Origin of the sequence: Pseudoalteromonas sp. A22 (assembly GCF_018141345.1) — a bacterium.
Lineage (GTDB): Bacteria > Pseudomonadota > Gammaproteobacteria > Enterobacterales > Alteromonadaceae > Pseudoalteromonas > Pseudoalteromonas maricaloris.
This window is the reverse complement of the sequence record NZ_CP047237.1, coordinates 828,700-944,042: the sequence shown is the minus strand read 5'-3', so window position 1 is coordinate 944,042 and position 115,343 is coordinate 828,700. Positions and strand designations below refer to the sequence as shown.

The following is a 115,343-nucleotide window of genomic DNA, read 5'->3' as shown; positions in this document are numbered from 1 at the left end:
GTAGATATGGTGCTTTACCCATTGAGTGCGTTCAGAGCGATGAACAAAGCGGCGGAGCTGGTGTATCAGTCTATTTTAGAAAATGGAGACCAGAAAGCGGTACTCGATACCATGCAAACCCGTATGGATCTGTATGATTACCTTGGCTATCACGATTATGAGCAAAAGCTTGATGCATTATTCGCCGAAGGTAAAAATAAGTAAAAAATTAAAGCTGTTCAGGGTTGCTCAGCAGCACAAAATATTAATACCCAGCAGGTAAAAAATTCAGGAGATAATAATATGGCTAAAGTACTAAGTGGCGCGGGCCTTCGTGGTCAAGTAGCAGGAAAAACAGCACTATCAACGGTAGGTAAGTCGGGCTCAGGTTTGACTTATCGTGGTTACGATGTAAAGGAACTAGCTGAAAGTTGTCAGTTTGAAGAGGTTGCTCACCTTATCCTTAAAGGTAACTTACCAAATCAAGCTGAACTGGACGCTTATAAAAGCGAGCTAAAAGCAATGCGCGGTTTGCCGCAGGCGTTAAAAGAAGTATTAGAACGTATTCCTGCTGATGCACACCCAATGGACGTATTACGCACGGGTTGTTCAATGCTTGGCAATCTTGAAGGTGAAGCAAGCTTTGATGAGCAAGGTAAAGTAACCGATCGCATGCTAGCAAGTTTCCCAAGCATTATTTGTTACTGGTATCGCTTTAGCCATGATGGCGTTCGTATCGATGTGGAGACGGATGACGACTCAATCGGTGCACATTTCTTACACTTATTGCACGGCGAAAAACCAAGTGAGCTACATGAGCGTGTGATGCATGTATCACTTATCCTTTATGCAGAGCATGAGTTTAACGCGTCGACCTTTACAGCCCGTGTTTGTGCCTCAACGCTTTCTGATATGCACTCTTGTATTACTGGTGCGATTGGTTCTCTACGTGGCCCACTTCACGGTGGCGCAAACGAAGCGGCAATGGAAATGATTGAGCGCTTTGAATCTGCGGATCACGCAGAGCAAGAAATGATGGGTATGCTTGAGCGTAAAGAGAAGATCATGGGCTTTGGTCACGCTATCTATTCAGAATGTGACCCTCGTAACGAAATCATAAAACGTTGGTCTGAGAAGCTAGCAGCAGATGTGGGTGATACAGTACTTTACCCTGTATCTGTACGCTGTGAAGAAGTCATGTGGCGCGAGAAAAAACTATTCTGTAATGCCGATTTCTTCCATGCATCAGCTTATAACTTCATGAAGATCCCGACTAAATTGTTCACACCAATCTTTGTTATGTCACGCTTAACAGGTTGGGCTGCACACGTTATGGAGCAGCGCGCAGATAACCGTATCATTCGTCCATCGGCGGAATACACCGGCGAGGAGCTACGTCCAGTTCCTACCATTTCTGAGCGTTAATCGAACACTGTTCGAATCTATTCTGGCGGTCGCCATGGCCGCCTGTTCTCCGTCACTGATTGTTGGAAGTTGCTATGAATACTCAATTCCGTAAACGTTTACCTGATTCTGAGCTTTGCTATTACGATACAAAAGAAGCGGTAGAAGCCATCAAACCAGGTAGCTACGAGACTTTACCTTATACCTCACGCGTCCTTGCTGAAAACTTAGTACGCCGCGCTGAGCCTGAAAAACTCAATGATTATCTTGAACAAATTATCGAGCGTCGTCGCGATTTGGACTTTCCGTGGTTTCCTGCTCGTGTGGTTTGCCATGATATTTTGGGTCAAACTGCACTAGTCGACCTTGCGGGTTTGCGTGATGCTATCGCTGAAAAAGGCGGCGATCCGGCTAAAGTCAACCCAGTCGTACCGACTCAACTGATTGTGGATCACAGCTTGGCTGTAGAGCATGCCGGTTATGAAGAAGATGCATTTGAGAAAAACCGCGCGATTGAAGACCGTCGAAATGACGACCGTTTTCACTTTATCAACTGGACCAAAACGGCATTTAAAAACGTTGATGTGATCCCGCCAGGCAACGGTATTTTGCACCAAATCAACTTAGAAAAAATGTCGCCAGTTATTCAAGCGCGCGACGGTGTTGCCTTCCCTGATACGCTTGTTGGCACCGACAGCCACACGCCACACGTTGATGCACTTGGTGTTATTGCCGTTGGTGTGGGTGGCCTTGAAGCAGAAAGCGTGATGCTTGGCCGTGCTTCCTACATGCGATTGCCGGATATTGTTGGGGTTGAAATCATTGGCAAGCGCCAACCGGGGATCACCGCAACAGATATCGTACTGGCGATCACTGAGTTTTTGCGTAAAGAGCGCGTCGTTTCTAGCTACTTAGAGTTCTTTGGTGAAGGTACGCAAGACCTTAATTTAGGTGACCGTGCGACAATTTCAAACATGACACCAGAGTATGGCGCAACCGCAGCCATGTTCTACATCGATGAGCAAACCATTGATTATTTGAAGCTCACAGGCCGTGATGACGAGCAAATCAAGTTGGTGGAAAAATACGCTAAGCTAACAGGGCTTTGGGCTGATTCCCTAGAAAACGTGCAGTACGAGCGTGTACTTAAGTTCGATTTGTCAACGGTGACGCGTAATATTGCAGGTCCTTCAAATCCGCATCGCCGCGTTGCAACTAACGACCTTGCTAATCAAGGTATTGTTAAAGAGATTGAAGCGCCAAAAGATGGCTTGATGCCAGATGGCGCGGTGATCATCGCTGCTATCACCAGCTGTACTAATACCAGTAACCCACGTAACGTAGTTGCCGCAGGCTTGCTGGCACGTAATGCCAATAAATTAGGCCTTGCTCGTAAACCTTGGGTGAAAACGTCTTTTGCACCGGGGTCAAAAGCGGTACGTTCTTATATGGAAGAGGCAAAGCTCCTACCTGAGCTTGAGCAGCTCGGTTTTGGTGTTGTTGCCTTTGCTTGTACGACTTGTAATGGCATGAGTGGCGCACTTGATCCGAAAATTCAACAAGAAGTGATTGACCGCGATTTATATTCAACGGCAGTGTTATCGGGTAACCGTAACTTTGACGGTCGAATTCACCCTTACGCGAAACAAGCCTTCTTAGCTTCACCACCGTTGGTTGTGGCTTATGCAATTGCAGGCACCGTGCGCTTTGATATTGAAAATGGTGTCTTAGGTCGCGATCAAGAAGGCAATCCGGTCACGCTTAAAGATATCTGGCCAAGCGATGAAGAAATCGATGCGGTGATCAAAGAAAGTGTTAAACCAGAGCAATTCCGCGCCGTTTATGAGCCAATGTTTGACCTCACTGTAGACTATGGTGAAGACAACGACCCTCTTTATCAGTGGCGTCCAATGAGTACCTATATTCGTCGCCCTCCTTATTGGGAAGGGGCACTCGCGAGCGAGCGTACCATGAAAGGCATGCGTCCATTAGCGATTTTAGGCGACAACATCACGACTGACCATTTATCGCCATCGAATGCGATTTTAGCAAGCAGTGCGGCGGGTGAATATCTGGCCAAAATGGGCTTACCAGAGGAAGATTTTAACTCATACGCGACACACCGAGGTGATCACTTAACGGCGCAGCGTGCGACATTCGCCAACCCCAAACTGTTAAACGAAATGGTGGTAGAAAACGGTGAAGTAGTACAAGGGTCACTGGCGCGTGTTGAGCCCGAGGGCAAAGTCACCAGAATGTGGGAAGCCATCGAAACCTACATGGAGCGTAAACAGCCGCTGATCATCGTTGCTGGCGCAGATTACGGCCAAGGTTCGTCTCGTGACTGGGCTGCAAAAGGTGTGCGTTTAGCTGGAGTTGAAGTTATCGCAGCGGAAGGCTTTGAGCGTATTCACCGTACTAACTTAATCGGTATGGGTGTACTACCGCTTGAGTTTAAAGCGGGCACGACCCGTAAAACGCTTGAACTTGACGGTACAGAAACCTATGACGTTGAGGGTGAACCAGCACCAGGTGCTACATTAACTCTCGTGATTAACCGTCAAAGTGGTGAGCGTGTAGAGGTGCCTGTGACTTGTCGATTAGATACCTTTGAAGAAGTGTCTATTTACTCTGCAGGTGGCGTGTTACAACGCTTTGCTCAAGACTTCCTCGAAGCGGAAGGCGTATAACCATGAGTCAATTTAAGCCGCAAATTAAAATTCCCGCCACTTATATGCGTGGCGGCACCTCTAAAGGGGTGTTCTTTAATTTAACAGATTTACCCGAGTACGCGCAGCAACCGGGTGAAGCGCGAGATAACTTGCTGCTACGTGTGATTGGCAGCCCAGATCCCTATGGTAAACATACCGATGGCATGGGCGGTGCGACTTCCAGTACCAGCAAAACCGTGATTTTAAGTAAAAGCGACAAAGCCGACCATGACGTGAATTATCTTTTTGGTCAGGTCGCTATCGACAAGCCATTTATTGATTGGAGCGGAAACTGTGGCAATTTAACGGCTGCAGTAGGTGCATTTGCGATTAGTAATGGCTTAGTCGACGCGGATAAAGTGCCAGAGAACGGCGTCGCCGTCGTTAAAATCTGGCAGGCGAATATTAGCAAAACCATAGTGGCGCATGTTCCAATCAGCAATGGGGAAGTGCAAGAGACGGGCGACTTTGAACTGGATGGCGTAACTTTCCCAGCAGCAGAAGTGGTGGTTGAGTTTATGGATCCAAGCGACCCAGATGTTGATATGTTTCCGTCGGGCAATCTCGTCGATACGTTAACTGTGCCTGATGAAGGCACCTTTGAAGTGACCATGATAAGTGCCGGGATCCCAACGCTTTTCTTCCGTGCTTCCGATTTAGGTTATGAAGGTACAGAGTTACAAGAAGCGATTAATGGAGACTCAGCTGCACTAGAGCGATTTGAAAAGATCCGTGCTTATGGCGCAGTTAAAATGGGTTTAATAGGTCATATTGACGAAGCGAAAGTTCGCCAACATACCCCCAAAATTGCCTTTGTTGCACCTTCTAAATCTTATGCTGCGTCGAGCGGTAAAGCGGTGGAAGCCAATACCATCGACTTAAACGTTCGCGCCTTATCTATGGGTAAGTTGCACCATGCGATGATGGGCACAGCCGCTGTGGCGATAGCAACCGCGGTGGCAATTCCTGGCACCTTAGTTAACGAAGCCGCTGGTGGTGGCGATCTTAACTCCGTGACCTTTGGACATCCGTCAGGCACCTTAAAGGTTGGCGCGGAAGCACTACAAGAGTCTGGTCGCTGGCAAGCTAAAAAAGCCGTCATGAGCCGCAGTGCCCGCGTGCTAATGGAAGGCCGAGTTCGCGTCCCAGAGGCGTAGCTCCATACTAAACTAAAGGCTCTGTTCCCAAGAGCCTTATTTTCAAGATAAGAAAACTCCCGAGTTGTTGCTTGGTCGTGAAGGTGTGCCTGCCATTCGGCTTCTTCTTTGATTTCCACCATGCAGACTTGTAATTCATAAGGACGATATGATGTTTGAAGCTTTACTTTCTGTGGCAATCACAACCGCGGTATTACTTGGCTCACCCGGTCCTGCGCCACTTGCACTGGCTGCGACGGGGGCGAGTCAAGGTGTTAAAAAAGGTTTCCCGTTCTTAGCTGGTATTTTGGCAGGATTGCTTGTTGCGGTGATCTTTGCAGCCACAGGGGTTGCAGGGTTACTGGTTAGCCATCCCCAAGTGACGCTCGTGCTCAAATGGCTTGCAGCCGCCTACTTAATTTATGTTGCCTACAAAATTGCAGCAAACAACGCGGCGCTTGGTAGTGCAGGTGCGCAGCTACCGAGCTTTAAAGATGGGTTTATTCTTAACCTCCTCAACCCCAAAGCTTACGCGGCTTGTATCGCTATTTTTGCGACGGCTTCGGTGCCGGCAAGCTCAAACCTAGTTGCTACGGTACTTGCCGCTAGCGTGTGCTACGTGGTGGCGATAGTGATCGACACAATGTGGCTGGTATTAGGTGGTGTGATTTTTAAAACACTGAATGATGAGACCGTACTTAAACAGATCCGAATTGGTTTTGCGTTGACTTTGGTTGTGCTCGTTCTTTACGGGCTATTTGTCGTTTGAGGTTGATGGGAAGTCACAGGCATAGCTTTTAGACTTGAATAGATGTAATAATCTGAGTTATGCAACCGTCACTCAGAAAAGCCAATGATCGCCCCACCAGATGAAAACAACGTCCCCATAAGTGATATCCGTGTTGAATTTTCGGACTCGGCATTTGCTTTGAGAACGTTAAGAGCGGGTGAATATCAACGGTTGGAGCGTCTGTTTTCGTTTAGATATGGTGCAGAGTACGATGCCGAAGAGTTATTAAAGTTACGACAACAAAAAGTGCTAGTACCTTTTTTACAAGCAGCTGAAGATAAGTCAAAGCACTGTATTTGTGTGCGGCAAACTCAAACGCGCGAAATGCTTGGCATGATCTTAATTACAGTCGATGACTCAGCGGCCAAAAAAGTATTGGTAGAAGAGAGTTGGTTTATTCACGATACTCTGTTCGACAAGGTGTTTTGTTTATTCGTGACAGAGTATTTGAATACTCTAGGCTTCGCTTTGGTTGAATTTAGAGTCGACGAGCGTAATGATTTAGTACGCCGGTTGGTTGAGCAACTTGGTGCGCACTTTGACGGCATATTACGTCGTGAAGGTGTTTATCGGAACGAGTGCTTCAACCTTGCTGTGTACTCTATATCTCAGGAAGAGTGGCAGTGCGTTGTTCCTCTGTATTCTATTTACAAAGCATTGCCACAATAATAGGGAAGCTTAAAGTGTGCATTTATGGAAAGTAAACCAAAGTATCGGCTGGGTCCGTTAGCGCGACTAGCTCGGTAACTTGATAATGATGCATGTTCCGGAATTAGATTCTGTTTCACACTCAATTACGCCATTAAAATACTGAGTGACAATTGCGAGTGCAACACTTAGCCCTAAACCCAAGCCTTTTTGGGTGCGATTACCGACAACAAATGGATCAAATACTTTATCTTTGATTTCATGTGGAATACCGCTGCCGTTGTCCGTGACTTTAATCGTATATCCAAGTTTTGAGGCTTGAGCTGATATAATCACACATGGGCTTTGCATTGAGTTATCAGCAAAGGCGTGGTAAAACGCATTTTCTATTACAGGTTGGAAAACCTGCTGTAACAACCTTTCAGGCGCGGTGATAGCAAGTGCTTCGGGAATATCTAAGGTAATATCAATATGTGGGTGTTGATTGGCAAGCTCACTCACACATCGTGTGATAAGTGGCTGTAAGTAAACAGGCTTTACTTCTCCTTCAAATCCAGTATTAGTGATGATTTTGAGCTTGTCGATAATACCTGTGATCCGCTCGGTACTATTGACGACGAGCTTGGCACAACTCTCGATATTTTCTATCGAATGCAATAAAGCAGACTTGGCGATTTCATTTTTATTGACCCTTTGTCTTACTCCTTCGACAAGCAATAGTTGGTTACTGGAAGCGGTCATCGCGACGCCAATCGGCGTGTTAATCTCATGGGCAAGTCCTGGGATCAATCGCACCAACGTTGCTGACTTTTCGGCGTTTATCAGGCGCTTTTGAGTCTCACTGAGTTCACTGATCGCGTGATTAAGTGCATTGTTTTTTTCTATTAACTCTTCAGTTTGGCTTTTTACCTCCGTATTTAGATAATCAATAATACTTTTACGGATGGCCGAGCGAGAGTTGTACAACGCGATGAGGCTAAGTAATAGCAAGATAAAGCAAACAAACGCGGCGCCATAATAGGACTTTACCTTTTTATTGCTGCTTGCAAGAAGTGAGCTGAAATCCAGCTCTCTGCGTTCTAAAAAGGCGTTGATGTGCGTCATTATTTGTACTTTACTTTGGAGGTAAGCCTCGCTGTACAAAATATTTAGGGCTTGCTGATTTTTCCCTGCTGCCACGAGTTCAAAGGCTTCACGCTCAAGTGAGACGAGTGCTTCACTTTTATCCTCTGCATTTCGCAACATAGTTAATTCATCCGCAGAAACCCCGTTTTCTAATAATAATGTCAGCAGCGCTTTTGGTGCTTCTTTTTCAAATGGTGCTTGACCCTCTTTGACCAGTAACATGTCCCAATAGACGCGGTGCAAATGCTTAGGGCGAGGGGAAGTGCCGTTACGGATCGTTAAGATCTCATCAAAAAATTGCTTAAACTTAGGGTTGCCCGTGGCGGCATAAGCCCGCGCCATCATGGTGAGTTGATCTGAGCTGAGTCTTAACTCTTGGGATAAACGAACAAGATTAAAGTTTCTTTCTATTTCTTGCTCTTGCGCTTCTTTATTGACGAATGCCAAAAATGTGAACACCACAGAAAGAAAAAAAAGCAGCATGGAGAGCGCTGATATATGGTAGAAGTACTTAAAGCTAAACGACTGACTTGGGTGAAGTATGTTGCTTTGACTGGCTGCCATGTATTCAACGTTGTTAAGACTCGAATACACAAAGTATAGTTAACCTAAGCTCGGAATAACAAGTTGTTCTGTGGCCGTTGTCATCCTATGTTCTGGTTGGTCGTTCTATGTTTTTGTCACATTGCCGAAGTGAGAAAGCAGCCAAATGGATAACAAGTATTTGGCTGCTCGATGGGTCTAGTCGAATGTAAGTACAATCCTGCCATTGATGTCGCTATTGAGCATATCGTCAAATATATCATTGATTTGCTCAAGTGGCTTGGTTTCAATAATGGCTTTTACCTTGCCCTCAGCAGCAAACTGTAAGCATTCGGTGAGGTCTTGACGGGTACCAACGATGCTGCCAACAACACTGATACCTTTAAGAACGGTATCAAATATAGGAATAGGCATTTCCTCTGGTGGTAAGCCAACGAGCACGCAAGTACCGCCACGCTTCACACTGTTAAACGAAGTGGTAAAGGCAGGTTTTGAGACCGCGGTGCAAACCACGGCTTGAACGCCCCCTAGCTTATTTTGCATCAACTCTGCGGGATCGCCCTGCTTAAAGTCGATACATAAGTCGGCGCCAAGCTCTTTTGCTAGTGCTAACTTTGATTCGCCAGTGTCAACTGCAACTACATTCAGCCCCATTGCTTTGGCGTATTGCACTGCTAAGTGACCAAGTCCCCCTACGCCAATAATGGCAACCCATTCACCAGGTTTGGCTTTCGATACTTTTAGTGCTTTATAGGTGGTGACGCCCGCGCAGAATAGAGGTGCGGCATCGACAAATGACAAGCCTTCGGGGATTTTTACCACGTAGTTGGCATCGGCTTTACAGTACTGTGCGTAACCGCCGTCGACGGAATAGCCACTATTTAACTGCTCTGGACATAAGTTTTCGTCGCCTTTTAGGCAGTGTTCACAATGACCGCAGGCGCTATGAAGCCAAGGTACACCCACTCTATCACCAACGGCTAGATGTTTAACATCGTCAGCTTTTGCGATAACGGTACCCACACCTTCGTGACCAGGCACTAGTGGTAATTTAGGCTTAACTGGCCAGTCACCATGACAGGCGTGTAAGTCGGTGTGACAAACACCACAGGCGGCTATTTCAACGATGACCGCTCCTTGAGTAAGTTGCGGTTTCTCAATTTCTTGAATTTCTAACGGTTGTTTAAATTGGTGCACTAACGCTGCTTTCATCTTTTTGCTCCTTGATTGAGTCGATAGTAGCTTAGCAGCTATAACTAGGAACAATTTGATCCGAAACAATGAATGAGGTGAGAGTAAATAACCTGAGCTGCGGATAATTAATGCCTTTCTAGCAGCCAGTTTTAGCGCTAACTGCGTTGAATTCACTTCCAATAGCCAGCTATTGGTGCGTAAATTCGCCTTGCCTACAGGATGTAGGTACCTTAGCGAGAGCAGGACGCGGAAGCGGTGTTTTCCCTAAAACTTGCTGGCTAGACAAGGAAAAAACTAAGTTGTGCTTTAGCAACAATGAGTTGGAACATTCCTTATCCAAACCTCAGGTTAAATAAAAATGGCGAGCATAATGCTCGCCATTTCATTACTTAATTACAAAATGTAGGGTGTTATTTTCTTCTACGTAGCAGCGCTAGTGGTGCAGCTAGTAGTAACCAAAATAGTGAACCACTTGAAGATTTTGATGGTGTCGGCGTAGGCGTTGGATCTGGAGTCGGCTGTTCTGACTCTTCATCCATTAAGTTTGTTACCTCGACCATAATTTTCGCAGGCTCAGATACATTGCCACCGGTATCAGTCGCCACGACTTCAAGCTCAACGCTTTCTAGTCCTGAGTCGAAGTCTAGTTGCTCGCTGTTGGCGACAATGACCTGTCCTGATGAATTAACCGTGATAGCTGAAGAAGTTGAAGCAATAACAATAAACTCAGAAACTGGGTTCGCAAAGTCAGATGCGTATTCAACCTCTAGCTGGCCAATAACGGTATCTACTGCTGTATTTTCCTCGACAGAGAATGACTGATCAGCGGTGATGATTGGCGCTTTCGCTGATTCTTCTGACGGAGAAACAATAACTGGCACCGCCCCGTTACTTGATAGAATCATGAAATCATTGTCGGAGAAAGTTAGGTTTGCTGACTCACCAGGTGCAAGCTCTGTTACTTCATTACCAGCATCATCAACGAGCATAGCTAAACCTTCCGCTTCAGTTGTAGCTACTTCCATTGCTGGTGCTTTTATCATAAAGCTATTCGCGAAAGCTTCATCTAATGAGTTAGAGGGGATAGGCATCCAAGTCTCTTCTTCCGTGCGGAAGCGAATTTTGGCTTCCACTCCAGTTGCGATCTGCTCGGCAGTAAGTCCAAATGCATCGGCACAACTGCTCATGGTGACGAAATTATTACCTGATGCAAAGTTAATATTAGTAATAAAACCGCTTCCTGAACCATAACCATGAGTAAATGAGATAGCGCTACCAGATAGGAAATTGCCAAACCATTCTTGCTTGCCGTTTTGAACAGTTACATCATAAGTGCCATCTGGCGATGTCTCACCTTCAGCTGGCAAATCGAAATCAGCCATAAAGCCACCTTGATAAGTGTGGATAATAGGTTGATTAGTAACCATGGTCGTGAATAGCATGTAACCGGTATCACAAACGCTAGTTGGAACTGAAGTTGTTTCTACAGAAGCACCGATTATATCTAAACGTTCGCTATCACCTGTTTCATCTTTTGCAACAGTTGGAGCGAAAAATGGCTCTAAAGTCGCAGCGCCAGTATTGGTTAATACGTGTCTAGCACCTTGGTCATCAACGACAGGCATGACTTTAGCATTCGCGGCGGCTTTTGGTAGCACATGATAAACCAAGTGCAGCGCTTTTGCGTCGCCAGACATAAAGTTCAATGCACCATCAAGCTCTAACGTTGTAAGGTCGTGTGTTGCATCCAAGAATGCCATGTTGGCAGAAGTTAATGTCCACTCAGGCAGTTTAGTTGGATCTATAGTTGCTGTGACGTCAAACGAGATGGTTTGTCCTGCAGGAACGGTGATCGACTCAGGAAAGGCCATACTGAGTGCACCACGCTCTGCGTCGTCAGCAAATCGCTGCTCATATGCCAATGTATAGGTCTGTTCTTGATTCGAGAAGTTTTTAACGACTACCTTCTTGGTGATAGATGAAGTTTCAGATAGTGACACCAAGCCAAATGATAGCGCTGCTTGCATCGTATCTTCAGCCCATGCTGCAACTGGAAGGTTTGCCGCTTTTTCAACATCTACAAGACCTGAGCCGATAAAGCTGATTGGCGCAAGCGCAGCATTTGGGTTTTGCGAGCGAGGCTCCATGGTAACATCTAAGTTAGCCGCGTTCATTAATGTTGCTTTTAGTTCAAAACCATTGCGATTTGGTAGTGCTTCTTTAAGCATACTCATGGCTCCAGCTGTAATAGGGCCAGAGAATGAAGTTCCACTTGCTGGAGTGAGTCCATCACCAAGGCCTGGATGTGCAGTCATAATGCTAACACCTGGCGCTGTGATTTCAGGTTTTAACCTTCCGCTGATAGAAGGTCCACGAGAGGTAAATGACGCGATCATGCCTTCTTTTAGAATGATTGTGGCATTCACATTATAGGCAACATTGTTTCCAGCCAATAACTGTTGTTTAAGTGCTTTACCTTGGCTGTAGCTCAAACCAATAGTTGGGATCTCAATACCTGGAGCACTGCCTCCAGGCTCTGTTGGACCACCACCTTCAACATTATTGGCAATCATAACCAATTTAGCGCCCTTCGCTTGGGCGTTTAGCACTTTTTGGGTGAAGTTACATGCACCGCGGTCAACGAGGACAGCTTTGCCCGTAAAGTCGACCTCATCTGCAAAAGGATCACAAGCAATAGATGTTGCATCTCCGCGGTCGTTCTTTTCAGTCTCAACAAATGCTAGCGGGGTTGTGTCGCTACTAAATTCAAACTCTTCAAAGCCCTCAGGGTTAAAACTTGCCGCACCAGCTTCAGTCGTTTCGCCCATCAAGGACGCTAAAATGTGCTGACCTTTTATGACAGAGTGCTCCATAGCACCAACAGAAAGTGCATTATCTGTTGTACTTGGGCCACCAACTATAAATGGTGTAGGGCCATCATTACCTGCTGAGATAACAACGTTAGTACCTAGCATCACGGCTTTATCGATAAGTTCTTGAACTGCACCTGCACGATTATCGCCAAAATCTCCGCCTAGTGACATGTTAACAACATCTACTCTGTCAGAAATATCACCGTCCCCATTGGGATCCATTGCAGATTCCAACGCTAAAAGTTGAGCCAAGCCAGGGCAAGTTTCTGCACAGACGGAGTAAACAAATAATTCAACGTTTGGTGCGATACCTGTTACTGAATGAGAAACGTGTGTACCGTGGTTAGTACCTGCATCAATTGGATCTGGATCGTTGTTGATAAAGTCATATCCACCTAATACTAAGCCTTGTGGCCAAGCCGGCGTATCTGCAGGGTTGCTTGCAGCAGCTTCATACGCTTCAACTGTGCCAGGGCCACCAAACGCTTGGTGGGTGTAATCAATACCCGTATCAAGTACCGCAACACGAACTCCTTCACCTGTAACTTCACCAGTGGAAACTAAAGGCGTTGCCTTTATGTAGTCGGCACTGTCTGCCACATTCAATTTATAATCAAATACAGGTAACACAGAATGTACCAATGGATTGTGTAGTAGTTTGTTAACTTCAGCTTCTTCGCCATTGACGATAATTGCATTAGATAGCTTAGACGTTTTAGCGACAACCTGCAGCGTAGGACTAGTGCTAGCGATTGCGGTTTCTACGCTCTGTTGAGCTTGCTGAATACTTGATGTTGCATTTTTGACGTTAATACCAGTAAGGCTTTGTTCTGCAATAGAAGGTGTGTGTAATTTAACTAACCACGTAACGACGTTGTGAGTTGATTTTCTCGCCTGTTTGTTTTTAAAATCGGGATATTGGCTTTGTAAAGGAGGTTTGTTTTCAAAATTATATTGATTGTACGTCGCAGCGGTAACGGTAGAAGAAGATAAAGCTGTCACTACGGCGATTGCGAGTGCTGACTTATTTAGAGTTGACATCGGATTTCCCCATCATACTTGTTATGATTTTTATTTGTTTTGTTTACATCCTGGATCAGGATTTGAACAAATATAGTTCCTTTTTGGGTGTTATTTCAACTTTTTGTTACGGAAAATGGGATTTTTAATTTTTTAATTCTTTTGTCATTAACAATTTCATGACGTAGGATCATTAAGTGGGGAATATGCCTTTTCTCATTGTTTCGAACGTTGCTGAGATGGTGAAGCCAAAATGCATTAGCAACACAGCAAGTTAATTGAATATTTTTATTGCTAATATTTTCACACTATTCTTAAATAATAATTCATTAAAAAGAAGTCGTTAGCCCAATAAATCTTATATATCGCAGGAAAGAAAATGGATCTTAATAGCTTTAATCTCGGATGTTTAGCAGGAATTTTTTCCGCAAATAAGCAGTCTCCTGAATTGACTGTATTGTTTGACGAGTTCGTGCAATGTTTTGGTAAATTGAGTGGCGTTGATACTCAGTTTGATTTGAATGATTGGAGTAGTGTTCACACTGAGTATGGTGTAGCCATTTCCCCTGTTCAGGCCGCTAAATGTTCTCAAGAACAGCTGCGTAGTTTGGTTTTTATGCAGGGCGTAAAAGCAGCGATTGAAGATAAATTGAGTGAAGGCTTATCCGAAGTTCGTATTTTATACGCAGGCACCGGTCCCTACGCCACGCTATTGCTTCCATTGTTAGCACTACGCCCCAGTCTTCCTATAAAAGCTACCCTACTTGATATACACCCAGAAAATGTCGTAGCGGTGAAAAAGTTAATTGATACTTTTGATGTCGAGCACTGTATCGAACAGCTGGTTTGTTACGATGCATTAAAATGGCAGGGTGAAGAAAAATGTAGCTTTGATATCGTGATTTCCGAGACGATGACGGCACTACTAAAAAGAGAGCCACAAGTTTGGATCTTCAAGCATCTATTTCCCTACCTCAAAGAAGACGGTATTTTGATCCCTGAGTCTATCGCATTATCGGCAACATTAAATAGAAAAGGGGAGCAAATACACATTGGAGAGTTTTTTAACTTACAGAAATCTTCGGTACAGAAACTCAGTGGTGGTGACGATACGCTATTAAGTGGGAAGCTGGTTATCCCAGATAGCCACCAGCCAGGAGATGGCTTTAAGTTGCAAACGGATATCGTCGTTTATGATAGCTACGCACTTGGTGAAAATGAATGCAGTCTCAATATTCCGTTTACCATCCCATGTGAAGCAACTAATTTATCAGCTGGCGCTATTGTCAAATATGCATACGTCAATTATGAATCTCCCGAGTTCGTGTTTGAATTCCCATCACCGCCGAGTTTCGTGCAAGATAATTGCCTTGCGCCCATAGATGAACAGGGAAAGCTTGGCCTTGTTGGAATAAAAAGTGTTTTTCAGCATTCTCAGCTCATCAAGTATGGTAAGAATATGGCTATGCCTGAAAATCTTTGGTTATGTCAGCAAGCTTTGTGTGATGCTTTTAATGTTTCGCTTCAAGATTGGCTAGCGAAGCTCTATCAATCCGTTACTTTAGAGGCTTTTGAGGAGTGGCTAATGGAACAAGAATCGAGATTACAGGATAGCCTTTTTATTAGTGAACTTAATTCGAAACTTTTACTTAAGTATAAAAGCGAATGAGATGGTCACATTAGTTCGAGGTGTTTTTACACAACTTCCAGCTTTGAGCGAAATGGAGAATGCGGATGATAATAAGGAATTTATCTTGAGCAATTCGCTGCTTGCTCATCAGCAGTTATTTTCTGAATCCAACATACACTATTTAACAATCCACTCAGGCAGTGAAATAGTTGGCTTTATTATTTTAGCCGTTGAACTAGAACTGAAAAGTGTTGAATTTCGCCGGATTGTGGTTGCTAAAAAGGGATTGGGAATAGGGCAAGAAGCGATAAATCAGATGGAAAAATATGTGTTAGAGGAGTTGCGTATAACGCGCATTTGGCTAGATGTATTTGCTGATAATACACGAGCACAACACATATACCAAAAGCTTGGATATCAGCAGTTCGATACGATGCCTTACGACAATAAAATCCTGTTATTATTCGAAAAGCACTTACATTAATGTCTAAATCAAGTAACGAAAATTATCAAAAATGGTTAGCTGTATATGGGCGGTTAGTGGAGTTTTCACTCGAGGATTGGCTGCTTATGGCTCCGTATATAAAAATCGGTCATATCACAGCCGATACGATGCTATTCGAACAGGGTGAGAAAATCTCGAGTGTTTATTTCTTATTAGATGGATATGGACGTTATTTCTACCTAGATGAAAAGGGTAATGAACGGAACAAATCTCTGCTACAGAAGGGCGGGGCATTCTCTTGTTTATCTTGTTATCTAGAAGAGCAGCCGAGTCCATTTTCAACGCAAGCGCTAACGGACAGTGTGATTGCCGAAATTCGCTATGCTGACTTAGTCACTGTATCTGAGAAAAACCTCAACTGGGGGCGGTTTGTGCGCAAAATTTATGAACAGTTAGTGCTTAAAAAAGAGAAACGCGAAGCGGCGTTACTCCAGTTAAGTGCAAAGGAAAGGTATTTACGCTTTATCACAGAAAATCAAGCATTAAGCCGCTCGGTTGCATTGCGCCATATCGCGATGTACCTTGGGATCACGGATGTATCACTGTCGAGAATTAGAAAAGAGCTTGGCTTAACATAGGTTAAGGCGCAGCAACAAAATTCGCATTATCTTATCTTTAATTTTTGTCCTACAGATAAGGAATAACATCATGCAAAAGCTACTGCCTCCTATTTTACTGCTTTTATTTGTCATATTGATGCCTGTGGTGTGTTGGTTAACTGCTGCACCACATTTTATTTATTACCCTTTCAATCTATTAGGGTTAGTACCGATTGCTTTGGGGTTTGCACTGGCCAAGTCGGGCAGCACGATATTCGCGAAGGAAGAAACCAATATTATGACTTTCAATAAGCCTGATAAATTAGTGGAAGCTGGGGTATTTCAATATACCCGCAACCCCATGTACCTAGGTTTTGTCATTGCATTACTGGGCTATGCTGTATTAACCGGTGGTGCACTTGTGTCATTTTTGTTTGTGATTGCTTTTTTACTTATTGCCGACAGATGGTACATTCAATTTGAAGAAAAGATGATGGAACAAACTTTTGGAGATGCCTATTTACGCTATCAAAGGAGAGTGCGTCGTTGGCTTTAAATTCCAAGCATAAATGAGGATAAAGTGGTGCAAGATATTGATTATTCAAAATCCCTACAAACAATCGTTGGTAAGGTGGTTAGAGTGTACCAATCTGGAGATATGCTTACCCAAGATCATCAACCTCAGCGACTCAATATTGAGTTAAACGACGCGCAACAGGTAGTGCGTATGTGGTGGGGATAGCCCCGCCCAGTTTGTATATTGATTGATGAAGATGGTGTATTTCGTCCAATAATATGACTATAGGTATTAAGATGCATATTGGCCTAGTTAAGGTATTTTTTGTTTTAGCCACGTTCACGAGCCTAGCAGTCTATGCCGTTAGCTACGATGAAATAACAGATATTGATGCGCTGGCGGCGCATTTTGATGAGCCGACTTTTGAACAACACTTTTCAGAGGAAGGTATGGAATTTATTTGGTTTTACTTTAAGGATATTGACCACTCTTTTTTGATTAATACTGAGACTGGAGAGGTCTGCCATCATTTTAAAGGCAAAAAGAGAGAGTCTTGTTTTCCGGCAAGCTATTTTGAGTAAATCTGTGTGAAGGAGCAGCGATGTCACACTCTAGTTGTAATTTAGTCCAGTCCCCTTGCATCAGAAAGTGTTGTTTGGATGATAAAGATGTGTGCTTAGGCTGCTTTAGAACGTTGGACGAAATCACCGGCTGGACAAGTTACAGCGAAGATGAAAAGCTCAAAGTCTTAGCGCATTGCACGAGGCGCAAACAGCAACATACTCAAAAATATAAAGGAAATTAAATGAAATTGGTAATTGGGACCGAATCAACTTGGTCATTAAGAGCGCTGTTATGTGCGTCTATCCTAGATATTAAGTTAGACATTGAACTTATCGATTTGACTTCTTGTGATGACAAAGCAAAGTTGGCCAATGTATCGCCGACTAAACAAGTACCAGTTTTGCTCGTGGAAGGTCATGTCATTACTGATTCACTCGCGATTGCAGAGTTCTTCAACGACCTTAGTGAAGGCGGTTTGCTGCCACAAGACCCTTATGAGCGTGCACAGGCACGTAGTCTTGTCGCTGAGATGCACGCTGGCTTCACTGCGCTACGCTGTGAATTACCTTTTTCTTTCACGCCAAATACGTCAATAAATTTGTCGGATGCGGCAAAGCGCGAACTAAAAAGGGTAGAGACTCTTTTTGCTGCGGCTCACTCCCCATTTATGTTTGCAAAGCCAACTATGGTCGATGCATTTTATGCTGTGCTTGCTTATCGTTTATTTAGCTACGGTATTCAATTGGCGCAGCCCGCAACGGAATATCAGAATGAATTGGTTGCATGGCTTGAAGCTCGCAGCGTATTGCACTTAGTGCATCCGTAGTTTTATAGTGAATGCGAAAGTACCGTATGAATCTTGAATTTAAAGACTAAGCAAAAGTCGAAGTGCCAAGTTACGCAAAGTAATACTGCTTAATAGTGTGTTATTACCAGCCACAGTACTTGGTTTTGTCTACCTGCCAGACTTACTCCAAGCAAACATTAATGGTGCTGGAAAACTCATGGCTGCCGTGGGGATGGGGCCAGCTATTGCATTGGTTTATAGCATTATTATTGGTGTGGCGGAGCAACAGTTTGCCCGGTTTGATAACCAAGGTATTACCTTTGGTGGTCCTGTCTCTGGTGAAACCTTTTGCAACTGGCTCGGCGTGCGTGAGCTGACATTGAGCGACGACCAAACAGCGTTGCACGTACAGAGTTCAGGCTTGAATACTACGGTGATGTTTCCATTAAAAAAATATGGAATTTCGCTCTACGATTATCAGCAAATACAAATGTTTCGCTTTCGACACAGTTATTAAGTTGTTAGTGTCTCGATTTCGACACATGTTTTATCGAGTACGAACTCAGCTCTACTGTATTGTATTGATTCTTATATAAAAAATATTTGGCCTAAAATTTGATTCATCATCTGTATTCTCAAAGTGGAGTACAGAGTATGGATATAAAACTGGCGAAAACAAAGCGCATGCCGCTTAAGAAGCTCGCATTGCTTGTTATTGTGCTACTTGTGGTCGGTTTGGTGTTTTTTGCCAAAGCATATACCCAAAGTGCATCAAACGTGGTTTTCCAAGAAGAGTTAATCGTTGCTAAAGTTCAACAGGGCGAGTTTGAACTCAGTGTTAAGGGACTTGGCAGTCTTGCATTGGAAAAACGCCATTTGGTTACCAGTAGTAGTGGTGGAAAAGTAGTTGAAGTGTTGGTTAAACCGGGTGAAATGGTCACTCAAGGTACGCTACTTGCTCGGCTTGAAAACCCATCACTGCGCGAAGCGCTCATTCAAAAACATAGCCAACTTACCAAAATTTCAGCACAACATGAGGCCGAACTTGCAGAATTAAAGGCCAAAGTGCAAGAGGCCCAAACCGCACATCATGATGCTTTGCTGGCTTATAAAGCCGACAAAATTCAGTGGCAGGCGCAAAAAACCTTAATAGAAAAGGGCAATAGCACTATCTCTATGCTTGATCATCAACGCAGCGAGTTTGCAATGCAGCGTAGTCAAAAGCAAGTGGAGTTACAGCAAGCTAGGGTTGCCACTCAGCAAGAAGTGCAACAGGCAAAAGCCAAAGCGCAGCTGGCTGAGCAAGCAAGTCTACGTTCCGAAATAAAGCTACTTGAAGAGAATATTGCTGCACTTGATGTGCGCTCGCCAATTACTGGACAAATTCAGGATGTGCTGATTGAAGTGGGCATGCAATTGTCTAATACCAGTTCGGTTGCAGAGGTGGCAGATCCGCGTTTGCTGGTTGCTAAGATAAACATCGCAGAACTAGATGCGCCGCATGTACAAGTTGGGCAGTCGGCTACAATCGATACTTACACTTCGCGTTTTAACGCCATCGTAAAACGCGTTTCCCCAAAAGTCACCAATAGCCAAGTTGAGGTAGAGCTGAGCATTGAAGGCACTTTGCCAAGAGAAGCCAGAGATAAACTCAACATTGAAGGGGTTATTGTAACGAGCCATAAGGCCGAGGCGATATTCGTCGCAATGCCAGCCAATGCTGTTGCAAATAATCAAGCGAGCGTGTTTGTTGTTGATGAGCATCTCGCCACGAAAAAAACGGTTAAATTTGGTCAGCGTTCGGTAAACTACATCGAAGTGCTTGAAGGGCTTAATAAAAATCAAATTATCATTATTTCCGATATGGAAAAGTATACTCAAGATAGCCAAGTGCTAGTGCGTTAACAGGACATCATTATGAACTCAGTCATTCAACTTAATAATATCGAAAAGCGGTTTCAGACGGACGAAATTGCAACTCAAGCGCTAGACGGCATTAATCTCGTAGTAGAGCCCGGCGAGTTTGTGGCTATCACGGGACCGTCAGGGTGCGGCAAGTCAACGTTACTGTCAATTTTGGGCTTGATTGATGAACCAAGTAACGGCGAGTACTTTATCAGTGGTAACCAAGCATTTAATTTAAGCTCGGACGAGCGTGCTCATATTCGCGCTAATCATATCGGTTTTATTTTTCAGGCCTTTAATCTTATCAGTGATTTAAACGTGCTCGAAAATGTCATGTTACCGCTGACTTATATCGGCGGCATTAGCCAAAAAGAAATGGAGCAAAAAGCCAAAGACGCGCTGGCGATGGTGGGATTAGAAAACCGCATCAATCATTTTCCTTCTCAGCTTTCAGGCGGTCAGCAGCAACGCGCTGCAGTTGCAAGAGCCTTGATTAACTCCCCAGATCTCATCCTTGCCGATGAGCCGACCGGTAACTTGGACTCAAATAATGCCCAGCAAGTGCTAGGGTTGTTAAGCGATCTTCATGCTGCTGGAAAAACGATTTGTATGGTAACGCATGATATCGAATCTACGACTTACGCTAGCCGTGTTATCTCTATGCTAGATGGCACAATTTTAAGAGACAAAAAGCAGCTTGAGCGCGCAAGCAAAGTCGTTGGAGCTTAGTATGGGATTACTTCTAGACTTTCGTTATGCACTGAGAAACATCGCCAAATCAATGCGCTTTACGTTATTGATGATGTTTATCATGGTTGGCAGTTTGACCATATCTTTGATTGGTTTTAACTATATTTATACGGTGGCATTTTCACATAGCCAAGTGGGTAGTGGCAGCCCAGAAATCAGGATCTTTAAGGTTCGTAACCCTATCAGCATGCAAAATCGGTTTGAATACAGCATGCTGCCACAACTACGAGAACTTGATGAAGTTAAACAACTTGAGGAGTGGCTTTATATTGCGCCGGCGAGTGTTTGGGTAAGTGACGCTGAGCGAGGCAATCATTATCGAGGCTCCTATGTTGATGAACGCTTTTTTCAGTTTCTGGACATTAAACCTGCACTTGGGCGATTTTATACTGCTGAGGACTTTGTGGGGGCGGCCCAAAATGTGGTCGTGATTTCAGACTATCTCTGGTTGCATCTATTTCAAGGTAGCAAAGACGTTATAGGGCGCACAATGGTTGTTGACCAAAAGCCTTACGAGATAATCGGTGTGATGCCCAAACACAATAACTTCCCGATATTTTCTAAACTTTGGCTGCCTCTTAAAGGCAATAACACAGCACCTGCTGATACCATCGATATTATTTATAAGATGCCAAATGAGACGGTAGAGGCGAAGCTTGAGCAGCGTTTAAGCTTATTTTTCACTGATTATGCACAGCAACGTGTTAGCCAGTCAGCACTTGAGGTAGATAAAACGGTTCGGGTTGAATCCATGACCTTGGTGGAATACAACACCGACGGTGAAGCGGTATTTATATTTACTCTGTTTATGGCTGGTATCGTACTTATTTTGCTTATTTCCTCAATCAACATTGGTAACTTACTTTTTGCCAAAATCATCGAGAGACAAAAAGAGTCGGCTATTCGGGCCGCGATTGGCGCGAAAAAATTAAGGGTGGTTCAGCAGCATGCTTGCGAGGGCTTGATCTACTGCGTTAGCAGTTGGGTGGTGGCGCTATTATTAACAGATCTTGGTTTGCGAGCGCTGAACTTTTTTATGAATATGATGTTTGGTGGCAAAATGCCGTACTGGTGGTATTGGCAGCTAAATACAGTCACCATCTTGGTGTCACTACTGCTGATAAGCTTGGTATTTGCTATTGCAGTGCTGTTACCTGCGGTGAAAACCGCTAACTTTAACATCAATGATGTACTGCGAGACGGCACGCGTGGTGCAACCGGAAAACAGGCGGGATTGATGTCAAAACGCCTACTGTCTTTGCAGGTGACCTTAGTGAGCTTTATGCTGATGGCGTCGAGCACCATAGGCTATGTGATGTATTCTATGGCGGGAAATATTGACGGCGAGACCCTCAAAGGGGTGTACTCAACTGAGCTGCAATTTCAAACTGAAAGCGAGTTTTCGAGTGATAAAGCGGTCGAAATGGCAAGCGCATTGGTCGTGGGAATGACATTGGATCCTGCCTTTAAAGAAGGGCGCGTGTATCAACGTGAGATGGAGCTTGATGTGCTAACAAGTGAGGGCGAAGTTTATACCGATAAAATCATAAATATTGAAGCGGTATCCCATCTTTTTAAGCGCGAATTGCAAAGTGGTAGGAACTTCACGGCACAAGACAACACAGAAGCGGCGCCCGTAGTGATCATTAGCCAGTCTCTCGCACACGCGCTGTTTGGCAGTGAGGAAGTATTGGGGCGCTCACTGATGTTACGTGATGCAAAATGGCCAAGCGCTAAAATAGTTGGTATTGCAGTGGATGAGATGAGCGTTGTTGCTAGCGATCGTCGTCATGAAGTCTATTTTAGTTTTCGTCAATATGCGCCAAAGGAAAATGCAATGGCGGTTAAGTTCATTACTGAGTTGCCGCCAAGCCAAAGTTACGAAGCCTTTTATCGCGTGTTAGGTCGGCTCTCAAGTAAGCTCGAAACCAGCTATATTTTTGATCACTACGACAACCATCGCTCTATGATGGGGGCGTTCACCAGTATCATTTATGTGTTTTTGATTGTGGGTGGGTTTGCCTTGACGCTTTCTTTAATTGGTATTTATGCCATGGGCCTGAGTAATATTAACAAATCTAGCTATGAAATAGGCATTCGCCGTGCGCTTGGCTCCAAAGATCGTCAGATCATGTTGTTATTTATCAAGAAAAATCTAACCCATACCGTTACAGGACTGACCATTTCTGCATTAATTTTCTATATATTATGTTATCTTGCTGTAGACTTTTTCCGCGGTATTGTGCCGTTTAGTGTTATGTTTGGTGCTGGTAGTATCACTCTATTACTGGTATTTGCTGCGGTATGCCTTGCGCTTTATATCCCGGTGAAACGCAGCATAAAAGTCCAACCTGCGGTTAGCTTAAGAATGGAATAATAATTTGAAAAAGGTGCTAATAGTAGACGACTCGCTTGATATTCAGGCGAGTCTGAAGTTTTTACTTGAGGATGAAGGCTACGCTTGTCACGGTGTGGTGACACCAGAGGCTGCATTTGATTATGTCAGTACACAGGAAGTGGACTTGGTGCTCTTGGATATGAACTTTACCCAAGATACCACCAGTGGCAAAGAAGGGCTGATGGCGATTGCTAAGCTCATTCAAATCGATCCGCTCTTACCCATTGTGGTGATGACTGGTTGGGCGACGCTAGACCTTGCCATAGCTGCCCTAAAGCAAGGAGCGGCCGATTTCATTGAAAAGCCATGGGATGATGAGCGCCTTGCTCATAGCATCAAAGTACAAATCGAAAAGCGAGCTGACAGACAACATTTAGCGCGGCTATCTGCTGAAAACGAGCGCCTTAAAAAGCCCCAACACACAGTAGATTTTGTTACGCAAAGTGAGAAAAAGCAGCGTGTACTGACACAGCTCACCCAGTTGGCACAAAGCGATATGAACATCTTGCTGACCGGTGAAAATGGCACAGGAAAGAGCTATTACGCGCAGTATGTACACGAGCATTCAAGTCGTGCTGGTGGCAGTTTTATCTCGATTAACATGGGGGCGGTGAGTGACGAGCTATTTAACTCTGAGTTATTTGGCCATAAAAAGGGGGCATTTACTGATGCGAAAGCAGATAGAGTGGGTGCATTTACACTCGCCAGTAATGGCTCGTTGTTTTTAGATGAAATTGCCAATTTATCTTTGCAGTCTCAAGCAAAATTGCTTCAAGTGCTAGAAGAGCGAAAGTACGTGGCGGTTGGCAGTCACAAAGTCTTGGACAATACTGCGAGGATTATTTCTGCCACTAACTGCCAACTCAATGAAGCGATTGCCAATAATCAGTTTCGCCAAGACTTATATTATCGATTAAATACGGTGGAAGTAGAAATACCGCCATTAAGAGCGTGTCCAGAGGATATCTTGCCATTAGCAGAGCGCTTTTTAATGCGCTTTAGTCATGATTATAAAAAACCATCACCGAGCATTATGCCCTGTGCTGCTAAAGCACTGAGTGTATACGATTTTCCAGGTAATGTGAGAGAGCTTAAGCATATGATGGAGCGCGCGGTGTTTACTTGTTCAAATGCTCAGATATTTGCCAGTGATTTGGCGCTCAACACTACACCGTACTCAGCGTTGCAATCGATGAATACTGCTACTGCGAGCGCATCAGAAAATCATGATTTAACGCTGGATGAAATTATTGAGCAAGCACTCTTTAAAAGACTGGAATTTCACGGTGGTAACGTATCAAAAGCGGCGAAGAGCTTGGGACTATCGCGCAGTGCGTGGTATCGCAAAATGGACAAATATGAGTAGGAGATAAGCAAACTTGTTTTATCGATTTGGACACTGGCTGTTAAGTGCATTACTACTTGTAATTACTAATGTTTTACTCTTTGTGCACGACTATCCAGCAACACTTATTATGTTGATAGACTTAGTATTTGCACTATGTTTTGCTTTGCTCGCTTATAAATATGGTTCGACTAGACAAAACACCATTAATCTCATTGATACCTTGTTGATATCACTTCGCCAAGGCGATTATGCCCTAAGAGCGGTACACGGCAAAGACGCACAATTACGTTCAACGGTGGAGCACTTAAATGCGCTTGCGCAAACCATGCAAGCCGATCAGCGAGCGCTGGCCGAGCAAAGCGATCTGCTAAAGCAAATCATTGAAAAGCTTGATTGTGCACTTATCGTGTTTGACAGCCAAAGCGTTGCATTTGCCAACAGCTACGCTGAGCGCACCTTTTTTGACTGTTACAAAGACGATGCTTGGTGCTGGTTTCAGTCATTACAAGCTCAGCAAAAACAAAGAAAGGTTTCGGTGATGCTAGAGGGGACTGAGCATGCTTTTTTGCTTGAACACGACAGCTGCTACATTGCCAATAAACCTCACACTTTACTGGTTTTAAAACAGCTCGATAGCATTTTATATCAACAAGAAAAAGACGCCTTACAGCGTTTTGTTCGTATTTTAAGTCACGAGATCAATAACACTTTAGCGCCGATCGGCACGGTAGCGCGCAGCCTTACCAAGCGCCTAAACGGTGAATTAGATATAGAAAGGTTTAGCAGTGGACTGTCACTCATCAACGAGCGCGCCAATTACCTTAAATCTTTTATGGGCAACTATGCCTCCCTTGCCAAACTGCCTCCTGCGCACAAGCAAATTGTCGCGCTCGGTGAGTTTTGCGCTCAGCTACAAAGTATCTACCCGCAACTAAAGATAGTAAGCACAGCCGATCTGCTCGGTTTTTTTGATACGAGCCAAATCAAACAGGTGCTTTGCCACCTCATTAATAATGCTCAAGAAGCGTGCACACCTTCGCCAGAGGTTACACTCAACATCACCTCAGATGCTGACAAATTAGCGTTTACGGTCACAGATACTGGCCCCGGTTTTTCCAACCTAAACGAAGCCGCTGAAGCATTTTACACCACCAAAGCTGATGGCAACGGCATAGGCCTGATGCTCTCTCGCATTATTATTGAAAACCACGGTGGACAACTCAAACTAGGCAATAACTCAAGCGGTGGTGCAAAAGTCAGTTTTAGCGTAGAGCGGGGTGGGAGTTGAGTGCTGAAAGCAGCAAAAATAACAAAGAGACCCCGAGCAAAAGTAACGAAGACACCCAATGTAATGTATTAATAATAATTAGTGAAAGAGCGCAATTATGAAGCGGGTTACAGGGTGAAAAATTAATTAAAAAACAACATTAATAAGGATTGTTTATGATATCACGATGCATTTTATTGGCACTTGCACTGGTTAGTACCATTGTGTTTGCAACTCCACATAATAGCTCGCTTGACCCAACTAAGGGAACTTGGCAAAACAAAGATGAAGATGGTGATGGTGTGTTAGACGAGCATGATGAGTTTCCATTCGATGGTCAACGCGCTCGTTATCCCGAAATCGTCGAGATTGAACCTAATGATAACCCTAGCAATGCGGTAAAAGTTGCGCATCAACTTCCGTTTAAAGTAAAGGGGGTGATTTCAAACGCGGGTGATAATGGTGATTTGTACCAGTTTAGCGCAAAAAAGGGCGACTATATCTCAGCTCGCATTATCTATAGCTCAGATAATTTTAAGCCCAAAGTGTATTTTTCTGAACAAGGTGGTTTGGTGATCAACTCATCGCAGATCCATACCCATAGCGCACTCAAAATGGCGCATATCCTGACTAAAATACCCCATGATGGAAAATTCAATTTGAGCGTCATTGATGACTTGTCGGGTGGCGCGCCGGACTATTCCTATGAAATTTACGTATTTAAAGATAATGACACCGATGGTATTGATGATCATGCCGAATATGCAATTGGTGTTGAACCAACTCGTATTGATACCGATAGGGACTCTGTTCATGACTTCTATGAGTATTATGTAAAGCAAGGTACTACACTCGATGAGGACAACAACGGGGTAATTAATTTATTGGACTTAGACAGTGATGGCGACGGCATTAGTGATAAGCACGAAGGCTCAGGAAATGCAGATCAAGATGATAAATTAAACTTTTTGGATCTTGATTCTGATAATGACGGTATAGCGGATGCCGACGAAAAACTCAATACGAAAGGATGGCCTGAAGACTCTGACAAAGACGGGGTTGAGGATTTTATTGATCTGGATAATGATGGCGACAAAGTTTTAGATATTTATGACGCCGAGCCATATGAGCGAGTGCGAGGCTTTAAATTAAGTGATTCACCGAGTGTACAAATATCCTCTCAAGCTGGCTATTACAATGGCTATTCATTGCCTCGAATTTATCGTATCGGCGATAGTGTTGTGTTTTCTGGAGATGACTTTGCCGGGCTGGAGAACCCAAAAGTGGTTATCTATAACGGTGAAGAAATTTATAATATCGCGCCAACATCACACACTAACTCAGCGCTAATCTTTGAACTCAATCTACCATTTCGCAAATATAAGGCATTTATTTACACTCGAAATAAGCGTTCTAATGAAGTGCGATTAAGCCCATACAAAGCGGGCTCACCGTTAATATTTGGATATGCCTCAATCAAAGTTCAAGAAGGCGAGCAATATGAGCTTAAGGGAGTGGGGTTTGATGATAAAACCCGTATCACAATGGGAAATAAAACTCTTGTTCCTTCAACTCATACACCATCTAGCCTTACATTTACGATACCAACCGGTATAACAAAAGGCATATTACAATTAACGAATAATGTTGGAACGAGCAATAAGGTTCGGTATCGGCTGCAAGCACGCTAAAAAATAAACAATAGCAGACTAAAGAAGATTAAAACACCCACCGCAAAGATAGAGAAAAAACGGTTCAAGTTTGTCGTGGGTGTCAGCCATTATCTGCTCTAATAAAGGAAAAAAGATGAAATCTAGGAATGGCATTATAACGTGGGGCTTTGTTATTTTGTCCCCGTTGGCACATGCTGATATCAGTTATATTGATAAAACTCATATATTGAATACGCTTACAAATAACATTGAGCAACAATATGTTGAAGTAAAAAAGATAGATAAAATTTCAGACGCTCTTACAGAGCTCAAAGCAAGTCCTGCATTTACTCATAGTCAGTCACAAGAACAGTTTGCCTCGCTACTAACCGCAGAATTGCAAAAGTTTGACAAGCACTTTACTGTGCAATGGCGAAATCCAAATGAAAGCCAGAATAATAAAACAAAGCGTGAATCTTGGTTTACCAAATTAAGTCGGAAAAATTCAGGCTTTAATCGTGTTGAAGTACTCGATGGCAATATAGGTTATGTTGACTTTTGGGGGTTTGATGAATTATCGAAAAACTCAAAAAACATAGCAGAAAGTGTAATGGGATTTGTATCTAATGTAGATGCTCTTATATTTGACCTTCGTAATAACGGGGGCGGCAGTGCTGAAATGGTGCAGTTTATTAGTAGTTATTTTTTAAAGCCAAACACCCATTTAAACAGCATTTATTGGCGAGCGACTGACTCTACTCGTGAATTCCGAACTTTTGATAATGTTAGTAGCTCAATTCATCTGGACACTCCCATGTACATACTCACGAGCAATGATACGTTCTCTGCGGCAGAGGAGTTTGCTTATAACTTAAAGTACCTTGAACGGGCTACTTTAGTGGGGGAAACAACGAAAGGTGGAGCAAATCCTTGGCAGTTTTATGAGCTAGGAAGTGGTTTTAGAGCTGGTATTCCAATAGCGAAGGCTATTAATCCGAAAACGAAAACAAATTGGGAATCGATTGGCGTTAAACCTCATATTGAAACATCGCAGACTAACGCCTTAGATGTGGCGTATAAAATAGCGCTTAATGAAGTTAAAAAGTCAGTAAGCAATGAACATCAAATCAAGGAAATTAACGACAAGCTTGAAGAGTTATCGAATGACACACCATTCAAAGAGACGCCACAAAGCACCATGTAATAATAGCGACCGTTATAATCATTACGAATAGAGGGAAGATTAAAGGAAGATTAAAGGAAGATTAAGACACCCACCTCAAAAATACAGCCAAAAACGGTTGAAGTTCGTCGTGGGTGTCAGCCTTTATCCTTAATTATCTCTGCCATTATCTGCTAATTTGTTATTTTACTATCCAAGGCACTATGACATGGTCATAGCCAATGCTTAAAGACACGTAGACTAATAGCGCAGCCATTACTAAGTTAAAAGCTTTAAAATACTTGGGATCGGAGATCTGTTTACCCATCATTGAACCCACTATCGAATAGCTAGTGGGGGCTCCGAATGCAAGTACAGCAAGGAGCATTGACCATATGACAACGGCAATGCCGGTAATGCCAACGCTTGGAAACTGAATGGTAGAAACCGGCAAGGTTGCGATTAGCGCTTTGGGGTTGAGTAGCTGCATGAAAAGTCCGTCTCGAAAGCTCAACGATTTGGCCGGACTTCGCGTAGCAGAGAGCTCAACGTTAGCATGTGCCACTTTCCAAGCAATATATAGAATATAAAGACACCCTGCCAAGCTTATAAAAGGCAGTAGCTGTGGATTAATAAACTTGAGCCCGACAATCCCTAAGATAACGAACAAGATGAACATTGCCATTCCAACGCCGGCGAAAAAACCGAGATGAACACGCGTCTGTTTGTTTAGACCACTATGTAGGCCAAGCAAGTTGATAGGCCCAGGGGTATACATTACCCCGATAGCATAGGCGAAAATTTCTGACATGATTTACTACTCCGATATTAGCAGTCGACGAGCTAAGCTAACGGCCCAACTGCAACTGAAATTGTTTTGGTGTCATGCCAAATACGCGTTTAAAGTTACGATTTAAGTGACTGGCATCAGCAAAGCCGGACTCTACCGCTGCGGTGGTGGCGCTACGGCCTACAAGTAGCTGTTTGCGAGCATAGTTGATACGACAATTCAAAACATACTGGTGTGGAGTTATGCAAAAGTGTTCTCGAAAAGCTCGAATAAAGTGATATTTAGACATATTGGCGACATCAGCGATGTCATCAACCGAAATATCGTTGGCAAGATTAGCCAATATATAGTCTTTAGCTCTTAGTACTAAAATTTCAGCCCTTGTTTTACGAAGTGGTAACTCTAAACAGCCATGCAAACGAACCAATGATTGAGCCAACTGAAACAAGGCGGCTTCGTGCTCAATTTTGGAGTAGGATCGTCCCAAAAGTTGCTGAGATATGGTAAGAACTTGATAGCGCAACAGTGGGTCATTGAACAAGGTGTCGTTAAGTCTGAGTACTGTTTCTTGTTTATAACCAAGAGAGCGAAACAGTGGTTGCAATTCTCTTGGGTGCACGTAAAGCATCACATATTCTAAGCTGTGTTCGCCCCCAGAATGACCGTCATGGATATCTTCGGGATTGAAAAGCATTACGCAGCCAGGCTGACTTTTATAAAAAGCACTGCGACAGAAAAAGTCTTGTCTGCCTTTTAGAGTGAGCCCGATCGAGTACTCTTCATGAGCATGTTTGGTGTAGGTGAAATCACTCATGGTTGCGCTCAGCATGGACACATCATCCTGCTGAGCGCTATGGGTATATATAAAGTGATTATTTTTACTCACACTCCCTCCTTCTGTTTGAGCACTTTTGCAAAACTACCAAGTCAATATATTCAAACTATCAATAAAAAACTTGAACGAAATTGCTGATGTATTCACTTCGGAGTTTGCTTAATACTCTTCACAAGGAAACTTAGTTAACCCGGGCTTTGGTCATTAAACCTATCAAATAAATCACAATAGATGCAAAGCCAAAGAGCAGAGGTGATTCAACTGCTTACCTATTACGGGAAAATATTTGATACCATAGCTGCCAACGAAGGTTAGCATGCCGTTAGCCGAATATATATTGAAGGTCGGAAATTTACCCCTAATGAAACATTTTAAAATATTTGCCGTAATAATCTCAGTGCTCATTTTCAGTGGCTGCGCCGCCCACATTCAAGAGACAAGTAAAACAGCGAATAGAGCTGCAGTGAACACGCCACAAAGTGTATTTTTGGATATTACTCCATCGCACTCAGTTTCTAAAAGTAAGTCACTTTCTAACAGCATTAATGAGCTAAAAGCGCTAATAGCCAAAGACTTTAATGGCAGTATTGTTGAGTCTGGAAGTGCAGCTCAAGCACCTTTATCAGTCGAGATCACCATCGAGCACTTTCGTTATGTGTCTGGATTTGGCCGCTTTATGGTAGGTGTAATGGCGGGTGATGCCGAGCTGAAGCTCAATGTAAAGCTAATAAACACCGACACTAACGAGGTGGTTGGTGAGTCGATACTAGATACTCGATCTGAGTTTATCGAAGGCATTTTTGGTGCAACTACTTCTAGGCAGCTTGAAGCAGTATCTAAGAAAGTGGTGAGTATGATTGGCACGGTGGAGCGCGAAGGTAAAACTGATAATACCGCTAACTCATAGTCGATATTGAAGTTCCAAATACTCAAAGAAACCTAGTTTTTGACGATGGGGCTCCTGTATACCTTTTTGAGCCCCACTGATGCGCATTACAAACAAAGGGACGTGAAGCTAATATGAAAACGAAGTTTGTTGATATTACACTTGTTCTAAAAGCCTTGATGTTAACTGTCGCGATCGGCATATTTTTTAACGCGAAAGCGTGGGGTGATAACAGCCCACAGCTGTTGCGTGATAGCTCAGTTAGCGATGTACAAGCGCCCTTGGAAAATCCAGATTTAAAAGGACTACGGACTTATGTTGATGACTGGGTCAAAAAGGCAAGGGGGCAATATAATCTGCCTGGAGTTGCGGTTACTATCGTCAAAGACGGTGAAATTGTATTACTTAAAGGCTATGGATTTGCTGATGTATACAGCCAAGCTATGGCTAAACCGAATAAAACACTATTTCGCATCGGTTCTATCACCAAAACAATGACTGCACTTGCAGTGATGCAGCTGGTGGAGCAGGGTAAGCTATCTATAGATACTGATATAAATGAATATCTGAGCGAATTTAAAATACCTGACACCTTTGAAGCGCCTATTACAATCCGTGCCCTATTAAGTCATCGGGCGGGTTTTGAAGAAGCGGATGCCGGTAACTTGTTCGTTGAAAATGCCTCAGAAATGCTCAGTACAGAGCGATATCTCGCAACACATATGCCCAAGAGAATTTGGCCACCGAGTGTTAATGTATCCTATTCCAACTATGGTTTTGCTTTGCTTGGTTATCTGGTCGAGTTGCAGTCGGGTATGGATTTAGCGACTTATATGGAGCAACATATTTTTTCTGTACTGGGTATGCAAAACACGACATTACGAGAGCCAGTAAAAACCAGTGCAGCCTTAACTGCGATGAAACCTGAGCTACAACAACAGCTTGCAACGGGGTATTTTAGGGATAGACAAGGCAATAATATCGCCAAACCTTTTGAATTTATTGGGCATGTAGGTGGTGCGGGGGCCATTTCTGCAACTGCACATGATATGGCGCTTTATATGTCAGCTCTGATGGGGGATAACAACCTGTTCGTGCAGCCAACCACCCAAAAAACAATGATACATCGACTTTACGACGATAGACCGCTGGCGACAGGGATTGCTCATGGCATGTTTGATGGCAAGTTTAAGGGTTATGAGCAGCGTCATCACTCTGGTGCCACACATACGTTTGCCGCCAACATGGTGATCTTTCCTGAAGTTCAATTAGGTATTTTTGTTTCAACTAACGTTATGGGAAGCGGGGCACACTTTGTTGAGGCTTTACCGACTGCGATATTTAATAAATTTTATCGAAACAAGCCGATAAATCTTGTAAAGCCGTCGCAGCTCAGCACATCTTCCCAAGCAAATGTCTACACGCAAGTTTTAAAACAGCAAGTTAGCCAAGCAAACCTTGAAGATTATACTGGAACATTTCTGAGTACTCGTCGTTCGTATACTCAACTGGAAAAACTGGCCGCATTAGATGCGGCGGCTGAGATAGCCATTGATGATCAAAATAGGTTAGTTATGATGGTTGCAGGGAATAAAATAAAACTGGAGCACCTTGAAGCGGACGTCTTTCAAGCCGGAGCTCGAGACGCACCTATTTTTTACTTTTATCGCGATGGGACAGGGAAGGTAAATCGTTTTTCGGCGAGTATGTGGTCTGGCGATTATGAACGAGTAAGCTTCTTACAAAGCCCACTTTTCTTCAACTTGGCGTTGGCGATATCTTCGTTGTTATCGCTATCCACTTTATTGTTCAGTTGTGTTCGAGCTCGTAAAAGCAAAAGGCTTGGCGTAGTTGAAAAGTTGGCATGTTTTTGTTCAAGTATGATACTTGCAGCGGTGCTGGGCTTTGTTTTAATGAGTGCCGGTATTGTTTTCGATGAATATCAATTTCACGCAAGCTTTCCCACCATAGAGGTAAAGCTGCTACTGTCTTTGGTGATAGCAATCGTTTTCACGACCTTTTTGAAAGTGCTAAGTCTTCCAATCATGTTGCGCATGAGTGATTTGCATTGGTTTTATAAAATACACGATGTGATTTTTACACTGAGTTGCTTGAGTTTTATTTATGCATTTTGGATTTGGAATGCGGTTGGATTTAACTATTTTGGCTAGATTTCAGCTTTTGTGTTTATGTTCTTCTCGAACGAATGCCAAATTAGGAGACAATGCATTACCAATTATCTGTGAATAAAAAGCGATAGTGTATAGCCTGATTTAGTTGTGTAGAGCAAGCTGCAAAACACAAAAAACCAGAGAAACCAAGTTTATAGTTTTACAAAACACTGCAAAATAATGACCGTAATGTTTAGAGTCAAGAATTGAATCAAATCATGAACTCGGCTAAGGTCGGTAATGTAATGAAAAATATATAAAAAAGAGCAATTCTACAGCTCATCATAATTTAAGGTAAAAGTTAATGAAAAGATTCTTTCTAGGGATCATAGCTTACACTTTTTCATCGTTAGGATGCATCGCTCAAGAGCAAAATATGAATTACGCCTTTATTGGGCATTGGATATTTAGTAAACATGAAACGATTGAGAGTTTTAAAAATTCAGGAATGACAGAAGCCGAAGTCAACAAGTTCTCATCAATATTACAACCAGCAGAAATAATCATAACCGAAAATATATATTCAGGGTTTATTCGCGGCAGAGCGCCAACTCATACTCCATATTCAATTATTTCTGTTTCTGACAGTGGCCAATGCTACAAACTTCAACTTGAGGATCCAAGAATACCTTTAGATATCCAAACGCATGAAGTGTGCGTAATCAACGATAAGCTTTTGCTTCCATCTGTTAAGGGGTCAAAGGAAGTTTTTAACAGAAAACGATAACATGATGCTTATATAGCATGTTAAGTCTGTATTTGCGTTATTCAGGCTCTACACGTATGCAGTTTCTACCCGCCTTTTTTGCTTGGTATAGGGCAGAGTCAACTCGCTTTAGCATCTCTGATAAGTCTTGACCATCTTGTAAACTACCTACGCCAAAACTGGCTGTTATCTTGTGTGGGCAGGACAATTGAATGGCTTCAATTGCTTTACGGATCCGCTCAGCTACTTTCTGTGCATCATTAAGACTAGTGTTGGGGCATAAGATAAGAAACTCTTCACCGCCCCAACGAGATGCGATGTCCGTTGACCTTAGACTATTTTGAATTTCCTGCGACACACGCATCAACACTTCATCGCCGATATGATGGCCAAACCTATCGTTTACTTGCTTAAACAGATCCAAGTCCAGAATAATCGTACTGAGGGGGAGCCCGTTAGTTAAACACTCTGCCGTTTCCTCGTGTAGTGCCTGATTCATTTTCCTACGATTGTATAAATTGGTGAGTTCATCCTTATTCGAAAGCACTTCCAATTGTGCGGCCTTGACTTTATCTTGTGTGACATCCAGCATCAGGCCGATTGAATTAAGGGGCTGACCAATGCCGTTTAGTAGCGTTTCACAGTGGTGTCTTACATAAAGTGTGGAGCCGTCAGCTCTAGTTACAACATGCTCAAATGTGGTGCTTCCACCGTGAACAAAAACATTGTGGAGCTGCTGTTTTATTGCTAGCTCGGCGCTTGGATCTAGTGCATTGATAAAGTCGTCCCACTGTGTAATGGCTTCGCCATCAATACCGAGCATGGCAGCAAGTTTATCGCTCATTTTAACGCTGTAGGTTAGGTGGTTAAGCCGCCACGTACCGACATTAGCAAGCTTTTGAATATCCAGCAGAGCTTTTCTGTCGTATTCGTTCTCACGTAACCTTTGTTGCAGCTTGTGGTTTTCTATTTCTAATGCCAGAACTTCATCTTCAAGTTTAGCAATTAGATCTGCGTCATCTGATTTAGGTGGAAATACTTCGCTCATGCATAACCCATTGGCTAATTCAATTTTTCTGCGCACGTGTATTGAGTGCTTCTTCGGCCATTTGTGTACCGACTAGTCGCGATTTTATTTTTTCATATACTATTTCTCTGGTTGTTGAACTATCATCGGCGAATGGCGAAAAACCGCAATCATCACAAGTGCCTAGCTGTGGAATAGGAATAAACTCACTCGCCAGTAACACGAGATCTCGTACGGATCCAGGGCTCTCAATTTCGCGACTGTTCGGGTTAATCACACCAATAAATACACGTTGGAAGGGCTTGAGGATGCTGCCTATCAGCTTCAGGGTTTTCTTGGGGTTCTCTTCACCTCTAAGTGCAACGTAGAAGCTTCCTGCATTTATGTCGAAAAGCGTAGGCAGCAGATATTTATAGTCAATGTCGGCGCTATGGGTTGCATCAATATCAGCTCCCGGACAGGTATGAATACCAATTCGTTGCCTTTCGCTATCACTAAATTGGGCGAGACATTTATTGATTAGCTCAACAAAGGACTTGAGGGTCTGACCTGACGGGTCTAGTTTTAAAGACAGCCTCGCTTCTGTAAAGTCAATTTGTACTTTGTGTGCACCCAGTGCTAAGCAGCGTTTTACTTCGCCAACATGCTCAGTTATCAAATCACTGATAAAGCTTTCGTGATCGTAATTTTCAATCCCGTGAGATGGATAAACTAAGCTCAACATTGAAGGAGAAATAACGGCTTGTTTGACGGGCACAGTTGCGTGTTTGAGTGCGAAAGCGAGAAATTCATCCGCCGTATGTTGATAGCGAAATGGCGGTACTTTAAGGTGTGGCGCAAAGACCCGAGAGTGACCATCGTTAAAATCAACGAGCAAGCCCTGATCTGAGTAGCAAGGTGAATCGTGTAAGCAATAGTGAGCAAAACCATCAAACTTTCTTTGCTCGCCATCACTGACGACCTGACAGCCAATCGCTTCGAGCTCTTTTATCACTTGTTGTGTTTCGTGCTCTGCAATTTCGTTTAAAACCGCGTAACTTATCTTTCCTTGCTTATAGTCCCTGTAAGCGCTTATTAAACAGGGGTTTCGAGGAATTGATCCGATTTGTTCGCTGGGGATCTGGAACCGCGCCATCGTAGTCTACCTTTTCGAGTTGCTTATTCTAAGTAAAACGATAAAAAGCCATAAATAACCAAACAATTGTGCGCTTATACCAACCCAGTTACTTTGTCTGTTTTACAACCACACAAGCGCCAATGTGAGTATAGGATCAAATAGATATAATCGCCTTGATTGCATGGGATTTTAGTCGGTGAGATAACCGTTAGCGGAAAGTTCGCTACTTTTCTAAATTTTAGATTAAAAACGAGTCGATTTATGAAAAAAGCCGCTTTACGCGGCTTTTTCCTTACTTCTTGTACTTTTCAAACCAAGCGAGCGAGTGCTCGATTTTGCTGATCATCCGAGAAGGACGGCCTGCAATTCCATGTGGCGCACCTGGAATTTTGACCAGTACAGAGTCAATTTTACGTAGCTTAAGTGCTTGGTAGAACTGTTCGGTTTCGGCCATTGGCGTGCGCAAGTCTTCTTCACCCGTCATTAGCATGGTTGGTGTAGTTACGTTGCCAACAAGCGAAAGCGGTGAACGCTGCCAATAGTGTTCCATATGCTCCCATGGCATACCCGGGAATTGCGTTGGAATTTGACCAAGGCCACTGTCAGCGGTAAGCACTTTACTCAGCCAGTTGATCACAGGCTTTACGACAACCGCAGCGTTAAAACGGTTCGTTAAGCCAATCGCGTAGGCTGTTGCGATACCACCTGCAGAGCCGCCAGCAATAAACAGATTATCTTTGTCGATAAAGCCTTTCTCAAGCATAGCGTCTACCCCTGAGTTATGATCGGCAAAGTCTTCTTTCGAGCTGTATTTGTACTTGAGCAACATCGCAAAGCGCTCGCCGTAAGAGCTACTGCCTCTGTGATTGTCGTAAAATACCACATAACCTTCAGCGGCATAACGCTGTAATTCTGCTGAGAAATGGGGGCCGTAGGCTAAGTGTGGGCCACCGTGAATTTCTAGTAGTAATGGATATTGTTTTTTCGGGTTAAAATTTGGTGGGGTAATATACCAGCCCTGAATTTTCTCCCCGTCGAACGACGAGTTATACGTGATCTCATGCACTTTACCAAGGGTTTTATGTGCAAGTAGGTCTTCGTTAAGGCGGGTTAATTGCGTTACTTTGCCTTTTCTTGTTGTGATAGCGATGTCTGCAGGGCGCTCGCTCGAACCTTGAGTAAAGGCAATTTCCCCATCAAAGTTAGCACTAAATTCACCGCTTAGATAAGGGCGACCAAGGGTTGTGCCTGAGAGTGTATCTGTGATGTCGGTAATTTTGCCTTTTGTGGTGATGCTCGCGAGCTTTCGCTTGCCGTGGTCATCGTACGTCATCGCCAGTCTATCACTGCCAATCCAAGTTGGGTCTTGGATTGAGCGGTCAAAGTCTTTGGCAATCATGTGGGAGGTTTTGTCCTGCCAATCCATAATATTCAGTTTGCTATTACGGTAAGGGTTTAGCGCGTTCGATGCACTAAGGTAAGCCAGTTTTTTACCATTTTCGGAAAAGCTAGGTGCGTACTCACGACCAGGAGCCGACGTAAGCTGGGTGATATTACGGTTAAAATCAACTTCGAATAAGTCGCCTTCTAGGCGCTTGTATTCCCAGTCTGCAATGCGGTTTGCTGAAAACACAATCGCCTTTGCGTCTGCTCGCCACGCGAGTTTCCCACTATGGTGATAATTACCAGAGGTTAATTGGCGTGGCGTGCCGCCTTCACTCGGTAACACGAAGATCTGGCGATAGCCGGGTTTGATAAGGCCACTACCATCAGCTTGATAGTAGGCTTTGTCGATAACAATGGCAGAATCGGACCACTTCGCGCCTTTTGGTTTTTCTGGCATTTTGGCAATGACCGCTGGCTTTTCGGCAACCTTTTGGCTAAAAGCCAGCCATTTGCCATCTGGTGACCAAGTTAAGCCACTGATCCCAGATTGTAACTGTGTAAGTAGTGCCGTACGGTTTTGAGCAAGATAATGCACATGAATTTGTGTGCTACCGGATACATTGCTCACAAAGGCGATTTTGCTACCATCTGGCGACCAACGAGGTTGACTGTAATTGTTTTCATCAGAGAAGAGTGGTGATTGTGCACCTGACTTAGTATCGACCAGCCACAGGTTTTGTCGCTTAGCATCCTTCATTACATCATTGCTGTTACGCACATATACCACTTGAGTACCATCTGGTGATATTTGCGGGTCGTTTGCATATTCCAGCTCAAAAATGTCTTTAGCCTGTAATCCCACCTCAGTCTGTGCGACTGTTGGCAATGCAGCGCAAGCCAGTAAAGTGCAAATGAGCGTCCGTTTCAATCCATAAGGCATAATGCCACCCTCTATATAATTTTTATTTAGGGCTACATAGTTATTCAGGTGCAATTCAATGTCACCTAATACGCGATAGAACGAAATAAAAACTCGATGTGTCAAATAGAATGGGAATGAGTGGCTGTTTTTTGTGTGAAATCGGATGAAAGTTGCGGATGTTTGAAGTGAGTGTCCGTAAGTTATCTGCGCGTAAGTTATCTGAAAAAATGAGTGTTCATCAATAATGGAAAGGCCGCTCAAGCTGCGCCGCTATCATTCCTTGAAGGCGGCACATAATTTAAGTTCCATTTAGCTGCTAGCGTTATGATTAACCAAGCTTGATTAAGCTGATTTTTTGGCTAATAGCTCTTGGCGCACGAGTTCAGCCCCTGCGCTCAATGCAGCGAGCTTACCTCTTGCCACTTCACGAGAAAGTGGTGCCATACCGCAGTTAGTGCATGGGTAGAGTTTGTCGGCGTCAACAAACTCAAGCGCTTTGCGTAGTGTGTTGGCAACTTCTTCTGGCGTTTCGATGGTGTTGGTTGCAACATCAATCGCACCAACCATCACTTTTTTACCACGGATCAACGCTAACAAGTCGATTGGTACGTGAGAGTTATGACACTCTAAAGAGATGATATCGATATTGGATTTTTGTAGCTTAGGAAACGCCTCTTCATATTGACGCCATTCTGATCCTAAGGTCTTTTTCCAATCGGTGTTGGCTTTAATGCCGTAGCCGTAGCAGATATGCACAGCGGTTTCGCATTTGAGTCCTTCAATAGCGCGTTCAAGCGCCGCAATGCCCCAGTCGTTGACCTCATCAAAAAAGACATTAAACGCCGGTTCGTCAAATTGAATGATATCGACTCCAGCAGCTTCCAGCTCTTTGGCTTCTTGGTTAAGGATCTTAGCAAATTCCCATGCTAGCTTTTCACGGCTTTTGTAGTGGTCATCATACAGCGTATCTATCATCGTCATGGGACCTGGCAATGCCCATTTGATAGGTTTGTCTGTTTGGCTGCGTAAAAATTTGGCATCTTCAACAAAAACTGGCTTTTGGCGAGATACTGGGCCAACCACGGTCGGAACACTGGCATCATAGCGGTCGCGAATTTTTACCGTTTGACGCTTCTCAAAGTCCACACCGCTTAGGTGTTCAATAAAGGTGGTTACAAAGTGCTGACGGGTTTGCTCGCCGTCACTCACGATATCAATCCCTGCAAGTTGTTGCTCTTGCAAAGCAATACGTAGCGCATCGTTTTTGCCATCAATAAGCTCGTCGCCCTCTAGTTTCCAAGGTGACCAGAGGGTTTCTGGCTGAGCAAGCCAAGCGGGCTTAGGTAGACTGCCAGCAGTAGACGTTGGTAATAGTGTTTTCATAATAAATGCTGTTCCATATTCCCGTTGATTATAAAGCGTAATTGGCAGACCACTGTTCAAGCACGGTTTGGTAAGGCTTGATAAAATGCTCTTCGGCAAATCGACCTTGTGCAATCGCCAACTGGCTGCGCTCTTCGCGGTCATAAACAATCTGCGTTAATGAGTGATCTAGGTTTTTCAAGTTTGGCTGATAGCACTTGCCTGCAACCGCATTGGCGTTGTAAATCTCAGGGCGGTAGATCTTTTGGAATGTTTCCATAGTGCTGATGGTGCTGATCAACTCCAGATTGGTGTAGTCATTCAGTAAGTCACCAAAGAAGTAAAAAGCCAAAGGTGCAACGCTATTTGGTGGCATAAAGTAGCGCACCTGTAAGCCCATCTTTTTGAAATATTGCTCAGTTAATGATGATTCATTTGGCTGATATTCAAAGCCAAGCACAGGGTGCTGATTTTCAGTGCGGTGATAGGTTTTGTTATCCGATACACTTAGGCAAATCACCGGTGGCTTACTAAAGTGACTCTTGTAAGCTTCTGAATCGACAAAGTATTTAAATAGCTTACCGTGTAAGTCGCCAAAGTTAGCTGGGATGCTGAATTTAGGTTGATCTTTATTATGATCAAGCAATAGCACGCTAAAATCATAGTCACGTACGTAAGATGAGAAGTTGTTACCAACAATTCCCTCAATGCGTTCATTGGTTTTGTGGTCAACAATATTGGTTTTTAACACCTCAATTGACGGGAAAGTTTGTCCACTGCCTGCAATATCCATATCAACTGAGACTATCTCAAGCTCAACAGAATAACGGTCGCCTTTTGGGTTATCCCAGTTAGCCAATGCGTTAAAGCGATTATCAATCATCTTTAAGGCATTGCGTAAGTTTTGTTGGCGGCTTTCGCCTCTTGCTAAGTTAGCAAAGTTGGTGGTGATCCGCGTGCTGTTTGACGGATGGTAATTCTCGTCAAGACGAATGCTCTTAATAGTGAAAGTAAACTCGTTATTCATGGTCTTCAGGTATCCAATTCTAATGCTGACGCGCTCGGCAATTACGTTTCACTGCGATAAACAGATATCCACGGGGACGCAGTGGGAGTGCCGAACATTAAGTGATGTGAGATTTATACGTGGATCACAAGATGAAGAAAAACGGTTTTATTTCACATAAAACATGAGTCTGATTCATGAGTTACAAAAATAGATGCTGCTTATTGAGTCACATGTGCAGGAAATATGAGCAATTGTAGAGTGAAACTCTTTGGAGATCCAAAAGTCTAGACTGCTAAATGTCTAGGTTGTATTTGTTTCAAGTAAAACGTGAGGAATATTCAAGGCTTATCTAAGTTAAAAGCACCAATGGCAAAGCGTTATGTTGTTATACTCGCCAGCGCTTAGGTGGCACAAAGGCTAAAAGCAACGCCGATATTGCTCACTTAGGTGATTGCGCCTCAATTAAAAGAAGAGATAAGTGGAATGAGTGAGTTGATATTGTTGTTTGTGTATTGTGCACTACTCGGTAGTGTTGTCGGCTTTTTAGCCGGGTTGTTAGGTATTGGCGGTGGGCTGGTTATTGTTCCGGTGCTTAGCAGTATTTTACTGTATTTTAAGGTGTTACCACCGGAGCAAGTGGTGATAGCCGCCGTAGCGACATCGCTGGCATCCATTTTATTTACTTCTACCTCATCGGCAATCGCGCATCATAAAAATGGCAATGTACCGTGGGATGTAGCGCCGTGGATAATGACGGGCGTTGCACTAGGCGCGCTTATCAGTGGTTTTTTGGCTGCGCTGTTACCCGAAAACGCAGTGCGCATTGTATTTGCAGTAAGTGTGGTATTGATAGCAATAAAAATGTTTTATAGCAGCAAAAATGAGAGTACAACCCAAAGGCAGCTGCCAAATAAAGGCATACTTACGGTATTAACGACGATCACCGGTGGTTTATCTGCCATGATAGGCATTGGCGGTGGGGCGCTTTTGGTACCGCTGTTGACGTTTTTCTCTGTTGATATGAAAAAGGCCATAGGATGCGCTTCTGCATGTGGCATTGTTATCGCGCTCTTTGGTTCCGTTGGCTACATTAGCTCGGGCAGTGCGCACTTTGCACTTTCGGATGGTTTCGCCGGATTTGTTTATTTGCCAGCCCTGTTAGGAATTGTGTGCACGTCTTGGTTTACCGCTCCAATGGGGGCTAAAGCCACGCATCACTTGCCTGTTGCCACGATTAAAAAGGTATTTGCTGTGCTGCTGTTAGTGATGGCTGTGAATATGGCGGTGAATTAAGTACTTTTGAGCCAAAACGAACTATGGCGTGTTTGGCTCAGAAGCTCTGCTTATCTTACTTTTTGAACGGATCTTCGGTTGGTTCAAAATGCTTGTTTAACTTGCCATTTCTGGTGCTATTGATGTACTCCCCAGATGGATCTTCGCTTATCAATGTGAAGGCACAGACTGGCGATTCAAAGTTAAAGTTTGCCAATTCCACCCAAGCAACATGAGGCGTGCGGGCATTGCAAAAGTAATAGGTTTGGCTCCTATGCGCTGCAACGGTTGTCCACAAGGTATTAGATATATTTGGGCTGGCACTGCTTGTAAAATTATAGCCAAGGGGTACTGATGCACTTGCAGCAACCGAGCGAGCCTGTGCAAGGGCATCATGCTCATCGTTTGGTAAATCTAAGTGATTAAGATAAAACGCAGCGCGCTCGAATCTATCGGTTGAGTATGGACCGCCAGGGATCGTATGGCTCGGCTGACTGTTTTTATCACTCCATTGCCACAGCCAATAATCATTAATCCTTAGCTGATCTTCATAACTTGGTTCATTGGTAACAACGCGATAGTCAGCGCTGTGATGGATCTTAAAAGCCCCATTCTCAACTTCGATAATGGCTGAATCGCCACTGATATCCGACACTATTAAATGCAATGCTGCGGTTTTACCTTCGCTGTTAGGTACTTCTGCACCAACGATCTGAATTTCTTGTTTGCTGAATACGTCAACGACTTCCTTGACGAGTACAAATTTGTCTAACACATATTGCAACCATCTCAGGACGCTCAGCTGCTTTTTACTTTTGCATGCTGACTTACCGTACGTCGCGCCTGAGTCGTACAATACATTTGCGACAAGTCCCATAGAGTTCATACCATCGGAGGCTGCCCAGCCACTGCAATCATCTCCAACCATAGCGACCACGCTACTATAGGAAGATGTCCACGTAAGTGGGTTGCGAGTTTTCTCGCTTGCTATTGCCTCTAGCTCAGAAACTGGCTCAAGCCCCGATTTTTTTAGTCCTTTTTCAAGTACAAACAAGCTGGTAGGTAATATAAACATCCAGTCCATATTTCTGGCAGTAGCCAAATATGCTCTATTCCAGTTATTAAAAGCTCTAGTACACATAACAACCTCACAAGAAAATTAAATATCCTTTTGATGAGTGGTTTCTCATCAATCTACTGTTTCATACTAGGCTTTGAAAAAGGCTAAATACATTACAGAAAGTTACAGTGCATTACAGGAGTGGTAAGTCAGTAACTATTAGCGTGAAAAACTAACGATTCGACAAGTATTCGTCTCAGGCTCCCTAAAACAAAAGTGGTGTGAGGTTAGTAGAATGAGTATATTTGCAAGAATTGGGTTAATTGCTATCAGGTATGACGTTTAGAGGAAATGGGATGATAAGAGAGATAACTCGGGAAGATTTTGAGTCGTTTTGGCCAACGTTTTCAGAAGTGATCCAAGCGCAAGAAACGTATGCATTTGACTCAAATATGAGTATGGAGCAGGCATTTTTACGTTGGTGTGAAACGCCGCTCAAAGCTTTTGCATATGTTGAAAATGGGCAAGTACTTGGCAGCTATTATTTGCGACAAAATGCGATGGGTCCGAGTAGCCACATATGTAACTGTGGTTACATGGTGTCGAGTTTGGCTCGTGGTAAAGGAATTGCACGGCTGATGTGTGAACATTCCCAGCAGCAAGCGTTAGCGCTGGGGTTCGAAGCCATGCAATTTAATAGTGTGGTATCGACCAATGAACTGGCGATTAAATTATGGCAAAAGCTTGGTTTTACCATTGTGGGCACTATTCCCAAGGCATATAAACACAGGAAATTGGGCTTGGTTGATAGCTATGTTATGTATAAATGGTTGGCTGATTAAAATGGACAGGCTCTAAACTAACGTGGCGAATGTTATTTTGCGCAGTCGATCAGTATGTGTTTACTGCGCATAGTCTTAAGTAAAAAGCTGATGAGCCGCTTGACGTTGGGTAAGGATTTTTTTGTTGGATGGGTCAAGATCCATAAATCTGCATAGTGCTCACTCGCTGGTGCAAATTCAATTAAATTAGGGAAATGCCTTGCAATATAGTGCGCCCCTCTGATCATACCAAGCCCTTCGGATGCAGCCTGATGACGCAGCACTAAATCTTCAATTGATAGAGAAATTGGGGCGGTTGGATAGGGTGTATCAAGTAGCCAAGTCGGTCTTGCTGTTACGCTGGCGGTTATCCAAGAAACGCTTTCACTCGTGCGTTTATCGAGATAGTCTTTATGCATGAAGTAGCCAAGTGAAATCGGAAATAGCCGGTGACCAACTAAGTGCTCATCCGGAACGTGAGAAGCTCGGATCACGACATCGGCTTCTGATTTCTCTAGATCGGAAAGTGCATAGGTAGTATTAATCGACAGCGTGAGATAAGGATTGTTTTGCTGAAATTCATGTAGTTCGTCTAACAAGACAAACTGCAAAATCGCTGGGGGGATAGATAAGTTTATTTGTTGTTTTAACTGCTTAACCGAAGTGTTAATTTGGCTTAAGTGAGGGGCAAGGCTGGCTTCCATGTTTTCAGCGGCACTGAGCAGCTGTAGTCCCAATTCAGAAAACGAGACTTTGCCTTGCGAAAGCATGCATATATCAAGACTAAAGCGTTGATTTAAAGCATGTAGCCTACGAGATACCGTCGTGTGGTTTACGCCGAGAACTTTGGCCGCACCTCTGAGTGTATTGGCACGCTTTAATGCAAGCAGTAATTGAAAGTCGTCCCAGTTTTCCATGCCTACAACACCAAAGTTTAGATGCAATTAAAGTAAAGTGTTTTTCGCATCATGTACAGCGAACGCAGATATTTTCCATTCACCATCAACTAAATAGACGTAATAGCTTGCGCCTACTTTATTAAAAAGTGCGCCTGATTGGGTGTATCGCTCAGCAATGTTGCTTACTAACGCAATATTTTTATCAAGAAAATGAATACTGACCTTGCTCCACTTTACGTGACTGACACCTTCTTCCTTCAGGCGTGTTAAGAATACTTGCACCTGTTTATTCATTTGCGTTTGTGTGATCACGCTCGGCTTTGAACTTGATGACATTAACATAAGCGTATCTGTGTACAGTTGAGGACTGGTTGGTAAATCACCAGTTTGCAGATAATGGTTGTATTTACTCATATAGCTGTCGAACAGTTTATTGATTTTAGCTGTGTCCGTTTCTGCCAATAACTGGCTACTAAAAGTAAATAAAATAAATAGGATAGCGGTTCTCATAAGGTGTTGCTCCAAGTCAGTTTTTTATGAGTCTAGCAGGCAAAAGCTGGTTTTATGTGGATTATTATGTGATTGCTATGTTGCGCTTACGCACCACGAAACTAAACAATTTTTTCAAATACAGGATTAGCCTAATTGTCGAGTCAGCAAATCACAGATGAAGCAGGCTTGTTATCTGCAACATAACGATAGTCGAGAATCAGCAACAATGTAGTGCGGGATTTCGGATTGAAATAGAAGTAGCAACCCTTACTCTATGGTGTAACTCAAACCGTTAAGGATTGTTATGACTTCACTTGCTAACATGCCATTTTCTTTGCTCGAATTAAGCCCGATGAAAGAGCGAGATACCGTTTCACAAACCCTCGCTAACAGCGTGGCTTATGCGCAAAAAGCGGACGAACTTGGCTTTAAACGCTTTTGGATGGCTGAGCATCATAATATGCGTGGCATTGTCTGCGCAGCAACCTCCGTATTGATAGGGCATATTGCCGGACATACTCGCAATATTCGGGTGGGGGCGGGTGGCGTGATGTTGCCAAACCATCCACCGTTAGTCGTCGCTGAGCAGTTTGGCACCTTAGAAAGCCTCTATCCGGGGCGTATTGATTTGGGATTAGGGCGCGCACCTGGCAGCGATCCGATTACCAGCCGAGCACTACGTCGCGATGACAGGCGTGCGGAGCAATTTGACGATGAAGTTGCTGAATTACAAGCCTTGCTCGGGCCTTATGATGGTCACTCCTCGGTGCGTGCTATTCCGGGTGAAAACACCAAGGTACCAATTTGGTTGCTTGGTTCGAGTCTTTATAGTGCCCAGCTCGCCGCAAAGCGAGGTTTACCGTATGCATTTGCGGGTCATTTTGCGCCACGATTCGTGCATGATGCTATCGCGCTTTATCGCCGCGATTTCCAACCATCAGAGGTATTAGATAAACCTTATGTAATGCTTGGTTTACCCGTAGTTGCAGCCGATACCGACGAGCAAGCGCAGTATTTAGCTACTACGTTAAAACAGCGTATCTTAGCGTTGATGCGAGGTCAGGCGTTATGGTTGAAACCCCCCGTTGACTCGATGGACGGGCTGTGGAATGCCCAAGAGCAAATGCAAGTCGAAAGCTTTTTAGGCCTATCTGTGGTTGGAAGCCCCGGGACGGTCCATCATAAACTCAGCATGATTAAACGTGAATTAGCGGTCGATGAGTTTATTTTTACCAACGATTTATACGAGCTAAGTGATAGAAAACATGCGCTTGAGATCTTGGCGGGCTTAATACAGCGGTAATAGGTCCTAAGCAAGCAGCTTAGGTTACACCACTGATTTTAAGAATGATTATAGATAAGCCACGGAAGTGGCCTTGTCAGTCTCTATACAAAAAGTACAAAAATCGTACTTTACATAATCACACAAGGAAGGTGAACCGCAACAGATACGCAATCTACACGTGTTCCGACAGCTTGAGGACGATCTTGGTACTCTTGCTTCCCTCCCGCGATATTTGGTGTTTGAGCAAGGTTAAGCTGAAGCGACTGAGATGAAAGCGATTTCAAACTTGACTTTTTTATTTTTAATTTCATTACTTATTCCTTAGTTATCAGTATGTTATTATAAAATTTATTTACCCACCTTATCCAATTGGGTCGAACCAAATTTTCATGTTTTTGTAATGATGTCAAACTTTTGAGTTTTGTGGTTTTTATGTAACTAAATTGTTTTAGCCAGGTGTTGTAACTTTGTAAGCTGAACTACATTGATTCTTTAAGTTATGATTACCTAGTAGTCAATAAGTAATGGTAAGGAAAAATGATGGATCAAGTTGTACGCGTCGGGGTTGGTGTGGTCATAATGCTCGATAATAAAATTTTGCTTGGTGAGCGTATTGGTGCTCATGGCGCACATACTTGGGCAACGCCGGGTGGCCACTTAGAGTATGGAGAGGACATTGAGGCATGTGCAATAAGAGAGGTGCATGAAGAAACGGGGCTAGATGTTGTAAACGTTGAAAAGCTTGGTTTTACAAATGATTATTTTGCCGATGAGCAGAAACATTATGTCACTTTGTTTGTCATGGCAAGGTGCGATACTCATGATGCAGAAGTTAAAGAGCCAAATAAATGCAAACAATGGCAGTGGTTTTCGCTTGATGAATTGCCGCAGCCTCTGTTTTTGCCTTTGGTGAACTTTTTAGAAGAAAACAACACACTTTATCGATACTAAAATAGCAATTGGGGCATAGCATGGAAGAGGTAGTCGTTAGATATATTCATTTTATCGGTATTTTATTTTTGGCATCGACGCTCGCGATTGAAAACGTGCTACTCTCCAAATCAATGAGTAGTCAGAGCATTAAGCGGTTAGCGGTAGTTGATGGCTTGTATGGTGTCAGTGCGCTTGTAACCCTTGGCGCAGGGTTAACGCTATGGTTTGCAGTTGGCAAGCCCAGTGAGTTCTACACTAAAAATCCGATTTTCCATGCCAAAGTCGGACTATTTTTGTTAATCGCTTTACTATCTATCATTCCGACTGTGTTTTTATTGAAGCACCGTAAGACAACAGCAGCTAATTTGTCTGTGCCCCAGCGCATCATCGTCATTAAAAGGCTAGAAATGCTGTTACTTTTAGTTTTACCGCTACTTGCTGCACTTATGGCAAGAGGCTATGGGTTGCCCTCATCATGAAACAAAATATTGTCAATATTGCGCTCGTCGTTAAAGACTACGATGAAGCCATCGACTTCTACGTCAATAAACTAAGTTTTGAATTAATAGAAGACACCTATCAACCCGAGCAAGACAAACGCTGGGTGGTGGTGGCACCGCCTAATTCTCATGGTACGACGTTACTACTTGCCAGAGCTTCTACGCCAGAGCAGCAGAAGTTTATTGGTGATCAAGCTGGTGGGCGGGTATTTTTATTTTTAAATACCGATGATTTCTGGCGTGATTATGAGCGCATGAAGTCTATTGGTATCCAGTTTATTCGCGAGCCACAAGAGCAAGATTATGGCACGGTTGCTGTATTTGAAGATCTCTATGGCAACCGCTGGGACTTATTGCAGCTAAACCCTGATCATCCCATGGCAAAGAGATGATCTCAAAGTTACCAAAATGGGTTGAGGTCGGCGCCTTTATATTGGCGCTCGTCGCAGGATTTGTGAATGCAATCGGCCTACTTAGCTTCGAGCACCAATCTGTTTCTCATTTATCCGGCACTGCGACTATGTTTGGAACCAGCTTTTTAGGTGGCAACCTCAAAGAAACCCTGCACTTATTTGGTGTGTTAATTGCGTTCTTGCTTGGCTCTGCACTTGCTGGCTTTTTGCTGCATGGCACCACATTAACCCTTGGCAAGCATTACGATACCGCGCTGATACTTGAAGCTATTTTGCTTACTGTATCTCTCGTATTACTGATACAAGGCTCATTTTACGGCCACTTTTTTGCCTCCGCAGCTTGTGGACTACAAAACGCATTGGCTACTACCTACAGTGGGGCTGTCGTGAGGACAACCCATGTAACTGGAATTGTTACGGACTTGGGACTAATGATTGGGGCTTTGTTTAGAGGCGAGCCTTTGGATACCAGAAAAGCAAAACTGTTTGTGTTGATAATCTCAGGGTTTGTGGCAGGTGGTGTGTTGGGCGCTTGGCTTTATAATAAGTTTTACTTTCAGGCGCTGTGGTTGCCCATAACCAGCTGTTTGCTGATTGCAGGTGTTTACCGCTTTGCGCTTAGGGACAGGAGATAGTAAGTGGTTGTGTTGATATATCTTGGTTTGGATTATTGACTACTTAATCGACATCGTATAAATTGGCTCGCGATTTTAATTTGGATCTTTCCACGATGTTTTACATCCTATATAAGAATTTTGTCAGAAGGCTTAGCTCCGCGCATTAACACGATGAAGTGTTGCTCGGAGCTTACTTTCTAAATCTTCATCAGAGACATTGGCGACTACCTGAATAAAGGTGGGCAGCGTTAATGTATCTGATGATTGGAAAGACGAAGCCGGCGATGATACTTCATCGCCGGCTTTTTTGTGCCTGAAATACAGGGGCACAAGTTTTCAAATTTTTTGAAACGGGAGGTCGGCATCACAGCCGAACTCCCGTTTTTTATGGATGTAATTTAATGAACTTGATTTTAAAAGGCCTGATAATGTCAGGCAGTAACCTAAACAAAGACCAACTTAATATTGGCTTTACTGCTTTTGCTTTGCTCATAATTAGCAAGGTAAGCGTTTGCTGCGCAGAACAGGGGTAAAGAGATGTTATTGACTTTATTGCTAGCCTTTATCGCGTTTTTAGTCGGGGCAGATGAGCTGATGCTTGGGCCCATTCTTGAGCCTATTGGGCTCGAATTAGGTGTAAAGCCTGAGCGAGTTACACTGTTTATTACCACTTACAGCGTCGCCCTTGCGATTGTGGCTCCGCTATTTGGGGCGCTGTCGGATAAAGTAGGACGCCGCGCCATCATCTTACCTGCAATCGTGGTTTTTGGTGGGGCTTCCATCGCGACAGGGCTTGTCACTTCATTTGAATGGGGCTTAGTTGCTCGTGTGATCACAGGTATTGCCAGTGCTGGCATGTTACCTATTGCGTTCGCCATCGCGGCGACCTCTGGTGGAGATGCGCTCAAACGGATCGGTTGGGTGCAAGCTGGTTTAACTCTTGGCATGATCTCAAGCCCTGCGTTTGGCGCGTTTTTAACGCATTTAATGTCGTGGCGAGCCGCTTTTGTTGCACTGGGGATCGCCACTTGGGTTGTTGCGTTATTACTGACTGTAAACCATCGCGCCATCCCAAATGACAAAGTGGTTGAAGGCACCAAAATACCAGTCAAGCTATGGCAAATCCCCGGTGTTGTTGGCGCGTTACTTACCATGTGTATTGGTTTAGGTGGTGGTATTGGTTTGTTCAATTTGGTTGGGCAGCATTTACGAGATACACAAGCACTGTCAGTGTGGTTTATTGGTGTACTGTATGCCTTATTAGGCTTAGTGAGTGTTGCTGGAAACTTGATGATGCCAAAACTCGCAACCCATTTTGAAAGTGGACGACAGGTCATGCGTGCGTCATTGGTTGTTTGCCTCATCGCTAGTAGCGGTCTTTATTGGTATCAAGGTATCTCTCTTATACCGTTATACTTTTTGATGACACTTTGGGCATTGGCTGGCGGCGTTGGTTCACCGGCATTACAGGCATATATTTCAGAGCTTTCGCCTGCACATCGCGGTGTGCTCATCTCACTGGCTATGAGCATGATGCACATTGGTGTAGCGAGCTGGTCTGCCGTCGCAGGCTTTGCTTACAGCCTTGGTGTGACTGCGATGACGCTGCTTGCTATTACTTTGTTTAGTCTTGCTATTTTGTGTTTGCGCCCCGTAAAAGGCGCATCAATTTAGGAGGTAACTAGCAACTTGTTTAATTTTAGCTTCATAGTTGGGAGCTGAGTTTAGCGAGCTGATTAAACAGGCTGGTGTATGCCAGCCTGTTTGCGTGCAGGTTATTTTTCTGCCGAAAGTCCAAATGCCTTTGCAACACCCAGGGTTGGTAAAAACATATCTGAAAGCGTGATCTCTGCATCAATCCCATAGGTACTCATTAATTGAGCGTTACTGAGTACTTCCTCTGGGGATCCGGTGGCAACCAATTCGCCCTGTTGCAGCAGATATACTTTATCGGCAAAACTTGCGGCAAGGGCAAGATCATGAACTACCGCAACTACGCCCGCCCCCTGTTTGGCTATCTGCTGAGCTAGCTTCATGACTTGATACTGATGATATAAATCCAAGCTTGCAGTAGGCTCATCAATCATCAGGTAGCAGGGCTTGTTAGCATCTAAGGTAGGTAGCAGCTGGCAAAGTACCCGCGCAAACTGAACCCTTTGCTTTTCTCCCCCTGATAGCTGAGTAAAGCACCGCTTTGCTAAATGCTCGACTGATAAAGTTTGCATTGCTTGCTGTGAATATTCACGAAGCGAGTCTGGTGTACAATTGTGCTGATGTACATAGTGCGACATATCCACTATCTCTTGCACGCAAAATGGGAACTCACAATCATATTGCTGTGTGAGTACGGCGCGGATATGGGAAAGGTCTAGGGCATTTAAGTCTTGCACCCGTTGTTGATGATAGGTGACATCGCCCTGTGATAGAGAAATATCGCCGCACAGCGCCTTGAGTAGGGTAGACTTGCCTGCCCCGTTGGGGCCAAGAACAACGGCAAACTCCCCCGGGTTGATTGAAAAATCAATGTTTTTGAGCAACAATTTTTGCCCCACTTGGACACTGACGTTATGCGCTTCTAGCATACTAAAGCTCCTTTATACGATACGTTTTCACCAGCATGATCAGGAAAAAAGGGCCACCTAAAGCGCTGGTGATAAGGCCTATCGGTAATTCTGATGGGAGAATGAGTGTGCGCGCGAGTAAGTCCGCCAAACACAGTAAAATTGCCCCACCCAACATCGAAGCAGGTAACAAATAGCGGTGATCTGGGCCGATTAATAAGCGCACTATATGAGGAACAATAAAGCCAACAAAACCAATAATACCAGTTAGCGCAACCGCTGCACCGGTGCACAATGCGGTATAGGCAAACACTTTCTTTTTTAGGCGCACGACATCGACCCCGAGATGTCTAGCTTGTTGCTCGCCAAGTAAATAGAGGTTGAGCGGTTGAGCTAAGCGGCTAAAACCAAAGCAGCATGCCAGCATTAAACACAGCGATGGGATGATAGTTGTGAAACTATTGCCTGCAAGTGATCCCATGCTCCAAAAGGTTAGGTCGCGTAACTGTTGATCTGAGCTGATCAACGTTAGTATTCCAATGACCGCACCAACAATAGCGTTTACTGCAATACCCGCTAACAACAAACTGACAATTGTGAAACGATTACCTTGGCTGGATAAACGGTAGATTAAACTACACACACCAAGACAGCCGAGAAAAGCACCGATTGGCACGGCGTAAATTCCATAATAATCAGCAAATCCACTGAGTAACGTAGAGCCTAAGACGATAGTACTAATTGCGCCAAGTGCGGCACCACTAGAGATCCCAATTAACCCTGGATCTGCCAGCGGGTTTCTAAAGATTGCTTGCATTGCGGCGCCGCATGCACCAAGTCCAGCACCAACCACAATTGCGAGCACTAATCTTGGAAATCTAATTTGCCAGATCACTGCGTGTTCTAAGTTGCTTGATTGACCTGCAAAGAGAATATCCATCAGACGACTGTAGCTAATGCTCACTCCGCCGCTGGTAAGGCCAATAAAGCTCACCACGATACAGCCAATAATCAGTCCCAACAACATCCATTTTCTGGCAACTTCAGCGGGAATTAAAGATTGCTCAAGTGCTAGCATTACAGAGACTCATTTTTTGATGCAGACTGGGCTGCTCTAAATCGATAACCCCTGGGCAGCGTGGCGTCTGGGTGGAGTAAGGTCGAGAGCTCAACCACGGCTTGTGGCGTGCGTGGGCCCATGCCAAGCAAATATGTCCCATCAATTAGTAAAACCCTGTTGTTTTTAACGGCGCTTGAGAACTTAAAGTGGGGAACTTGGCTTAAATCCGTTGCTTTTTGCTTGCCATGGCGGCCCATACTAATGATCACATCTGGATCCATGGCGATAGCCGCTTCGGTTGCGAGCGGCTTCCAACCGTCAAAATGCTGTGCAGCAACATTAACGCCGCCAGCCGCGTTGATAACCTCATCTGCAGAATTTCCAGCACCCGCAACAATCGGTTGGCCACTACGCAGGCTCAAAACAAATAATACCTTAGGTTTGTTGTTCACTTGTTTCAGGACATGCGTTAAGGCCTTTCTGTCGGCTTGAATATACTCGACTAGCGCTTGGCCTTTATCTTTGACTGCCAGTAACTCGGCGATTGTTGTTATTTTTTCTTCGACGCCAGCAAGATCATCGTTATCGCTGAAAATAAAAGTGGGTAATCCGGTGTCTTGAAGCTGTTTTAATACCTTGTCTGGGCCTGTATCTGCTTCACCGAGTAGTAAATCAGGATTAAGGGAAAGGATCCCTTCAACGTTGATTTTTCTTACGTAACCGATTTGTGGTTTATCGGTCGCAGCAACAGGAAATACGCTAGTACTGTCCACGCCAACGATACGATTTTCCTCGCCAAGTGCATAAATAATCTCTGTGATAGAGCCACCAGAAACCACAATGTTTTTGGCACCTTGCTCCGCATAGGTAGGTTGTAGAACAGAAGTGAGTAATAGCAAACTAGAAGTTAGCAGTGTCGTAATTTGAGCTTTCATTACAGATCCAAACTTGTTAGTATTTATTGCGAATAGTAACAGTTATCATTTGTCTTTATCAATATGAAATTAATTATCTGCATCACAGTCTCCGCTCTGCTGCATGGCTTGTGGTGGTTATTTCCTGCAAGCTCAGCACTGGTGTGGCACTCAGGCGTTGCTGCAAATGAAGTGAGTAAAGTCACCAAACCACTCATGATTTCGTTTACGGCACAACCTTCCCAAGAGCCAGCTTCAAAAGTGGTAGCAGAGCAAGTGCCATCTGATTTTAACGGCACTACGCACTTACTTAAAAAACCACAAAGGCAAGAACAGGAAGCCAAGCCTGTACCTAAACCCAAGCAACAGGCCAATGAGCGGCCACAACCTAAAAAGCTTAACGAAGCCATAGTGACTGAGAACAAAAAAGCTATCGAAGTGACAGCGCCTACCTCAACACGAGAAAATACGTCGCAGCAAGAAGCGACGCAAATGGCGTCAGCGAGGCATCTCAGTGAAGCAAATAGTACCGATGACTCTCCTGTTAAATTAGATGCTTTACCTCTATTCAAAGCCCCAAGACCTGCGCTTAGCTACCCACTACGTGCCAAGCGAAGAGGACTTGAAGGCGTGACTATTTTTGAAATTGAGTTGGATCAAAAAGGTGAAATCGTGAATTTAACTTTGGTTAAAAGTAGCGGTCATCAATCTTTGGACATTGCGGCTCGCAAGAACGTTGAGCAATGGCAGTTTCATCCCGTTTTTCGTGACGGTAATGCGGTAAAAGCTTTGTTTACCGTACCCATTAAATTTTCCCTTTCTTAGAGAGTAATACTACGATGCAGTCTTGGTTTTCCCAACTCGGCCCGATGCAGTGGCCATTTTTATGTTTGTCGGTTATTGCGCTTGCGGTGATCATAGAGCGGCTTTGGGTGCTTAGCCGCGCTTGGTTTACCGTTCATGAAATCAAGCGTAAACCCCATTTTTTTCGTAGCAAAGCAGTCGGCGCTTTGCGGTTACAAGGGTATGTTTTTGAGTGGCGTAAGCGGTTAGTGATCTTAAGCATTATCGGCACGCTAAGCCCATTAATGGGACTCTTTGGCACCGTCTGGGGGCTGGTATTGATGTTTAAAACCATTGCTGAAACTCAGCAAGCGGTGACTCCCGCGTTATTAGCTGATGGATTATGGGAAGCCATGTATTCAACCATGGCGGGACTGGCGATAGCCATGCCATGTCTACTTATTTATGGCGTTTTGCAAGCGATGGTTGAGCGGTTTCAAAGCGAGCTTGTGCTTTATATGAATACTCAATTTACCTTGGTGGAGGCAGATAATGCTTGAGCTGCCAACACCCAAACCTCAGCACCTAGGCGCTGATTTAACCGCGTTACTCGATGTACTTTTTATCGTCCTTGTATTTCTGCTGCTTAGTGTGGCCGTGAAACTCAACGTCTTAGAGGTCAACTTACCAACAGCGGGAAAAAATGGCGAGGTTGTGCTGGAGAAAACACCTAAGATTGTGAGTGTCATGTTCAATCATGGTCAAATAGCCTATGCCTTAGACGAGCAGCCGTTTAGCGCGGAAAACACGCTGATACAAGCGCTTGGTCATTTAGACAAGTCAGAGGTGATTTATATCGCCGTGGATAAACAAGTACCCAGTGAAGCACTGGTATCACTTTTTGCACAGCTTAGTACACTCGAGATTCAAGTAGCGAATTTAATAGTTAAAAGCGAATAAAAATAATTACCATTTAGATTTGTGTGTGTTATATTGCGCCACGACAATCGCATTTCATCTTGGGGAGCCTGTCTACTAAAGGCCGGCACTATGTTAGAACACTAGGGAAGATCAGGGGCAAAGTTGAAGTGCGTGTAAAAAATAACGACACTCGGAGTATTCTTATGCGTTTATCTAAATTAACCCTTTTCATCGCGCTTGCCACTTCTGCCACCTGGGTACAAGCCGCCTCTTCTGCCAATGAGGATGTTTCTCAGTCGACAGTGGTAAAAACAGACTTAGATGCAGTGACTGTAACGGCAACACGTACCGCAAAAACTGCATTGCAATCGGCACAAGCAGTGAATGTTATTTCGTCGGAGCAAATAGAGCGCAAATTAGATAGCAGTGTATTTGAAACCTTAGATACCATTCCTAATGTTTCCGCCAATGGTGGACCAAGATCGACAGGACATAAGTTCAATATTCGTGGTTTTAGTGACGCGGAAGACGTGATGGTGACGATTGATGGCATGCTGCAAACTTTTGAAAAATATCGCATGGGTAGCCTGTTCACTGATCCGGAATTATATCGCTCAATAAGCATTAAACGAGGCACGAGTACCGTACTGCATGGCGGTGGTGCACTTGGTGGTGTTGTTCAGTTTGAGCTAAAAGACGCCGCTGATTTTTTACAGGATGGTGAAGTCGCTGGCGCTAAAATTAAACTCGGTTATGACAGCAACAATGCTCAGAAAAATGCTTCGGTGATCGCTTTTGCAAGGCCGAATGATTCGCTCGACTTGCTTGCTGGTGTGGTAAAGCGCGACAGTGATGATTGGGAGCTTTCTAATGATGAAGCTTTGGACAACTCGGCAATAGAAAATAGCTCTGTTCTGTTAAAAGGGGAATATTTCTTAAGTGATGATGCTATTGTGGGGGCAAGCTACACCGAAACCACAGATAACCAGCGAACCGAGTTTAATACAACAGATCCAGGCGCATGGGGAACGGTGTACCGTGAGGTAGAGCAGTCCGTTACTAATCTGAGTTATGAACTAAACCCTGCAAATAATCCCTACCTGAACCTAAGCGCTAAGGCCGGTTATACCAGCAGTCAAGTGACTGAATCCGATGGTGTAGGCATGCTTGAGGACTACATTGGTATTGAATCAAACTATGAATACAACATCACCACTCTGGATGTAATGAATACCAGCGTATTGGACTCACATACTTTGACCTATGGTGTGCAATATACCGACAAAGAGCGAATTGGTGAAAAGACAGCATTACCTTGCTTAAAACTTAACTACGAGACCTATGCTTGTGAGCAATACGGTCCGACTCCAACCACCGCTGAGATGACATCCCAACCGGGTGGTACGCAAAAGCGCTCCGGTGTGTATATCCAAGATGAATTTACTTGGCAGCAACTTACTGTGATCGCAGGGCTTCGCTATGAACGCTATAGCACCTCACCAACAGCTAAATTTCAACAGGCGTTTGCAGCATTAGATAGTAAAGTGACACACAGTGATTGGGCGGGTGCTTTGAGTGTAAATTACCAACTGACACCACAGTGGGCTGTGTTTGCAAACCGCCAAGAAGGTTTCCGTGCGCCACTCATTGACGAGCTGTACGATCAATACGGTGGCAGACAGCCAGGATTAGCGTTAGACGTAGAATATAGCAATAACACCGAAGTTGGCGTGACCTATCAGGCAAATAACATACTCACTGACAATGACACATTAACTGCGCGTTTTATCTACTTTGATATCTCGGTAGACGATGAAATCACGTCGGTCACCAGTAATGTGACCAACCCCGTACCTGCACCACGTTATGCTAATCGCGCTAGCAATGATAGAGATGGCATTGAGCTGGAAGTAAACTTTGCAACACCACGCTTTTACAGCAACTTTTCTTACAGTGACATAGACGGCAAAGATCAAGACAACAAGCCTTTATGGTATTTGCCTGCAGACAAAATGGCTTTAGATTTAGGTGCCTCGTTATTTGATCAAGCCGTTCAAGTTGGTACGCAAATAGTCAGGCGTGGCGATCGTGATGTGCAGGTGATGGACAGTGCAACAAGGCAATACTCAACGCAAACACAAAAAAGCTACACCCTGACTGATTTATATGCGAGTTGGGATATTAATGCTGCCTTTAATCTAAGAGTTGCTGTCGATAATGTTTTTAACAAAGAATACAAACTGATGGCTGGTACCGGTGGTGGAATAGGCGATTACGGTTTTGGCCGCAACATTAAAACCCAGATCAGCTGGCGTTTTTAAGGAGAGATCATGAAGCAATTAATTCAAGACTATAAAACCTTGTTAGCGGGTGAGCCAAGGACACGGCCCGTTGATGCTGCAATGCAACTGGGCGTGAGTGAGGCCGAATTATTGAATGCCCAACTTGAAGAAGCGGTGACTGCCACAGTAACGCGCTTAGATGAAACGCAGCTTGCCGATATCCTCAAGAGCCTGAAAAAGCTCGGTAAAGTGATGGCGTTGACGCGTAACGGCAGCGTGGTCAATGAAATTAAAGGGTTATACGAAAAGCTCTATGTTTCAGACAATAATGGCAAACTAAGTGGTATAGCGATTAATCCTGGTGGTATCGACTTACGGCTATTTTTGTATCGTTGGCAAAGCGTATTTTTAGTTGAAACTGAAAGTCATACGAGCTTGCAGTTTTTTGATGAAAATGGCCGTGCGGTACATAAGGTTTATACCACGGCTGAGTCGGACTTTAATGAACTGGTGAATATTAAAGCGCGCTATCAACTAACATCACAGCGCTCTTTTAGCGTGAAGCCATTTGAACTTGTGGAGCCTGTAATTACCTCGCCTAGCGCTGAGCAACTAGATAACTTTAGGAGTCAGTGGAGTGAGCTTGAGGATGTGCACCATTTTCCAAAGCTTTTAGAGATATACAACCTTGAACGCTTGCAGGCCCTTGAGCTCGTCGGCTCACCATGGAGCTTTGAGCTACAGAGCTTTGAACTTGCTGATATATTTCAGCAAGCAAAAACGTTTAAGCAAGAGATCATGGTATTCGTTGGCAACCCAGGTGCGGTACAGATCTTCTCTGGGAAGGTTGAAAACCTCAAGCAAGTTGGCCCTTGGTTTAACGTCTTAGATCCTGAGTTTAACCTGCATATAAAAGCAGACGATTTGACCCGCGCGTTCGTGGTCAGAAAACCCACGGATAACGGCAATACGGTGGTCACCTCTATTGAGTTTTTTGATGCCAATCGCGAAACGGTATTAACGCTATTTGGCCGCCGCATTGAAGGCAAAAAGCAAACTAGCGAGTGGCAGGCCCTCTGTGAGCGATTGATCCATAAAGGACAAGCTGCAGCGTAATAAGTTTACCGTGTTAGTAGCAAAGCCCTGTTCATAGGGCTTTTTTCATTTTTACTCGCTAGGTACTAGGAAGACATAATGAAAGAAAGACAATGTGCAAGACTAATTATCGTCAATGAAAAGCAAGAGTTACTGCTATTTCAGTATCAGGATGAACATCACCATGAAGCTTTTTGGGCAACGCCTGGTGGCGAATTACAAGGCAACGAGACTTACCTAGATGCCGCTGCTAGAGAGCTCTATGAAGAAACAGGGTTGGAGCAAGAAATAGGCCCCGTAGTGAAAGAGCGTGAAGCTATTTATGCAGTTGCTCGCTCCATCCCTGCGGTTTGGCAAGAAAAGTACTATCTTATTCGATGCTCAAGTAACGACGAGGTCTTTGCGGCACGTTGGACTGAAGAAGAAAAAGATACAATTCAACAATGGCAGTGGTGGAGCCTTAACGCAATGACGCAGGTAAATCCAGCGCAATTTAAGCCTGAGTGGTTGCCACAACTGCTTCGAGAGCTAACCGATAAAAAACCTGAAAAACTATCTTAATTCGCTTTTTTAAAATGTTTTAACCAAGAGGTGGGTTAAAGTGTTTGTACTGGTTAAGTCATTACGTGAATAGGTTTTAAAGTGATCACATAACGGTGGGAGTCACTGTTAACTTTTGTTAATACTCTAGAGTTCAATCGCTTTTTTCTCAATAGTTGGCACATTACACAAGTAAAAGCAGTTACGAAAAACAAAACAAAGATAAACGCTAAAATAAAAAGCCAAAATCCTAAAAACATAAGTCTAAGTTGTACGTGATTCTAGTTGTGACAGCTAACGCTCCATAACGGGCGGCCAATACGTAGGTTGCCTGGTGTTAGATTGGAGCGGAGCGACAACAAAAATTAAATCGCTGACACCCACCACAACATAGGTTCAAACTGTGCTGGGTGTCTGTGTTATTCGCGTGTTATTCTTTTGTTGAGTTCTTTTTGGTTCATTGCCTTGTTATACAACTTTTAACTCATGAGTCCAATCCTTCCATGAAATCGACTTGCCCGGTAATGCTATTTTTGAGAAAGGCCACACTGATTGAAGCCAACTTAAGACAGTCTGATAAAGTATTTTTTCTAACGCAATACTATCATCTCGAATCCACAAGTAGACTTCGCAGTCATAATTTAGTGATCGGCTTGGATCTATATAAACAGAGCCTAGGCATTTTTCCTGTGAATTGTTAAATATGGAATATGCAAAAGCATCCCTTGATTCAAACTCTTGTTTATGAATTTTTAAGCTTTCTATATTTTCTTCGAGGGTCATATTAACTTTAGGCCACTCAGTTTCAGGGCCAAATAATCCTTGTAGCCTTTTTTGACTGGACATTACGGCTTCAAAGTCTAACTCAGCAACTTCTTCTTCAAGCACTCTGAAGTGAAAATTTTCACTATCAAAAAACGTCGGAGGCTTAAACGACTCAGGAATAAATGGATTGGGCATACTCTGGGCTATCCGTAGTTGTATAACATTTTAGTATTTATGCGACATGTAGTTTGTGTTGCATAATAGCTTGTGGGACTGAGCCGCCACCTACTTGGTGTGTCAGAGCTGGTGTCGTTTATGCTATGGCTTGCTTAGAAAAATAGGATTTTTGGAGGTTTTAGCGCTCTTTGCTAGTTTGAACAGCTAATCTATTATTAATTAAGCTTTCCCTGCATCGCTCAGCGTTTATTATGTGCTCATTACACCTAAATTTGGCGAGATAAGCAACGACATTTTTTGCATACTCAGCCTAAACAATTAAGCATATTAACTACTTGATTTAACACAGAGCCCTAGCTGCTAACAGCAGATAGCAGACACCCATCATAATATAGAAGCGAATTGTGGTGAGTGTTTGTTAAAGCTTGCTCTTTGATATTCAGGTGCCAAACTTGGACACTGAAATCATGCATAAGAAAATTGCTTCCTAGCTCCGTTTTAAAACGGGTAACACCTCTGTTATTTCGTTATCTAATATTTCCAGCACACTAGCGAAGCTATGCTTAGGCTGCCAATCTAACTTGTTTTGTGCCGAGGAGGAGTCATACACACGGTCCAAGCTCGCTGGCAATAGCCACCCTCTTTGCTCAAAATTTGCCGCTATTTCAGGGCACTTTTCCTTAATGACTGCGCTTGCATTGTTATAGAGATGCTCGCAGTCATTGAGACTAAATGGTGTAGAACCAGAGATAATAAAACGATTAAAACCGCACAAACGCTTAACTATGGCGCATAAATGAGCATTTGCGACATCACGAACATCTATACCTCGAGTAAGGCGGTATATTGCCATCAAATCTGCGGGCTCAGGAAAGCATCGAGACATTTGTAATACTGTAACCGGAAGATTGAAAAGGTTTGAAATTTCATTCAATTTGTTTTCTGCAAGTATTTTACTTTTATGGTATATAGACTTGGGTTTAGGCTCGACCTGCTCCGTTATCCAACTAGCAAAACCTTCAGAAGATGAAGCGTAACCATAAAGTGCGGTTGTACTGGTAAAGACAAAGTGCTTAATTCCTGCTTTGACCCCAGTTAAGGCAAGCTGTTCGGTTGCATCAACATTGATAGCTAAAAACTCCTCATCAGCTATTAACCCAACATGTGGCGCATGAAGTGCTGCGGTATGAACAATAATATCCACACCTTCGAGGGCTTTAGAAATTAACTCGCCATCGCAAATATCACCGATAAAGTCTACCGTTGAGCAGGGCGTTTTATCCAAACCTACTACGTCATGATTTTTCATCAATTTGATATAAATAGCACGCCCGACTCGCCCAGCAGAGCCTGTTACCAATATTCTCATTTTGTGTACCTTTTACTATTTGAAATTCGAAGCAACCCCATCAGAATAAATTAAATCGCTGACACCCACCATAACATAGGTGCACACTGTGGTGGGTGCTTGTATTAGCCTCGAGCGCATGCCTTATCCAAGCCTCTGGTTAAATAATATGATTAATGCTCAGTTTTCTGATTTATAAAAGCTTTCTAACTTGTCTAAAAAGTCGTGCAGTTTTTGGTTCATTTCGTCATAGTTATGACTCAGTAAAACTTCTGGCTCATCTACAAATCGATACAGTAAAGCGTCATTGAGGTCGTCATTTTCAATCAGTGATGCGACGATATCTTTGGTAAATTCCATATGGCACTGAAAACCGTATACTAAGTCGCGATAGGCGACAATTTGCCTTGGGCACCCCGCGCTATATGCAATCACTTGTGACCCATTGGTGAGCCCTGGCATATCATTATGCCAATGGCCGACATCCAACACTTTTCCAAAATGACTAAATAGTGGGTGTGTCATCCCGGCTTCCGTCAAGGTTATCGGGTATTTTCCTATTTCACGCTCAGGGCTAGGCTCAAATGCGGCACCTAACGCTTCACCAATGAGTTGCGACCCTAAGCATATGCCAAGCACAACTTTTCCGGCGGTAATCGAGTTAAAGATGACTTCTTGCTCACCTTTTGTATCGAAGTGTGGGCATTGCTCAATAGTTGTCGACGGATCTTGAGGTCCTCCCATGACAATCAAAAAATCTAAGCCTTCGATATTTTTTGGGAGAGATTCACCTTGATAAACTCGCGAATAGGTAATGGTATGACCGCGTTTATTTGCCCACGATTCATAGGCGCCAGGCGCTTCAAAATGTTCATGAACGATAAAGTGAATATGCATCTTTGTGCCTTTTAATTTACGATAGGCTGTAGATGGTATATTAAATTTGGATGGCGTAATTTATACTAACAGACGTTTAATATTGATAAGTCGCCAAGATGCAAGCTAATGACCTCATCAAAGGTTCTTCTGATAAACAAATCGTAACTAAAACGATTAATATGGTTTCTGGCTATGTTGATGACTTCCATTCACATTCGTGGCATCAAATTGTGTTTCCTTTGCAGGGGCTATTACAATCGAGTATCGGCGATAAAAGCGGGATTGTTCCTCACAATGGCATGCTCTACATACCCGCAAATACAGTGCATAAATCCATAGCGATTACAGATACACAGTTTTTGGCGATTTACCTTAATCCCGACAAATATGTTCAGTATGGAGACGAACCAAAATCCTGTTTGGTAACGCCATTTATTAAAGCGCTCATTTTGTTGCTATTTGAAAACGAGACGCTCACTCAAGCAGAGTCCAATATCACACATTTGTTAACGGTATTGCGGGATCAAATCGAGATCGCAAACCATTATGAAATACCCCTACTCATACCTACCGATAAACGCCTTTTATCCATTTTCTTACAGCTTAAAGAGCAACCGGATCTACCATTTACGTTAAAGGAATGGGCAACAAAAGTGGGCGCTTCTGAGCGCACTTTGTCGCGATTGTGCTCAAGAGAGTTTTCTCAATCATTTTCACGGTGGAGACAAAATGTGAGGTTAGTTTTATCTTTGCAATTGTTAGGGTCGCAAAAGAGCATACAGGAAATTGCTATTGAGTTGGGGTACGCTTCTGACTCTGCGTTTGTTCAAGCGTTTAAGAAATTGTTCAACCAAACACCGAGAAAGTACCGGATTGCCAACTTACAGCACAACGTAAATTTATTTTGATCAACTTCTGTTGCTTTCAGGTTACCTGTACTAGAGACGAAAGTATCTTATCGCGAATGCTTTTAAGTTCTTCTCGCTTTATGTAGTCTAGGCGGGATTTGATTATTGGAGGCATTTCGCGATGTTGCGAATTCTTTTATGTGCTAGCTTAGGATTAGCACCAAGTTTTGGGTTAGTTGCCAAAGAGGTAATGACCCCTGACAAGCTTTGGCAAGTAAAGCGCGTGAGTGCGCTTGGGTTATCTAAAGACAACACCCATGTAATTTATCGAGTTACAACGCCAAGCGTTGAAAACAATGACTTTGATAGCAAAGTTTATCAAGTGCCGTTAAAGGGTGGGGCGTCTCAGCTTTTAAGCGCGTATCAAGGAATATTGTCAGACGACAACATTTCACCAGATGGCAGCAAAAAACTATTTCATGACACCGTCAATGTTGAAGCTGTGTTAGCCACGGATAGACACAAAGCGCTTACGCAAGCAGATGCGTATGTATTTGATGATTTAAACTACCGCCATTGGGATACCTGGAAAGACGGCAGTGTTAAACATGTGTTCTATCAGGATCTAATCACAGAAGAAAAAGTCGACATCATGAAAGGGATGCCTTTTGATAGTCCGACGTCACCATTTGGTGGTTCAAGCGATTATGTTTGGGGTCCAAAAGGTGAAAATATCTACTACGTCAGTAAAAAGCTGACTGGCGCAGAATATGCGAGCAGTACCAACACAGATATTTACCGTTATAACTTAGCCAGCAAGAAAACCACCAATCTAACCGAGCAAAACTTGGGTTATGATAAAAGCCCAGAGTTCTCGTCGACTGGGCAATTGGCTTTCTTACGTATGGATGAAGCGGGTAACGAGGCGGATAAAAATGACATTATCGTTAAGTTGGGTAACAGAGAAATCAATCTAACTGCGCATTGGGACGGCACGGTAAGCAGTTTTGAGTGGAGTCACGATGGCAAGCATATTTATTTTATTGCACCAATTGACGGGACAATCCAGCTATTTCAAGTAGCGGTGAACACCAAAACCAAAGCTAATCCAAAAATTCAGCAGCTAACTAAGGGCATGTTTGATGTAAATAGCATTGTTGCTGCCTTAGACGGTAAGTTGGTGGTTACTCGCAATAGCATGAATCAAGCAAAAGAGATTTTCCGCTTTGATCTGAATAGTAAAAAGCTTGTTGCGCTGACAAATGTGAACGAGGCGTTTTATGCTGATTTGGATTTACCGAACGTTGAAAAGCGAATGGTGAAGACAAAAGACGGCGAAGACATGCTAACTTGGGTTATCTACCCACCTAATTTTGATAAGCGTAAGCAATATCCAACACTGTTATACCTTCAAGGTGGTCCACAGTCGCCGTTATCACAGTTTTATTCCTTCCGCTGGAACTTCCAAGTGATGGCATCACAAGGCTACATTGTGGTTGCGCCAAACCGCCGTGGTATGCCAGGGCACGGTGTGAAATGGAACAAAGACATCAGCCAAGATTGGGGTGGTAAGGTAATGCAAGATTACCTTGATGCAATCGACGATGTTGCGAAAGAGTCATACGTTGACAACAAACGTATCGCGGCAGTTGGCGCAAGCTTTGGTGGCTACTCTGCGTTTTACTTAGCTGGCAATCATGATGGCCGCTTCAAAACCTTTATCGCGCACTGTGGCATTTTTGATTTGCGCAGTATGTACGGCACAACCGAAGAAATGTTCTTTGTGAACAACGAATTGGGTGGCGCGTACTGGGAGCAAAACAATGCGGCCATCAGCAAGGCATACAATCAGTTTAACCCAATCAGCTATGTGGATAAGTGGGATGCGCCGATGTTCGTGATCCATGGTGGTAAAGACTACCGTGTACCGCTGAGCCAAGGGATGCAAGCTTTCCAAGCCGCTAAACTACGTGGCTTGAAAAGCCGTTTCCTTTATTTCCCTGAAGAAAACCACTGGGTACTGACACCGCAAAACGGGATAGTCTGGCAGCGTGAGTTCTTCAAGTGGTTAGAAGAAACCTTATAGTTGATGTCACGACTAGTTAAGAAAATGCCAGATCGCACAGTGTGTAGTCTGGCATTTTTGTTTTGCAGTGTTACCTTGGTGCTGCGCAAGTATTGTTGTGCCCAAAAATTGGCGGCATACTAAATTAGTCAACGGAAAATAGAAGGAAAATTAAATGATTAAAAGGATAATAAGTGGCTTTTGGTTACTTACATTGGCTGTGAATATACAAGCAGCTGAAGAAGCGTTAACGATTGATAGCGTAGTGCCTAACAATATGGAACTGGCTTTTCCGAATGATGCCAATATTTACCCAGATATCAGTGACTTCAAGGTACTTAACGCGGTACTAATGAGTAACGAAAACGGTGAACGCTGGGCAATGATCACGATTAAAAACCAATCGAGTGGCCGCCGTACGTTAACACAAAAACACCTGCTAGCACTAACGGCGAACGGGCAAAGGATCGCGCCGATGAAGCTTTCTGAAAGTTTTGCTGGCGGTGAAACACTTTCACTCACACTGGCTTTCGGTGAGAACAAGTTTCCGTTGCTTAACGTGTATACGCGTAATTAATCTAATATTCGACCCAAAAGAACATTTAGGCTTTCTGTAACGTGAATAGTCCCATATTAACTGTACTTGGCAGCCAAACTGCTAACTGCGCTCTCAATACTTGAGTCTCCATATTCATGCGCTTAGCACAGTAGGCTATTGCTTCTTGATAGCGCAGCGGTTTTTCTCTCAAGTGCAGTAATAAATCCGCTTGCCAGTCATTTAATACATTCATTTTGATGCGATATTGTTGGCGCGATATTGCAATATGCGTTTGCTCAGGCATTGGCAAGGTGTACGGTTTTGCTTGCTCAAGCTGGGTTATAAGAGGAAGCAAAGGGTAATCGGTTTGAATAAGTTGTACGGATTCTGGCACCGACATGACAAAGTCTTCGGCAATGCCGCAAAGGAGTTCAATCTCGTTTATTAGCGCTGTTGATTTCTCGGTTTCCGGTCCTGATTTTAACAGTGCAAGCGCTTTGGCTCTTTCAAACTTAGCCAGCTCTGAAGGCAAACTAAACATAGCTTGCTGGTGGGCATTAAAATCACCGCTAGGTTTAGTGTTTGCTAAAAAATCAGCGAAGCGTGAGCCTAGTTGATGTAGTGTCCAAGACTCTGAGGGTAAGGTGACAATAAAGGCTTTGGCGAAGGTGTCGAATACTTCGTCGCCCATAAACTGGCAAAGTAGAGCAAACTCCCCCCGAAGACATTCTACTAAACGCATCACATAGCCCGCAGCATAGATGTCTACTCTTCTCATGGCTCCCAGTGTTTTGTTACTTTTTACACAGTCATGCAGCGTTAAACCATGCGGATTTGCAGCGGTATTGAGCTTTTGTGGTAGGTCGCCTCGTACCATTAAAACGGTGCTAAGCCACTGCTGAGTTTGCGTTAAGTCTGGCGTTTTCATTATGTTAATTCTGCTCGCTCTTTGACGATTGGAGTTGACAGCGCGTTGGTGTTAGTAACTGTATCTTGCTTTGGAATATGCCCTGTCAGGACCAATTTTGCTTTGCTTAACTCATCAACGAGCTCTGGAAAGTTGGGGATATTGGCATCCCATTCTAGTAGGGTAGACACGCCACCCGTTAAGTGCTGCGCCAGTTGGTAAAGCTGCCAAACCTTGGCGGGCACTGGCTGGTCATGAGTGTCTATCAAACAATCACCGCAGTCACTAGGACCGGCAAGATGGATTTGAACGATGTGCTTATGGGGGAGTTGACGAATAAACGCTTCGGCGTCAAATCCATGATTAAAGCTACTAACAAAAACATTGTTTACATCCAACAGCATACCGCAGCCTGTTGCGGTGACTAACTCACTAAAGAACTCGCTTTCAGTGAGGATTGAATGTTGAAATTCAAGATATGTTGATGGGTTCTCAAGCACTAAAGGCCGTTCTAAAAAATCCTGAACTTGGTCAACACGATTGATAACGTGTTGTAGGCTTTCGTCAGTCAATGGCATAGGTAGGAGATCGTGACTATTCAAACCAGCAATGCCTGTCCAACACAAATGATCGGAAATAAGCTGTGGCTTAACGAATTCACTTAACTCCTTGAGCTTGCTTAAGTATTCAAAGTTAAGCGGGTCGCTGCTACCAATATTCATTGACACACCGTGCATCACTAGCGGGTATTGTTCCTTTAACTGAGCGAGGACATGCCGGCCATAGCCGTGATTATCTATATAGTTTTCACTGATGATTTCAAACCAGTCGACGCTAAGAGATGTACCGCGATCTAAATGGGACATAATAAAGGGATAGTGCTGGCTTCTCAGGCCAACACCAAACCCCAAGTCGGTTAGTTTTTCGATAGCGGACGCAGCAAGCTGCTGCGTCCGAATTGGATTTGTCATGCTATCTTTCCTATCAAGTTGATGGAGGAAGAGCTAGACGAATATCTGAAGGTTTTGGCTTCTCTTTAGGTTCGTCATCTTCGTTCAATAAACCATTGGCATTGCAGTATGCTTGCCAAGCAATATCGTATACGGCATCCCCTTTTTTATATGGCATTAGCACATGATCTGTAGATTGATCGGTTGGAGTTTGTTGGCCTTTCGGATAAGTGTAATCAATAGCAGAGAAGCTGTTATCTTTTAGGTTAAACTTAAATAACTGCATATCGTATTCTTCATCGGAAAGTTTTGGGAAGAGTTGAGAGGCTGAGATAGGCACTGCACACCCACCCAAGTTATTACACTTATTATCAGCAGGGGCACTTTTTGGCCCTGTTGATACGCTACCACCACAGCTACCGCCAGGCGTTGTGCTATGAACAAAACCACAGCCACCTTGTGCTTTACAGTCGTTACTTCCCTTACAACTGTGATAAACCTCAGGAGGAGGTAAGTCATCCGAACCTATGTTGGTATAGCTCATTCCTTGGCAGGCGTGATAAAGGGTGTTCGGATTTTGCGGGGCGATACCCGTTACTAAATCCGGCGCAATTCCCGTGGTTGCCCAGCAAATCGAAATCCTATCGCCTGAGCCACCCATTGCAGGGCCCGGAAATTCACTGGTTTTACCCGACCAATAACGGTCAAGTGCTGTAGTTAGACCTTTAATTGTGCCTACCGCAGATTGACTGAATAATTGATGCGTATTGCCAATATTGGACGAGAGTTTAAGGTTGTTAAGCGCTTTTACTACACTGCTGACGCAAGGTAGATTTGGGTTTTGCTTAGCTGCTTCATCACCGCCGTTGGGATCCAATAACGCCTCATTCCAGTTATTACCCTCAGCAAACCAAGTTGACCATGTCATGTAACGTTCGTCCGATTGACTTGAAGGCTTCTCAAAGTCGACAATGAGCTTCATAGTATCGGTAAATATTTGAAAGTGATCTTTATATTTGTTGGTTATTCGGGCACAGGCTGAACCGGACAATGGCTTGCCATCGGTGCTCCTATAGTCGTGCTCTAAAGCTTGTTCATTTGGTTGAAAACGTGTATCTACGGTGCTCGGGTGAGTTGGATTATCCGCACTTTGTAATTTACCCAAGACATTCTGGGCCCAAGATTCTTCTGCCCAGCGTAAACATATCATTTTTGCAACGCCGTCGCCTTCACCTTGATCTGTGATTGCATTCACATTATTCATGAGTGCTTCTTTTAACAAATTATGTTCATTATATTTCTCAAGAGAGCCCTTTATTTCAGGAAATTGGGCTTGATATGAAGCATCATCGGGACGTTCATTAAAGTAGTTTCTCTGTGCTCTAGCGTCGTTTGCTTCAGCCTTTGAGAGCGCATAGTCGAGTAGACTCGTGTTATCATCATACTCAATTTGAATATAGTCCCAATAACTCAAGTACATGTGTCCAATTGAGCCGAATAGTGGCAAATCACTTTCGGTGTAATCCGGTTTCCACCAGTTGTATGGGGCTTGTTCAAAATACTTCGGCTGTTTTGTTTTTGCGTCTGGTTCCAAAAACTGTGGCTGAATAATTTTTTTAGCGTTTTCTTCAGTCTCTTCTATCAGCATAAAGAGTAAGGTCTGTTCTTTATTCAGCTCTGTTGCGTTAACGCGCAGGTCTTGTAATGTTTTACCAGGAAAAATTTGTTCGAAATAAGCCTGAACTTCTGGGCTTAGCTTAGATGAGTCTGTAGTACAGTCTGCAAAGTCCAAAATATGTGGAATACCGTTTTGGTTGTTGTAGCACTTCCAACCGAATTTTTCGTCAATTAACGCCTGACTAGTAAAGCTCGGTGTGAGCCCTAATTTACTCGCCATATTAGAAGCGAGTTGCAGATGCAGCATCTCTTCAATAAATACACTATAAACGCCGTTAAACACCTGCTCATTGACATTTAGTTTATAATCACTATCAATAAACCTGTCTTTTAAATCGTAGTCGTAAGGAGATAATCGTTCTGAAGGAATGTATCCTGCAGTCGGACCAAGTCCAGGCCAGTAACGGCCGGGGTAGAGATTTGAAGAGTCCGCAATCTGGTGTGTACCTTGAATCGAGTAGAGGCCGGTCATATAAAGTGGGATTGTGAATAACTCCACGTTAATCGCAGCTTGCGCAATTGCTTTCAGGCAAGATAAATCAGCAGCCTTATACTCGCTACTGCGCGCTTTAATTTGTTGTTTTTGTGCACTGCTTAAGAGGATGTTGGCGTCAATCTCTTTATCTACTTCTACCGATGGGCCTGTTTTGTTCTGCACATTCATGGTTTGCTCCTTTGTGACGGTGAACGTTGTGCAATACCACTGGCTTAAATAAAAAATACGTTAGGATATAGGATATTTATCCAAGACAACTCAAAATTTAAGCAAGTTGATGTCGGTGAGCGATGAACACTCGTTATACAAAGTAGTCGTAAAAAAAGATAAGGTCGATTACGAGATATTACATGGTGGTAACTTTTATATAACCTATTTAAGAGGCACAAAGCGAATAAGCAGAAAGAGATAAAAGAAGTGGTTTAAAGTCAGAGCCTTAAACCACTTTGAGGAGCTAGTAACGCGCTCAGAACTTAGATGGTGCAGGAGGCACTGTCAGTGTTTTCTTCGGGCTATCTTTTAACTCTTGCAGTAGCTCTTTCACTGCACGCTCGACAGAAGGATCTTTACCTGCATGGATAAGTTCAGGTCTATCGATCACTTCGATATCAGGGCTGACGCCTTCGTTCTCTATAATCCAATTACCATCGTTATCTAGAATTCGGAAGGTTGCAGCGATAACCTGGCCTCCGTCAACAAGACTTGGATTGCCAGAGATCCCGATAAGACCACCCCAAGTGCGAGTACCAATCAGTTTGCCAAGGCCCGCCTGACGGAAGTAGTAAGGTAAAGCATCACCGCCTGAACTTGAATAACCATTGATAAGCATCGCTTTTGGACCATCGTGTGCAAACGAAGGAGTTTTTGTTGGTTCAACACCACGGCGTTTCCAATAGTTCAGTGGCTTACGAGCAAGCCAAGTGATCATGTGCTCAGGGATAAAGCCACCGCCGTTATAACGGTCGTCGATGATCAGCGCATCTTTGCTCGTTTGTGGCATAAAGTTCTTAAATAATGAACGGTTACCATCATAATGGGTATTTGGTAGGTGAACGTAGCCAATCTTACCGTTTGATAGTTTATTCACGTAGTCTGCGCGTGATTGAACCCATGCCATGTAACGTAAGCCTTGCTCGCTGGCGACAGGTTTTACTGTGGTTTTCCAGCTATTATCAGCGCTTGGTGATTTACTCAATACCAGCTCAACTTGCTCGCCTTGGGTGTTTTCAAGTAGCTCGTAGAAGTTAACCGCGTCTTTTACCGAGCGACCATTTACCGAGATGATGTAATCACCTACATTGGCATTCACACCAGTTTCATCGAGTGGTGAACGGTAGTCTTCATGCCAGTTCTCACCTTTGTAGATACGCTCAATTTTTACGTAGCCAGACTGATGAGCACTTATTTCTGCGCCAAGTAAACCATGCTTTTTGCGCTCGGCTGTTGGGGCATCACCAGATTGTACGTAAATGTGACCTGCGTTGATTTCACCCGCAATTTCGCTAAGTACATAGTCTAAATCACTACGGTGTGCGACAGCGCTGGCAAGTGGTTGATACTTCTCCAAGATAGCATCCCAATCTTGACCATGGTGATGCTCGTCGTAGAACCAGTCGCGTAAAGTGCGCCAGCCTTCTACATACATTTGTTGCCACTCAACTTGCGGGTCGATTTTCAGTGTCATCTTAGATAAATCAAGTTGACTGGCTTTTAAATCTTGCTTTGGCTTTGGTGCAATTACACTGAAGTTGTTACCAGCGCGAGCGATCAGGTGCTTACCACCAGCGGCAACTTTATAGCTGCTTACGCCTTCGGCGACGGTTTCAAGTTTGCTATCTGGTTCCGTGCCGAGGAGCTTTAACGCACCGCCTGTTAAGGTTAGTACGCCCCCTTCAACACCTGTAAGTGCACCGTAGTTACCCGCCGGGGCTGAGAGTGATACAACCCGCGACATAAAGCCGCTGGCCTCAATGTAATTTTCTTGTTTGTCACTGTCCTTTTTCGTTTCTTCTTCTGATTGAATGCTTAACTCATCACTTTCAAAGGCATTAAGCGGCTTAATCTGACTATTCACCGCAACGCTATAAATGCGTGTAGCATTATTAAACATATAATCAAATTCATAGCTGCTAAAGGTGAGGTTATAGTCACGCTCAGAAGTGAAATAAATGTAGTTACCGTCAGGCGAGAAAGTAGGATTACGCTCACTGGTCATGTTGTCAGTCAGTCGAGTGACCTTTTTATCCTTGATATTATAGTGCCAAAGTGAGGCGTAGCGGTTCTCGTTGTTTTTAACAAAAACAATATCTTCACTGTTTGGTGACCAAGTATATTCGGTTAGACCATCTTCGTCGTATTTGGCGGTATCAATTTTATGCATATCACCAGATTTCGCATCGACCCACCATAGCGTGTGGTTTTTATCAGCAAAGAGCAGTTTGCTGTTATCAGCCGACCAAATTGGCGTAAAGCGCCAGATGGTACCATTGTCGGTTAACTGGATGGTTTTGTTGTTATTTGCTCTATCTTTGAGATAGATCTCATATTCACCTGTTTTATCGCTCATGTAGGCAATATAACGGCCATTCGGTGACCAGCTTGCTTCAATTTCACGGCCTTCTGGTGTGTAAGAGAGGTTACGAGTTGGACCCTGTTTTACTGGGACTGAGAATAACTCACCACGGGCAGTAAACAATGCACGCTTACCATCGTGTGATATATCCATGGAATCAATAAAGTCGCTAACGTTTTTACTATATGGCATGGCATATTGACGCACACCAGCAACATCGATTTTTAGCTTTTTAGTTGTCTTTGTCGCTTCGTCAAAGCGATATAAGTAACCGCCATTTTCGTAGACAATGGCATCTGGTCCGGCTGATGGCCACAGCACGTCAAAGTCTTTGTGGTCAGTCATTTTAACCGGTGACTTACCATCGCGATATTTATAAAGGTTGAGCGTGTAGTCACGATCAGACACAAAGTAAATACTGTCATTCACCCAAGTTGGTTGCTGATCTGTGGCTTTGTCAGTGGTGAGTTGTTTAGACGTATTGTTTTCAAGGTCGTAAATCCAAACATCCTGTGCTCGACCACCACGAGAGCGCTTCCAGGTTCTAAACTCTCTGTCGATTGGCGTGTAAACATACTTGCTACCATCAGGGGAAAGCATACCACCGCCAGTTTCTGGGATGGCCATCGGCTGCTCAAGTCCACCTTCTACTGGTACCATATAGGGGCGACCCATACGTTTGCCCCACGGTGTTCGATTTGCTCTAAAGACGATATGTTTGCCGTCAGGCGTCCAATCCATCACACGGTAATCGAACCCACCACGAGGTGGCATTTGCCCAACATCGTTGTAATAAGTGAGTTGCTTTAATCCTGAACCATCAGCATTGATCACATAGATTTGACGGCTGCCATTATACTCAGCGGCAAAAGCGATTTTGCTGCCATCTGGAGAGAACTTAGGGAAAGTCTCAAAACCAATATGGTCAGTCAGACGTTGGCTTTTACCAGTGTTGGTATTTGCAATATAAATGTCGCCAGCATACACAAAAGTGACTTTATCTTTGTGAATATCTGGAAAGCGGAGTAGGCGGGTATCTTCGGTCTGATACGCTGAAACAAAAGGTGCAGCTGCCGCAGCAATGGCGAGCACGAGTGTTTTTATCTTCATCATAATATAGGCACTTCCGTTATAATTTTGATACATAATAACGATTGAAAAGTGAAATGCACCCAATTTAGATGAGTAGCTTGTTTCAAAATGTGAAAAAACACCCCACCGCGGAGTGTGGTCGCGATGAGATGTTGAGTAGTTGGGGGGAGTATCAATGAGGTACTGGTGTACCTCAAGGTTGTGTCAACTTAGAACTGTGCAACAAAAGTTAGGTTGCTAGTTTCACCGCCGTCTGTGTCAACAACACTGCCTTTAAGGTAGTAAGTGTCGTTGAAGAAGTATTTAGCTTCTACTGCTAAGTCTGAATCATATGAACCTAGACCAAGCGCAAAGTTGCGAGTGAAGTAGTAGTTTGCAAGCACGTTTGTTACGTTGTCGTCAAAACCATCAGTATCAATACGGTTGTGCTCTAAGTCGATTGTGAAGTAGCTGTCACCACCAACGTGCATGAAGTAACGTGCACTTAGGTTTAGGTAATCAAATTCATCTTCAGTTTCAACTGTGAAACCAATGTAATCTGTAGAATTTAGTTCGTGATTGTACTCAGCTTTGAACCAAGTGGTATCACCGTTTTCAAACTCTTCTTGGCGAATGCTTAGCTTTAGGTTGTCGTTGTAAAGGTAACCAAAACCGAAAGAGTAATGGTCGTCAGCTTCGCCAAGATCTGCGATGCCAGCAGTTACAAACCATTCTTTAGTGATAAAGCCTTCACCACGCGCTGAGAAAGCATTTGAATAATCATCGTTAAAGTAACTTACGCCTACATTGCTGTCCGTATCAAGGTAGCCAAAGTCATCCCATACGCCTACTGATTCTTGAGGTGCGAAGAAATAGCGAGAAGAAAGCATCAGTGCGCGGTTGTCAGAGCCATCATAGTCATAATCTGTGTAACTAGCGGTGTTGAACCACTCTTTTTGTACGTTACCAGTGTTAGCCTGAGCTGCTGCTGAAACAAGTAGTGAAACAGCTGCGATAGATAGTAGTTTTTTCATAGTCATCCCTTTAATTTCCATATATTGAGCTACATCGACTCAACGGCGCGCATGGTAGTATTAGAAATCTGAACGGAAGCTGACAATAATGAAAAAAGTTTGGATATTGGCAAAAAAGCTGAGACTTAATTATGCTTTTTATCTATAAGATAAACATAAAGGAAGAGAATATGACGAACTCATTCCATGGCATATCAATAGGCACTGAGCGCTTTGGAGATGATATTTATCTCACACTTAAGCCTACAGGTAAACTCACTCATGAAGATTATGTTGTTATTACACCAATAATCGAGAGTGCACTGAAAGCAGTAACAACGCCTAAAATCTATGCATTTCTTGATGCGACTGATTTTGAAGGCTGGGAGCCAAGAGCCATCTGGGATGACTTCCGACTCGCCTTTGAGCATAGCACTGAATTTGCCAAAGTAGCAATATATGGCGGTAAAAACTGGCATCGACTTGCTGCAACAATAGGTAACTGGTTTGTTACTGGTAAAGTGAAGTATTTTGATGATAAAGAAGATGCGCTGAATTGGCTTAATGAACGAGAATGATTAAAGTTGAATTACATTCATGATTTGTGCGCTGTGGCTTGAGGCGCTAATCACGTGTGCAAAAAGTGGATTATTCAACCTATCATCAGTATAGTGAATTAACACCATTGGCTTTTGTCATAACGGCTTAGGAGCTTCAACTGTGAAAAAAATACTGATCACTGGTGCAAACCGCGGTATTGGACTTGCGTTAACTAAAACCTATCTGCAGGCTGGTTGGCACGTGTTAGCAACGTGTCGAGACCCGCTTATTGCTTCAGAACTAAATTCTCTTGCGCCAACTTTTCCTGAGCTCCAAGTATTTGCCCTAGATGTGACCAATTACGACCAGATGGAAGAATTAAGCGAGAAGCTGGCCCCTGTTGCCATCGATATTGTTATCAACAATGCGGGCATTTATGGGCCGAAAGATTATGCTTTTGGTGAAACCGATATAGAAGCGTGGCGAGAAGTGATGGAGGTTAATGTATTTTCCACCATGCGACTTGCAGAGCTATTTTACACCCATCTTTGCAACGGCAATGAAAAGATTTTTGCAGCCATCTCTTCCAAGGTCGGCAGTCATACCATGAATACTAAAGGCGGTGGCTATATCTATCGCAGTTCGAAGGCGGCGTTAAACTCAGTGGTAAAAAGCCTATCAAATGATTTACTGGGTGAAGGGATCCGCACCGTTGCTATTCATCCCGGCTGGGTCCAAACGGAAATGGGTGGCCCTAACGCGTTAATTACCCCAGACGAGTCTGCAAATGGGATCTATTCCGTATTATCTCATTTCGTGGATGCACAAAGCGGCGGTTTTTACGACTATAGCGGTGATGCTATTCCTTGGTAGTTAAACATTAGCTAACCTGCGCTGACACGAGAAATAAAAGATCCTGACTACTTAACGAGACAGATGCATTGAGTAGTGCCCACATAGTAGTAAAGGAATGTGCATACAGTGGTAGAAGTTCAAAATTTAGTCTTCACGCGTCGTGATGGTGACTTGAATCGAGCCGTATTAGATGAGCTTAGTCTCAGTATTGCCGCTAAAGAACAGGTCGCGATTGTTGGGGATAGCGGGTCGGGTAAAACTACCCTGATCCATCTTATTGGTGGTTTATTAAGGCCTGAGAGCGGCAGCATTGTTATTGATGGCCAAAATATTACTCAATTTAATGATACCGAGCTGGCGCTCTATCGTCGTGGTTTGGGGATGATATTTCAACACTATCAATTACTTGCACCTCTATCCGTCTACGACAATATCGTTTTTCAAGCACAGCTCAATCAATTGAACCCAAAGCAAAGCGATGTTAATGCGCTGGCTGAGCGCTTGGGGATTTTGCATAAATTAACAGCCTTGCCTCAGCAATTGTCAGGTGGTGAGCAGCAGCGAGTTGGTATCGCACGTGCCATGATCAACAAGCCTAAGTTATTGCTGGCCGATGAGCCGACGGGGAACTTAGATGCTGCGAAAAGCGAAGAAGTGGTATCACTTCTGCGTGAGCTGTGCGAAGAGCAAGGCGTTAACTTGCTTATGGTTACGCACAGCCAACACCTTGCTGACAGCCTAGATAGAAAAATCACCATTCAAAATAACCGTGCTTATGGTTAAAACGATGGAACGGCTGAGTGCGTTATCAGAAATTAGACTGATACTCACAGTTTTTATCCAGTTCTACAAAAGGCATCTTTGGTTGTTTTTGCTATTCGTTTTTGGCTTATCTTTGGGTAGTGCTTTGCTTGGCTCAATTCGAGGACTAAATCAAGAAGCAACAGATCGCTATCAGCAAACCAGCGCACTTATTAACAATCCAATTAGCCACTTTGTTCGGCCAAGCGTAGGCCGCGAGATGTTGACTGCCAATGTGTGGACGGCGCTGCGAAACGCAGGAGTCGTATCTGCTGAGCCTGTTTTGGAAGGTGTGCTTACCCTGCCGAACGGGAACAGGCTCCGGATCAAAGGAGTTAATACTTTGCAATGGCTGTCTGTGCCTAAAGCGCAATCACAGGGAGACAAGTTAGGCAATCAAACTGCATCGTTACAATTTGGATTTAGCACAATTTACGTATCTGACACGATGGCTCAACAGTTGTCGCTCAGTAGGCATGAAGTGATCAAGCTTCTTGATACGGATGTACACTTCGTTGTTTTATCGGAACTGACCGGTGATGCCGCATTAGCCGATATTGCATTAGTTGACCATTTACTGAATTCAGCAGGTCGAATAAGTTATATAGAGATTTCAAATGCAGTATTGGATGAGACAAAGGTTAGGCAGGTTATTGGTGACAAAGCACAGCTACAAAGTGCACAAGCACAGTCATTCGACTCGTTGTCGAAGGCATTTTTCTTCAACCTGCAAGCACTTGCATTCCTAGGCTACGTAGTTGGCGCTTTTTTAAGTTTTAACGCCATAAAGCTTTGTCTGCACGCAAGAAAAAAACTACATCAGCAACTCACACTACTCGGATGTATTCAAGCAAATGTAGTTGCAGCGGTAGTCATTGAGGTGCTCGTCTTAAGCTTGATTGCCGCACTGGTGGGCGCAGGCGTGGCTTTCTTGGGGGCAAACTTATTGGTGAGCGAGATCTCTATGGCGTTGGAGAGCCTATTTGCATTAGATAGGCGTTTACCGGTTCATTTCAGTTGGTCAGTCGTGCTGCAAGCATTTGTGTTAAACCTTTTGGTACTTGCCAGTGTGGCCTATTACCAAGTAAAGCCTCTTACTTTTTATAAATCTTGGCAGAGTAAAATAGTGAGTGAAAGTCTACTGCTTGTGGCTGCTGGGTATTTTTATCTTGGTAGCGAAGCGCCATTTCATGCGCTTGGGCTGTGTGTTTGCCTCCTATTACTCTTTTTTATGATAACACCAGTGGTATTGCGAGCCGTGTTTGAAGGCATACCAACTCAGCATCCAATAGTTAAATGGATGAAAGCAGACAGTGGCGAGCAGATCAGAGTACTTGCAATAAGTGTTTATGCCGTACTGCTTGCGGTTGGCACTTCCGTAGGGTTGCAAATTATGGTGAGTAGTTTTAGTTCAGCTTTGCAGATCCATTTAGATGGTCGCCTTAGTGCAGATCTATATGTGAGGCCTAGTGAAGTTACCGATGTGCAATATCAATGGCTCTTAAGCCAACAGGGTATTGAAAAGGTTGGTGTGTTCTGGCGTGCAGAGATAAGTTATGGTCTGAGTTCACGTCAACAAGGTACTCAATCAGCGAGCTTGATAAGCTTCGGCCGTTCGGGTGAGCATCACTACAATCTGATGTTGCTTTCGGGATCGCCACCTAATAACGAGGTGCTTTACTATGATGCGAATAAGAACGTAAGTGGGTGCCTTACTAATGAGCCAAGCAAATTATTGTATGGCGTAAAGATGGGCCAGCGTATTCGGTTGCAGCAAGGCAAAAAGCATATTAACTGTGAGATAACGGGTTTTTATTACGATTATGGTGAACAGCGCGCGGTGTTTGTCGCTGTTAGTGATGCAATTGAAAATGCTGGGCTTAACTATGAAGCATATGGTTTTTCAATTGTTCTAAAGCCAGATATTGATATCGCTTTATTTAAGCAAAAGGTCATACAGCAATTCCATTTAAACGACTCTCAAGTGGTTCAAAATCAGCGCTTTAAACAATACGCTACGCGTTTGTTTGAACATACGTTTTACGCAACGCACGCGTTAAATTTAATGATAGTTGCAATCGCGCTATTTGGATTGTGGGTATCATTATTGACACTCGGCGCTAAGCAAATTCAACCTTTGGCCATCTTAAAAACATTAGGTGTTACCACTTGGCAAGCGTTTGCCATTAAATTAGGGCAGAGCGCCGTTATTTTGCTGGTGAGTTTGGTGCTGGCGACGATACTCGGAGGAATGCTCGGCTGGATATTGCTTAAATTTGTGATGCCAATTGGCTTCGGTTGGACGATCCCTTTTCTATTACCTTATCTTGATATCGCGGTCTTTATCACCCTCATTTTTGGTTTAGCTTTGCTGGTTAGTGTACTACCTCTACTCAAACTGAGTCGTCACGATACTGCGGATCTGTTGTATGAAGACTAATTATTTTATCGTTTTATTACTATTAATTGTGGGAGTCGGCTGCACACCGGAGCTATCAGAAGTCCCTAATTCAAAAAATGATTTTTTCAATCTTGAGTTGGGTGACCCCGTTTCTCCTTCATACCAATTAAGTTTTCCGCGTGATCACGGCAGTCACCCGGACCAAGGCATTGAATGGTGGTATGTTACTGCAAACTTAAAAAGTGATTCAGGGCAAGAGTTTGGTGTTCAATGGACGTTATTTAGAACCTCAGCTGTCAGCGGTCAATATGTCAGTCCATGGTGGGATGGTGAGTTATATTTTGCGCATTTTGTAATTCAAGACAATACAAGGCACCAAGCCTTCGAACGTTATGGCAGAGCAGGACAAGTAAAAATTCAAGCTGACCCATTTATCACGCAATTAGATAATTGGTATTTGCGCAGTGAGACGGAAACATTTTTTCCGTTAACGCTCCATGCTGAGGAAGGAAAAAGCCGTGTTAATTTAACACTGAGAAAAAGTCCGATAGTGCTTCATGGGAAGAATGGTTACAGTGAAAAAACGTCCGACGGCCATGCCTCTATGTACTACAGCTATCCTTTTTTAAGCGTCTCGGGTGAGCTTACTTTTCAAGGTGCAACACATCAAGTCAGCGGTGACGCGTGGTTCGATAGAGAATGGTCTTCCTCGTTTATCAGTAAATCACAACGCGGCTGGGACTGGTTTAGCATTCGCGGTCAAGATAGTTCGAATGGTGCACTAATGGTATTTTGCATTCGTGATAGCCAACAAGTCTACAAAGATTGCCGAGGCACTGAAATTACAGCTGAGGGTAGCGCGACAGAAATAGCGCATAAGGATATTCAATTAAGTGTTTTGGAGCAGGTTTCGTTAGATGGAGTAAGCTATCCATTTAAATGGCAACTACGACTAAAGCACAATCCTGTTATTCTGATCGAAAGTACCAATCCTGATGCGAGAAACCAGCTGACTATCCCGTATTGGGAAGGAAGAGTAAAAGTGTCCGGCGGCTATACCGGTGAAGGGTACGCTGAACTAGTCGGGTACGAATAGCCCGCATTGGCTATACCGATTAACTTGTACCTATATTGTCTTTATATTTCCTAGTGAGATAGTACTAGCCCACAATAAACATGAATTTATCCTGAAATCTTGTTTTGACAGCGCTTTTTTCTGTCAAACTCAGTCCTAGAAAGCTAGACTCTAAGAATATCTTACTATCTGTGTTGCTATGTTAAATACGTTTTTTGTAACCGACCCCGCACCAGAGTTGCTACTCAACGGAACTTATGATGCTACGCTTGTGGCGTTATCTGTGCTTGTGGCTGTTATTGCCTCATTTTTTACGCTTATCCAGATCGACTTTGCTGAGCAAAATCAAAATAGCCGTATAAATCGACTCGCAAAATTTGGCGGTGCTGTGGCCATGGCTGGTGGCATTTGGAGTATGCACTTCATTGGCATGTTAGCGTTTTCACTCTGTGTAGAAGTGGATTACGATCCTTGGCTTACTGCGGCGTCTATCTTCCCCGCTTTCTTAGGCTGTTGGGTTTCGTTTGATTTGATAACACGACCAAATGTCACACTTGCAGTTAAGGGGCTTGCCGCTGTCATTTTGGGGGCCGGTATTGGTACCATGCACTATAGCGGTATGGAAGCCATGCAGCTTGGCCCTATGTTGGGCTATGACCCTACACTTTTTGGTTTATCAATTATCGTTGCAGTGTCACTCGCTTTCATCGCAATCCAAACGAGAAGTAAGCTGCGCGATTATGTCAGCGACAACAATATCAGTGTCGTGAGGTGCTTAGGTGCTTTGGCGCTCGGGGCGTCGGTATCGGGAATGCACTACACAGGTATGCAGGCGGCGAAATTTGTATCTGACTCACCAATAATCAGCCAAGAAATGCAAGATCAGCACACACAGTCACTCGCATTGTTTATTGCTGCTGTCAGTATGATCATTAGCGCTTTATCTGCGCTTATTCATACTGCGAGCAAGTACCGTTCGGTGGCTGCAGACAAAGCCGCTAATGAATCTAGGCTTGCGGCGATCCTAGAAACGGCCGTTGACGGGATCATCACCATCAATGGTGACGGTATCATTAAGAGCTGTAACCCGTTAGTTGAACGAATTTTAGGATGGTCTGAGCGAGAAACGGTTGGTCGCAATGTTGCGGTGTTTTTACCTAAAGAAGCGCAAACGAATGTATCATTCGACAGCGCTTACCTTGAGCAATTTAAAGGGGTTGGTCGTGACATCAAGGCGCTACACAAGCAAGGGCATTTAGTGCCTATCCGATTGGGGATAGGAGAGGTTGAGCTAAAAGATCAAAGTGCGTTTTATGTGGGTTTTATCACTGACTTAACAGCCCAAAAGCAAATGGAAAAAGCGCTGATTGAGCAAGAAACGCGTTATCGGACACTATTAAATAATATGCCTGGCGTGGCGTTTCGATGCCGGATTGATAGCGAATGGACAATGTCGTTCGTAAGTCCCATTGTTGAGCAGCTTACAGGCTATCGAGCAGAGGAGTTTATTTCTGGGCAAGTTCATTTTGCTAGCTTGATTATTGAAGACGATAAAAGCTTAACGCACGATGTGGTTGAACAAGCACTACAATGCGGCAAAGCGAGTTACTCGCAGGAATATCGAATATTACACAAGTCAGGCCATACCAAGTGGGTGCTGGATAAAGGTTCATTTGAATACGATCAAGCGGGTAAAGTTGAGGGTATTGCGGGCGTATTACTTGATATTAGCGAGCGCAAGAACATGGAAGACGAACTACGTGCCGCGAAAAGCATCGCTGAAAGCGCAGCGGCTTCCAAGCAAGCGTTTTTGGCGAACATGAGTCATGAAATTCGCACGCCGATGAACGCCATTTTAGGATTTAGTGAAGTACTGAGAGAGTCTGAGCTGAAGCCCGATCAAAGTAAGCATGTAAATACGATACTTACCAGTGCAAAGGCGCTGCTGCATTTACTTAATGACATTTTAGACTCCGCTAAGCTGGACCAAGGCAAGCTCGACCTGATTGAGAATGATTTCTGTATTTCTGAGCTACTCGACAACGTGGTATCGACGTTTTGGTATCAAGCAAAGAAAAAGGGCTTAAAACTAGAGCTCACGATGAGTCACAGTTTGCATCAAACTTATCATGGTGCTTCCGACCGCTTACGGCAGGTATTGGTTAATTTATTGGGTAATGCCATTAAGTTTACTGCACAGGGCAGTGTAGAGCTTAGCGTTGAATCCTCTCATGACGATTATGTGCTGTTTAAAATTGCGGACACAGGTATAGGGATTGCCAACGATAGACTAGATTCTATTTTTAACCCCTTTGAGCAGGCCGATGAGAGCATGAGTCGCCGCTTTGGTGGTACAGGCCTTGGAACGACCATTAGTCGCCAGCTAGTCGAGTTAATGGGTGGAAAAATATGGGCTCACAGTGAGCTTGGAAAAGGGTCTACTTTCTACTTTACTGTGCCTCTTAAGAAAATCGCGGCATTCACAATAGCGCAAGATGTTCATGTCGAACTTCCCCCATTAAATATCTTGGTTGCCGATGATATTCAACAAAATACCGAATTGTTGAGCTTATTACTTGAAAAGCAAGGTCATAGTATAGAGGTCGCAGGGGATGGGCTTGAGGCTATTGAAAAAGCAAAAGCGCAACAATACGATCTTATTCTAATGGATATTCATATGCCGGGTTGTGATGGACTTGAGGCGACGCGCACTATCAAAGCATATGAACGAGAAAATAGGCAACAAGAGACACCGGTAATCGCACTCACCGCGAGTGTGTTAGGCGAGGATAGAGCGGCTGCAAAAGCTGCAGGGATGGCTGCATTTGCCTCAAAACCGGTGGTGATAGAAGATTTAACTCGCACCATTGCTGAAACGCTCAATATCAATATTGCTCATACGGCGATTGGAGTAAGGCAAACCAGCAACAAACAGCTTATAAATAGAGCCAGAGCGATAAATTTGTGGGGCAGTGAGGCTCGGTTTTTAAAAGAGTTGGCGCGTTTTTGGGAGGGTAAAAGAGAAGAAGTGATAGCGCTCTTTGCGCACGAAGGTCAGTTTACGAATGATGTACTACAGAGTATTCATACTATCAAAGGCGTTGCCGGAAACTTGGCTTTGGAGACGCTATTTGGTCTGCTAGAGCAAATCGAGCGTAAAAAGGAAATTGACGAGCGCTTGAGAGCCAAAATGGCGCTCATTATTGAAAAACTTGACGACGTGGTTGGGCTAAGTGATGAAGAAGTCGTGACCAACGCATTGAGTGAGGGCGACGTTTTTTTGTTTAAGCAAAACTTGCCACAAGTAAAAGAGATGATAGATGAGGCACAAGTCGAGGATGATGTGCTTGACGCTTTGCTAGAGAGTGCCCCCCTCACTTACCGAAGCCAGGTAGAGGCGTTGAAACATGCATTGGATGATTTTGAATTTGAACGTGCGGAGGAAATTCTCGCACAATTAATGAGTACTGATGTGTAATGATAAATGAACACAAGCCTCTGATCCTAGCCGTTGACGATGAAGCGACAAATTTGCAAATTCTAAAGCAAACGCTGGGCAATCAATATCGTATGAAGTTTGCAAAGTCAGGAAAATTGGCGTTGGAGTTAGTTGATAAGGAACTACCTAACTTAATTTTACTCGATGTTATGATGCCGGAAATGACAGGCTTTGAAGTCTGCTCTAAATTAAAAGAAGACCCTACTACGGCGAGGATCCCAGTGATTTTTGTGACCGCCTTGAGTGAAGAGTTTGACGAAGCTCGAGGTTTTGAGTTAGGTGGTGTTGATTACATCACAAAGCCTATCAGCCCTGCAATAACTAGAGCCCGAGTGAAGACGCACTTGTCTTTAGTCAGTGCCACTGAGCTTAAAAGTGCATACGTTGAACTGATGCAACGGCTCGGTCAGGCGGCGGAATACAAAGACAATGAAACAGGCCAACATATTGCAAGAATGAGCCGCTACTGCTTTGTGCTTGCTAAAGCTTGTGGTTTACCGGAAGCGTATGCTGAAGATTTGATGCTCGCCGCCCCGATGCATGATATTGGCAAGGTCGGGATTGCCGACAGCATTTTACTGAAACCCGGACGTTTAGATGCCGAAGAGTATGAGGTGATGAAACAACATGCTGAGCTGGGTGCAAGTATACTCGCGGACTCTGATTCAAAACTCGTCAAGCTTGCATATTTAATGGCAATGGAGCACCACGAGAAATTTGATGGAAGCGGTTATCCAAAGGGATTAAAAGGGGAAGAAATCTCACTTGAAGGACGGATCTGTGCACTTGCAGACGTGTTTGATGCACTTACTTCAAAGCGCCCATACAAAGAGGCCTGGCCTATTGAAAAGGCATTGGCCTTTATCCATTCTGAAAGTGGTAAGCACTTTGACCCAAAATTAGTTGAATTACTCGATGAAAACCTACCAGAAATCCTAAAGATTAAAGCGCAGTATGACTGAGGGGAGTTTATCTTCGCTGGCTAATTGAAGATTAATTCTTGTGAGCATAGAGAGAGTAGTAAGGCATTTTTAGGCGGCATATATTGTAAAGCATTTGCCATGCGAATAATTTGTATCTATATTGGGTTCTAACCATGGAACTATCAACAAGGATACGATGGTGAATTCAGTTTCAACTATGGCAATAAGTCTTACCGCCTTGTTAACTTCACTACCTAGCATCGCCAGTTCAACAAATTTTATGGAGCTTGGATTTAGTCGGTTAGCGTTCGATAACGTCAGTGAGATTGAGCCTAAAGGCTTTGTCATTACAGCAAATATAGAGTTTGGTGGGCTTTACCTAGAAGGTTCTTCTGCTCTTATGGCTGATGACGTCGCGGTTACCGGATTAGTTTATGGTGCAGAAGAAGACGTATTAACTACATTAGATTTCGATGTTGACTCTAGAGCTTATACCCTATTGGCCGGTAAGCAGTTTGATTTGAATGATCATAGCCTTATTGATATTTATGGCGGTTATTCTAGGCATAGACTGGAGATAGCTTATTCAGGCTTAGTCAATACGACGTACTATGATGGTTACACCAATAAAGAGCTTATATTATTTCTTGATCAAGGGGCTAATGAGTCAAGTGATCATTATCATTTAGAAGCTGCTTATGACTATACACATGTAGACCTTAATTTTAGGCTAGGTGTTGGGTTTGAGCGGATCCAGGATGATGTAAGTGAGAATAATTTAGTGTACCTGGCTGAGGTTGGATATCGTTTTACCAATAATATTTCCGCAAACGTGAGCTATAGAAATGCTGAGGTCTACAATACTCTCAGTCTGAATTTGAGGTATAGCTTCTGACTACAATGCCCTTGTCATGCCGTTAATCTTGTTGTGAACGGCATAACATCCACTTCCAAAGCGCCTAGCTAATTTTCTTCCGCGTGGTTTACGACACTGAGTGAACCCGAACAAGTTAATGCATTGATTAATAGTAACAAACTTTGTTACAAAGTCATTTTGTATTTATTTTGGGTTCTGGTTGTATTTATATGTAATTGCCGTAGTATGCGCCACGAATTAAATACGAGAATGATGGAGTGGATCGTGAATTCAATTTTAAAGCAAGTGGCATTAGTATCTGCATTATTTGCATCAACAACCAGCCTAGCAAACTCAACAGACTTCGTTGAACTAGGTTATGGAAAAATCACGCTTGATGGCGTTGATGAATTCAAGCCTACGGGTATCGCAGTTACGGTAAACAAGGCATTTGAAGGCTTTTATCTTCAAGGTACTTATGCTGCATTAAGTGATGATTTTAAAGGTACTTTAATCGAAAGTGATTATTACGCAAATATAGAAACAACGGTTAAAGTTGAGACAGATTTAAACTATCTCACCCTTTTAGTTGGTCATCAGTTTGATTTAACAGATGCTGGCTTTGTCGATGTATATGGTGGTTATTCTAGATACAAATTAGAAGTGGATTACTCAGGCATCGCAGATATTGCTTATAACGATGGCTACAGTTATCAAGAAAGCTTCTCTGATAAAGAGAGTGACACGAGCGATCATTACCATATTGAAGCTGCCTACGAGCATTCATTCGGAGCTCTGAACGCACGTGTTGGTCTTGGTCTTGAACGTATTCAAGATGATGAAAGCGAAACTAACTTTGTATACTTAGCCAAGCTTAGTTACCAATTTACCGACAGCATCTCAGCTAATGTTAGCTACAGAAATGCAGACGAATACGATAACTTTGGTGTAAACCTAAGATATAGTTTCTGATATCACGGTTACTAGGGTCGGCAGGGCCTAGATAAGATACGGTTTCTTTCAGTAGAAATCGTATCTAAAACAAAATGCATGTTCTAATCCAAACTTTCGCTACTATACCTGTTAACATCAAGCTATTATTTCTCTGACATTCGTGTTCATCTCTTCGAATTCTCCTATCAAATTAAGCTTTTAGCATCGCATCCAGCATTGTAATCCCAATTAGTCTTAACACTTGCTCAATTTAAAGGAGTAAATCAGGCGCTAACGGCGTTAAAAGTTTCTTATATAGAGCGGCTAAATAGCAAAATTGTTGCCTTGCCTACATGGGTGTAGGTACCTTGGCGATAGCTGGATGCGGTAGCGGTGTTATCGACAAGATTTTTTCGCCTCAAGATAGATCACTTATTTAAGCGATTTGGCATAATTGTATTGCGTTAATCACATAAATTAATATTAAAAGTGTTTTTATTCTAGAAACACTTAAACGTGCAACAAAACCTTGTTATGCTCCGACCTTTACTATGTAGATAGATAAGGAGATGATCATGAATTCTACAGTTAAGTTAGCTGCTTGCCTTTCATTAGCTTTGGTAAGCTCAAATTGCTTCGCGCAGTCAAAAGATTACGTTGAGATAGGTTATGGGAAAATCTCAATCAAAGAGCTGAGCGAAATAAAACCAACAGGGCTTGCGCTGAGCGCAAAAAAATCCTTCGACCAATTTTACCTACAAGGTACCTATATAATATCGAGTGATAAAAACAGTCAGCAAAATGATATCGCTAGTGGCGTTGGCGCTCGAATCATCGAAACAGAAGTTGATACAGACTGGAAACAATTTACTTTACTAGTGGGTCATGAATTTCAACTATCAGAGCAATCATCGCTGGATTTATATGGTGGTTATTCTCGGCTCAAATTGCAAATGGATGCAACTGCGGAAGTGGAATATATTATCAACCGCGAATACCGTTATAGAAATGAAATTGACGTATCAGCTAACAACGATGCCGATCTTTATCATCTTGAATTGACTTATGCGCGCTCAGTAGACTCATTTGATGCGAGGGCCGGTATTGGGTTTGAACGCATCAATGGTGAGGAAGGAGAAAGTAGTTTTGTATACCTTGCTGAGATTGGCTACCATTTTACTGATCATATTTCTGCAAATCTAAACTATAGAAATGCTGATGTGTACAACAACGTTGGTTTTAATCTGCGCTATAGCTTTTAGTCGTTGAAAAAAGGTGCGTGATGGGCGTACCTTCTTAATTTGCTAAGCGTATTTATCCATCAACTGAGCATATTGGTAATACGCGAGTTGGCCTACTCTTCTTAATTGCGGCATCGGAAACATGGGTAGTGGCTTAGTATAGATTGGTAAATTCGGGACTTTAAGACCCATTAATTTTTCAGCAAGTCGAATACTTGCCTGAGCACTAAACGCTACACCTGAGCCGCAATATCCAAGTACATACCCGGTATTGTTTTCGCTGTAGATATGGGGAAGATCATCAAGCGCAGCGGCAATATAACCACTCCAAAAGTAATCAACTTTAACATCGAGTTTAGGAAAGCAATCGTTAAGTGCTGAGCGCAAGTTGTATTGATATTTTGCATTGTCCTGATCATGGCCAAACACCGCGCCTCGCCCACCAAACAAAATACGGTTGTCAGGAAGGCGACGATAGTAGTATTTAAGCCGTCTGGTATCCATGACGACTTGCTCTGTGATTAAGCCATTGGCAGCGAGTTGCTCATCGCTGAGTGGTTCAGTCACGATTATACTACTTAAAATAGGCAAGTAGCGCCCTTGAGTTAACGGTGAAAACTGTCGCTGAGCATAGGCATTCGCTGCGATCACTACCTTATTTGCTGAGACTTTGTGGCCGTTCACTTCGAGCTGGTGGTTGCCATTTTGGTTCTGGTGGCGGGTGACCAGGCTGTTTTCATAAAGTTGCACACCAGCTTGCTGAGCTAATGTCTTGTAACCTAGCAACAGCTTCAAAGGGTGAATACCAAACGCGTTGTCGAATCGTAATGCGCCAAACCCTTGCTGGTTGTGCATATAGGTTTCGGTCAGTTGTTGCTGAGACAGTAACTGATGGCTCTTGCTACCCATGGTTGCAGTGAGAAATTCGGACTGCGCTTTTAGTAGCGAAAATGCTTGCTGGTTGTGTGCAACTTTCAAATACCCAGATGCTTGCACGTTGCAATCAATGTGATTGGCGTCGATATGTTCACGGACTAAAGCAACGGCGTTGTTGTACTCTTGATATATGGCTTTACTGACATCCAGACCATACTTTTTGGTCAGTTGCGCATAACCAAGCCGTCCCGTACTTGGTAGCACAAATCCTGCATTTCTCGCGCTCGCGCCAAAGCCAACTTGATTTGCTTCAAATAGGGCAACGCTTTGATGATGAGTGGTTGCCAAATGGTAAGCGGTAAGTAAGCCCGTAAAGCCACCACCGATCACTGCGATATCTACTTGTAATGGTTTATCTAGCGAGGGGGTGGGTGCACCTAAAGGGCAGGTTGCAGCCCAGTAACTATTGGCAAAAGCTTGGCCTTGGCAGTGTGGCTGAATGAGTGGATCAAACCCTGACATCTTAAAACTCCAATACCATTTCTGCTGCTTGGCAGTGGCATTCAGTACCACAAATAGTACAAACATAGCCGTGATAGATACAGTCGTCTAACCACTTATCATCATGGACTTTAATCAGTTTGCCACCGGCCTTAGTGAAGTATTTAACGGCACCGTTACCAGGGCTTTGTTTCCAAAGATGTGCAACGCCAGCTCTCGCGCCTTGTTGTGTTAATGCTGTAATTGCGTGTTTTAGTAATTGGGGTCCAATACCTTGGCCCTGTGCGTTCGGTGATACCGCGATACATTTAAAATATGCCATATCATTTTGATCAACAGGCCACAAAGACGGTGAACTCCACTTATCTATAGGCCATTGTCCGGCACTATATGACGTTCTGAAGCCGAGTAACTCATCTTCATCGTTTAGGGCAACAAAAGAAGCATTTATACCATCTTTACAGCCTTTTTGGCGCATTTGTTCAATGCCTGCGTTATCAAGATAATTATCACCATGAACGAGATTACCAAGTGCGATAACACGCTCGAAATGTTCTGGTTGTAAAGGAATAATTTTCATAGGCTGCTCTGTTGTTATTTACGGTGAGGTTCTAGCATACCACTTTAGATCATGTACCAAAAACGCAAAGGTTCATCGATTTGAGTAGACGTTATTACATATGTTGTAAGAATAAAAAGTGAACAAAATTTGACAGCGATGTCATTTTGTTAATAATTGTTGAATTGGTGGGTTCCACTATTAACAACAACATGTAAAGGAAAAGTATGAACAGTCTAAAATTAGCGACCGCAGTTTCGCTTGCCATAACTGCAAGTCAAGTGATGGCCATGAGTCCGCAACCCGATCCACAAAACCCCAATGGTTATATTGTTTCTCGAATAGAATTGGAGAATGCCCAGAGCGCGAAGACCAATAATCCTATGTATGCGATTTGGTCAAAAGCACTGGAAACAAGAGATAATGCGGTTGTAGAGGCTATTGCGCCTGGGCTTGCCAGTAATCCAGATAATGTAAAAAGAGCTGAGCGGGTATTTGGTCAAACTCAGTGGCAATTTCTTACGCAAATGGCGGCGCCTGAATACACCTATACGCGCTTTTTGCGTGCTATTGGCAAGTTTCCCGCATTTTGTGGCGACTATACAGATGGCCGAGACGCCGACGCAATCTGTAAACGCTCAATCGTGACTGCATTTGCGCATTTTGCCCAAGAAACGGGGGGGCATATTGCCAAAGACAACACTTCTGATAACCCTCTTGGGTTAGAAGAGTGGCAACAAGCATTGGTTCATGTGCGTGAAATGGGTTGGTCAGAAGGGCAAGCTGGCTATACCACGGGGTGTGGACAAAATGACTGGCAGAACCGACGCTGGCCATGTGGAGCGGGGCAAGGGTATTTTGGCCGAGGCGCTAAGCAGCTTTCATATCACTTCAATTATGGCGCATTCAGTGAAGTCATGTTTAATGGTGATGCAACGGTGCTTTTAAACAACCCTGGTCTAGTAGCAGACTCTTGGCTAAATTTAGCGTCTGCAATTTGGTTTTTCTTAACACCGCAAGCACCAAAACCTGCAATGTTACACGTTATTGATAGAACTTGGACGCCATCAATACGTGAAAGTGAGGCGGGGATTGGTTATGGCTTTGGTACCACGATTAATATTATCAATGGTGGTATTGAATGCGGCGCGCAAAATAAAGACAAAGGTCAGCCCGTTAACCGCATTCGTTATTGGGAAGGACTCTCGCATTATTACAACATCACCATTGAAGCTGATGAAGAAAATACCTGTTGGCAGCAAACACCATACGGCAGCTTAAACCTCGACGGCGCGACTGATGTCCTTTACACCAACTGGGAAGGTGATTGGGCTTATTATGCAGACCGCCCAGGAGGTTATTCATTTGAGTGCAAACTCGTGGGGTATCAAACAGCTTATTCCGCACTTGTGCCGGGAGACTACGAGAAATGCGTGACAAACTTTTATCAATCACACGCAAGCTGGCCTGAAGTTCGTGTCGTTGATGACTTACCAACCAACCCGACTGAACCGCCTGTTGACGGTGTACCTGCTTGGGATGCCGACAAGGTTTACTTAAAAGGTGATAGAGCGAGCTACAATGGTGTGATCTACGAAGCCAAGTGGTGGACCAAAGGAAATATCCCAACTGCCGATGGCTCGGGTCCTTGGTTAGCGGTTAACTAAATAACCTGAGCTTCGGATAATTAATGCCTTTCTAGCAGCCAGTTTTAGCGCTAACTGCGTTGAATTCACTTCCAATAGCAAGCTATTGGTGCGTAAATTCGCCTAATTACCCCTAAAACTCTCTGGCTAGACAAGGAAATAATTTAATATTATTTTAAAAACAATGAGTTAGTTCATTTCTTATCCAAACCTCAGGTTAAATAAGCTAATAGCTGTGGGGCTTACTATATTTGCCCCACAACTTTTAAGATTCTCTGGCAAAGATCATAAACTCTAATTGATGCCCCATGGTATGCGCGCTAAAATAGTGTTTTAGCAATAATCGAGACCATATCGTGTCTGTAACTCGCTCGTTAGTCCAAACTCTGTCTGAGTGCATTGAACATGTGCTAGATACTTCTCTTCATGCTGATAAAGCATTAACTCAATTACTACAGAACAACCCACAGTGGAACCTTGATGAAAGGCAGTATGTGGTGAGCAATTATTACCATATCTTCCGCTTTAAACGGTTACTGGCTTACCTACTTGAGCATGAAGAAATGCCGCTAGATGGCTTTGGCTACTGGTTAACTTGCCAAGTTGTTACGACGCAGCCGCTTCCAGAGTGGGTGGATACTGAGCGATATAATCTGGAAAAGCTGCAAAGCTTAATTGAGCAGGCGCCTCAAGCCGTTCGTTTATCTTTACCTGATTGGTTAAACGAGGTTGCGAATGAGCAACTGGGTGAGCAGTGGCCAGCGGTTGCATCCGCGCTAAATCAAAGTGCTCAACAATATTTGCGAGTCAATAGCCTAAAAAGTGATATTGCGACTGTGACAGAGTCTTTAGCAAAAGAGGGGATCAAGGTTTCACAGGTTGCACTTGATTCTCATGTTGCGCTAAAAGTTGAGTCCAATAGCCATCTGTTTCGCTCTCAAGCGTTTCAGGCGGGTTGGTTTGAAATGCAAGATGCAGGTTCTCAGCAAATAGTGCCTTTTTTAGAAATACAGCCTGGCCATAAAGTGGTTGATGCCTGTGCAGGCGCTGGTGGCAAGAGCTTACATATAGCGGCGCTAATGGAGAATAAAGGTCGCTTGTTGTCTATGGACATCCATGAACATAAGCTTGAAACGCTGAAGCAACGAGCGAAACGTGCAGGTGTGCATGTTGCTGAAACGCGTGTTATTCAAAACAATAAAACCATTAAGCGCCAAAAAGAGAAGTTTGATCGCGTGCTATTGGATGTGCCGTGCTCTGGTCTTGGTGTATTAAAGCGGAATCCAGATGCAAAGTGGCACTTGAATTCGCAAAATTTAGACACACTTATTGCTTTGCAAACCGATATTCTGGCGCGTTACAGTCAAATGTGTAAGGTGGGCGGCAAACTAGTGTATGCAACTTGCTCTATTCTTCCTTCTGAAAATGAGCAGCAGGTTGAACGCTTTTTGGCAAATAACCCCAATTGGCAACTAGAAGACTCACTACATTTACTTCCAGGAGTAAATTCAGAATTTGACGGTTTTTACGCTGCACGATTAGTAAAAAATAGTTAGGAAACAAGATGAACCCAATCATTGCATTACTTAAAGAGCACAATATTTCGGATGAACAGATCCAAGCGGTATTTACCCAACTGACTGAAAATCCAATGATGGCGATGGCGACTATTCAGCAATTAGGTATTCCACCCGAAAAGCTTCAACAGTTGATGGCTTTGGTAATGCAAAATCCGGCATTAATCAAAGAAGCAGTTAACGAATTAGGCCTTGATTTTGAAAAGGTTGAGGCTGCAAAAGCGCAGCTAAAACAGTAGTATTAATGGCTATGCCCTAGACAAGCTCAGCCTTGTCTAGGGCATAGCTAAATAACTCACATGCAGATCAAATCTTGTGAGTAAAACCACTGTATACCCCAAATAAAAATGTAAGAATTGCAGAAAATAGTGTCGAGCCTATCGCGTAGGCAAGTATTGCCTTACCCCAATTTTTCCACTTTATTAGCTCATTTTCCGCCATTTTATAGTTAAGTATTATGCTGTACAAACCAGAAAATAAGAGCGAAAAAATTGCGTAAAGCTGCTCGGCGAAGATACCCAGCATTAGTGGAATTGAGAATATCAGTATGCTTAGGGTTAGAATGAGTAGGTGTCCTATAGCGTACTCCAGCATTGTGTAGGGCGCAGAACGATACACTAGCTTAGAGGCTAATCCGAGTAAGAATGCCAGAATAAAGACGCGATAAATGTGCGTTGCTTCATATAGTGCGATTTCAGATTGCCATTTGAGCTGCTCTTTCGATTCCAAAAGTTGACTGCTTGATATGAAGCTGATTTCAAGTAGATGCGAGGCAAGCACGATCACGGTGAGTAGAATAAAACTAAACTTGAAGGGATTACCAAAACGGCTTCTCTGTCCATTCAAGTATCCAAGAATGGTCTTAAAAGGTCGAAGTAATAATCCAAAAAGTAATTTAAAAAAAGGGGATTCGAGTTCAAGCAGTGCGCTTTGAAGCAAAATGCGTAAGTGTTTAAAGGTCAGCCTCGATGCTTTTTTCTGTCCACAACCTGAGCAGTACTCGCCAACAAGTTGAGTGTGACAATTTAAACAGTGCGATTGATTGTCAAAATTTGCGTGATCCATAGATGTATTTATTATTTTTTCTTGTCGACGAATGCTACCTTTTTTTGTCTCTAATAATCAAACAATATAGGTGTTAAGGCCCACTTTTCTAATACCCCATCTGAACTTATCGTCGTGAGCACATTGCTATCGGAGATGTGTACATCATAAACAGTGCTGCCCAAATTCAGTTGTGCTATTGGCCAGCTGACAATTTCTTTTCCCGACGTTAATTCCCATAGCGAAATATATTCCTTGGAAGAGGTGGTTAGCAGAAACTTGTCGTCAGCGACGAATTGTGCACTTCGAAAAAACTTGAAGCGCTGAGGATAGGATAGAGATAACACTGCTTGACCTGTACGCGTATCAATGAACTTTTGGTCTTGCAGGGCGTCTGATACGAACAGCCAATGTTCATTTTGTGATAATGCCAAACTGGTAATACGATGAGGCAGCTCATAATCTACAGTGACTTCTTTACTAGTTAACTCAAGCTTTTTAGCGTGACCGTCTAAAGAGGCCGAGTAGAGCGAGGTCAAACTCCGGTTAAAAATCAAATGTGTAATGCTGCTTTCATGAAGGTTTATTCTGGTGATGATTTGCTCATCTAAACTCAAAAGTAGTATGCTGCCGTCATTGTAGCCAAGGACGATAAGCTGCTCGTCACTGGACCACAGAGCCTTGGTAACGCGAATGAATGAGTCAAACTCAGGTAATGGATAACTGACAACTTCGTTTGAGTGCAATTGCCAGATGTTGAGTTGGGAGTCCGAAATACTCAGAATACTGCGCTTGCTCGGCGCTATTAAAGCGTCACGAAAAGTAAGTTGGTATTTACTTCCTTCGACTTGTTTAATCAGCTGTTGGCTTTGGTTATCCCATACTTGTAGTAAATGATCGTCAATGAGTAGTAAGGTTAGCGCCGCGTCACTAGAAAGTTGGGCGAGACTAACCGGCAACTGAGTCAATTGTATTTGCTCTGTTGGCTCTAGAGTTTGCCTTTTGCTACATCCTGTGAGGATAAGCAAAGCGACTATCATTGCGTAAAAAGCGAGTCTCATTCTATACCTTAAGTTTTAGCCTTTCCCTCTTTCTCAAAGAAAGTTAAACACATCCTAATGACAGTACCAAAAATGGCTTGTGCTGTATTTATATATCGGCGTAAGGTAAAGCTCCATTAATATTAACCTTGGAGTATGGAGTGAAAGGGTTTCTTGGTTTAGTGTTACTTGCCGCAATTTGGGGTGGCTCATTTTTATTTATGAAGGTGGCCGCCGGTGTCCTTGGTCCTGCTGTACTCATTGAATTTCGAGTCTTATTTGGTGCGTTAACGCTCGCCGCGGTTGCCTTAGTATTAAAGCGTAATTTACATTTTTGGCAGTACAAAAAGCACTTTTTAATCCTAGGACTGTTTAACTCAGCGTTACCTTTTATGTTATTCGCTTATGCTGTGCAAACGCTTGATGCTTCCATGCTCTCAATTTTAAATTCAACCGCACCATTTTGGGGGGTGTTAATCAGTGTGTTTTGGCTAAAAGTGCCAACGCAAAAGTCGGTGTGGCTAGGGTGTGGGTTTGGGATTGCAGGTGTTATCACGCTAGTTGGGTTGGATAGCACCGTATTGGACGAAGGTGCATGGTTACCTATTATTGCAACCCTGTGTGCGACTCTGAGCTATGCGGTGGCCTCTCATTACACCAAAACGGCACCAAAAATGAGCGCATTTAATCATGCCCATGGTAACTTATGGGGCTCTGCGCTATTGGTATTGCCTTTTATTTGGTTTATGCCAATGAGAGAAACGCCTGACTCTACAGTGATAAGTGCGGTAGTTGGACTTGGCATATTATGTACGGGCTTTGCCTATATTCTCTATTTTAAGTTAGTCGAAGATCTCGGCGCTGCATCTGCTTTATCTGTTACCTTTTTAATTCCAGTGTTTGGGATTTTATGGGGACATCTCTTTTTGCAAGAGCAAATCGGTGCTAACACAATCCTTGGCAGTATTTTAGTTTTGCTTGGAGTCAGTTTAGTAACTGGGTTACAAGAAAAGATATTTCCACCAAAAGCGATGAAGGAGCTGTAGGTGAGAGGTACTGGTTTCTTAAGAAGGGTGGTCAAAAAAGTGTTTCTCAGAAACGATAAAAGGGCCTAAAAGGCCCTTTGGTGAAGTATCGTTCAAGTTAGTGTGATCACTTTAACCCCTTAAAGCAACCAACCAATTGTTTTGCAACTGCGGCTTATCTCAATAAGTTTCTAAGCTAGCGAGAGGAAGAAACCTGCAATTGCTGCACTCATGAGGTTAGCCATAGACCCTGCTAACACTGCTCTGAGCCCTAGGCGAGCGATATCCTTTCTACGACTTGGGGCCATACCACCAAGTCCGCCTAGTAAGATGGCAATCGACGATAAGTTAGCAAATCCACATAAAGCAAATGTGACAATCGCTTGAGTGTGCGTGCTCAACGTATCGCGATAATTCATATAATCTAGGTAGGCAACAAACTCGTTAACTACCAATTTTTGGCCGATAAAACTACCTGCCGTCACGGCTTCCGACCAAGGTACCCCAAGTAGCCAAGCAACAGGGGCAAAGACGTAGCCTAAAATTTCTTGTAGCGTCAGTGTTGGGTAATCAAAAATTCCACCAATACTGCCTAGTAAACCGTTTAGTAGCGCAATTAGTGCCACAAACGCAAGTAGCATCGCACCTACGTTCAGTGCTAAGTGCATACCGCTTGATGCACCTGATGCTGCTGCATCAATTACGTTTACTGGTTTATCATCACCACTATCTACATCAGATAGATTTTCGTGTGGCTTCTCGGTTTCTGGCACAATCATTTTTGCCATTAAGAAACCACCAGGAGCTGCCATAAAGCTCGCGGCAATGAGGTATTTAAGCTCAACGCCAATCGCCACATAGCCCGCCATAACAGAGCCTGCCACCGTCGCCAAACCGCCCACCATAACCGCAAACAACTCTGATTGCGTCATTTTTGGAATAAACGGTTTTACGATCAAAGGGGCTTCCGTTTGGCCGACAAAAATATTTGCCGTAGCTGAAAGCGACTCTGGTCGTGACGTTTGTAGTAACTTTTGCAAGCCACCACCTAAAATTTTAATGATCCAGTTCATGATACCAAGGTGATACAACACAGCAACGAGCGCTGAGAAGAACACGATCACTGGTAATACCTGAATCGCAAAGATAAACCCTAGCGAGTCTTGTTTGGCTAATGGCCCGAACAAGAAACCGATACCGTCATTAGCATAGCTAATCACTTTGGCAACCGCGCTAGACATTGAAGCTAATACATTTTTACCCGCTTCAATAAAGAGTACAAAGCCACCAATAAGGACTTGCAATAAAAATGCAACGCCTACGGTACGCTTATTAATAGCACTGCGATTTGTTGAACACGCAAATGCTACGCCTAGGAGCATCATCATGCCCACTAAGCTCATAATTGTTGTCATGCCAATTTCCCGTTATTCTTGTAGCAAATATTTTATTTTACTTTTAATAATATCAATCGCAACGCGATTCATACCGCCACGGGTCACAACCAAGTCGGCATTATGCTTGGATGGCTCGATAAACTGATAAAACATCGGTCTTACCGTCGCCTGATATTGTTCTACCACAGATGACAGACTTCTTCCTCTGTGCTCTATATCTCTTTGCATGCGACGCAGCAAACAAATATCCAAAGGTGTATCAATGAACACCTTGATATCAAACTCTTCACTTAATGCAGGATCGCTCAGTAGTAATATACCCTCGACGATTAGTATCTTAGCAGGGTTTACTATTCGGGTTTTATCACTACGTGTATGCTGTCCGTAATCGTAGGTAGGAACCTCTACGGATTCACCTAGGCGAAGCTTAGTTAAATGCTCGCGTAACAACTCGTGTTCAAACGCATCAGGATGATCATAATTCGTTTGAGTACGATGCTCTATAGGTAAATGCGATTGATCTTTATAATAGGCGTCCTCTTCGATTACCGCGATAGTGCCTGAGGCAAGCTCATTCACTAGTTCGTTGTAGATCGTTTGACTAAAAAGAGACTTACCAGACGCAGATGCGCCAGCTATGGCTATAATAGTTCGTGTCACTAAAGTTCACACCCAGCAGTTGTTTATGTTGGAAGATCACAATAGCAAAAAAGACACGATTAATCTCTTTTGCCTCGCTTAATGAGCAAATTTAACGGGTTTGGCGGACTCAAAACAGGACTTATGTCCGCTTGAGGGCGACAGAGCTAAATTAGCAAGATCGCAGCTTTTCGTGAATTTTGTGACTATTTTATGACAGCGGACTTATGTCCTGTACGATTTTTTTAACCAAACATAAAGTAACCAACGCTTAAGGTAACCATGTATTTAAGAATAAATAATAGCCTGAGCAGTATAGAGAGGTATCTATGGCAAGAGCAATCATTTTAATGGCGGATAGCCTAGGCATTGGCGCAGCACCGGACGCAGAAAAGTTTGGTGACGTAGGCGCTAATACTCTCGCTCATTTATTGCAGGCGTATAAAGAAGAAAAAGGACAAGCGTTAGACTTACCTAATCTTTCTAAACTAGGCCTTATTGCAGCATGTGAAGCTGCAGGTAAAGAAACTTGCGCTGTGGCGCAAACCGTAGAACCAAGTGCTGCTTGGGGATATGCAAAAGAATTATCGAGTGGCAAAGACACGCCGTCTGGCCACTGGGAAATGGCAGGGGTGCCAGTATTGTTTGAGTGGGGTTACTTCCCAAATACTAACCCATGTTTCCCACAAGAATTTATAGATGAATTGTGCAAACGTGCAGACATACCTGGCATTTTGGGTAACTGTTACGCGTCGGGCACAACGATTTTAGAACAGCTGGGTGAAGAACACGTGCAAAGCGGCAAGCCGATTTGTTACACCTCAGTTGATAGCGTCTTTCAAATAGCCGCTCATGAACAATCGTTCGGACTTGACAAGCTTTATCAAGTATGTGAAATCGCACGGGCACTGCTTGATGAAATGAATATAGGACGAGTGATTGCGCGGCCATTTATAGGCACTTCAAGTGCCGACTTTATTCGTACTGGTAACCGCCGAGACTATTCGGTATTACCGCCTTCGCCGACTGTGCTAGATAAGCTAGCCAATGACGGTGGCGAAGTAATTAGTATTGGTAAAATTGCAGATATTTATGCGCATCAAGGGATCACACAAAAGCACAAAGCGCCTGGTCTTTTGAATCTGCTAGCAAAGACAAGCGAAGTGATGGACACAGCGCCAGACCACAGCCTTATCTTCACCAATTTAGTCGACTTCGACGAAAAATTTGGTCACCGCAGAAATGCAGTGGGATATGCAGAAGCACTTGCTGAGTTTGACGCATTTTTACCGGAAATTATTGCCAAACTAAAAGCTGATGACTTGCTTTTAGTGACTGCCGACCATGGTTGTGACCCAACCGCAGAAGGCACAGATCATACGCGAGAGTACGTGCCCGTATTGGCATATACACCGGGTATGAACAATACTCCGTTAGGAGAAAGACAAAGTTTTGCTGACATAGGTCAAACGCTTGCCCAGTGGTTTGATTTAGATGCAACGCAGTACGGTGAAGGCTTTAAGGCCGAGATAAAAGCCTAACTAAAGGAAACAATATGAGCACTCCACACATTAGCGCAAAGCCAGGTGATTTTGCAGAAACGGTATTAATGCCGGGCGATCCACTAAGAGCAAAATACATTGCAGAAAACTTTTTGGAAGATGCTCGTCAGGTAACTGACGTTCGCAACATGTTTGGTTTTACTGGTACTTACAATGGTAAGCCAGTTAGCATTATGGGTTCAGGCATGGGTATTCCATCTATGTCAATCTACGCTCGTGAGCTTATTGTTAGCTTTGGTGTTAAGAACCTGATCCGCATCGGTACATGTGGTGGTATTAGTCAAGACATCAAGATCCGCGATGTGATCTTTGCACAAGGCGCAAGCACAGACTCAAATGTGAATCGTGCTCGTGTACGTGGCTATGACTTCGCTGCGATTGCTGATTTTGGTTTATTAGAAAATGGCTTAAACGCTGCTCGCCGTTTAGGTATTGAAGCAAAAGTTGGTAATGTTTTCACTACAGATACTTTCTATCAAGCCGATGGTGAATTTTATAAAGAATTAGACAAGCTAGGCGTAATGGCTGTTGATATGGAAACAGCTGGTTTATACGGCGTAGCGGCTGAATACGGTGCAAAAGCGATGGCACTATTCACAGTAAGTGACCATGTTATTACTGGTGAAGCAACGCCACCAGAAGAGCGTCAAAGCACGTTCAATGAAATGGTTAAAATTGCGCTAGAGTCAATTTAATACAATTTGAAAAGTTCCTTGGTAACGTAATCGCAGAGTTTTGGAGACACGCCTAAAACAACGCGAATCACACCCAAAAAAGCCGCTTGAAGCGGCTTTTTTTTTTGATCTTGGTCCATCCAAAATTCCCTAGTTTACACTACATAAAGGTGGTAGAGTTTTTCTAATGATAAGGTATTGGTATTGGACGATGGCGATTTTTGTTCTGGGCTTGTTAGCATTAATGGCGAATGCCGAAGTTGACTTAGATGCGTTTGAATCTCTGGTTAAAAACGCGCCTGATGAAGCGCTTAAGGCATACCAAAGCGCGATTGCTCGGGAGGATCTTGCTGTTGCAGATTTATATCAACTTCATTACCTTGCCATTAGAGCGAGTGCCAATACGTTCAATAACGCCATTTTTATTAAAGCGCTAAATACGCTTAAAGCGCCACCCTTCAAGACTTTGGCTGACGAAGATAGGGCGAAAATTCTGACTAATATTGGTGTTGGTTATCGTCGCCGTAACCAGAATGAACAAGCTATCTGGCATTATCGATGTGCAATGAACACTCCAGCCAGCTTCCAGCATAAGTCCGCACTTAAAGTGAACATCGCGATTGCGTACACGCGCCTTGAACAACCCGCGATTGGCTACAATCTCTTAAAAAGCGTGGATAGAGAAATGTTACCAAGCTTTATGCAAGCAGGGTTGTTAACCGCGCTTGGCAATGCAACATTTGCAATGGGCGAAGCCGATGAAGCGCTGAGCTATTACGTTGATGCGGCAACCCATTACGCAAAAGATGAAAACTATAGGGCTGTGAAGCAGGTATCAATCAATGGTCTTGGGATATACGTACTCAACTCAGACTTCTCAAACTACCACAAGGCGCTTGCTGATATTGCAACGGAGCCTTCTCTAATAGAAGATAATCAGAATTATCTTGGTTGGTTGCGGGAGCTGGTACAACAGCTAGAGCAAAACAAGCAAGCCGTAACCGTGTCGACAACAATGAAAGCCTATTCGCTCGGCGCTGCAAATGCAGGATATGCGTCCATGGTGAATGCGCATATCGACAAGTTTAATCTGTCGCTGCCCAAAGTCACTTCACAGATCATCGTCAGAGATCCGCTTCCTGTTGAATTAGGAAAAACCTGGTGCCCGAAACGTTGACAAAGCCAATTTTTTTGCCATGGTTATGTTATCGTTAAATAAATACGGCTTGTGAGTTTTGGAGAAATAATGTCGCAATGGGTAAAAGGAGAAATCGTCGAAATCACACATTGGACGCCCACATTATTCAGTATCAGATTTAAAGCGGATATCGCACCGTTTAAGGCTGGTCAATATACTAAATTGAGTTTGCAACAAGGGGATAAGCGCATTGCGCGAGCCTATTCTTTTGTAAACCCGCCGTCAGAACCAATTCATGAAGTCTTGTTAGTTGAAGTGCCCGATGGCAACCTTTCAGTGCCTTTACATCAGCTACAAGCCGGTGATGAGCTCAATGTAGCTTACCAAGCAAACGGTTTTTTTATACTAGATGAACTACCACCTTGCGATACGCTTTGGATGATAAGTACAGGTACGGCGGTTGGCCCATTTTTGTCTATGCTCAGAGAAGGCGAAGTATGGCAGAAGGTTAAGCGGGTGATCCTTATTCATGGTGTACGGCTAAATGCAGATTTGTGTTACCGTGAAGAGCTCGAGCAGCTGCAGCAACAAAGGGATGGCTTTACTTATTTGCCGCTTGTTACACGGGAACAACCTGAGATCGGTTGCCAAGGCCGTGTCACTGAACTGATCGAAAACAAGCAATTATTAACCTACCTAGGCTATAAGCAGTTTCCGGATAATAGTCATTTTATGCTTTGTGGTAACCCCGAAATGGTGAAAGAGCTAAGTGCTCAGTTGCAGAGTATGGGGTACGAACGCCATAGGCGAGCCAAGCCCGGGCAGATCACCGTTGAGCAATATTGGTGATCCTATGCAGGCTCGTGTTATGTATCTCTTGTGTTTATTAATGCTGGTAACTGCGAATACTGTTTCTGCAGAGCCAAAGGTCATTAGGGTCGTGGACGCAGCGGAAGAAAATGGCACGCCGCAGAATCAATATTTTTTGTCAGTCTTGCGCTTAGCTTTAGATAAGTCACGAGAGCAATATGGCGAGTACTGGATAGAGCCGATTGATTTACCAATTAATCAATCACGGCAATTTAAGGAATTGCTAAAGCACAATGTCGATGTATTCTGGACGGTCTCAACAGCCGCTAGAGACACTCAAGCAAAGCCAGTGGCCATTCCCATAGCGTTTGGCAGCTTTGGTATAAGGGCACTGGCAATGAACGTGGCCGACAGCGGCAAGCTGAATGTGCATTTATCATTAGCTGAGCTACAACAGTTCAACGTTGTCTTGGGGCAGGATTGGCCCGATGTTCAGATTTTTGAAAAAGCGGGTTTTACGGTAGAAAAATATGTTGATGGGTTGGCAGTTTACAGAGTGCTTGCAAATAGTGCCGGTAAAATTTTTCCAAGAGGTGTCATTGAAGTCGTACCTGAGCTCAAGGCGTTCGATAACAAGCAAGTGACTTATAGCGATAAGAACCTGTTACTCTACCCTTCAATGGTGTACTTCTATGTCCGCAAAGAGGATATTAAACTGCATAAACGCCTTGAGTATGGCTTAACACAAGCATTTGAAGACGGCTCTTTGGCTGCGCTTTTCTATGACAGTAATATGATGGTTGAGCTGAAAAAACACTTTAATTTGCAAGGGGCTGCAATCCATCAAATTGAAAATCCGTTAATTATCTCTAAGAAGCAGCTCGATGTGATTACGCAGTTACAAATCGAGCTGCTAAAACAACTTAACTATTCACCAGCTCGTTAAAGCTCTGGTTATCTGCAAGGCTTGCAAACGCTGGCTCGTGTTGTAACTCGTTCTTTAAGTTAGGCGCATATTCCAAAGCCATACGGATGTCGGCCATCGCATCTGCATGCTTATATAGCATGGAGTAAGCACACGCGCGCTGCCAATAGGCATAGCCATAGTCACTGTCGATTTCTAATGCTTGATTACACAAAGCAATTGCAGTGTTGGTTTGACCAAGCTCTAATAACGCATCGGCTTTGTAGGCAATCGCCTCGACATCTTCCGGTTTGCGATTTAGGATCTCATCGTAAATTTCAATTTTAGAATTCATGTCACTCTCAAGATTTGCCCGCATCCACAGAGAGTGTACTTCATTCGTTATAGAGATTTTCTTCTGGTTATTGAGGATTTCTTCAGAACGCTCGCGTAATTTCTCTTCAATTACCTGAAGGCGCTTTTCATATTCGTCGGTGATCGTGCCAACGCGCAGGCTAACGATATCTTCTACTTTACTCTTAATATCTCTAAAAGAAGTCCAACCAACGACAACTAAGATAGACGCAGCTGCTGTGATCAAAAAGAGCACATTATTGATGGTATCCGTGGTGTAGGTAATTGCGCGATCTGCAGTATCTAGCTGAGAGTGGCTGATTTTCTTTTCTATATCAGCTCTTAAGCGCATTTGATCTTCTCTGACTGCTCTTAATTCATCAAGAATATAACGCTCAATCAAGGGCCTATACATGGGCTCTTGTAATTGTGATAAAGCTTGTTGTTGTTGGTTTTCTGTCGGCTTTTTTGACGTTGTCTGTTCATTCGCCATGCTCGTAAAACTACAAGCGACGAGAAGGATAAATAGTACTATGCTTTTCATATTGATGTTCTTGAAACTTTATATTTTTAATATGGTGCATGAGTTAAGGTGGAATTGCAAAAAGCGGAGAAGAAATATTGGCTTATGTAATGAAATTAGCGTTTTATAGCCTGATTATACTCTCTTTGACGAGTTTGAGTGCCTCTGCAAAAGATCTACTCGTGGTAACCGAAGAGTGGAAGCCGTACAACTTCACCAATGAAAAAGGTGAGGTTGTTGGGAGAGCAACAAAAAAGGTAAAGGAAGTGCTTGCTGCTGCTGAAATTGACTACGAGATAAAAGTTTACCCTTGGGTACGGGCAATGAAAATTGCCAAAGAGCGCCCAAATACAATGATTTACTCTATTTATCGTACCGCAGAGCGTGAAGCTGACTACGAATGGGCATGTCCTTTGATCCGCCCTGTGGGTGTGTATTTCTTCAAACTTAAAACGCGCAAAGATATTCAAGTGGCTTCATTGGAAGATGCTAAGCAATACACTTCTGCAGTAGTAAAAGGCAATATCTATTATGATTTTTTGATTCAACACGGATTTACTCAAGGAGATCATTTGGTGGTCGCCGCCGACTCCAAAAGCTTTTACAAACTCTTTTTCAAAGGGCGGATAGACCTTGTAATTTCTACGGAATACATTATGAGTGAGGAACTTAAAACCGCTGGGCTTAACGATGATGAAGTTACACCGCTTTTAGAAGTGACGAAGGCAAGTCAGCAGCGTGGATGTATGGCATTTAGCAAGAATACAGATCCGATGCTCATAGACCGAATTAGGCGTGCTCTGGCAAAGCATAATCAAGAATTTGTTGGACCATAATGGGCAATCCTCAGTGAAAGATTGCCCAGAGTGTTAGGGTACTAATCAATATTAGTAGCTAAGCTCAATTTGACCAACTGCCACGTTGCCTTTATCCCACGTTGTTCTGCACTTGAGGTCCAAAACAGCGCCACTTTCGTAGTTATTGTCTAACATTGTGGTGTAGCTAACAAATTGCTCTTCTGCTACGTTTGGATCAGATATATCTGTCCAATAAAAAGCTTTACCAGTTTTAAACTTGAACCATTTATCGATACCGCCATCACTTACTTTTCGTATTCTTGAAATCGAACAGAAGGCATTAGTACCAGTTAATCCTTTAGTTGTTCCATGAACGGTTAGCGTAAATTGGCCAATATTGGCATTTAGCGGCACGCTACAGTTGAAGTAACGATCAGTTCTTAAGTAGGCTGGATTAAAAATAAAGTAGCCATTTCCCGTGGCACCCGCTTGTTCGCTGTGTTTTTGTGTTAACGCCTCTAAGTTACCAACCGCATTTGCATGTTTAGTGAAAGCAGCAGCCTCTAGTTTAGTGTCTAAAGCACAGTTATTTGCACCTGAGTACAATTCCACAGTAGCGTATGCTGAGTTCGCAGCGAATAATGAAGCGATAATCGCAAGTTTGGTTTTCATACTAATTCCTTGTTTTAGTTAGCGAAGTGGGTACATTAACAGGGAGAGTCTCGTGTGTAAATTAAATGTTTTTTAAATATTAATGAAAGTGTTTTTTCAGGAGAGTAAAAGGAAAAGCGCACCACTCGGTGCGCCTAATCAGTGCCATGGTGAAGGGGAAATTAACTAAAGGTGTTACACCAATCAAACCCTTCATAATGATAAACGAATGCGCAACATAAAAAGATCATCATTTTTTAAAGTTTTGCAGCTTGTTGCACCACAATCGCGTGGCGCTTTGCTAATCTTTGGTGATCTTTATCGTATCCACCACCAATCACGGTCGCGACAGGGACACCATGCTTTTGACATAAGCTCAGCACCAGTGCATCTCGTTTCGCAATGCCAAGCCATGAGATGTCCAATTTACCTAAGTTATCACCTTGCCAAACATCGACACCAGCGTCGTACAGCACAATATCTGGATTTAGATCAATCAATAATGACTCAAGTGTATGAGCAACAATTTCGAGGTAGTGAGTGTCACTGATCCCTACTTCTAAGCCAATATCTAAATCGCTATCATGCTTACGAAAGGGGAAATTTTTCTCGCAGTGGATTGAGCAGGTATAAACATACGGGTTGTGTTTTAGCATAGCGGCGGTACCGTCGCCTTGATGAACATCCAGATCAAAAATTAGGGCATTGGTGATCTGATTGCTGTCGAGCAAATGTGTGGCTGTAAAGGCAAGATCATTCACCATACAAAAACCAGAGCCAAAATCATAGTGTGCGTGGTGCGTGCCTCCGGCTAAATGGCATGCAATACCGTGTTTAAGCGCAAGTTCTGCAGTTTTTAGTGTTCCAAGAGGCGCAGTAAAAGTACGTGCCATAAGTTGCTCCGACCAAGGCAAGCCGATACGTCGCATCACTTTAGCGTCGAGTTGGTTACCCCATAAGTCCCAAATATATTGCTCGCAGTGCACGCTTTCAAGTGGCGATGGGTTGCCTGACTCTGGGCTATAAACATTGTTGTGAATGAGCCCTAATGCATCTACTTCTTGGTAAAGACGCGCAAATTTACTCATCACGAAGCGGTGCTTTGGGTCAAAATTGAATGAGTAATTAGAGTGATAAACTAGTGGTAAATTTGGGTTGTTCAAAAACGGCTCCGGAAATGGCGATATGGCAGTGTAGCAATATCAATCCCCGAAGCCGAGCGCTTTAGCTTTCAGTGTAGCTTGTGTTCTGTCTCGTACTTGTAGTTTTGCGAGCAAACAAGAAACCGAGTTACGGATCGTACCTTCCGCTTTATATAATGCATTGGCGATTTCCTTATTGGAATATCCTTTCGCGATTAGTTTTAAAATATCCTTTTCTCGTGTGGTGAGCTTATCTAAAGTGGGGTCAGGTTTTAGTAAGGTCTCAGCAAGCTCGTCTTGGATAATAAGTTCACCTTGATGGACTTGTCGAACTGCATCAATTAACTCTTCTAAGTCCACGTCCTTAAGAAGGCAGCCTTTAGCACCAAGTTCTAGGGCTAATTTTAGCTTTGCAGTATCGTTGAAGGTAGTGAGGATAATGACTTTAAAGTTTATAGCCAAAGGCAAAAGCTCGGTGAGTACATCAACACCATCTAGCTCAGGCATTCGCATATCTAAAAGCACAATGTCAGCTGTAATTTGGTTTGATTGAACCTGTTGAATGAACTCACAGCCGCTGCCACAGCTTCCAGAACAAATAATATCACCACTCAGCGAAAGGAGTGCTTGCATACCTTGGCGCACAAGCGCCTGATCATCGACTAGGTAAACTGATATTTTAGCCATTTGTCGTCCCAAAATGGATAGTTAATGTTACGCCTTGATGAGTTGACACATCAAGACTGCCGCCGAGTTCTTGGATCCGCTCCTGCATACCAGCCAGACCATTTCCAAATCGAATACTATTTAAGGTAATGCCGTTATCGCTTATTTGTACTTTTAATCCTTGCTGACAATACACTCGTACTTGCATTTTATCCGCCTTGGCGTGCTTCAAGGTATTGGTGATGGCCTCTTGGCAGCATTTTAAAATGCAATTGGCATAACTTAATTTCTCGAGTAAGGGATGATGTTCATAGTCGAGTTCAATGTTAAGACGAGGGATTGATTCAGTAAGCCTCAGCAATGCATCATGGAGATCGATATGCTCGTTGCTACGCTTGTCGCTGACTAAATCGCGAATACATTTTAGGGTGTCTTTAGCTTGCAAATAGCAGCTATCTAATAGCTCGGTTAATGGTTCAGCCGCAGTTCGTCTTGCGACATCTAAATTTACAATCAGACTGGTTATTTGATGTCCAACATCGTCATGTAATTCTCGTGCTAACTGAAGTCGCTCTTGTTTAGCAATACTTTGGCTTAGCAGAGACTGCGTTGCAGATAGCTCACTGTGCGCGAGTTGTAGCGCTTCTTTGGCTTCTTGTTCTTTTTGCATTCTTTTACACACCACGTACGCAAATAACTGAAAACAAGCAAATAACACAGCGTTGAGATATTCAAAACCATGTCCCCAAAAAAAGTATTGCGACGCAACATATAAGCAGGATGTAACTAGGATATACCCAAGCGCAAAACTTAAAGGAACATAAAAAGCAAGGATCCCAACGAGTTTTACGTTGTAAATGAGATGAATTGCGGCGGGGGAAGTAAGGTTAATTGATTGGATCAAAAGCGCCAATACAAACAGCATTGAATATCTAACCTTGTAGCCATAGTATTTTTCGGATTCATTGATACATAAAAGTACGAGGATCAAAACACCGATATGCTGTACCCAAGGCAGCCATTGTGCTTTTTGCTGAGCATAAATCAAACTTGGTACTGCAACGGCTAACCAAGTGAAAATGGTTGTTATCAACCAAGCCGTCGGATAGCGAAAAAACGCCGACATCTACTTACTCCGCTAAAAACCTGCTCCGCAGGTATTATTCCTTTATTCTCTTGCGAACCTATCCTAGCAGATATTTGTGACTCTGTGATGATGACGAATGTCATAAGTTTTACATTGTAAATCAAAGTGCAATAACGGTTTTTCACCCTTGATACTGCATTGATTTGTGGCACCACTATTCCTGTTCTATCTTTATGTAACAATCTTTTCATAATTAGGGATACTCAGAATGAAAAGTGTTAAGGCAAAACTTATTTCTGCGGTAACTGCGGGTTTAGTGGTAATGCTCATCGGTGCGATGATTACTGTTTTGGTGATGAAACGCGTCGCGGAGCAGTATGACAGCATGATAGACAATGAATTGGCTGCTCGCGAGCAAATAAACATAGTGCTCGATGATTTCAAAACCCAAGTACAAGAGTGGAAAAATGTACTCATTAGAGGAAGAGATCCTGCCCAGCTAAATAAATATTGGTCAAGATTTGAAACCAAAGAAGCTGAGGTACAAAAGCAACTCAGTTCAATTGTTTCAGCTTATGCATTACCAACTACCCTTGAAAATAAGTTGCGCGAATATCAAAAAGAACACCTCACCTTAGGACAAAAATATCGTGAAGCAGTGGAACTATTCAAAAGTTCAGGCTTTGATATTAACCTTGCTGATGCTTCAGTAAGTGGAATAGACCGCCAAGCAAGTGTTTACTTACTTGAAATTAATGAGCAAATTAACGCGTTAGTAGACACGAGAACGAGTGAAATTGTCGCGACAAAAAACCAACTTATCTTTTTTAGTACCCTAGGACTCATCATTATTGCGCTTGTGACTTTAGGATTACTGACTTGGTATATGCAGCATTTAATCACTCGTCCAATCCGCCGTGCATCTGATGTGGCGAAAGCAATTGCGAGTGGTCGATTAGACAACAACGTCGTTGTACACAGTAACGATGAAATAGGTAATTTACTGGCAAATTTACGGCAAATGCAAACTAGCTTACTTGATGCGACTCAAAAGCTAGAGCTACAAGCAAAAGAAAACTTACGGATCCGTTATGCGCTAAATAACGTGGCCGCGCCCGTGCTTTTATGTGATGACAGTAATCAAGTGATCTACGTAAATGCACAATGTGATTCTTTATTTGATCGTTACCGCACTGCGTTAAGTGTGCCGACTGAAGTCGTTAATCATCCAATTCCCGACGCTTTACTTCACAGCTCTAAAGCACTGCACCAGGCTGCGGGTCAATTAGTACGTCAGCTAGAGTGGGAGTGGTGCGTAGGTGACATAATCATTGCAGTAACCGCCAACCCAGTTTCTGATCAAAATGGTAGGGTGTTAGGTACGGTATTTGAATTTAAGGATTTAAGCCAGACAAGACGTGCAGAACAACAGGTTGAACAGCTCATTAAGTCAGCTTCCGATGGCAAACTGAGTGAACGTATAAACCTTGAGGGATACGTTGGCTCTATGAAATTAATAGCCAGCGGACTTAACAAACTACTTGATGCTGTTGAGCAGCCCATTAGCCAAACAAAACAATATCTTACTTCGCTTTCAAAAGGAGAAATTCCCGAGCAGATTAGCGGTGAGTTTAAGGGCGAATTTGCGCAAATACATATGGCCTTACAACGCGCCACCTCATCACTATCGTTACTTATTGAGGATACTTACAGTTTAGTTGCCGCCGCAGGAGAAGGGGAGCTCTCTACTCGCGCGGATGAAGCCAAACATCAGGGTGAATTTCGGAAAATCATTCGTGGCGTTAATGAAACGCTTGATGCGGTCTCTAAACCCGTAGCCCTTACTAGTGGGTATCTAGAAAGTATCGCAAAAGGAGAATTACCCGCCTTAACGAATGATGGTTATAAAGGAGAGTTTGATAGCATCTATCAAAGCCTCTTTGCTTGTGTTGGTGCGATTAAATTGATGCTAACCGATGCCGAAAAGCTTGCTGAAGCGGCCAGCGAAGGAGACTTGCATCATAGAGCAGACGCTAGCAATCACCATGGCGCATACGCCTGCATAATTACAGCCATGAATGAAACGCTGGACTCGATTGAAGCGCCACTTAAGGAGTGCATGAATGTGATGGATGGGCTGTCTCAGGGAAATTTAACTCGCCAAGTTGAAAAAAGTTATGCGGGTGATTTTGCGCTGCTGAAACAATCGGTGAATACCAGTGTTGGCAACTTAGCTAATATGATGCAAAAGCTACTCGCCATGGCGGAATCCATCACGGTTTCGGTACAGCAGATCACCACAGGCATCGAAGAGTTAAGTGAACGATCCTCTTCTCAAGCTGCATCTATTGAAGAAACACGGGTATCAGTTGGTGAAATCACCGAAACCGTGCACTCAAACGCCAGTAATGCGCAATCTGCTAATCAGTTGGCCATTGAAGTGAACCAGCAAGCACAGCAAGGTGGAAAGGTGGTTGAATCAACGATTGAGGCAATGACCGAAATTAGTAAGAGTGCCAAAGAAATACTTACCGTCATTGAGGTTATTGATTCTATTGCGTTTCAAACTAACTTATTAGCGCTGAACGCCTCTGTTGAAGCTGCAAGAGCCGGAGAAAAAGGAAAAGGTTTTGCGGTCGTTGCCTCAGAAGTGAGAAATTTAGCGCTGCGCAGTGCAAGCGCCTCAAAAGACATTTCTGAGTTGTTGGGAAGCAGTAACATCAAAGTGAAGCAAGGATCTAAGCTGGCGTCAGAATCCGGTGAGACGTTAAAAACCATCGTGGAAAGTGTGTATGGACTTGCATCGCAAGTGCAAACTATCGCTGAGGCCTGCAATACGCAATCAAGTGGTATTGAGCAAATTAATCTAGCGATTAAACAAATTGATGGTATCACGCAACAAAACAATACTTTGGTAGAGATGACGAATGCATCGGGGCTGTCATTGTTGAGTAAAGCCAATGAATTGCGAGAGATGGTTGAGCAGTTTGATATCGGCAAGACTAAAGCGGAGTTGATGAAAGTGGTGAGCTAAAGATCAGTAAAATCTAGGGCCTGTTGATCTTTCAAGTTTGTTTTTGCAGCAGTTTGATTGGTATTTATACAAGGCAGAGCCAGCGTAGCATAGTCATTCTATGTAAGTCTGGCGATAAAGACTTTGTGCTCCTGCAAAGTCACCTTACCCCACATCCTTGTGGGGCAACACAGAAGAAATGCTAATCAAGCGCTGCCCTTTGGGTTCATCTGAGTGCGCTTTGTTCATTGTTGCTCAACTTTTGCCTAGATTACTAGGCGGCAAGTCGAGCGTCGCGACCAAAACACACTCAGAAGAACAAAAATCAAACAGCAAAGGTCAACAGGCCCTAGCACATACGGTTGCTAATTTTATTGTTTTTAGGAACATCACGTGACATGATTGGATAAACTTGGTGGCTTTTTAGCCGCTAACAATGTTTAGGGATGAGGCATAAACCATGGTTACACCAATCATTATTATACTGTTACTTTGCAGCCCGTTATTACTCGGTATTATCTATTCAAAGGTAAGAGGCGTACAGGTAGAGACAACAACGCTTGCCTGTTGGGGTCTCGGTATCGCATTTATGTTCTTTTTTATTGGCCATATCGTAAAAGCACAGGGAATGGTAGAAATGTTACCTAGTTGGGTGCCGTATAGGCTTCCTTTGGTGTATTTCACTGGTGTCATCGAACTCGTCGTAGCGATTCTGTTATTTATACCTAAATATCAATTATCTACAGCAAAAGCGGCTATTGCCATTTTTATCCTGTTTTTTCCCGCAAATGTGTATGCCGCGCTCAACAGCGTTGGCTTGGGAGGACATCAGTGGGGACCAGTTTATTTGCTAATTAGAGCACCACTGCAAATCATATTGATTGCTTGGGCATATTTTATGTGTGTAAAACCGCTATCAATGCCTGTGGCTGAAATTAAATAAAGCTCAGCTCAAATAGAACATATAAACAGAAAGAGGAGTGAGATTTCCTCACTTCTCTCTCTGCGTTTTGCGACTATTGGCCTTTTACTTTCTCGTTCTCTAGGCAAGGTTTACCAGCTAAATGAGCCGCCAAAATTTGTGCTATTTTGTCTGTTAGCCAGCTCGGACCTTCGTCAGTCATGTCGTTGTGTTTTGCATTCGCTATCGTGACAACACAATCCTGATATTTTTGCTTTTCAGCAATATTTGGTAACACTCCTTTGTCTGCTGGAAAGTCACTTGCTCGTATCGACAATACCTTTACATCAAGGCTTCTCGGTAATGGCACTCTGCGATGGTCTAGCGTAATGATTTGGCTTACAAATTTAGCGCCGTGATTGATTAACCATGCTGAAATGTCACCGCCATTAGAATGGCCAATTAAGAGGATATGCTCAAAGTCAAAGGTGGTGAACTTCAGCTTAAAGTAATCGTGAATAAACATTAGCGTATCAGCGCCACGCTGCCAGTTTTCTGCGCGTGTTTCGTATAAGTTCCCTTCGACGGAAAGAGGAGGGTCAGTTGCAAGCTCATGGCCTACAGTAATAACCAAATATCCTGCTTGGTTTAGCGTCTTGACCAAGAATTGATATTCGGTATGTGAGACACCATAGCCGGCGCTTAGCAGAGCAACGGGACAAAGCGCTGTAGTTGAGCAGTTATCGGTATTGGATGGTTGATGAATTTCTACAGGAATTGCTCTATCACGAGCGGGATCAATCACGGTTTCAGCGGCCAAGGTGAATGGCAGACATAGCAATAATAAAAATGAACGTAACATATTTATCCTAAAAAATAGTGGCGCTCAGCAAAAGCCAAAAGCGCCACAACTGGTTGGAGTCTTTTACAAGTTATTCAAAAATTGGTTAACTGATACTAGCTCTCTTTGCTTTTGCATAATGCAGGTATTTGTTGCCAATTCCAGTTGTTTAAGTGATTTACTTAAGCCTTCTATCTCGTTTTGCATTGGTCCAAAAAACTGCTGCGCCTGTTTTAGCGCATCTGCGTCACAGTACGAAAAAAGGTAAAAAGGTAGCTGTGACTTGGCAAAAGGAGGGAAGCGTTCCTTTAAGCGCTCAAAGTGCTGATAAAACCACTTTTGATAAAGCGCTTTTCGCTCATCGCCTTTACCATTCCCGCTTAATATGTAATTAAAGTCTGAGGCTGTTACATGCTCGCTTAGGGCATAATCTAGTACTTGTTGTTGCAATTCTTGAGGACCAAAATACCCCATGGCAAGCAATAGGTTAGTACGCTGAGTTGGGTTATTAGTAGTTTCAAATACCTTTTTGTACGACTTCAACAGCTCAGCATCACCGTAATAAGCGGCAATTTGCAGGAAACTTCTCGCCAAGTAGGGGTCAACTTTATCAGGTGACGTTAAATATAAACTCGCTTGTTTTTTGGCATGCGTAATAATGGTTTGATGCTTGGTCTCGAAAGCCAGTGCTCTAACCAATGCTGCACGTATTTCCGATGTGGCAGCTGGTTCATTTGCATTTGCCTTAAGTCCATATCGAGAAAATGCAGGCTCAACATAAGTGGTATAAAGTTTCTTCCAAAGTAACTTATTTGAATCGTCTTCATACTGTTTATGTTGTGATAGTAATTGAGTAAGAGCGGCCTTTGCTACTTTGGGATGAGTGTCGTTAATAAACTCACTGAGTGTTAACATCAACGCATTGGCATTTATTTTTCCAGACTCCATCAGCGCGTCAACATTGCTTAGTAAGTCTAATCTCTCCCGCTCGTTTAGCTTGTTTGGGGCATGTGATATTAGGCTTGCGAGTTGAGACTCAGAAAGATCCCAGCGGTAATAACCTGTCGCATTGTCGTTTGGTAAGATCCACTCAGGCTCAAAGTCTAATTTAATCTGTTGTGTCTTGGAGTCTAGAAGTATTGTCTTAGTGGCCGTTTTGTCACCTTTACCATAGCGCAATGTTATGGGGATATGCCAAGTTTGTGCTGCCGCTTCTTGCCCTTTTATTACAAAACGTTGTTGGGATAAGGTGGCATTCTGACCATCTAACTTAATCGTCAAAAGTGGAAATGAAGCTTGTGATACAAATGAGTTTAGCACTGTCGCAACATCTTTATTAGACACTTTACCCAGCTCATTCCAAAGATCTTTGGCTTCTGCATTTTTATAAGCAAATTTACGGATATAATTGCGCATGCCTTGCTTGAATACGGCTTCCCCAAGCCACTGCTCAACCATGTAAAGTACCGCGCTACCTTTGCTGTACGCAAGTCCCAAGCCGTCTGTTACATCAGACTCTGTAATAACCGGTTTGCGGATCGGTGAGGTAGTTGCTTGAGCGTCATAGGGCATGGCCCTGTGTTGAGATAAGGATAAATTTGTCTCTAGCTCAGGAAACAACTGTAATGTGATCTTTGCAGCCATCCAAGTGGCAAATGCTTCGTTTAACCACAGATCATTCCACCATTTCATCGTAACTAGATTACCATACCATTGGTGTGCGAGCTCATGAGCAATAACGTTCACATGCGAAGTTTGCGCTTGTCTTGTCGACGTTGCTGGATCGATAAGTAATATATCTTCTCGGTAAGTCACAAGGCCTGCATTCTCCATTGCTCCGAACGGAAATTCAGGGACTGCGACTTGGTCTAGTTTTTTATAGACATAGGGTAAGTCAAAATAGTCTTCAAGTGCTTTGAGTATCTTTGGCGTGTTTTCGATGGAATAAGCGGCAAGATTTGATTTCTTTTGTGGGGTAATAATGTTACCTGGAACCGACATCCCTTTAACATCAAGTACTTCGAATGGGCCAACGGACAAGGCAACTAAATAAGAAGGAAGGGGCGGCGTCTTGTCGAAGTAGTGGGTGGTCATGCCATTTGACTTTTTGGTCTCTAAAACAGGTGTGTTGGCGAATACTTTTTGATCGTCAGGGGCGGTAATAGTGAGTTGAAATGGAATTTTATACTCAGGTTCATCAAACGTTGGTATTGCTCTTCTTGCATCACTCATCTGAAACTGAGTAAATAAGTAAGGCACGCCATTGTCTAAGGTTTTATAGAGACCGACGCTATTGCGATTGTAAGGGGCGGTATAGTCAATAGTAAGCGTGTAGCGACCCGGTTGCAGTGTTTTTTCGCAACTTAGTCTCACTTTACCGGTTTCGAGCATTTTATCTCTGAGCTCACACGACGCTTTTCCGACTAACTCAGCAGAGTTG

103 protein-coding genes (2 of these 103 only partly in view) are annotated in these 115,343 nt (G+C 43.5%); 65 read left to right on the top strand and 38 right to left on the bottom strand.

The genetic code is table 11. From position 1 onward, the window contains the following. The 6 genes from prpB to GSF04_RS03720 form a co-directional block, all read left to right on the top strand. Positions 1–204 carry the 3' portion of a methylisocitrate lyase gene (gene prpB, locus GSF04_RS03745; protein ID WP_010603812.1) on the top strand. Its footprint begins 675 nt before the window's first position, so the window shows 204 of its 879 coding nt (coding positions 676–879); its start codon lies off the left edge, out of view; the stop codon is at positions 202–204. Between the two features lie 78 nt (positions 205–282). Next, positions 283–1,404, top strand: a complete 1,122-nt coding sequence (prpC, locus tag GSF04_RS03740; protein ID WP_211856690.1) for a 2-methylcitrate synthase — start codon at positions 283–285, stop codon at positions 1,402–1,404. A 74-nt stretch (positions 1,405–1,478) separates the two neighbouring features. Further along, positions 1,479–4,073, top strand: coding sequence for a Fe/S-dependent 2-methylisocitrate dehydratase AcnD (gene acnD / locus GSF04_RS03735; RefSeq protein ID WP_211856689.1), 2,595 nt, complete (start codon positions 1,479–1,481; stop codon positions 4,071–4,073). Between the two features lie 2 nt (positions 4,074–4,075). Further along, the gene (gene prpF, locus GSF04_RS03730; protein ID WP_211856688.1) at positions 4,076–5,251 is read left to right on the top strand and encodes a 2-methylaconitate cis-trans isomerase PrpF; all 1,176 of its coding nucleotides are present in this window, start codon (positions 4,076–4,078) and stop codon (positions 5,249–5,251) included. A gap of 148 nt (positions 5,252–5,399) precedes the next feature. Further along, positions 5,400–5,999: a LysE family translocator gene (locus tag GSF04_RS03725; RefSeq protein WP_249122333.1), complete on the top strand. Its 600-nt coding sequence runs from the start codon at positions 5,400–5,402 to the stop codon at positions 5,997–5,999. An 84-nt stretch (positions 6,000–6,083) separates the two neighbouring features. Next, positions 6,084–6,689: a GNAT family protein gene (locus tag GSF04_RS03720; protein ID WP_211856687.1), complete on the top strand. Its 606-nt coding sequence runs from the start codon at positions 6,084–6,086 to the stop codon at positions 6,687–6,689. 66 nt (positions 6,690–6,755) lie between these two features. Here GSF04_RS03720 and GSF04_RS03715 read toward each other — a convergent pair whose 3' ends face one another. The 3 genes from GSF04_RS03715 to GSF04_RS03705 form a co-directional block, all read right to left on the bottom strand. Then, entirely contained in the window at positions 6,756–8,357 is a 1,602-nt protein-coding gene (locus GSF04_RS03715) for a HAMP domain-containing sensor histidine kinase (RefSeq protein ID WP_211856686.1), read from the bottom strand. A 177-nt stretch (positions 8,358–8,534) separates the two neighbouring features. After that, positions 8,535–9,548, bottom strand: coding sequence for an alcohol dehydrogenase AdhP (gene adhP, locus GSF04_RS03710; protein ID WP_211856685.1), 1,014 nt, complete (start codon positions 9,546–9,548; stop codon positions 8,535–8,537). A gap of 392 nt (positions 9,549–9,940) precedes the next feature. Next, the gene (locus tag GSF04_RS03705) at positions 9,941–13,444 is read right to left on the bottom strand and encodes a S8 family serine peptidase (RefSeq protein WP_211856683.1); all 3,504 of its coding nucleotides are present in this window, start codon (positions 13,442–13,444) and stop codon (positions 9,941–9,943) included. Between the two features lie 358 nt (positions 13,445–13,802). Here GSF04_RS03705 and GSF04_RS03700 point away from each other — a divergent pair, with 358 nt between their 5' ends. The 16 genes from GSF04_RS03700 (at position 13,803) to GSF04_RS03625 (ending at position 28,489) form a co-directional block, all read left to right on the top strand. After that, a complete protein-coding gene (locus GSF04_RS03700; RefSeq protein WP_211856682.1) occupies positions 13,803–15,092 on the top strand; it encodes a phytanoyl-CoA dioxygenase in 1,290 nt (429 codons plus the stop codon). 1 nt (position 15,093) lies between these two features. Beyond that, entirely contained in the window at positions 15,094–15,537 is a 444-nt protein-coding gene (locus GSF04_RS03695) for a GNAT family N-acetyltransferase (protein WP_039496395.1), read from the top strand. Continuing rightward, positions 15,537–16,136 (top strand): Crp/Fnr family transcriptional regulator, encoded by a 600-nt coding sequence (locus tag GSF04_RS03690; protein ID WP_039496397.1) that lies wholly within the window; start codon positions 15,537–15,539, stop codon positions 16,134–16,136. The genes GSF04_RS03695 and GSF04_RS03690 overlap by 1 nt, the downstream gene beginning before the upstream one ends. Positions 16,137–16,206: 70 nt before the next feature. Beyond that, the gene (locus GSF04_RS03685; protein WP_211856680.1) at positions 16,207–16,653 is read left to right on the top strand and encodes an isoprenylcysteine carboxylmethyltransferase family protein; all 447 of its coding nucleotides are present in this window, start codon (positions 16,207–16,209) and stop codon (positions 16,651–16,653) included. Between the two features lie 27 nt (positions 16,654–16,680). Beyond that, the gene (locus GSF04_RS03680) at positions 16,681–16,839 is read left to right on the top strand and encodes an I78 family peptidase inhibitor (RefSeq protein WP_239359693.1); all 159 of its coding nucleotides are present in this window, start codon (positions 16,681–16,683) and stop codon (positions 16,837–16,839) included. Between the two features lie 71 nt (positions 16,840–16,910). After that, positions 16,911–17,195, top strand: a complete 285-nt coding sequence (locus GSF04_RS03675) for a hypothetical protein (RefSeq protein WP_211856678.1) — start codon at positions 16,911–16,913, stop codon at positions 17,193–17,195. Positions 17,196–17,215: 20 nt separating this feature from the next. Next, positions 17,216–17,419: a DUF1289 domain-containing protein gene (locus GSF04_RS03670; RefSeq protein WP_130127601.1), complete on the top strand. Its 204-nt coding sequence runs from the start codon at positions 17,216–17,218 to the stop codon at positions 17,417–17,419. Then, positions 17,420–18,004, top strand: a complete 585-nt coding sequence (locus GSF04_RS03665; RefSeq protein WP_130127602.1) for a glutathione S-transferase N-terminal domain-containing protein — start codon at positions 17,420–17,422, stop codon at positions 18,002–18,004. It abuts the gene before it with no gap. Positions 18,005–18,101: 97 nt separating this feature from the next. Continuing rightward, on the top strand, positions 18,102–18,482 hold the full coding sequence (locus GSF04_RS03660) for a hypothetical protein (RefSeq protein ID WP_249122332.1): 381 nt from the start codon (positions 18,102–18,104) through the stop codon (positions 18,480–18,482). 137 nt (positions 18,483–18,619) lie between these two features. After that, positions 18,620–19,870 (top strand): HlyD family efflux transporter periplasmic adaptor subunit, encoded by a 1,251-nt coding sequence (locus GSF04_RS03655; RefSeq protein WP_211856676.1) that lies wholly within the window; start codon positions 18,620–18,622, stop codon positions 19,868–19,870. Between the two features lie 12 nt (positions 19,871–19,882). Beyond that, positions 19,883–20,599, top strand: coding sequence for an ABC transporter ATP-binding protein (locus tag GSF04_RS03650; protein WP_211856674.1), 717 nt, complete (start codon positions 19,883–19,885; stop codon positions 20,597–20,599). 1 nt (position 20,600) lies between these two features. Further along, positions 20,601–22,997, top strand: a complete 2,397-nt coding sequence (locus GSF04_RS03645; RefSeq protein ID WP_211856672.1) for an ABC transporter permease — start codon at positions 20,601–20,603, stop codon at positions 22,995–22,997. Between the two features lie 4 nt (positions 22,998–23,001). Continuing rightward, entirely contained in the window at positions 23,002–24,384 is a 1,383-nt protein-coding gene (locus GSF04_RS03640) for a sigma-54 dependent transcriptional regulator (protein ID WP_211856670.1), read from the top strand. Positions 24,385–24,397: 13 nt separating this feature from the next. Beyond that, a complete protein-coding gene (locus tag GSF04_RS03635; RefSeq protein WP_211856668.1) occupies positions 24,398–25,654 on the top strand; it encodes an ATP-binding protein in 1,257 nt (418 codons plus the stop codon). A gap of 155 nt (positions 25,655–25,809) precedes the next feature. Beyond that, the gene (locus tag GSF04_RS03630; RefSeq protein ID WP_211856666.1) at positions 25,810–27,324 is read left to right on the top strand and encodes a cell surface receptor IPT/TIG domain-containing protein; all 1,515 of its coding nucleotides are present in this window, start codon (positions 25,810–25,812) and stop codon (positions 27,322–27,324) included. A gap of 79 nt (positions 27,325–27,403) precedes the next feature. Continuing rightward, positions 27,404–28,489, top strand: a complete 1,086-nt coding sequence (locus GSF04_RS03625) for a S41 family peptidase (protein WP_249122331.1) — start codon at positions 27,404–27,406, stop codon at positions 28,487–28,489. Positions 28,490–28,649: 160 nt separating this feature from the next. On the opposite strand, the gene GSF04_RS03620 is transcribed toward GSF04_RS03625, so the two are convergent. Together GSF04_RS03620 and GSF04_RS03615 are read right to left on the bottom strand one after the other, a co-directional pair. Next, positions 28,650–29,258: a LysE family transporter gene (locus GSF04_RS03620; protein WP_211856664.1), complete on the bottom strand. Its 609-nt coding sequence runs from the start codon at positions 29,256–29,258 to the stop codon at positions 28,650–28,652. 37 nt (positions 29,259–29,295) lie between these two features. Beyond that, entirely contained in the window at positions 29,296–30,123 is an 828-nt protein-coding gene (locus tag GSF04_RS03615; protein WP_039496419.1) for an AraC family transcriptional regulator, read from the bottom strand. Between the two features lie 310 nt (positions 30,124–30,433). Here GSF04_RS03615 and GSF04_RS03610 point away from each other — a divergent pair, with 310 nt between their 5' ends. The 3 genes from GSF04_RS03610 (at position 30,434) to GSF04_RS03600 (ending at position 33,856) form a co-directional block, all read left to right on the top strand. Beyond that, positions 30,434–30,979, top strand: a complete 546-nt coding sequence (locus tag GSF04_RS03610; RefSeq protein WP_010370122.1) for a DUF4410 domain-containing protein — start codon at positions 30,434–30,436, stop codon at positions 30,977–30,979. A 113-nt stretch (positions 30,980–31,092) separates the two neighbouring features. Then, entirely contained in the window at positions 31,093–33,129 is a 2,037-nt protein-coding gene (locus GSF04_RS03605) for a serine hydrolase domain-containing protein (RefSeq protein WP_211856662.1), read from the top strand. Between the two features lie 304 nt (positions 33,130–33,433). Continuing rightward, positions 33,434–33,856, top strand: coding sequence for a hypothetical protein (locus tag GSF04_RS03600; RefSeq protein WP_211856659.1), 423 nt, complete (start codon positions 33,434–33,436; stop codon positions 33,854–33,856). 37 nt (positions 33,857–33,893) lie between these two features. Here the strand turns inward: GSF04_RS03600 and GSF04_RS03595 are convergent, their stop codons facing one another. From GSF04_RS03595 to GSF04_RS03575, 5 genes are all read right to left on the bottom strand, one after another. Continuing rightward, positions 33,894–34,883, bottom strand: coding sequence for a GGDEF domain-containing protein (locus tag GSF04_RS03595; protein ID WP_211856657.1), 990 nt, complete (start codon positions 34,881–34,883; stop codon positions 33,894–33,896). A 19-nt stretch (positions 34,884–34,902) separates the two neighbouring features. Then, positions 34,903–35,997, bottom strand: coding sequence for a 5-methyltetrahydropteroyltriglutamate--homocysteine methyltransferase (locus GSF04_RS03590; RefSeq protein WP_211856655.1), 1,095 nt, complete (start codon positions 35,995–35,997; stop codon positions 34,903–34,905). Between the two features lie 274 nt (positions 35,998–36,271). After that, positions 36,272–38,305: a S9 family peptidase gene (locus GSF04_RS03585; RefSeq protein ID WP_211856653.1), complete on the bottom strand. Its 2,034-nt coding sequence runs from the start codon at positions 38,303–38,305 to the stop codon at positions 36,272–36,274. Positions 38,306–38,629: 324 nt separating this feature from the next. Beyond that, complete coding sequence (locus tag GSF04_RS03580; RefSeq protein ID WP_010370114.1) at positions 38,630–39,670, bottom strand: methionine synthase; 1,041 nt, start codon at positions 39,668–39,670, stop codon at positions 38,630–38,632. A gap of 28 nt (positions 39,671–39,698) precedes the next feature. Further along, a complete protein-coding gene (locus GSF04_RS03575; protein ID WP_045990348.1) occupies positions 39,699–40,676 on the bottom strand; it encodes a DUF1852 domain-containing protein in 978 nt (325 codons plus the stop codon). A gap of 465 nt (positions 40,677–41,141) precedes the next feature. Here GSF04_RS03575 and GSF04_RS03570 point away from each other — a divergent pair, with 465 nt between their 5' ends. Further along, positions 41,142–41,951, top strand: coding sequence for a sulfite exporter TauE/SafE family protein (locus GSF04_RS03570; protein ID WP_211856651.1), 810 nt, complete (start codon positions 41,142–41,144; stop codon positions 41,949–41,951). A 55-nt stretch (positions 41,952–42,006) separates the two neighbouring features. Here GSF04_RS03570 and GSF04_RS03565 read toward each other — a convergent pair whose 3' ends face one another. Further along, a complete protein-coding gene (locus GSF04_RS03565; RefSeq protein WP_249122330.1) occupies positions 42,007–43,032 on the bottom strand; it encodes a linear amide C-N hydrolase in 1,026 nt (341 codons plus the stop codon). Between the two features lie 314 nt (positions 43,033–43,346). Here GSF04_RS03565 and GSF04_RS03560 point away from each other — a divergent pair, with 314 nt between their 5' ends. Next, on the top strand, positions 43,347–43,832 hold the full coding sequence (locus GSF04_RS03560; RefSeq protein WP_211856647.1) for a GNAT family N-acetyltransferase: 486 nt from the start codon (positions 43,347–43,349) through the stop codon (positions 43,830–43,832). A gap of 32 nt (positions 43,833–43,864) precedes the next feature. Here GSF04_RS03560 and GSF04_RS03555 read toward each other — a convergent pair whose 3' ends face one another. Both GSF04_RS03555 and GSF04_RS03550 read right to left on the bottom strand, forming a co-directional pair. Next, on the bottom strand, positions 43,865–44,728 hold the full coding sequence (locus tag GSF04_RS03555) for a LysR family transcriptional regulator (protein WP_211856645.1): 864 nt from the start codon (positions 44,726–44,728) through the stop codon (positions 43,865–43,867). 27 nt (positions 44,729–44,755) lie between these two features. After that, complete coding sequence (locus tag GSF04_RS03550) at positions 44,756–45,220, bottom strand: hypothetical protein (protein ID WP_211856643.1); 465 nt, start codon at positions 45,218–45,220, stop codon at positions 44,756–44,758. 286 nt (positions 45,221–45,506) lie between these two features. On the opposite strand from GSF04_RS03550, the gene GSF04_RS03545 reads away from it, so the two are divergent. Beyond that, positions 45,507–46,505 carry an LLM class flavin-dependent oxidoreductase gene (locus GSF04_RS03545; RefSeq protein WP_211856641.1) on the top strand — a complete coding sequence of 333 codons (999 nt, stop codon included), beginning with the start codon at positions 45,507–45,509 and terminating at the stop codon, positions 46,503–46,505. Positions 46,506–46,615: 110 nt separating this feature from the next. Here the strand turns inward: GSF04_RS03545 and GSF04_RS03540 are convergent, their stop codons facing one another. Next, positions 46,616–46,798 (bottom strand): hypothetical protein, encoded by a 183-nt coding sequence (locus GSF04_RS03540; RefSeq protein ID WP_039496443.1) that lies wholly within the window; start codon positions 46,796–46,798, stop codon positions 46,616–46,618. A gap of 229 nt (positions 46,799–47,027) precedes the next feature. Here GSF04_RS03540 and GSF04_RS03535 point away from each other — a divergent pair, with 229 nt between their 5' ends. The 5 genes from GSF04_RS03535 (at position 47,028) to GSF04_RS03515 (ending at position 50,624) form a co-directional block, all read left to right on the top strand. Beyond that, positions 47,028–47,438 carry an NUDIX hydrolase gene (locus GSF04_RS03535; protein ID WP_211857494.1) on the top strand — a complete coding sequence of 137 codons (411 nt, stop codon included), beginning with the start codon at positions 47,028–47,030 and terminating at the stop codon, positions 47,436–47,438. 20 nt (positions 47,439–47,458) lie between these two features. Next, positions 47,459–47,899, top strand: coding sequence for a DUF2214 family protein (locus GSF04_RS03530; RefSeq protein WP_130165792.1), 441 nt, complete (start codon positions 47,459–47,461; stop codon positions 47,897–47,899). Continuing rightward, a complete protein-coding gene (locus GSF04_RS03525; RefSeq protein ID WP_039496449.1) occupies positions 47,896–48,312 on the top strand; it encodes a VOC family protein in 417 nt (138 codons plus the stop codon). Before GSF04_RS03530 ends, GSF04_RS03525 begins: the two co-directional genes overlap by 4 nt. Further along, a complete protein-coding gene (locus GSF04_RS03520) occupies positions 48,309–48,968 on the top strand; it encodes a YoaK family protein (protein WP_211856639.1) in 660 nt (219 codons plus the stop codon). Before GSF04_RS03525 ends, GSF04_RS03520 begins: the two co-directional genes overlap by 4 nt. 519 nt (positions 48,969–49,487) lie before the next feature. Continuing rightward, a complete protein-coding gene (locus tag GSF04_RS03515) occupies positions 49,488–50,624 on the top strand; it encodes an MFS transporter (protein WP_211856637.1) in 1,137 nt (378 codons plus the stop codon). A 101-nt stretch (positions 50,625–50,725) separates the two neighbouring features. Here the strand turns inward: GSF04_RS03515 and GSF04_RS03510 are convergent, their stop codons facing one another. Genes GSF04_RS03510 through GSF04_RS03500 form a run of 3 tightly spaced genes read right to left on the bottom strand, consistent with a single transcriptional unit; the run spans position 50,726 to position 53,506 of the window. Next, the gene (locus tag GSF04_RS03510; protein WP_211856635.1) at positions 50,726–51,532 is read right to left on the bottom strand and encodes a heme ABC transporter ATP-binding protein; all 807 of its coding nucleotides are present in this window, start codon (positions 51,530–51,532) and stop codon (positions 50,726–50,728) included. A gap of 1 nt (position 51,533) precedes the next feature. Next, positions 51,534–52,589 carry an iron ABC transporter permease gene (locus GSF04_RS03505; protein WP_039496456.1) on the bottom strand — a complete coding sequence of 352 codons (1,056 nt, stop codon included), beginning with the start codon at positions 52,587–52,589 and terminating at the stop codon, positions 51,534–51,536. Next, positions 52,589–53,506, bottom strand: a complete 918-nt coding sequence (locus GSF04_RS03500) for an ABC transporter substrate-binding protein (RefSeq protein WP_211856633.1) — start codon at positions 53,504–53,506, stop codon at positions 52,589–52,591. The genes GSF04_RS03505 and GSF04_RS03500 overlap by 1 nt, the downstream gene beginning before the upstream one ends. Before the next feature lie 63 nt (positions 53,507–53,569). Here GSF04_RS03500 and GSF04_RS03495 point away from each other — a divergent pair, with 63 nt between their 5' ends. The 6 genes from GSF04_RS03495 to GSF04_RS03470 all read left to right on the top strand — a co-directional run bounded on the left by GSF04_RS03495 (position 53,570) and on the right by GSF04_RS03470 (position 59,127). Next, positions 53,570–54,310, top strand: coding sequence for an energy transducer TonB (locus GSF04_RS03495; protein WP_211856631.1), 741 nt, complete (start codon positions 53,570–53,572; stop codon positions 54,308–54,310). A 14-nt stretch (positions 54,311–54,324) separates the two neighbouring features. Further along, the gene (locus GSF04_RS03490; RefSeq protein WP_010370061.1) at positions 54,325–54,828 is read left to right on the top strand and encodes a MotA/TolQ/ExbB proton channel family protein; all 504 of its coding nucleotides are present in this window, start codon (positions 54,325–54,327) and stop codon (positions 54,826–54,828) included. Beyond that, positions 54,821–55,228: a biopolymer transporter ExbD gene (locus GSF04_RS03485; protein ID WP_211856629.1), complete on the top strand. Its 408-nt coding sequence runs from the start codon at positions 54,821–54,823 to the stop codon at positions 55,226–55,228. The genes GSF04_RS03490 and GSF04_RS03485 overlap by 8 nt, the downstream gene beginning before the upstream one ends. A 164-nt stretch (positions 55,229–55,392) precedes the next feature. Continuing rightward, entirely contained in the window at positions 55,393–57,510 is a 2,118-nt protein-coding gene (locus GSF04_RS03480; protein ID WP_211856627.1) for a TonB-dependent receptor, read from the top strand. A 9-nt stretch (positions 57,511–57,519) separates the two neighbouring features. After that, positions 57,520–58,587: a ChuX/HutX family heme-like substrate-binding protein gene (locus GSF04_RS03475; protein WP_211856626.1), complete on the top strand. Its 1,068-nt coding sequence runs from the start codon at positions 57,520–57,522 to the stop codon at positions 58,585–58,587. 78 nt (positions 58,588–58,665) lie between these two features. Next, positions 58,666–59,127, top strand: a complete 462-nt coding sequence (locus tag GSF04_RS03470) for an NUDIX domain-containing protein (protein WP_010370051.1) — start codon at positions 58,666–58,668, stop codon at positions 59,125–59,127. Positions 59,128–59,574: 447 nt separating this feature from the next. Here GSF04_RS03470 and GSF04_RS03465 read toward each other — a convergent pair whose 3' ends face one another. The 3 genes from GSF04_RS03465 to GSF04_RS03455 form a co-directional block, all read right to left on the bottom strand. After that, positions 59,575–60,066: a hypothetical protein gene (locus GSF04_RS03465; RefSeq protein WP_211856625.1), complete on the bottom strand. Its 492-nt coding sequence runs from the start codon at positions 60,064–60,066 to the stop codon at positions 59,575–59,577. A 469-nt stretch (positions 60,067–60,535) separates the two neighbouring features. Beyond that, on the bottom strand, positions 60,536–61,417 hold the full coding sequence (locus GSF04_RS03460; protein WP_211856624.1) for an NAD(P)-dependent oxidoreductase: 882 nt from the start codon (positions 61,415–61,417) through the stop codon (positions 60,536–60,538). A 159-nt stretch (positions 61,418–61,576) separates the two neighbouring features. Next, a complete protein-coding gene (locus tag GSF04_RS03455; protein ID WP_211856623.1) occupies positions 61,577–62,293 on the bottom strand; it encodes a type 1 glutamine amidotransferase in 717 nt (238 codons plus the stop codon). A 98-nt stretch (positions 62,294–62,391) separates the two neighbouring features. Here GSF04_RS03455 and GSF04_RS03450 point away from each other — a divergent pair, with 98 nt between their 5' ends. The 3 genes from GSF04_RS03450 (at position 62,392) to GSF04_RS03440 (ending at position 65,765) form a co-directional block, all read left to right on the top strand. Then, positions 62,392–63,183, top strand: a complete 792-nt coding sequence (locus GSF04_RS03450; RefSeq protein WP_211856622.1) for an AraC family transcriptional regulator — start codon at positions 62,392–62,394, stop codon at positions 63,181–63,183. A 121-nt stretch (positions 63,184–63,304) separates the two neighbouring features. Continuing rightward, complete coding sequence (locus tag GSF04_RS03445) at positions 63,305–65,209, top strand: S9 family peptidase (protein WP_211856621.1); 1,905 nt, start codon at positions 63,305–63,307, stop codon at positions 65,207–65,209. A 154-nt stretch (positions 65,210–65,363) separates the two neighbouring features. After that, on the top strand, positions 65,364–65,765 hold the full coding sequence (locus GSF04_RS03440) for a hypothetical protein (RefSeq protein ID WP_211856619.1): 402 nt from the start codon (positions 65,364–65,366) through the stop codon (positions 65,763–65,765). Between the two features lie 25 nt (positions 65,766–65,790). Here the strand turns inward: GSF04_RS03440 and GSF04_RS03435 are convergent, their stop codons facing one another. The 5 genes from GSF04_RS03435 to GSF04_RS03415 all read right to left on the bottom strand — a co-directional run bounded on the left by GSF04_RS03435 (position 65,791) and on the right by GSF04_RS03415 (position 74,433). After that, positions 65,791–66,654: a DNA-binding domain-containing protein gene (locus GSF04_RS03435; protein ID WP_211856617.1), complete on the bottom strand. Its 864-nt coding sequence runs from the start codon at positions 66,652–66,654 to the stop codon at positions 65,791–65,793. Then, the gene (locus GSF04_RS03430; RefSeq protein ID WP_211856615.1) at positions 66,654–67,604 is read right to left on the bottom strand and encodes a DUF692 domain-containing protein; all 951 of its coding nucleotides are present in this window, start codon (positions 67,602–67,604) and stop codon (positions 66,654–66,656) included. Before GSF04_RS03430 ends, GSF04_RS03435 begins: the two co-directional genes overlap by 1 nt. Before the next feature lie 13 nt (positions 67,605–67,617). Continuing rightward, complete coding sequence (locus GSF04_RS03425) at positions 67,618–69,924, bottom strand: ferritin-like domain-containing protein (RefSeq protein WP_211856613.1); 2,307 nt, start codon at positions 69,922–69,924, stop codon at positions 67,618–67,620. A gap of 298 nt (positions 69,925–70,222) precedes the next feature. After that, the gene (locus tag GSF04_RS03420; protein WP_211856611.1) at positions 70,223–73,474 is read right to left on the bottom strand and encodes a S41 family peptidase; all 3,252 of its coding nucleotides are present in this window, start codon (positions 73,472–73,474) and stop codon (positions 70,223–70,225) included. A 155-nt stretch (positions 73,475–73,629) separates the two neighbouring features. Next, the gene (locus GSF04_RS03415; RefSeq protein ID WP_211856609.1) at positions 73,630–74,433 is read right to left on the bottom strand and encodes a putative porin; all 804 of its coding nucleotides are present in this window, start codon (positions 74,431–74,433) and stop codon (positions 73,630–73,632) included. Positions 74,434–74,603: 170 nt separating this feature from the next. Here GSF04_RS03415 and GSF04_RS03410 point away from each other — a divergent pair, with 170 nt between their 5' ends. From GSF04_RS03410 to GSF04_RS23290, 10 genes are all read left to right on the top strand, one after another. Further along, the gene (locus GSF04_RS03410; protein ID WP_039496489.1) at positions 74,604–74,990 is read left to right on the top strand and encodes an STAS/SEC14 domain-containing protein; all 387 of its coding nucleotides are present in this window, start codon (positions 74,604–74,606) and stop codon (positions 74,988–74,990) included. Between the two features lie 142 nt (positions 74,991–75,132). Beyond that, positions 75,133–75,825: an SDR family oxidoreductase gene (locus GSF04_RS03405; RefSeq protein ID WP_069021301.1), complete on the top strand. Its 693-nt coding sequence runs from the start codon at positions 75,133–75,135 to the stop codon at positions 75,823–75,825. Between the two features lie 108 nt (positions 75,826–75,933). Continuing rightward, complete coding sequence (locus GSF04_RS03400; protein WP_211856608.1) at positions 75,934–76,590, top strand: ABC transporter ATP-binding protein; 657 nt, start codon at positions 75,934–75,936, stop codon at positions 76,588–76,590. A 4-nt stretch (positions 76,591–76,594) separates the two neighbouring features. Then, entirely contained in the window at positions 76,595–79,048 is a 2,454-nt protein-coding gene (locus GSF04_RS03395) for an ABC transporter permease (RefSeq protein ID WP_249122329.1), read from the top strand. Next, positions 79,038–80,105: a lipocalin-like domain-containing protein gene (locus GSF04_RS03390; protein WP_211856606.1), complete on the top strand. Its 1,068-nt coding sequence runs from the start codon at positions 79,038–79,040 to the stop codon at positions 80,103–80,105. Before GSF04_RS03395 ends, GSF04_RS03390 begins: the two co-directional genes overlap by 11 nt. Before the next feature lie 178 nt (positions 80,106–80,283). Then, positions 80,284–83,562: an MHYT domain-containing protein gene (locus GSF04_RS03385; RefSeq protein ID WP_211856605.1), complete on the top strand. Its 3,279-nt coding sequence runs from the start codon at positions 80,284–80,286 to the stop codon at positions 83,560–83,562. Continuing rightward, positions 83,562–84,545 (top strand): HD domain-containing phosphohydrolase, encoded by a 984-nt coding sequence (locus GSF04_RS03380; RefSeq protein ID WP_130165824.1) that lies wholly within the window; start codon positions 83,562–83,564, stop codon positions 84,543–84,545. Before GSF04_RS03385 ends, GSF04_RS03380 begins: the two co-directional genes overlap by 1 nt. Before the next feature lie 157 nt (positions 84,546–84,702). Beyond that, positions 84,703–85,401: a hypothetical protein gene (locus GSF04_RS03375; RefSeq protein WP_249122328.1), complete on the top strand. Its 699-nt coding sequence runs from the start codon at positions 84,703–84,705 to the stop codon at positions 85,399–85,401. A gap of 246 nt (positions 85,402–85,647) precedes the next feature. Next, complete coding sequence (locus tag GSF04_RS03370) at positions 85,648–86,334, top strand: porin (RefSeq protein ID WP_211856604.1); 687 nt, start codon at positions 85,648–85,650, stop codon at positions 86,332–86,334. 536 nt (positions 86,335–86,870) lie between these two features. Continuing rightward, on the top strand, positions 86,871–87,557 hold the full coding sequence (locus tag GSF04_RS23290; protein ID WP_249122327.1) for a porin: 687 nt from the start codon (positions 86,871–86,873) through the stop codon (positions 87,555–87,557). Positions 87,558–87,599: 42 nt separating this feature from the next. Here GSF04_RS23290 and GSF04_RS03355 read toward each other — a convergent pair whose 3' ends face one another. Together GSF04_RS03355 and GSF04_RS03350 are read right to left on the bottom strand one after the other, a co-directional pair. Then, entirely contained in the window at positions 87,600–88,934 is a 1,335-nt protein-coding gene (locus GSF04_RS03355) for an FAD-dependent oxidoreductase (RefSeq protein ID WP_211856603.1), read from the bottom strand. Between the two features lies 1 nt (position 88,935). Continuing rightward, positions 88,936–89,493, bottom strand: coding sequence for a GNAT family N-acetyltransferase (locus tag GSF04_RS03350; RefSeq protein ID WP_130165827.1), 558 nt, complete (start codon positions 89,491–89,493; stop codon positions 88,936–88,938). 206 nt (positions 89,494–89,699) lie between these two features. On the opposite strand from GSF04_RS03350, the gene GSF04_RS03345 reads away from it, so the two are divergent. From GSF04_RS03345 to GSF04_RS03335, 3 genes are all read left to right on the top strand, one after another. Next, positions 89,700–91,139 carry a chitinase gene (locus GSF04_RS03345; RefSeq protein ID WP_211856602.1) on the top strand — a complete coding sequence of 480 codons (1,440 nt, stop codon included), beginning with the start codon at positions 89,700–89,702 and terminating at the stop codon, positions 91,137–91,139. A 335-nt stretch (positions 91,140–91,474) separates the two neighbouring features. Next, positions 91,475–92,674, top strand: a complete 1,200-nt coding sequence (locus tag GSF04_RS03340; RefSeq protein ID WP_249122326.1) for an RsmB/NOP family class I SAM-dependent RNA methyltransferase — start codon at positions 91,475–91,477, stop codon at positions 92,672–92,674. Between the two features lie 8 nt (positions 92,675–92,682). Then, complete coding sequence (locus tag GSF04_RS03335; protein ID WP_039496508.1) at positions 92,683–92,934, top strand: DUF2999 family protein; 252 nt, start codon at positions 92,683–92,685, stop codon at positions 92,932–92,934. A gap of 67 nt (positions 92,935–93,001) precedes the next feature. Here GSF04_RS03335 and GSF04_RS03330 read toward each other — a convergent pair whose 3' ends face one another. Both GSF04_RS03330 and GSF04_RS03325 read right to left on the bottom strand, forming a co-directional pair. Further along, positions 93,002–93,424 carry a hypothetical protein gene (locus GSF04_RS03330; protein ID WP_249122379.1) on the bottom strand — a complete coding sequence of 141 codons (423 nt, stop codon included), beginning with the start codon at positions 93,422–93,424 and terminating at the stop codon, positions 93,002–93,004. Between the two features lie 386 nt (positions 93,425–93,810). Continuing rightward, positions 93,811–94,800 carry a hypothetical protein gene (locus tag GSF04_RS03325; protein ID WP_211856600.1) on the bottom strand — a complete coding sequence of 330 codons (990 nt, stop codon included), beginning with the start codon at positions 94,798–94,800 and terminating at the stop codon, positions 93,811–93,813. Between the two features lie 140 nt (positions 94,801–94,940). Here GSF04_RS03325 and GSF04_RS03320 point away from each other — a divergent pair, with 140 nt between their 5' ends. Further along, positions 94,941–95,825 (top strand): DMT family transporter, encoded by an 885-nt coding sequence (locus tag GSF04_RS03320; protein ID WP_211856598.1) that lies wholly within the window; start codon positions 94,941–94,943, stop codon positions 95,823–95,825. A 170-nt stretch (positions 95,826–95,995) separates the two neighbouring features. Here the strand turns inward: GSF04_RS03320 and GSF04_RS03315 are convergent, their stop codons facing one another. Continuing rightward, positions 95,996–97,219, bottom strand: coding sequence for a NupC/NupG family nucleoside CNT transporter (locus tag GSF04_RS03315; protein WP_010369948.1), 1,224 nt, complete (start codon positions 97,217–97,219; stop codon positions 95,996–95,998). A gap of 12 nt (positions 97,220–97,231) precedes the next feature. After that, positions 97,232–97,861 (bottom strand): uridine kinase, encoded by a 630-nt coding sequence (udk, locus tag GSF04_RS03310; protein WP_010603723.1) that lies wholly within the window; start codon positions 97,859–97,861, stop codon positions 97,232–97,234. 308 nt (positions 97,862–98,169) lie between these two features. On the opposite strand from udk, the gene GSF04_RS03305 reads away from it, so the two are divergent. From GSF04_RS03305 to GSF04_RS03285, 5 genes are all read left to right on the top strand, one after another. Further along, entirely contained in the window at positions 98,170–99,381 is a 1,212-nt protein-coding gene (locus GSF04_RS03305) for a phosphopentomutase (protein ID WP_211856596.1), read from the top strand. A 14-nt stretch (positions 99,382–99,395) separates the two neighbouring features. Further along, positions 99,396–100,097 (top strand): purine-nucleoside phosphorylase, encoded by a 702-nt coding sequence (deoD, locus tag GSF04_RS03300; protein ID WP_211856594.1) that lies wholly within the window; start codon positions 99,396–99,398, stop codon positions 100,095–100,097. A gap of 190 nt (positions 100,098–100,287) precedes the next feature. Continuing rightward, positions 100,288–101,253, top strand: a complete 966-nt coding sequence (locus GSF04_RS03295; protein ID WP_211856592.1) for a hypothetical protein — start codon at positions 100,288–100,290, stop codon at positions 101,251–101,253. Between the two features lie 69 nt (positions 101,254–101,322). Further along, the gene (locus GSF04_RS03290) at positions 101,323–102,063 is read left to right on the top strand and encodes a ferredoxin--NADP reductase (RefSeq protein WP_211856591.1); all 741 of its coding nucleotides are present in this window, start codon (positions 101,323–101,325) and stop codon (positions 102,061–102,063) included. A 4-nt stretch (positions 102,064–102,067) separates the two neighbouring features. Beyond that, a complete protein-coding gene (locus GSF04_RS03285; protein WP_211856590.1) occupies positions 102,068–102,970 on the top strand; it encodes a hypothetical protein in 903 nt (300 codons plus the stop codon). Here GSF04_RS03285 and GSF04_RS03280 read toward each other — a convergent pair. After that, positions 102,948–103,826 carry a tetratricopeptide repeat protein gene (locus GSF04_RS03280; RefSeq protein ID WP_102058410.1) on the bottom strand — a complete coding sequence of 293 codons (879 nt, stop codon included), beginning with the start codon at positions 103,824–103,826 and terminating at the stop codon, positions 102,948–102,950. The genes GSF04_RS03285 and GSF04_RS03280 overlap by 23 nt on opposite strands. 89 nt (positions 103,827–103,915) lie before the next feature. Here GSF04_RS03280 and GSF04_RS03275 point away from each other — a divergent pair, with 89 nt between their 5' ends. Then, positions 103,916–104,641: a transporter substrate-binding domain-containing protein gene (locus GSF04_RS03275; protein WP_211856588.1), complete on the top strand. Its 726-nt coding sequence runs from the start codon at positions 103,916–103,918 to the stop codon at positions 104,639–104,641. A 51-nt stretch (positions 104,642–104,692) separates the two neighbouring features. Here GSF04_RS03275 and GSF04_RS03270 read toward each other — a convergent pair whose 3' ends face one another. The 4 genes from GSF04_RS03270 to GSF04_RS03255 all read right to left on the bottom strand — a co-directional run bounded on the left by GSF04_RS03270 (position 104,693) and on the right by GSF04_RS03255 (position 108,187). Continuing rightward, a complete protein-coding gene (locus tag GSF04_RS03270; RefSeq protein WP_211856586.1) occupies positions 104,693–105,274 on the bottom strand; it encodes a hypothetical protein in 582 nt (193 codons plus the stop codon). Between the two features lie 236 nt (positions 105,275–105,510). Next, positions 105,511–106,416, bottom strand: a complete 906-nt coding sequence (locus GSF04_RS03265) for a histone deacetylase (protein WP_193521669.1) — start codon at positions 106,414–106,416, stop codon at positions 105,511–105,513. Between the two features lie 39 nt (positions 106,417–106,455). Beyond that, a complete protein-coding gene (locus GSF04_RS03260; RefSeq protein ID WP_211856584.1) occupies positions 106,456–107,082 on the bottom strand; it encodes a response regulator transcription factor in 627 nt (208 codons plus the stop codon). Next, the gene (locus GSF04_RS03255) at positions 107,075–108,187 is read right to left on the bottom strand and encodes a histidine kinase (protein WP_211856582.1); all 1,113 of its coding nucleotides are present in this window, start codon (positions 108,185–108,187) and stop codon (positions 107,075–107,077) included. The genes GSF04_RS03260 and GSF04_RS03255 overlap by 8 nt, the downstream gene beginning before the upstream one ends. 229 nt (positions 108,188–108,416) lie before the next feature. Between GSF04_RS03255 and GSF04_RS03250 the strand changes: the two genes are divergently transcribed. The 3 genes from GSF04_RS03250 (at position 108,417) to GSF04_RS03245 (ending at position 112,104) form a co-directional block, all read left to right on the top strand. Further along, a complete protein-coding gene (locus GSF04_RS03250) occupies positions 108,417–111,182 on the top strand; it encodes a methyl-accepting chemotaxis protein (protein WP_211856580.1) in 2,766 nt (921 codons plus the stop codon). A gap of 178 nt (positions 111,183–111,360) precedes the next feature. Continuing rightward, positions 111,361–111,558, top strand: a complete 198-nt coding sequence (locus GSF04_RS23485) for a hypothetical protein (RefSeq protein WP_010369908.1) — start codon at positions 111,361–111,363, stop codon at positions 111,556–111,558. Between the two features lie 63 nt (positions 111,559–111,621). Further along, on the top strand, positions 111,622–112,104 hold the full coding sequence (locus GSF04_RS03245) for a hypothetical protein (protein WP_193521667.1): 483 nt from the start codon (positions 111,622–111,624) through the stop codon (positions 112,102–112,104). Between the two features lie 73 nt (positions 112,105–112,177). Here the strand turns inward: GSF04_RS03245 and GSF04_RS03240 are convergent, their stop codons facing one another. Together GSF04_RS03240 and GSF04_RS03235 are read right to left on the bottom strand one after the other, a co-directional pair. Continuing rightward, positions 112,178–112,924 (bottom strand): alpha/beta hydrolase, encoded by a 747-nt coding sequence (locus GSF04_RS03240; protein ID WP_211856578.1) that lies wholly within the window; start codon positions 112,922–112,924, stop codon positions 112,178–112,180. A gap of 63 nt (positions 112,925–112,987) precedes the next feature. Next, positions 112,988–115,343, bottom strand: partial view of a M1 family metallopeptidase gene (locus tag GSF04_RS03235; protein ID WP_211856576.1) — the 3' portion only. Its footprint extends 233 nt past the window's final position; only the last 2,356 of its 2,589 coding nucleotides appear in the window; its start codon lies off the right edge, out of view; its stop codon occupies positions 112,988–112,990.

Excerpts from the sequence above, each read along its gene's own strand:
- prpC (WP_211856690.1), top strand. The coding sequence starts at position 283 with ATGGCTAAAGTACTAAGTGGCGCGGGCCTTCGTGGTCAAGTAGCAGGA.
- acnD (WP_211856689.1), top strand. The coding sequence starts at position 1,479 with ATGAATACTCAATTCCGTAAACGTTTACCTGATTCTGAGCTTTGCTAT.
- prpF (WP_211856688.1), top strand. The coding sequence starts at position 4,076 with ATGAGTCAATTTAAGCCGCAAATTAAAATTCCCGCCACTTATATGCGT.
- GSF04_RS03725 (WP_249122333.1), top strand. The coding sequence starts at position 5,400 with ATGATGTTTGAAGCTTTACTTTCTGTGGCAATCACAACCGCGGTATTA.
- GSF04_RS03720 (WP_211856687.1), top strand. The coding sequence starts at position 6,084 with ATGATCGCCCCACCAGATGAAAACAACGTCCCCATAAGTGATATCCGT.
- GSF04_RS03715 (WP_211856686.1), bottom strand. The coding sequence starts at position 8,357 with ATGGCAGCCAGTCAAAGCAACATACTTCACCCAAGTCAGTCGTTTAGC.
- adhP (WP_211856685.1), bottom strand. The coding sequence starts at position 9,548 with ATGAAAGCAGCGTTAGTGCACCAATTTAAACAACCGTTAGAAATTCAA.
- GSF04_RS03705 (WP_211856683.1), bottom strand. The coding sequence starts at position 13,444 with ATGTCAACTCTAAATAAGTCAGCACTCGCAATCGCCGTAGTGACAGCT.
- GSF04_RS03700 (WP_211856682.1), top strand. The coding sequence starts at position 13,803 with ATGGATCTTAATAGCTTTAATCTCGGATGTTTAGCAGGAATTTTTTCC.
- GSF04_RS03695 (WP_039496395.1), top strand. The coding sequence starts at position 15,094 with ATGGTCACATTAGTTCGAGGTGTTTTTACACAACTTCCAGCTTTGAGC.
- GSF04_RS03690 (WP_039496397.1), top strand. The coding sequence starts at position 15,537 with ATGTCTAAATCAAGTAACGAAAATTATCAAAAATGGTTAGCTGTATAT.
- GSF04_RS03685 (WP_211856680.1), top strand. The coding sequence starts at position 16,207 with ATGCAAAAGCTACTGCCTCCTATTTTACTGCTTTTATTTGTCATATTG.
- GSF04_RS03675 (WP_211856678.1), top strand. The coding sequence starts at position 16,911 with ATGCATATTGGCCTAGTTAAGGTATTTTTTGTTTTAGCCACGTTCACG.
- GSF04_RS03670 (WP_130127601.1), top strand. The coding sequence starts at position 17,216 with ATGTCACACTCTAGTTGTAATTTAGTCCAGTCCCCTTGCATCAGAAAG.
- GSF04_RS03665 (WP_130127602.1), top strand. The coding sequence starts at position 17,420 with ATGAAATTGGTAATTGGGACCGAATCAACTTGGTCATTAAGAGCGCTG.
- GSF04_RS03655 (WP_211856676.1), top strand. The coding sequence starts at position 18,620 with ATGGATATAAAACTGGCGAAAACAAAGCGCATGCCGCTTAAGAAGCTC.
- GSF04_RS03650 (WP_211856674.1), top strand. The coding sequence starts at position 19,883 with ATGAACTCAGTCATTCAACTTAATAATATCGAAAAGCGGTTTCAGACG.
- GSF04_RS03645 (WP_211856672.1), top strand. The coding sequence starts at position 20,601 with ATGGGATTACTTCTAGACTTTCGTTATGCACTGAGAAACATCGCCAAA.
- GSF04_RS03630 (WP_211856666.1), top strand. The coding sequence starts at position 25,810 with ATGATATCACGATGCATTTTATTGGCACTTGCACTGGTTAGTACCATT.
- GSF04_RS03620 (WP_211856664.1), bottom strand. The coding sequence starts at position 29,258 with ATGTCAGAAATTTTCGCCTATGCTATCGGGGTAATGTATACCCCTGGG.
- GSF04_RS03610 (WP_010370122.1), top strand. The coding sequence starts at position 30,434 with ATGAAACATTTTAAAATATTTGCCGTAATAATCTCAGTGCTCATTTTC.
- GSF04_RS03605 (WP_211856662.1), top strand. The coding sequence starts at position 31,093 with ATGAAAACGAAGTTTGTTGATATTACACTTGTTCTAAAAGCCTTGATG.
- GSF04_RS03600 (WP_211856659.1), top strand. The coding sequence starts at position 33,434 with ATGAAAAGATTCTTTCTAGGGATCATAGCTTACACTTTTTCATCGTTA.
- GSF04_RS03595 (WP_211856657.1), bottom strand. The coding sequence starts at position 34,883 with ATGAGCGAAGTATTTCCACCTAAATCAGATGACGCAGATCTAATTGCT.
- GSF04_RS03590 (WP_211856655.1), bottom strand. The coding sequence starts at position 35,997 with ATGGCGCGGTTCCAGATCCCCAGCGAACAAATCGGATCAATTCCTCGA.
- GSF04_RS03585 (WP_211856653.1), bottom strand. The coding sequence starts at position 38,305 with ATGCCTTATGGATTGAAACGGACGCTCATTTGCACTTTACTGGCTTGC.
- GSF04_RS03580 (WP_010370114.1), bottom strand. The coding sequence starts at position 39,670 with ATGAAAACACTATTACCAACGTCTACTGCTGGCAGTCTACCTAAGCCC.
- GSF04_RS03575 (WP_045990348.1), bottom strand. The coding sequence starts at position 40,676 with ATGAATAACGAGTTTACTTTCACTATTAAGAGCATTCGTCTTGACGAG.
- GSF04_RS03570 (WP_211856651.1), top strand. The coding sequence starts at position 41,142 with ATGAGTGAGTTGATATTGTTGTTTGTGTATTGTGCACTACTCGGTAGT.
- GSF04_RS03560 (WP_211856647.1), top strand. The coding sequence starts at position 43,347 with ATGATAAGAGAGATAACTCGGGAAGATTTTGAGTCGTTTTGGCCAACG.
- GSF04_RS03555 (WP_211856645.1), bottom strand. The coding sequence starts at position 44,728 with ATGGAAAACTGGGACGACTTTCAATTACTGCTTGCATTAAAGCGTGCC.
- GSF04_RS03550 (WP_211856643.1), bottom strand. The coding sequence starts at position 45,220 with ATGAGAACCGCTATCCTATTTATTTTATTTACTTTTAGTAGCCAGTTA.
- GSF04_RS03545 (WP_211856641.1), top strand. The coding sequence starts at position 45,507 with ATGACTTCACTTGCTAACATGCCATTTTCTTTGCTCGAATTAAGCCCG.
- GSF04_RS03540 (WP_039496443.1), bottom strand. The coding sequence starts at position 46,798 with ATGAAATTAAAAATAAAAAAGTCAAGTTTGAAATCGCTTTCATCTCAG.
- GSF04_RS03535 (WP_211857494.1), top strand. The coding sequence starts at position 47,028 with ATGGATCAAGTTGTACGCGTCGGGGTTGGTGTGGTCATAATGCTCGAT.
- GSF04_RS03530 (WP_130165792.1), top strand. The coding sequence starts at position 47,459 with ATGGAAGAGGTAGTCGTTAGATATATTCATTTTATCGGTATTTTATTT.
- GSF04_RS03525 (WP_039496449.1), top strand. The coding sequence starts at position 47,896 with ATGAAACAAAATATTGTCAATATTGCGCTCGTCGTTAAAGACTACGAT.
- GSF04_RS03520 (WP_211856639.1), top strand. The coding sequence starts at position 48,309 with ATGATCTCAAAGTTACCAAAATGGGTTGAGGTCGGCGCCTTTATATTG.
- GSF04_RS03515 (WP_211856637.1), top strand. The coding sequence starts at position 49,488 with ATGTTATTGACTTTATTGCTAGCCTTTATCGCGTTTTTAGTCGGGGCA.
- GSF04_RS03510 (WP_211856635.1), bottom strand. The coding sequence starts at position 51,532 with ATGCTAGAAGCGCATAACGTCAGTGTCCAAGTGGGGCAAAAATTGTTG.
- GSF04_RS03505 (WP_039496456.1), bottom strand. The coding sequence starts at position 52,589 with ATGCTAGCACTTGAGCAATCTTTAATTCCCGCTGAAGTTGCCAGAAAA.
- GSF04_RS03500 (WP_211856633.1), bottom strand. The coding sequence starts at position 53,506 with ATGAAAGCTCAAATTACGACACTGCTAACTTCTAGTTTGCTATTACTC.
- GSF04_RS03495 (WP_211856631.1), top strand. The coding sequence starts at position 53,570 with ATGAAATTAATTATCTGCATCACAGTCTCCGCTCTGCTGCATGGCTTG.
- GSF04_RS03490 (WP_010370061.1), top strand. The coding sequence starts at position 54,325 with ATGCAGTCTTGGTTTTCCCAACTCGGCCCGATGCAGTGGCCATTTTTA.
- GSF04_RS03485 (WP_211856629.1), top strand. The coding sequence starts at position 54,821 with ATGCTTGAGCTGCCAACACCCAAACCTCAGCACCTAGGCGCTGATTTA.
- GSF04_RS03480 (WP_211856627.1), top strand. The coding sequence starts at position 55,393 with ATGCGTTTATCTAAATTAACCCTTTTCATCGCGCTTGCCACTTCTGCC.
- GSF04_RS03475 (WP_211856626.1), top strand. The coding sequence starts at position 57,520 with ATGAAGCAATTAATTCAAGACTATAAAACCTTGTTAGCGGGTGAGCCA.
- GSF04_RS03470 (WP_010370051.1), top strand. The coding sequence starts at position 58,666 with ATGAAAGAAAGACAATGTGCAAGACTAATTATCGTCAATGAAAAGCAA.
- GSF04_RS03465 (WP_211856625.1), bottom strand. The coding sequence starts at position 60,066 with ATGCCCAATCCATTTATTCCTGAGTCGTTTAAGCCTCCGACGTTTTTT.
- GSF04_RS03460 (WP_211856624.1), bottom strand. The coding sequence starts at position 61,417 with ATGAGAATATTGGTAACAGGCTCTGCTGGGCGAGTCGGGCGTGCTATT.
- GSF04_RS03455 (WP_211856623.1), bottom strand. The coding sequence starts at position 62,293 with ATGCATATTCACTTTATCGTTCATGAACATTTTGAAGCGCCTGGCGCC.
- GSF04_RS03450 (WP_211856622.1), top strand. The coding sequence starts at position 62,392 with ATGCAAGCTAATGACCTCATCAAAGGTTCTTCTGATAAACAAATCGTA.
- GSF04_RS03445 (WP_211856621.1), top strand. The coding sequence starts at position 63,305 with ATGTTGCGAATTCTTTTATGTGCTAGCTTAGGATTAGCACCAAGTTTT.
- GSF04_RS03440 (WP_211856619.1), top strand. The coding sequence starts at position 65,364 with ATGATTAAAAGGATAATAAGTGGCTTTTGGTTACTTACATTGGCTGTG.
- GSF04_RS03435 (WP_211856617.1), bottom strand. The coding sequence starts at position 66,654 with ATGAAAACGCCAGACTTAACGCAAACTCAGCAGTGGCTTAGCACCGTT.
- GSF04_RS03430 (WP_211856615.1), bottom strand. The coding sequence starts at position 67,604 with ATGACAAATCCAATTCGGACGCAGCAGCTTGCTGCGTCCGCTATCGAA.
- GSF04_RS03425 (WP_211856613.1), bottom strand. The coding sequence starts at position 69,924 with ATGAATGTGCAGAACAAAACAGGCCCATCGGTAGAAGTAGATAAAGAG.
- GSF04_RS03420 (WP_211856611.1), bottom strand. The coding sequence starts at position 73,474 with ATGTATCAAAATTATAACGGAAGTGCCTATATTATGATGAAGATAAAA.
- GSF04_RS03415 (WP_211856609.1), bottom strand. The coding sequence starts at position 74,433 with ATGAAAAAACTACTATCTATCGCAGCTGTTTCACTACTTGTTTCAGCA.
- GSF04_RS03410 (WP_039496489.1), top strand. The coding sequence starts at position 74,604 with ATGACGAACTCATTCCATGGCATATCAATAGGCACTGAGCGCTTTGGA.
- GSF04_RS03395 (WP_249122329.1), top strand. The coding sequence starts at position 76,595 with ATGGAACGGCTGAGTGCGTTATCAGAAATTAGACTGATACTCACAGTT.
- GSF04_RS03390 (WP_211856606.1), top strand. The coding sequence starts at position 79,038 with ATGAAGACTAATTATTTTATCGTTTTATTACTATTAATTGTGGGAGTC.
- GSF04_RS03385 (WP_211856605.1), top strand. The coding sequence starts at position 80,284 with ATGTTAAATACGTTTTTTGTAACCGACCCCGCACCAGAGTTGCTACTC.
- GSF04_RS03380 (WP_130165824.1), top strand. The coding sequence starts at position 83,562 with ATGATAAATGAACACAAGCCTCTGATCCTAGCCGTTGACGATGAAGCG.
- GSF04_RS03375 (WP_249122328.1), top strand. The coding sequence starts at position 84,703 with ATGGTGAATTCAGTTTCAACTATGGCAATAAGTCTTACCGCCTTGTTA.
- GSF04_RS23290 (WP_249122327.1), top strand. The coding sequence starts at position 86,871 with ATGAATTCTACAGTTAAGTTAGCTGCTTGCCTTTCATTAGCTTTGGTA.
- GSF04_RS03355 (WP_211856603.1), bottom strand. The coding sequence starts at position 88,934 with ATGTCAGGGTTTGATCCACTCATTCAGCCACACTGCCAAGGCCAAGCT.
- GSF04_RS03350 (WP_130165827.1), bottom strand. The coding sequence starts at position 89,493 with ATGAAAATTATTCCTTTACAACCAGAACATTTCGAGCGTGTTATCGCA.
- GSF04_RS03345 (WP_211856602.1), top strand. The coding sequence starts at position 89,700 with ATGAACAGTCTAAAATTAGCGACCGCAGTTTCGCTTGCCATAACTGCA.
- GSF04_RS03335 (WP_039496508.1), top strand. The coding sequence starts at position 92,683 with ATGAACCCAATCATTGCATTACTTAAAGAGCACAATATTTCGGATGAA.
- GSF04_RS03325 (WP_211856600.1), bottom strand. The coding sequence starts at position 94,800 with ATGAGACTCGCTTTTTACGCAATGATAGTCGCTTTGCTTATCCTCACA.
- GSF04_RS03315 (WP_010369948.1), bottom strand. The coding sequence starts at position 97,219 with ATGACAACAATTATGAGCTTAGTGGGCATGATGATGCTCCTAGGCGTA.
- GSF04_RS03305 (WP_211856596.1), top strand. The coding sequence starts at position 98,170 with ATGGCAAGAGCAATCATTTTAATGGCGGATAGCCTAGGCATTGGCGCA.
- deoD (WP_211856594.1), top strand. The coding sequence starts at position 99,396 with ATGAGCACTCCACACATTAGCGCAAAGCCAGGTGATTTTGCAGAAACG.
- GSF04_RS03295 (WP_211856592.1), top strand. The coding sequence starts at position 100,288 with ATGGCGATTTTTGTTCTGGGCTTGTTAGCATTAATGGCGAATGCCGAA.
- GSF04_RS03290 (WP_211856591.1), top strand. The coding sequence starts at position 101,323 with ATGTCGCAATGGGTAAAAGGAGAAATCGTCGAAATCACACATTGGACG.
- GSF04_RS03285 (WP_211856590.1), top strand. The coding sequence starts at position 102,068 with ATGCAGGCTCGTGTTATGTATCTCTTGTGTTTATTAATGCTGGTAACT.
- GSF04_RS03280 (WP_102058410.1), bottom strand. The coding sequence starts at position 103,826 with ATGAAAAGCATAGTACTATTTATCCTTCTCGTCGCTTGTAGTTTTACG.
- GSF04_RS03275 (WP_211856588.1), top strand. The coding sequence starts at position 103,916 with ATGAAATTAGCGTTTTATAGCCTGATTATACTCTCTTTGACGAGTTTG.
- GSF04_RS03270 (WP_211856586.1), bottom strand. The coding sequence starts at position 105,274 with ATGAAAACCAAACTTGCGATTATCGCTTCATTATTCGCTGCGAACTCA.
- GSF04_RS03260 (WP_211856584.1), bottom strand. The coding sequence starts at position 107,082 with ATGGCTAAAATATCAGTTTACCTAGTCGATGATCAGGCGCTTGTGCGC.
- GSF04_RS03255 (WP_211856582.1), bottom strand. The coding sequence starts at position 108,187 with ATGTCGGCGTTTTTTCGCTATCCGACGGCTTGGTTGATAACAACCATT.
- GSF04_RS03250 (WP_211856580.1), top strand. The coding sequence starts at position 108,417 with ATGAAAAGTGTTAAGGCAAAACTTATTTCTGCGGTAACTGCGGGTTTA.
- GSF04_RS23485 (WP_010369908.1), top strand. The coding sequence starts at position 111,361 with ATGCTAATCAAGCGCTGCCCTTTGGGTTCATCTGAGTGCGCTTTGTTC.
- GSF04_RS03245 (WP_193521667.1), top strand. The coding sequence starts at position 111,622 with ATGGTTACACCAATCATTATTATACTGTTACTTTGCAGCCCGTTATTA.
- GSF04_RS03240 (WP_211856578.1), bottom strand. The coding sequence starts at position 112,924 with ATGTTACGTTCATTTTTATTATTGCTATGTCTGCCATTCACCTTGGCC.